The following is a 112,575-nucleotide window of genomic DNA, read 5'->3' on the forward strand; positions in this document are numbered from 1 at the left end:
AATCACCGCAGCACTTTAAAGCCGTGTGTGCCGTCGATGCCGAGCTGTGCCACCAGCCCGTACTCCCAATCCAGATACGCCTGCATCGCCGCCGCCGCGTTGTCGGTGCCTTCATACGGCCGGCGGTACACGTCTTCCGGCGCGCTGGCGTAGCGCGCGTTATCGCTTTCCAGCGGCAGTTTTGCGTCTAGCCACGCCTGATTGCCGCCATCCAGCACGCTCACGCGTGCGCCGTGCAGCGTGGGATATTCCGCTGCGGCATACGCGGCCAGCACGCCATCGGTGGACGTCAGCACGTAATGCTCGGCTGCGGGCAGATCGGCGTGCTCCAGACCCGTGCGCAAGGCAAACCACGCGCCCGCGATATGGCCCTTGCGATAACGCGGGCTCGGTGACAAATCCACCAGCACCACGCGGCCGTTCTGCAATTGCGGCTGCACCTGGCGCGGCGTAATGCGCGCCACATTCCCCACGGCGGGCCGCAGCGGCACGCGCGCGCCGGTTTCGCTAAACGCCTTGGGCGCAACGCCATCCAGCACCCACACAGTCCAGTTCATTTGCGCCAGCCAGTGCGCCGCCATATTGGCCCGCACACCGTCATCATCCACCAGCACGATGCGCGCACCGCGTACCGGCGCAACGTGGTCGGTTTCCTGCACCAACTGCCCGCCGGGCGCGTTGATAAAGCCGGGCAAATGCCCCGCCACATATTCGGCCGGATCGCGCACATCAAATAAATAAGTGGTGCGATGCGTATCGGCTTGCAGCTGGCGCAATCCGGCCAGATCCAGCCGTTGCACGCCGCTGCGGTCCGCCAGATCACGCGCTTGTGGCGCGGCCCAGGCGCGTGCCTCCAGCGAATAGTCGCCTGCCCGCCGCGTCTGGCCATGCTCCAGCTTCTGCCCGGCCAGCGTCCAGCCTATGGTGCCGTTGCGCAAGGCGGTGACGGGATTGGGCAAGCCCGCGTTTACCAGCGATTGCGTGCCGATAATGCTGCGCGTACGGCCAGCGCAATTAACGATCACGTGCGTGGCCGGGTCCGGTGCCAGATCGCGTATCCGCAACACCAGCTCACCACCGGGCAGGCTGCGCGAGCCGGGGATATTCATGGTGTTGTATTCATCAAAGCGGCGCGCATCCAGCACCACCACATCGGCTTTGGCATCCAGCAGCGCCTGCACTTCCTCGGCGCTCAGCGACGGCGTGTGCCGCTGCGCCTCGACCAGTTCGCCAAAGGCTTTGCTGGGTGCGTTGACGTCCTGGAAAATCTCGCCACCGCCGTCGCGCCAACCCGCCAGCCCATCAGCCAGCAGGCTGATCTGGCTGTAGCCAAGTTGGCGCAAACGCAGCGCGGCGTGCGCGGCCAGGCCTTCGCCGTTATCGTAAATAACCAGCTGGGTGCTCAAGCGCGGGATGCGTTCATAGGCTTCCAGTTCGATACGGCCGAGCGGCAAATTGGCCGCGAACAGCGGATGCGCCAGCGCAAACGGCGCTTCTTCGCGCACGTCGAGCAAGGCGATTTCCTGGCCCGCACTCAAGGCCACGCGCACGGCGGCGCCGGTGGTCACGGCAAAGGTCGGGGCAGCTGCAGCCAGAGGGGCGTTCATGGGACGGCTCCGTGTTAATGGCCCAGCGGGCCAGCCCAGATATTGGGCAAATGCGTGTTGGAATAACCCGAAATAAACGGCTTGACCGCGCCGTTGGGCTCGAAAATGTGGCGCGCCACCGCGCCGATATTGCCGCCATACACATGGATGCTGATCGAGACCTGGTCGGCATAGGCATTGCTTACCTGATGTACATCACCAAGGCGCGGCGACACGGTTTCCACCTGGCCTGGCGCCAGCCGATGCGGCACGCCATGCGCCTGCCAACTGCCATCGGCCGCAGGCGCAAAGGCCTGGCTGGTCTCCGCGCCGCGCAGCACGCCGATCGCGCCCCACACGGTGTGGTCATGAATCGGTGTGCGTTGGCCCGGCCCCCAGACAAAGCTCACCACCGAGAAGCGCTCCGCCCCGTCCACGTATAAGGCGTACTGACGATAGCGTTGCGGGTCTGGCTGCGCGTATTCGGGCGGCAGCCAGTCATCGTGGCGCACCAGCGCCGCCAGCGCCGTCGCCACCTGGTCCAGCAAGGGCGCTTCGTCCTGCGTGTGCGCCACAGCGGCGCTGATCTGATGCACAAACTGGCGCAAACGTTGGTTGGCGTTAATCGGTTCTGTGGCGACGGTCATGGCGGCTCCTTGCCTCAAAAGTTGTATTGCTCGCTCAGCAAATACGTGCGCGGTGCGTTGTAATTGGCGTAATTGGCCGTGGTGCCGGGCGTATATGACGCCGACTGGATATAGGCATCGTTCAGCAGATTGCTGATCGAGAAGGTGGTCACCCAATGTCCGTCGGCCGAGGTATAGCTGGTATTGGCATTGATGAATTTTTGCGTCGGGATCTTGAACGGATCGGTATTCATCGGATTGGCATACGAGCTGGTCTGGAACTGGATATCCGCATTCACTTTCCAGGCCCCGGCCAGGCTGGCAATCGGCAACACATAGCCGATGGCGGCGCTGGCATTCCATTGCGGCGAATAAGTCAGATATTTGCCTGCCGCATTGGTCCCTGCCCCACCCGCATTGACGAAATCGTCATAGACCGCATGCAGATAAGCCACATTGGCGGACAGCGACAAACCGCTAAGCGGCCGCGCGCTGGTTTCCAGTTCCACGCCCCAGGTATGCGCCCCGGCGGCATTAAAGCGTTGCGATACGCCGGTCGAGGGGTCCAGCGCCGTCGCTTGCAAATCCGAGTAATCGTTGTAGAACACATCGGCATTCACGCGCAGTTTGCGGTTATACCAATCGCTCTTGATCCCGGCTTCATAAGTGGTCACCGTTTCTGGCGAAAACGGCGTAGTGGCCGCCAATGCGCTGGGGGCGCGATTGTCGTAACCACCGGCTTTGAAACCGCGTGCGATATAGGCGTACTGGTTCAGCGTGGGCGTCCATTGGTAGTCCACGCCAATCTTGGGGGTAAAGCTGGACCAGCGATGATTGTCGCTGGTCTGGAAATCTGTGCCGGTGACTTGCTGCTGCGCATTCAAAAACAGATGGCTGTAATCGAAGTCTTTTTTCTCTTCGGTAAAACGCAAACCCAGCGTGCCGCGCCATTGCTCGGTGAACTTGTAATCGCCCTGGCCATATAGCGCCACACTGTCGGTCACCGTGGTGCTGTATTCGCCGTAGCGGCTGACCTTGTTGCTGGCCACGCTATAGGTATTGTTGTTGCGATCGGCGAGAAAATTCTCGTGATAAAAGAACAGGCCGGTGCTGAAATCAAAGCGGTCGTAATTGCCGTTAAGCTGGAATTCCTGAGTAAAGTAATGCTGCTTGTAGTGAATCAGGTTTTGTTGGATCACGGCGGCCTGGCCCGAATTGTCGTAATCCACCGGCTGGTTAAAGGCCGAATACGCCGTCACCGATTTGAACTGCAAATGATCGTTAATCTGATCAATCGCGCGCAGCACGGCCGAGCCTTGGTTCAGGCCGTTTTCCGGGCTCAGCGATGACAAAGTCAGATACGGGTTATACGTGCCCGGGCCCTGATTGCGCGGCGTATAGCTGGTGGTATCGCTGCGGTCGACCAGCGCATTAATGGTTAATTGCACATCCCATTGCTCATCCGGTTTGGCGCGCAATTTGCCGCGAAACGCGGTGATATCGACATTGTTTACATCCTGGCCACGCGTGGGGTCCCAACTGGTGCCGTCGCGCGTTAGCCGGATAATCGACGCGCTGCCAAACAACACGTCATCCTTGATCGGGCCGCTGACCAGCGCGCGCAGATTGGCCGCGTTGTAATTGCCGCCGCTCAACTGCACATATCCGCGCGTGGTTTCGTCGGGGTCGGCGGTGATTACGCGCACTGCGCCCGCTGAGGAATTGCGGCCATATAAGGTGCCTTGCGGACCGCGCAATACCTCAACCTGTTGCACGTCGTTAAAGTCGAGCATCGAAGAAATGGCGCGCGGGATATACAAATCATCGGCATACACCGCCACCGCCGATTCCTGGATCGGATCGGATTCGCCGATGCCGCGCAGCGAATAGGTTTGCGTGCTGTAGCTGATCGACGCGCGCGGCATATTCAGATTGGGCACGCGGCCGGCCAGATCGCGCACCGAATCAATGCCCTGATCTTCCAGTTGCTGTTCGCTGAATGCGCTAATGGCAATCGGCGTTTTTTGCAGGCTTTCTTCTTTGTGCTGCGCGGTCACGGTCACATCAGGAATGGTATCGGCGTTATCTGCAGCAAAGGCCGTGCTGGCCAATGCCGCCAGCACGGCGATATAAACTGCGGCCGGTTTGGGCGCAAACGCCCCCGACGCTCGCCCGGACAGGCGTTCGGAATTGATCATCTTATGAGTCCCTGAAAGTCTGGTTTTATGGCGCCGGGCTTAAGCCAGTACGCTGTTTAATTGTTTGTCCCATAACGGCGCCACATTCACGCGTTTGGGAATCACGCCGTTATCGGCAAATAAATCGGCCACGGCTTGTTGCGATTTGATGGCGGCATCGTCGATTTTGACCAGACGCGGATCGGTACTGCGCTGGTGGAATTCATCCAGAAAAATCGAACCAGGCACGCCGGTAATCTGGCTGGCGCGCGCGGCCCACAAATCGGGATGCGCGGTTTGCCATTGATAAACCTGTTGCTCGCGTTGCAGATGAATGCCGATGGCTTCGCGCCGCAATGGGTCGGCCAGCGCGTCTTTGTGCGCGGCCATCAAATAATTGCCGGACAAATAACCATTGGCGGTTTTTAAAACCCGCGCGCCTTTGGCCTGGGCAAATTGCACCACCAGGCCATACACCACCCACGCATCCAGTTGCCCACTCTGGAATGCCGCCAGGCCATCCTGCGGCGATAACGACACCGGCGTCACATCGCTAAAGCTGAGGCCTTTTTCGCGCAATAAACGCAGCAAAAAGTAATGCGAGGTGGTCGAGCGCACATAGCCAATGCGCTTGCCTTTCAGTTCGCCCACGTCTTTGATCGCCGAGCCTTTCGGCACCAGCATCACCTGGTTATTGACGTCGCCTTTCAGTACCGCCACCAACCGCAACGGCGTATTGGCTTGCACGGCAAAAATCGGCGGAATCTCGCTCATGCCGCCCACATCAATCGAGCCGGCGCTGATGGCCTCAACAATCAGATTGCCGCCCGAGAATTCGGCGTATTCGGCGCGATAAGGTGGATTAGCCAGCCCGGCATCTTTCAGAAAATATGAGTTGTCGCCTTTGAAGCGCGCAATCCTTAAATCGATATTGCTTAGCCCGGCCGACGCCGCGTAGCTGGCCAGCGGCCAGGTGCCCAAAGCCAGTGCTGCGCCACTCAACAAGCCCAAAGTCTGACGGCGGCCCGCATTGAAGTTTTTATGGTTCATGGCGTCACTCACTGCGCGCTGTCGGATTTGGGCGCTTCAGACACCAGCGCCACTTTGTTAAACCCGGCGTCGCTGATCTGGCCCATGGTTTCCACCACCTTGCCGTAGGCAATACTGCGGTCGCCTTTGACATGGATATGGCGCTCATGGTCGCCACCCGATGCGGCTTTCAGCGCCACCAGCAAACCGCTGGCGCCCACCGGCGTTTTGTCGATATAAACCTTGCCCGCGGCGTCGAGGCTGACCACCAACGGCGGCTTGGGGTCGGTCAGCGGCTTGGCGTTGGCCTTGGGCAGATCGACATTGATGCCGGTGGCCATTAACGGCGCGGCCACCATAAACACGATCAACAGCACCAGCATCACGTCCACCAGCGGCGTGACATTGATTTCGCTGACCGCACTCGGCACCAGCGGATTGGTATTGCCTGCCAGTTTTGCGCCCATGGTTATGCGGCCTCAGCGGCAAGCTGGCCGATTTCGCTGCGGCGTGCCTGGTCTTGCTGCACGCGCACCGACGGCGCTTCGTTGGCGGACAAGCGCCGCGACAATTCCACTTCGGTCAGCCCGATCAGCGTGCCGAGGCGGTTGGCATAGTTGCCCAGATCGCCCGCAGCACGGTTGTAGGCCACCACGGCCGGGATCGCAGCCACCAGACCCAGCGCGGTGGCAAACAGCGCTTCGGCGATGCCGGGCGCCACCACCGCCAGGCTGGTGTTGTTGGTAGCGGCAATGCCCTGGAAGGCGTTGATAATGCCCCACACCGTGCCAAACAAACCCACAAACGGCGCCACCGAACCAATGGTGGCCAGCACTTGCAGCCCCTTTTGCAGGCGTTCGATTTCCACGCCCAAGGCAATCTGGCCGACGCGGTTCAGGCGTTCTTTCAGGCTGTCTTTGTCGTGGCTATTGCCGGTCAGGCCGCGGCGATGGCTTTCGCGCCACTCGGCAGTGATTGCGCTGTGGATACGCGCAAACGGATCATCGGGATGCGTGGCCAGTTCGTTTTCCAGCGGCCGCAACGACGGCTCGCTGGCCGCCCCCGCCAACCATGCCCGCGCCTGCTTTTGCAGACGGCCAAACTTGAGCAGCTTGTCCAGAATTACGCCCCAGCTGGCGACGGATGCCACCGCCAGCAAAATCATGATTGCCTTGACCACACTATCGGCCTGCAAAAACAAAGCCAACGGCGACAAATGGGCGGCGACGGCAGCGCCTGCCAAAGGAATTTCGGTTGCCATAACAAGATCTCCAGGGATGGTTAACAACTTATTTCGTCAAATTTTTGTGTGCGCAAATAGGGTGGGTCGCGACCCACCACTCAATGCCAAAGAACAGAACCGCAACCTCGGCGTTTTTCGCTGCAGTGGGGGTTCACTCATGCGCCCAACTTGTACGCAATCGCGCCAGTCAACTTGTAACTACTCGCCCCCAGATCCGGCAGCTTGGGAAACGGCGCAGCAGCCTTCAGCGCCTCTTCCGCCGCTTTGTCCAGGCTCTCCACGCCACTGGGCTCCAGCTCATAACTGAGCAACTCACCGGCCGGGCTTAACACCAGGTGATACACCACCCGCCCTTCTTGCCCGCGCAATTGCGCGGCCTTCGGGTAATGCCCGGCCGCAATGCGGTTGATGCGCGCGAATACTTTGTTGACGTAATCGGTGGGGATGCCGTCGCTCGCGCTGGCCTTGGCCACCGGGGCCGGCGCGGGTGCGGGTGCAGCAACCGGCGCCGGGGCTGGCGGTGGCGGCGGTGTTTCGGCCACCGGCTCTGCATTCACCGGCGGCGCCACGGCCGGCGCGGGTGCCGGCGCCGGTGCGGGGCGCGGCGCAGCCACGGTTTTCGGCGCTGGCGCGGGCAACGGCGGCTGCAAGGGCTGCGGCTTGGGCGGCACAATTTCTTTCGGTTTAGGCGGTTCGGGTTGCGGTTTTTCGATCACCAGTTCTATCGGCTTATCGACGGGCGCAGCCGGTTCGATATGGTGAAACGTCCACGCCAGCGCCAACGCCGCCGCCACGCCGTGCAATGCAAACGACACGGCATAACCACTGCGGCCCCAGCGTTTAACGCGCGAGCCGGAGACCGGTGGCGTCAGCGAAGGCAAGGCGAAATTGAGCGCGAGCGTCATGGCGGTTACTCCAGAAAATCAGGCTGATCGCGCAATACGCGATCCCACAGCGGCTGGAAGCTGAACCAGCTACCCACCTCGCCGCCGACCTGGCCTGCCGTGTGCAAGGCCACTTCATGCGATAGCGGTTTGATCGTGCCCGCCGCTTCGGCAATCAACTGCGTACGCGCAGCATCATCCATCGCGATATAGCGCCACACGGCCGCTTCCACCGTTTCGCCCACCGTCAAAATGCCGTGGTTTTGCAGGATGGCGGCCTTCTTGTGGCCCAGCGCGGCGGCAATGCGTTTGCCTTCGCTGGTATCCAGCACCACGCCGGTGTAATCGTCGAACAGCACGTGGTTGTCGTAGAAGGCGCACGCATCCTGCGTGATCGGTTCCAGCAATTTGCCCAACGACGAAAACGCCTTGCCGTACAGCGAGTGCGCATGCGCAGCGGCCACCACATCAGGCCGCGCGATATGCAGCTGGCTATGGATGGCAAACGCGGCACGGTTCAACTGGCCCTCGCCTTGCACGATGTCGCCGTGGTGGTTAACCAGCAGCAAATCGGACACGCGGATATGGCCGAAATACACGCCGACCGGGTTAACCCAAAAATGGTCGGGCCATTCCGGATCACGCGCGGTGATATGGCCTGCGCCGCCCATGTCGTAGCCATACAGCGCAAACAGGCGGAACGACGCGGCCAGCCGTTGCTTGCGATGCAGGCGTTCGGCCTCAATGGTGGGTGCGGTCGGCACGCTCTTCAGCCGAAACGGATTGTTGTCTTTGGCAAAGCCGTAGACCGAGGGACGCGGACGTTCGAGGGTGGCGGTGCTCATGACGGTTTTCCTGGGTTGTTCGGTTAATAGCCGCGTTGCGGATCGACCACGTCGGTTAACGTGGCGCCGCTGCGCCAGGCCTGCAGATTCTGGATAAAGCGATCGGCCAGGTTGGCAAAAATCCCCGGCGAAATCGCGGACGTATGCGGTGACAAACGCACGCGCGGATGCGAGTAATACGGATGGTCGGCCGGCAGTGGTTCGGGCTCGGTGACGTCCAGCGAGGCCAGCGCGATCTTGCCCGCGGCCAATGCGCCCAACAGCGCGTCGTCGTCGATCAGACTGCCGCGCGCCACGTTCACCAGATGCAAACCGGGTTTGGCCTGCGCCAATACTTGAGCGTTGACGATATGGCGTGTGGCGGCGGTGGCCGGTGCCGCCAGCACCACGTGGTCAGCCTGGGCAAACAGCGCGCCAATATCGGCCACGCGTTGCACGCCGGGCACTTCGGGTTCGGCATCGGTGCGGCGCACGGTGATCACCTTGAAGCCCAGCGCCAAGGCCTTGCGTGCCAGCGCCTGGCCGATGGCGCCAAAGCCGAAGATGCCCAGCGTGCTGCCTTGCAACAGCGTTACCGGTTGCCATTTCCAGTCGCTGGCTTGATGGATCCACGCATCCGGCAAATGTTTGGCGGCGGCAAAAATCGTCGCCAGGGCAAACTCGGCAATCGGCTCGGCGGCCGTGCCCCGCGCCGAGGTCACCACCGGGCCGTCGAACAACCAGCCCGGATAAAAATCGATGCCGGCCGACGCCAGTTGCACCCAGCGCACGCCAAACGGCCAGCCCGGTGGCGGCGGCGCGCTCAGGTCGACACCGTGCGGGCCCAGCGGCCGCACAAACAGCACTTCGGCCTCGGTGGGCAGCGCATGGATCGCGCCGGGCGCAACTTCAATTACCTGCGCGCCGGGCACGCGTTCGCGCACCAGTTGGTTCAGCCGGTCGTCCAGCTGGCTGGCGATGACAATGGCGTCGCTCATGTCAGGCCGCCACGCGTTCGTGCGCGCGTTCGGCCACCAGACGCCGCACCAGCGGAATCAGATGACGGCCGTACAGCACCGCGTCTTCCAGCGGATCAAACCCGCGCACCAGAAAGGTGGTGACGCCCAGGTCGTAATACGCCAGTAGCGATTCGGCCACTTGTTCGGGCGTGCCGACCAGGCCGGTGGAATTGCCGCGTGCGCCGGTTAGCGCGGCGATCTCGGTCCACAGGCGTTGGTCCGCCACGCGGCCTTCGCCCGCCAGCGCCAGCAAGCGCTTGGAGCCTTCGTTTTGCGGTTGCTGCGGACGGCGCTTGAAGAAGTCGGACTTGTCCAGATTCTCGCGCGCGGCTTGCAGAATACGGTCCGCGCGATCCCATGCGGCTTCTTCGCTGTGCGCCAGCACCGGGCGGAACGACAGGCTGAAGCGGATGTGGTTTTCGCGGCCGTATTCAGCAGCGGCGGCTCGCACTTTGCGGATCACATCGCGCACGCTATCGACGGTTTCGCCCCACAGCATGTACACGTCGGCATGCTTGCCCGCCACACGGATGGCGGCGTCCGAAGCGCCAGAAAAATAGATCGGGATATCGCCCACCGGCTTGACCGGATTAAACAAGCCGCGCACCTGGTAGTACTTGCCGTCATGGTCAAACGGCGCGGTGGCGCTCCAGGTTTTTTTCAGCACATCGAGGTATTCGTCGGTGCGCGCGTAGCGTTCATCGTGACTGAGGTAATCGCCATCACGCGCTTGCTCGACGTCGTCGCCGCCGCTGATCACGTTAATCGAAAGGCGGCCGTCGCTGAGCTGGTCCAGCGTCGCGAAAGCGCGCGCCGCCACCGTGGGCGAAACAAAGCCGGGGCGATGCGCCAGCAGCGGGCTTAGCGTTTCGGTGTTGAAGGCGATTTGCGAGGCAATCTGGAAGCCATCGGGCGACTGGCTGTGATAGCCGATCAGCACGCGGTCAAAGCCGGCGTTTTCTTGCGCGGTGGCGCTGGCGGCCACGTATTGCACATCGCCCACCGGGCCTTGCGCCAACAGGCTTTCGCTGGCGTCCTGGGTTGAAACGAGTCCGATAAATTCGACGGTCATGTTGGATAGTCCTTGATCACAATTCATGTACGGCTGGGACAGCGAACCATAGGGTGGGTCAAGACCCACCGCACAAAGTGGTGTCCATCTCGGCGGCTTTGGGTGGTGGGTCTAGACCCACCCTATGCGGCGGTTAGCTCGGTGGCTTTGGCTTTGGTTTGTTCGAGTGCGGCGACTTTGGTGCGTACCAGCGGCAGCAGTTCGCGGCCGTATTGCAGCGCGTCTTGCAGCGGGTCAAAGCCGCGGATCAGGAAGGTGGTAATGCCCAGCTTGTAGTACTCGATCAAGCTATCGGCCACTTGCTCGGCCGTGCCGACCAGCGAGGTCGAATTGCCCGCCGCGCCGGTCAGCTTGGCGATCTCGGTCCACAAGCGTTGGTCCACCACCGCGCCCTGCTCGGCCGCCTGCAGCAAGCGCTGCGAACCGACGTTTTGCGGCGCGCCGCGTTGGGCAAACAGCGGGTTGTGCTGCACGCGTTCGCGCGCCGCATCCAGAATGCGATCGGCCTTGGCCCATGCCGCATCTTCGGTCTCGGCCAGAATCGGGCGCAGCGACAAGCTGAACTTGATCGCATCCGCCGCGCGGCCGTGGCGCACCGCGGCGGCGCGCACTTTGGCGATGGTTTCGGCTACTGCGGCCAGCGGCTCGCCCCACAGCGCATACACATCGGCGTGCTTGCCGGCGATATCGATGGCGATGTCGGATGAGCCACCAAAAAAGATCGGCAGATGCGGTTGCTGCACCGGCTTGATGGCCGAGACATTGCCTTTGATCTGATAGAACTCGCCGGCGTAATCAAACGGTTCGGCGCTGGTCCAGGTTTTGCGCGCAATGCTCAGATATTCGTCGGTGCGGCGATAGCGTTGGTCATGGTCGAGAAAGTCGCCATCGCGTTGCTGCTCGGCATCGCTGCCGCCAGTGATGATGTGCACCGCCACGCGACCGCCGCTGAACTGATCCAGCGTGGCCAGGTTGCGCGCGGCCAGGGTCGGCACGCTAAAACCGGGCCGATGCGCGATCAGCAGATTGAGCTTTTTGGTGTGCTGCGCGGCATAGGCGGCGATCTGGATGGCGTCGGGCATGGTGCTGCCATACGCCACCAGCGCGCGGTCAAAACCGGCGTATTCGTGCGCTTGCGCCACGGCGCGAATCCACGCCTTGTTGATCAGTGGGCCGGTGGGCGCCAGCGCTTCGCTGACTTCTTGATGCGAGATAAAACCGATGAACTGGACAGACATGGTCAGTGGCTCCGGGGTTGCGCGGCGGCGGCGGCGAATGCGGCCTTGCCGGCAGTGGTCAGAATCGCGTCGTTTTGCGGGGTATGGATGCGGCTGCACAGCACATCGCGCAGATGGCGTTCCAGCGGGTTGTGCCGGCTCAGCCCGGGATTGCCGGTGAGCTCGGCGATTTTTTGCACGGCGGCAATGGCGTTGCCGGTGACGGTGTATTTGATCAGGCCCTGGTCGGCCGGACGGGTGCGGCCCAGCGCGGCGGCATCGAGCACGGCGCGGTTGGCGAACAACAGTGCTTCCACTTCGCCCAGGCCTTCCTGAAAGCGCGGCAAGCTCGACAAGGGCGCGCCCAGATTGGCGGGCACGCGGCCGTGCGCCCATTGCACAAACCAGTCACGCGCGGCATGCGCCACACCGTCATACAAGGTGGACAACAGCACGCTGATCCAGCTGTAGAACGCGCCATCCGGTTTGCCGGGCTGGCTGGCCGGCGCGACTTCCACTGCGTGCTCCAGCGGCACCAGCACGTCATCAAACACCACGCGATGACTACCGCTGGCGCGCATGCCCAAGTGGTCCCAATCCTCGACCACCGTAATGCCCGGCGTATCGCGGTGCACCAGCCATGCGCCCACCAGCGGGTCGGCATCGTCCGAGCGCGCCCACACCGCCAGCCAGGTCAAACGCGGAATGCCGGTCGAATAAATCTTGGTGCCGCTGATGCGCCAACCTTCCGGCGTACGCCGCGCAATCGTGCCGGGCAAACCACCGCGCGCGGGGGTGCCCAGCTCGGGTTCGACGCGCAAGGCGTTGATCAAGGCACCGTCTTTGACGGCTTCCGCTGCGACGCGCTCACGCAAATGCGCGGGCCAGTTTTCGTTACGCGCAATCGATAACTGAAACAGGTATTGCATCACCAACACCAGCGCGGTGGACGGCTCGCCGCGCGCCACGGCGTGGATGACGGCGGCGGTCTGGCTCAGGCTGGCTTCGTAGCCGCCCAGCGCTTTGGGCACCGTCAGCGCCAGCAAACCGTGCTGTTGCAGATAATCAAAATTGGCATGCGGAAAGCTGCCGTCGCGATCATGCTGCGCGGCGGTTTGCGCCAGTTGCTGGGTAATCTGGCCCAGCAATTCATCCCACGCCGGGCTATCGAGTTCGACGCGAACCGCGCTGGCGTTGGTCACATTGGGGGTGATGGTGGTGGTCATGCGGCGACGCGCTCCGGCTGGGTCTGTGCGGTGAGGGGCTGGCTGGCCTCGGGGCCGCTGGCCACAAACGGCGCGGCTTCTTCCACGCCCAGCAATCCCAGCAGCTCGCGGCGTTTGCGTTGCAGCGCCGGGTCATCGGCGTGGCGCGGCCGGGCGGCGGTGTTGGGGATCTCGGCGGCGACTTTGCCATCGGCCAGCACCAGGATGCGGTCAGCCAGCAACAAGGCTTCGTCCACGTCATGCGTTACCAGCAGCACGGCCGGTTTGTGCTTTTGCCACAGCGCCAGTATCAGCTGATGCATGCGGATGCGAGTGAGCGCGTCGAGTGCGGCAAACGGTTCATCCAGCAACAGCAGTTGGGGCTCGCGCACCAGCGCACGGGCCAGCGCCACACGTTGCGCTTCGCCGCCGGACAAGGTGGCGGGCCATGCTTCGGCGCGTTCGCTCAGGCCCACTTCGGCCAGTGCGTCCAGCGCCAGTTGTTTGAGGTTGGGCTTGCGCACACCCAGCGCCACATTGCGCCAGGCGCGCTTCCACAACATCAGGCGCGGTTCCTGGAATACGGCAGCGCGCTGCGGCGCCATGGTCAGCGTGCCGCTGCTGACCTGATCTATGCCCACCAGCGAGCGCAGCAGCGTGGTCTTGCCGCAACCGGAGCGGCCCAGCAGCGCCACAAATTCGCCAGCCTTGATATCGAGATTGAGACCATCCAGCACCTTGCGCTGGCCAAACTGGCGCACCACATTGCGCGCGCTGACCGCGAGTTGCGGCTGCAGCGTGTCGGGCTGGTTGGCGGGGGTAATGCTGTTGGCCGGGACGATAAAATCGGGGGTCGTCGTCATGATTAGCTCCGCAGAAAGGATGGGCGCCACGCCAGGGCATGACGTTCGATCAGACGTACCAGCGCATCGGTCAACAGCCCCAGCAGGCTGTACACCAGCAAGCACACCACGATGATGTCGGTGCGCATAAAGTCGCGCGCGCTGCCGACCAGATAACCGATGCCTTCGGTGGCGTTGATTTGTTCCACCACCACCAGGCTAAGCCAACCGATGCCCAGCGCGTAACGCAGGCCCACCAGGAAGGACGGCAGCGCGCCGGGCAGAATCACATGCGTAATCAGTTCGCTGCGGCTCAGCCCCAAGCTGATGCCCGCCTCGATCAGCTTGCTGTCGATGCTGCGGATGCCGCTGTACAGGTTGAGGTAGACCGGAAAAATCGTGCCGAAGGTAATCAGCGCCAGCTTGGGTGCTTCGCCAATGCCAAACCACAGGATGAACAGCGGCACCAGCGCCAGAAACGGCAGCGTGCGCAGCATCTGCAAGGGCGCATCCACAATCAGTTCGCCTTTGCGCGACAGCCCGGCCATCAGCGCCAGCACGGTGCCCAGCGTGATCGACAGCGCCAGGCCTTTGGCCACGCGCGCCAGCGATACCCACAGATGCCGCGGCAGTTCGCCCGAGGCGACCATATCGGCGAAGGTGGACACGATGGAGGTGGGCGCAGCAATGATGTGCGCGGGCAACAGGCCGGTGCGGCTGGCCACTTCCCAGATCACCAGCAGCACCAGCGGGCTGGCAAAGCGTGACAAGCCGCTGAAATGCCGCGCCTTGATACGCCAGCGCGGCGCGGCGCTGCTGCTGGGCAGACCGGTTTGAGGCAAAGACAAAGACATCGCGTTCTCCGTAAACACCAAGGGTTCGAAGCCGGGTTTTGCTGCCTGCATTGTTATAATTAAAATGCATTACAGTCAAAATCTTTGTTCGATTGGGTTATTTACAGACCACTTTATCCATGTCAGGATGATTAATCCAATGCATTGTTCGCATGATTTTCATGCGTGAGAGACATGAAAACCGAAGACATCAAAGCGTTTGTTGCCGTCGTGCAGCGTCAATCGGTCAGCCACGCGGCTGACGTTTTACATATCACCCAACCCGCCATAACGCGGCGCATCCAGAACCTGGAACAGGCGCTGGGCGTAGATTTGCTGGATCGCAACACCAAACCGCCACGCCCCACGCCGATGGGCCGGCGCGTCTTTGAACAATGCCGCGCCGTGTTGCGCGAACTGGAGGCGCTAAAGAAACTGGCCGCCAGCGATGCCGCGCCGGCCGGTGATTTACGCCTGGGCATCACTCAGGTGATCGGCGATTACGTGCTGGTGGATGCGCTTAAACAATTGTCGGAGCGCTTTCCCGATGTGCAGGCGCGCTTGTCCACCAACTGGAGCAGCAAATTGATCGCCGCCGTGGCGGCCGGGGAACTGGATGCCGCCACCGTGCTGATGCCGAACACGTATGCTTTTCCAGAACATCTGGCCGTCGATAATTTGTTGGCGCTGGAAATGGTGCCCGTCGGCCGTCGCAGCGACTTTGATGCCGAAACCCGCTACAGCCTGCGTGATCTGCATAAACGCGGCTGGATTCTGAACCCGGAAGGCTGCGGATTTAGAAGCCGCTTGCAACGCGCGCTGGCCAGCCAGGGTCTGGATATGCAAGTCAATCTGGATACCTTTGGCACGGAGCTACAGTTGGGGCTGGTAGCGCAAGGCATCGGCATCGGCCTGGCCCCGCGCTCCTTGCTGGCCGCCAGCCGCCACCACGAACAGCTGGTGGCGCTGCAATTAACCGACTTCAAACTCGACGTTAATTTGTGGCTGGTGCGTCTGGCGGGCCTGGGCAATTTGCTGCCGCCGGTTAACCAGTTTGGCGCCGCCATCGCCGCCGGTTTCGGCCCGGCCATCCATGCCCGGACCGCCTTCTCGCTCGCGGTTTAACGCGCCGCTGCCGCAGCCTGGATAATCGGCTCGGCTTCGGTGCGCAACAACCAGTCGGGCGCGACATCGATATAGCGGATGGTCTTGTGCTGATCGACCACCAGCACCGTGGGCTTGGGCAGTTCCCACGTGCCGGTGCCGGTTACATCGCCAATCGGATTGCCCTTGGCAGTGGCCGCATCACGCGATGCCTGGTCGAATTCATAAAGAATGCCGAGCTGACGCGCCAGTGCGTTGTCGCGGTCGGTGGCCACGCGAAAATCAAACTGATGCCGTTGTTTGATCTCGACCAGGCGGTCACTGCGTTGCGGGCTCAGCGCCAGCAGCGGAATGCCCAGTTGCTGCAGCGCCGGCTGCAAGGCGCGTTGGTAATACGGCAGCGCGATATTGCAGGCCGGACAACCGGCAAAGCGGAAGAACACCAGCACAGCCGGGCCAGCAGCGGTGAGCTCATCCAGCGTTACCGGATCGCCATTCACTTCTTGCACACTAAAGTCGGGCAATACATCGCCAATCTGCGCGGTGGCGGCGCGGTTGTGCTCGGCCACCAGCGTGGCGCGCTGGTTAACGTTGACGGCCAGATCTTCCGGCGCCCACGTGGCGACGCGCTGGGCGTGCAATTCGGCCAGCAGTTGTTGCAGGCTGGCCGTGTTGGTGCTGGCTTGCGGAGCCAGTTGCGGGGTAACGGGGGTATTCATTTTGAGCGCTCCAGGCAAGAGTCGTTGGGTGTTGTGGCCTGAAGGCTATGTGGCTGCGAGTTGGCTTACCAATCAAACTTTTGCATGAAGTTTATGCGTGCGGGCGGCCCACCATTGCCGCTGAGCCACCCGTATTTTATTTCTGCACATTACGTTGGTGTTTGACCGCAATTACGCGGACACCAGCAAGGCGTTGCTCACTAAAGCTGACTTGGGCAATGCCGCTGTAGCGGCAGGTCGTCCACCGATACGCGCGCTGCATATGAAAGAACTGGAAGCGCGCCGCATAACCCGAGCCCCTGCGCCGAAAGCCACGGATCGGCGAGCCGAAGCTGGTGTGGCGCGGTGGCCGCAGCTGTAATCCGGGTTCGATATAGCAATGGCAGATGAATCGGTCGGTAATGAGTTCGACATCAACAGCGCGATCCACCTGATACACGATGCATTCCGCATGGTTTGCCGCCAGCTCCGCTACCTCGCGCACGGCGGCCTCTGAGAAAGTCACCGCCGCCGTACTCATAGTCTTGTTCCGGATGGAGCAGGCAAGCCTGATTGTTGCCATGCTTTGAGGGCGTCAACCCGTTTGCGCACCAGCAGGCGCGTGATGACGACGGCCTCATCCGCTGAATAAGCCGCCTCACCGGGCTGCAAATCGTTGACGATCAATTCCAGCTCTTCCATCGCTTCCGCCCGCGCTTCATCGCATAGCCGGGCGGCATAGTCGACAAAATCCGCAAAAACCAGATCGCCGCGCTCACACAAGGCGCTGGCTCGGGCGTAATAGTCGGCCTCGGCCGGGTCAAGGGCGGCCGCCGCAGAGGTTATCCCCGCTCGTGTTGCGGCAACGGCATCCGTTTCGGCTTGCGCTGGTCGCGCCGCAGTCGCGGGCGGCAAGACGAGCTCACCACGCTCGCATGCGTCAGCCACCGTTTCCAGATCAGCCAGATCCGCTTGCCGCTCCCACTCGGGCAGCGTAGCGAGCCACTGCAGCGCATGGCTGAAATCCAGATCAATACGCACCGCGACCGCCTGTAAGCGCTCGACTTCGGCCGCGGATAAAGGCGTGATTTCACACTCAATCGCTTGCATTGCGTTTTCCTTGCTGGGGTCAAACAAAGTGCCATCATAGGCCCGGTGCTTGTTCTCGCAGAATTGTCTGTGACTATAAGCGCACTAATACCAACGAACGATAACCCGGTCAGGCCACGCCACATAAACAGACTGCTGCGCGTGGGCATTTTCTTGCCTAAACTAAGCCACCCGGCCGCGTAGTCCAGACCGCGCGGCGCTGCCGCCCCATGCCGGGTACAGTCGTCACTCAAGGAAAACACCGCCATGCAGATCACCGTAGCAACCACCGTCGCCGCGCCCGTCGCTCAGGTGTGGCGCGCTTATCTGACTCCGGCAGACATCGTGCAATGGAACGCCGCCTCGGACGACTGGCATACCACCACCGCCAGCGTCGATCTGCGCGAAGGCGGCGCGTTTTCTTCGCGCATGGAAGCCAAGGACGGCAGCATGGGTTTTGACTTTGCCGGCACCTATACCAGGATCGTGCCAAACCAGTTGATCGAATACGCGTTTGGCGAGCGTACGGCGCAAGTGGTGTTTGCCGAGACGCCGGCGGGCGTGACGGTACGCGTCACGTTTGAAGCCGAAACCGAATACCCGGTCGAGCAGCAACAGCAGGGCTGGCAGGCCATCCTCGACAATTTCAAGAAGCACGTTGAAGCGCAATAAGCGCAGCGCAGCTTGCGTTTGACCTTTTTTGTAGCCACAGGATGTTGAACATGTTGCTCAGCCGTTCCCTACTCGCCGTTGTTTTGCTGTCCAGCCTGACCACCACTTATGCCGCCGACCAGACCGAGTCGCGCCAGCTGACGCGCTATAGCGAAATCCGCATCAAGGCACCGGTGGAGATGAGTTACACCGTCGGCCCCAGCGCCAGCTTGCAAGTCACCGCCGCGCCCGAGGTCCTTGCCCAGCTCACCACCACGGTCAGCAATGGTGAACTGACCATCGATCTCAAATCTGGCAGCGATGTGCGTCACGCCATCCACATCGTCGCCACCGGGCCAGCGCTGAGCGGCGTGTCCATCGATGGCGCCGGTGATTTCAAAGCCACCGGCCTGACCGGCGCGGCCTTCAATACGCGCATCGCAGGTGCGGGCAGCATTCATGCCAGTGGCCAGGTGCATCACATCAGCGCCAGCGTCAAAGGCGCGGGTGACATCGATCTGAAGCAACTGAAAGCCAAAGACGCTGCGATCGATATCGCTGGCACCGGTTCGGTCCGGGCTTATGCCAACCAAAGTGTCAGCGTAACGGTCAATGGCGTGGGCTCGGTTGATATCGGTGGCAAGCCGGTCAAACGCGATGTAACGACGCATGGCATAGGCAGTGTTTCGTTCGACTGATTACCCGCCTGTTGTATCGATACCCATCAGCGGATACATCCATTGAGAGTGGCAGTGGCGCGTGCTGAAATACGCGGCGCGCCCGGCTTACGGCGCGCTTTTGCCCTCTTTAAAGCTGCGACATATGATCATCGGTATCGACCTTGGCACCACCAACAGCTTGTGCGCCGTCTGGCGTGATGGCGCAGCCCAGCTGATTCCCAACGCGCTGGGCCTGACCCTCACCCCTTCCGTGGTGGGGCTAGACGACGAAAACCGGGTGCTGGTTGGCCTGCCCGCGCGTGAAAGACTGATTACCCATCCCCAGCACACCGCCGCCGTGTTCAAACGTTATATGGGCAGCGCACAACACACCACGCTGGGCAGCCAGCGCTTCCGGCCTGAAGAATTGTCGGCATTGGTGCTGCAGTCCCTGAAAGCCGACGCCGAGCGTTTTCTGGGAGAGCCGGTGACCGAGGCCGTCATTACCGTTCCCGCCTATTTCAGCGACGCGCAACGCAAAGCCACGCGCCAGGCCGGTGAGCTGGCCGGGCTGCAGGTGGCCGGGTTGTTGAACGAGCCGACTGCCGCTGCGCTGGCCTATGGCCTGCATCAGCGCGACGCAGAATCGACCTTTCTGGTGTTCGACCTTGGTGGCGGCACCTTTGACGTTTCCATCCTCGAATTGTTTGACGGCGTCATGGAAGTGCGCGCCAGTGCTGGCGACAATTTCCTTGGCGGCGAAGATTTTGCCACTGCGTTAATCGAAGGCTTTTTGCAACAACATCCCACGCTGGAGCCGTCGCTGGACCCCGTCGATCCGCAATCCGGCCGCTTGCGCCAGCTGCTGCGCAAGGAAGCCGAACGCGTTAAGCGCACGCTGAGCGAGCAGCCCAGCGTTGAATTCAGCCTGGTGTGGCAGGACCAGAGTTATCGCTGGAACGTGACGGAAGCGGAGTACGCCCGGCGCGTGGAACCCTTGCTGCTGCGTCTGCGCAAGCCGCTGGAGCGTGCCTTGCGGGACAGTCGGCTCAAGCTGGCCGACCTCGACGAAATCGTGCTGGCGGGTGGCGCCTCACGCATGCCGCTGGTGCGGCGCATGGTGGCACGCCTGTTTGGCCGCCTGCCTGCCGTGCATCTCAACCCCGATGAGATCGTCGCGATGGGTGCGGCAGTGCAAGCCGGACTCAAGTCGCGCGATGCGGCACTGCGCGAAGTGGTCATGACCGATGTCTGCCCCTATACCCTGGGCATCGCAACCACGCGGCAATATGGTCCAGGCCAGCGTCAGGCGGGTGTGTTCTTGCCCATCATCGAACGCAATAGCGTGGTGCCCGTCAGCCGCAGCGAGACCGTCTATACGGTGAGCGATAACCAGAGGAGCGTGCTGCTGCGGATCTACCAAGGCGAATCGCATGAGGTCAAAGACAATGTGTTTCTGGGCGAACTGGAAATCACGGTGCCGCCGCGCCCGGCAGGTGCGGTGGATCTTGAAGTCCGCTTTACCTACAGCATTGACGGGCTGCTCGAAGCCGAATGCGTGGTGCCGGAAAGCGGCGAGAAAAAACGCCTGCTGATTGAAAAAACCCCCGGCGCCTTGTCGCCGGCAGAGATACAGGCGCAACTGGATAAGCTGGCGGCGCTCAAGATCCATCCGCGCGATCAGACCGAAAACGCCTTTTTGCTGAACCGCGCGGCGCGGCTGTACCAGGAAATGCTGGGGCACGAGCGTATGGTGATCGGCGAGGCACTGGCGCGCTTTCGCACCGTGCTGGAAACCCAGGATGCCGCACAGATTGCCGAGGGCCGCCAGGCTTTGCATCGTCTACTCACCGACGTCGAAGGCGAAGTGTTGCTATGAGCCTGTCCTCACCACCCGCAGCCTGGGCCGAACTGGAACTTGAACCGACCGCCGACGTGCGCGCAATCAAACGCGCCTACGCCCGCTTGGCCAAAATCCATCGTGCAGAAGATGATCCGCAGCGGTTTCAGCGTCTGCGCAATGCCTATGAAACCGCGCTCCAGCTTGCGGCAGCGCAGGCCGATGGCGCCGCCCCCACTGCGCCTGCAGCAGACGCCGACGATGGCACTGCGGACACGGCAAGCACAGCCGAGGCGGCCAGCGCAGAGGCAGTGCCGCCCGCGGATCACGCAGCGCAAACCGTAGAAAACTGGGTGCTGCAACTGACTGCGGCGATGAATACAGAAGAGCCGGCTGCGTTCCAGGCGGCGCTGGCAGACTGTCTGGCGCACCCGCTGGCCAGTCTGCTGCCGCTGCGTGCCCGCTTTTCGCATGCCGTGCTCAACACCTTTATGGCCCGTTCCGCGGTGTCGATCGACGCCGTGCAGCACGCCAGCGAGGTATTGGGCTGGCCCACCGACACCACCTTGCTGCCGCCGCAGCGTGACTGGCTGCAACGCGCCACGTATTTCCGCATCCGGCTGCAGGCCCAGGCGCTGGCGCGCGGTATTGCGCCAGAGACCGCACCAGAGGCCGCCGTGGCCACGATTGCGCAATGGTTGGCGCAACATCCCATCGACGGACTGGAAGACCGCCCGTGGTTCGAGCTGGGCATCATGCTGGGCCTGGCCGAACCCGTGCTGGCGCCGCTACCGCTGATCGACGCCATCGCCGCCTATTTTGAATGGACCGATCTGGCGCACCTGACGCAGCGGGAGCCCGCGCTGGTCAACTATTTTCTGGAACGCGTCTACCGCGCCCGGCATGAGCAAAGCGAGCGTGATTTCGAACTCAAGCTGCGCCAGTATGCGGCCGGCCAGACCGGCGCTGACCAGGGCACACGCGCTGCGCGGATGGCCGCGGCCGCCCTGCTGCAACAGCCTTTTAACCCAATCAAGTCACGCCTGCTGTCGCTGCTGCATCCGGTCCAGGTACAAGCCCTGCAGTGGGTGGACGAGATCGAGACCAGCCATCCGGCACTGGCCGGAAAACTGGATCCGCGCGCCCTTGCCTTCTGGCGCAAACCGCATATGGATCTGACGAGCCGGCCGTTCTGGGTGGTCCCTATCCTGTTTGTAATCAGCGCGTTGAGTATGGCCGAGCATCTGGAGTTCGGCAGCGATGGCGTGCGGCCATGGCAGATTGCTGCCAGCCTGTTTGCCGGCATGGTGGGAGTATGGCTGGTCTTGCTGGCCTTCCATTTGCTGCTCTACGCGGCGGTTATGCTGCAGCCCGGCGCCGAGCGCGTGCTGCGCGACGTGATTGCCCCGCGTGCCCGTCACTGGGCGCCCACCTTGTGCAAACCGGGCGTACTGCGGGCAGTACCTGGCATGATGATGTCCAGCATCCTGTTGCTGGGCGGCTTCGTCTTTAGCGCCCACGCGGCTTATGACGGTTATCAGCACGAACACGTCATCATGAGCCTCAGTTGGTTTCCGATGTCTATGTTATTGCTGTTCTGGGTGCCGCCCTATGTCCGCCGGGTCAAGCGGTTCATCTTGCTGTGGCGCCAGGCCGCTTGAGTGGCAAACCGGTCCGACCGCTGACGGCCCTCCAGGCAGATCAGCGTTTCATGCGCATGACACAGCGCGATAAAACGCCAGACGACTTGTATCGTGTTGTATCGACACCCGGCCTGGTTGCTCCGGTTGAGCGCCTGCATAACGCATGCTGAAATACTCGTCTGCGCCCGTTAGAGGCGCTTTCGTTTATATAAGCCTGCCCAGATGACAGTTGGAATAGACCTCGGAACCAGCGCTAGCCCGTGCGCTATCTGGCGCGACGGCGCGCCGCAACCATCCCATGCTCGTGCCCAGACCCTGCCGCTCTCGTGCTTGCCAGCAGATGCATTTTCAGCGCGGGGGCGGATATGAGCGCGTCGCATTTTGCCTGGGCGGTATTGCAACTGGCGCCGACCACCGATGTGCGCGAGATCAAACGTGCTTACGCGCGTCTGGCCAAGCTGCATCGGGCCGACGAGGCCCCCGTCGCATTCCAGCAAATCCGCGCGGCCTATGAAGCCGCGCTGCAGCTGGCCGCCGCTGCGGCGGCGCCGCCTGCTCATGCCCAAGCCGAGAACGTTGCGATCGATCCCCCCAAGCGGATACGGCAACAGGCTCAGGCGCTGATTGCGCAATTCGACGCCGCTATTGCCCCTACCGACGCCATCGCCCGGCTCAGCCAGTGGCTGGCGCAGCACGCGCTTGACGGGCTGGAAGATCGCGCCTGGTTCGAAATCGGGTTGATGCACGGCATCAGCGCTTCCGGTCTGGCGCTGAGCGTGATCGATGCCGTGGCGGATTATTGCAACTGGCAGGGCCTGGGCCATCTGACCCGGCTAGACCCGACAACGGTCGCCGCTTTTGTGCAGCATGTGCAGGCGCTGCGGCAGGCCGAGAGCGAGCAGCGGTACGAAGCGCAACTGCGCGCTTTTGCCGCGGGCCGCACCGCGCATGGCGCTGCCGCACGTTATGCCCGCCTCGCCGCCGCCGCGCTGTTGCAGCAGCCCTGGCAACCGCTGCGCTCGCGCGCTTTGTCGTTGTTGCCCGTCATCCAGGACAATGCGCGCGGCATGCTGCATGAGATCGAACAGATGCACCCGGCGCTTGCCGCCAGGCTGGATCCGCAGGCCCGCGCTTTCTGGCGCGTGCGCCGCTTTAACCTGACGGCGCGGCCCCTGTATCTGCTCACGCTACTCGGGGCGCTGTCCGGCGCGCGTATCGCCTATAGCTTGATGCATGTCACCTGGCTGGGCGCAGCGGACAAGTTTTTGCCGCTGCTACTGGGGCTCAGTCTGCTCGGCGGTCTGTGCAGCGCGGTGTTGTTATTGCTGGCCATTTGCGCCGTCACGCAATGGCCGTGGTTATGCCGCCGTCTGATGCGCCACCCCGCGCCGCGGCTACTGCAACCCGCCGTCATCGAAGCCTTGCCGGGTTTTGCATTATGGACCGTGGGCATTGGACTCGCCACTCGCACACTGGGGCGCGATGTGTACCAGGACGCCATGCAGCATGCCTACGGCAGGACGCCGTGGTTTTCGTTAATACTCTTTGTCGCCATCGCGCTACCCATCTACGCCATCCGCATCGGCGACTTCATCCAGCGCCTGCGGCGCGCCCGCTAAGCTGCGCCACGGCGCGGCGTGAGGTTACGGCCCCGAGGGCACGGGCCGGACCGTTCTCCGTGACCGCCACGCATCAGACGGCGCTGTGGTGGCGGTCGCCCCATCCGCTATTTGAAGGCGTATAGCAGCGTGCCGCCCAGCGTTCGCGGCGCGCCCACCGATGCGGTGTACAGACCACCCGCCAGCGGTGCCGTATTGACGGTCAGCGCATAACGTTTATCAAACAGGTTTTTCACCCACAGCGACGCCTCCCACTGGTCGCCATTCGCCAGTTTGCCCTTCACACCGCTGGCTATATTGGCCAGGCCATACGCCGGTATCCATGAATACTGTGAATCCGAAAGGTCACCGTAACTGCCCGAGCGCCAGCCGTAGTTCGCGCTCGCGTACTGGCGCAAACCTGCGCCTATGCCCCACTCGTAACCGGTGCTCAGATTCAGTATCCAACGCGGCGCGCCGTTAAGTGGCTGGCCGGACAAATCGCAGACCGTAGCTCCGCTGGCCTGCTTTTCCGCCGCGCACGGCGCACGGGTAAACGAACCATAGGTGGCGCTGTTATACGAACCGTTCAGGCCTATTTGCCAGGCAGGCAACGGCACCGCCTTGATATCGAATTCAATGCCTTTGCTGCGCACGTCGCCCGCATTGGTCATCGCCGCCACCGGCAAGCCGGTGACCGGGTTGGTCAGATAGGTATTGGTCTGGTAGCCGGTAACGCGCGTCAGATACAGATTGGCGTTAAGCAGCAGGCGCCGCTGCAACCATTCGCTTTTAACGCCTAGCTCGCCATCGTTGGCTTTCTCGGGGTCCACCCGTAACGAATCTGCCCCCAGGTTGGGCCCGCTGGCCACGCCGTTGATGTTGTAGCCGCCGGATTTTTCGCCATGCGCAAAGGTGACGTAGGCCAGCAGATCGGGCGTTACGTGATAGGCCGCGCTGAGCAAGCCGGACGGCGCGGTGCTGCGATCACTCAACTCGCCCGAATTCCACGCGCCTGCATACGCCGGCATGTTGCGCGTCGCCAGCAAGGCCGCGACAGTCGACCCTCCAACCGGGGCGGTGCGATAGACCCGCGCAGATTTGTCTTCGGTGGTGACACGCACGCCTGCGGTCAGATCGAGCGTGCGCGTGGCGTGCCAGGTGGCCTGACCAAACAAGGCGTAGCTATCGGTATCAGCCTGGCCGTAAGAACGCGTACTCACGTTATTGAACAGCCCTTTGGGCGTGCCGAGAAAGGTGTCGGCCTGGCTGCCGTAATCGCTGAAATTAACGTTGCTGGCACGCTGATGAAAGTAATACGCGCCAGTCACATAATTGAGCGGGCCTTCGTTGGGTGAAGCCAGCCGCAGTTCTTGCGTCAGCTGTTGGTCGTCCACATCAAAGCCCGCATCGAGCATGCCCGGCGCGTCGCTGAAATCAACATCGTTATGCGGACGAAAATCCCATTTTCGCCATGCGGTAATCGAGGTCAGCGTGTAGCCACGTAAATTCCATGTGGCCTCGGCCGACAATCCACCCTGATGCACTTTTACTTGCTGGCCGCCATCGATATTGACCTGGCCGCTATTAAAATCAGTCGCCAGATCGGTCGCCCCTGCTGCGGCCGCTGCCTGCGCCCACGGCTTTTTGCCCGGCGCCACCGGCCCCTGGCCGTAGACGACCATGGTGCCGGTACTGGAATTTTCCTGGTTGTAATCGGCAATCACGCGCAGCGAAAAATCCTCATGCGGCACCCACAGCGCTTGCACCCGCGCGCCGGTGCGGTCGATGGCGTTGAGCGTTTCGCCATCATGCCGATTGCTCAACCAGCCGTCATCGTGGGTCTGGTACACCGTGGCGCTGACGGCGGTGTCTGCACTGATGGCACCGGTGGCACGGGCATGGTATTGCTGGCTGTTGCGGCTGCCGTAACTGGCATCGACACTGGCCGCCGGCGTAAACGACGGTGCTTTGCTGCTGATATTGAGCACGCCAGCGGTGGTGTTTTTGCCGAACAGCGTGCCTTGCGGACCCCGCAGCAATTCCAGTTGCTCGATATCGAGCAAATCAAACACCGCCATGCCCGGCCGCCCCAGAAACACATTGTCCAGCACCACGCCAACGCTGCCTTCCAGGCCTTCGTTGGCCGGATTATTGCCCAGTCCGCGCACCGCCAGACTGGACTGGCGTGCATGGATGAAGGCGGCATTGGTGTTGGGCAAAACCTGCTGCAGATCCTGCACCTGGTACAGATGCTGCTCTGCCAACGTGCTGCCTTTGACGGTACTGATCGGCGCGGGCACATCCTGGGCCTGCTCCAGCCGCCGCCGTGCGGTGACGGTGACGGTTTCGACGGTGGCGGCCGCGCTGCTCACGCTATCAGAGGTCGCTGCGGCCGAGCTGGCGGCCGAGCTGGCGGCGGGGGTGTCGGCCAGCGCGCCCTGCGCGGCCAGCGTGGCAATCAGCGCCGCCAGCGGCAAGGGCATCAAACGGGTTGGGGTCATGGGTGGGGGTGTCCGGGATAAGAAATCGGCAGCGACGACGCCGTGGCAGCGCCGTCGCTGTCAGCATCAAGCGGTGGCGACTGCGGCCGGTGCGTGGGCGGCATAGTCCGGGGCTGGCGTCTGTGGCGCCGCGGGCGAACCCTTTACCGTGGTCTGGCTGACGCCGCCGTCGAGCGATACCGGCACGCTGCCAGCCACCGTCACCCGATGCATTACGCGATGCGCATCGGCGTAATCATTGATGGCGTAATGCTGGGTGGCGCGGTTGTCCCAGATGGCCACATCACCGGCTTGCCAATGCCAGCGCACCGTGTTTTCCAGGCGTGTGACATAGCTTTGCAGAATGGCGTACAACGGCGCGAATTCGGTCAGCTTCAGATCTTTAAAGCGCTTGACGAACTGGCCCAGCAACAAATGGCGCTCGCCGGTTTCCGGATGCACATGCACCACCGGATGCTCGGTTTCATACACGGTCGAAGCGAATACCTCTTTGTAACGTTTGAGTGCGGCGGCATCGACGTCTTTGGGGTTGATATGCGCGGCGGTGTAATCGAATTCGTTGCTGTGTACCGCCCACAAGCTATCGGCCAGCGCGCGCAGTTGCGGTGGCAGATCGGTATAAGCGGTATGGGTGTTGGCCCAGGTGGTATCGCCACCGCTTTCCGGCACTTTGACCGCGCGCAGGATGGACGCCTTGGGATAGGCCGCGGTGAAAGTGATATCGGTGTGCCAGGCATTGGCGCGCCCACCATGGGCGGAATCGAGCGCCATCACATAATCGGTGCCTTGCACGGTGGGTACGGTCGGATGCGACACCGGCTTGCCCAGCAACTGCGCAAACGCTTGTTGTTCGGCATCGTCCAGGGTCTGGCCCCGCAAAAACACGACTTTGTGTGCCAGCAAAGCCTGGTGGATGGCTTCAAGGCTTGCGGCGGGCAGATTGCCGCTGAGTTGTACGCCACGGATTTCGGCGCCGATGCGGCCAGCGACTTTATGTACGGTAATCGTGCTCATGGTCTTGCTCCTGATTGCGACAGATTGAGAGAGGTACGGCTTTACAAGGCACAGCCGTCCCCGCTCGGGCGCTGGGCCCAAGGCGGGTAACAGACTGTGGAATTAACGAGCCTAAGAAAGGCGGCGCGGGGTCAGGCTGCGGCGGCGCTGTGGGCTGGCTGGGCAGGCGCGCCACTGGGCGCACTGGCGGCAGCGATCACCGCCAGACCCGCGCTGCGGCTTAGGTCCGCCGGGTAATAGCGCCAGGCGAGCAAGAGTGTGAGCAAGCCCAGCAAGCCACTGACGCCAGTCACGCCGCCCAGCGCCACGCCCAGACCGAAATGATCCGAAGCCAGCCCGGTCAGAAACGGCCCCGGCAAGGAACCCAGTACCGCCGCGGCGACCACGGCGCAGGTGCCGGAAAATGCCCGGGCGCCGGGATGCACCAGTTCCTGGGTCATGCTCAGTGCGGCGGTGCTACCGGTAGAACCAATCAGCGTGGCCAACACCATGAGCGCGTATTGCTGCTGCCAGCGCAGCGCCAGACTGAAGGCAGCCAGATACAGCAAGGTGGCGATCAGGCCGGTGATGGCAGCAAAGCCGATCTTGCTGCGCACATAGCGCGCGCCGAGCTGGTCCATGATCCAGCCGCCCAACGGCGCACCCAGCACCGGCAACAACATCAAACCACCGGTGAGCAAAGACGCGCGTTGTACCGGCAAACCGGCCAGCCGATTAAAAAACGTCGGCAGAAAATAAAACACCGGCACCCACTGCAACATGCCCATGGCGGTATGCAAATAAGCGGCCAGCAAGGACGGCGTGCGCAGGATGGCGCGGCGCCAGTCGCCAACACTGTGCGTGCTGCTGATGCCAACGTCGCTGCGACGATAATCACGCGCCCGGAACAACAGCGCCGCCACCAACAAGCCTGGCAGGGCCACCACACCAAAGGCATGGCGCCAGCCGTAATGCGTGGCGATATAGCCGCCCAGCGCCACCCCCAATGCCATGCCGATGGGCGCGCCTGCGGTAAACAGGCCCATGGCAAACTGGCGTCGGCGCAGCGGAAACGCCGCCGCGATCCACGAATACGCGGCAGGGGCATAACCGGCCTCGCCCACGCCGACGGCCACCCGCGCCACGGCCAGTTGGCCGAAGTTAGCGGCCAGCCCGCTCAATACGCTGGCGATACTCCAGAGCACGCCCATCAGGCTGGCGGTCTTGACCCGGCTCCAGCGATCGATGATCAGCGAGGTGGGGAAGGCAAACACGATCATGCCCAGCGTCAGCACCGAGTTAAGCAAACCGGCTTGTGCATCGCTGATGTGCCATTCGGCTTTGATGCCTGGCAACAGCGCCGCAATGATCATGCGATCGGCAAAATCGAACAGCATCAGCAGGGTCAGCAAGCTGAAGGCACGCCAGGTGGGGCCGCGACCAAACAGCCACGCGTGCGGGCTGGATTGCGCCGCGGTGTCTAAGGACAAATGCGGCGCGTTCATGATAAAGCCTTGAAAATCGTGGTTTGCATGGCATGATCCCGGTGGAGTTGGTTCGCAACGCCCTTGGCGATAATTAATGGAACGTTGTCGTTCCATATAATCTATCGAGCCATTGGATTGTTTTTAAATACTGTTTTGTTATATTTATAACTTTCTTGCATAGCCAGCCAGGAAAGCGCAGTCCTATCAATCGCTTAGGCGCACTCAGGCCCAAGCTGGAAGCAGCCTCACATGCAAAAAACCGTTGTATCGCCCGGACGCCCCAGCGCCGCCACGCAGGCAGAACGCCACGCCATGCTGGTGGATGTCGCTACCGATGAGTTCATCGCCAAAGGCTTTGAAGCGGCCAGCCTTGACGGCATTGCCAAGGCGGCGGGCGTGGCCAAACACACCATCTATCGCAACTTTGGTGGCAAAGAAGGCTTGCTGCGCGCGGCGCTCTTGCGCGGCTACGGCACCTTTGCCGAAAAGCTGACTGATTTGCTGGATGCAAGCGCCGAACCGGCGCGGGTACTGGATAAGGCGGCGCGACATATCACGCTTAGCGCCACCGGCGCACGTGGGCTGGCGCTATCGCGGCTGGTGATTGCGCATAAAGACAAGCTGCCCGCGCTGGATGATGTGGTGAACCACCTGAACGACCAGTTGCGCTATCCGCTGCTGCGCTATTTTTCGGCGCTGAATGAACGCGGCACGCTGCGCATCGGCAATGTGCAGATCGCCACCGTGCAGTTCATCAATCTGTGCACGCTGGGGCCGTATTACTTGCTGGATGGCGACGCCGAAGCGGTGCAGCGCGGCGAGACGCTGGAAGATATCGTCGTGCCCGCCGTGCGCATGTTTCTGGCTGGCTACGCCGCGTGATGCATGCGGTGGGTCATGACCCACCCATCAATGCCGATGAGCAGAACGCATACGGTTGCGTGCGGGTTGGCGTCTTTGCATGGTGGGACTAGTCCCACCCTATGACTGCGCGGTTTTTGATTGCATACGGTGGGTCATGACCCACCCATCAAAGCCGATGAGCAGAATGCATACGGTTGCGTGCTGGCTAGCGTCTTTGCATGGTGGGACTCGTCCCACCCTATGACTGCGCGGTTTTTGATTGCATACGGTGGGTCATGACCCACCCATCAAAGCCGATGAGCAGAACGCATACGGTTGCGTGCGGGTGGGCGTCTTTGCATGGTGGGACTAGTCCCACCCTATGACTGCGCGGTTTTTGAATTGCATACGGTGGGTCATGACCCACCCATCAAAGCCGATGAGCAGAATGCATATGGTTGCGTGCGGGTTGGCGTCTTTGCATGGTGGGACTAGTCCCACCCTATGACTGCGCGGTTTTTGATTGCATACGGTGGGTCATGACCCACCATCAAAGCCGATGAGCAAAACGCATACGGTTGCGTGCTGGCTGGCGTCTTTGCATGGTGGGACTAGTCCCACCCTATGACTGCGCGGTTTTTGATTGCATACGGTGGGTCATGACCCACCCATCAAAGCCGATGAGCAGAATGCATTACGGTTGCGTGCGGGTTGGCGTCTTTGCATGGTGGGACTAGTCCCACCCTATGACTGCGCGGTTTTTGATTGCATACGGTGGGTCATGACCCACCTATCAAAGCCGATGAGCAAAACGCATACGGTTGCGTGCGGGTTGGCGTCTTTGCATGGTGGGACTAGTCCCACCCTATGACTGCGCGGTTTTTGAATTGCATACGGTGGGTCATGACCCACCCATCAAAGCCGATGAGCAGATTGCATACGGTTGCGTGCTAGCTAGCGTCTTTGCATGGCGGGACTAGTCCCACCCTATGACTGCCACGTGGTTCTTGCGACGCGGTTACCGGCCCACGTTACGCCCTGGCACAGCACAAAATACAAAACCCCGGCAAACAGGAACAATTGCGCCGGATAGATCATCACCCGGTTGCTCACCTGCGCCGTCACCATCGCCAGCTCGCCCACCCCGACGATATACGCCAACGACGTATCCTTGATCAGCGTGACCCACTGGTTAATAAACGAGGGCGCCATCATGCGCAGCGCTTGCGGCAGGATCACAAAACGTAGCGTCTGCCACTGCGTCAGACCGCTGGCGAGCGCGGCTTCCCATTGGCCTTTGCTGATGCCCTCGATGCCCGCGTACACGGCATGCGCCAGATACGCCGCGCTGATCAAGGTCAGCGCGCACATCACCGACCACACGCCGGGCACGTCGATATGCAGGCAGATCGGCAACAGAAAATACACCCAGAAAATCAGCATCAACACGGGAATGGCGCGCAAGAAGGCCAGGCAGGCCAGCAAGGCATGCCGCGGCACACCGCGCAGCAGCGCCAGCAAGATGCCCAGGCCCAATCCCAGCAGCGCCGAGCCGAGGGCCGAGCCCGCCGCCAGCACCACCGTCAGCGCCAGCCCGCCCAGTGGCCCGTCCGGCCAGCCGCCCCAGAGCAACCACGGCAGATTGCTCCGGATGACCTCCCAACTGCTTAACGTGTCCATGCGGGCCTTTGCCGGCGCCAGATTTGCCAGCCGGTTTCAATCAATACAATCAACAACACATAGCCCAGCGTCGCAAAGCCAAAGGCCTGAAAGGTCTTGAAGGTGGCGGCCTCCACCTGGCGCGAGGTATACGACAGCTCGGCCATGCCGATCGCCATGGTAAGCGACGAATTCTTGACCGCATTCATGATCTGGCCGATCAGGGCCGGAGCAGCAATGCGCAAGGCCTGCGGCAGCACCACAAAGCGGAACGCCTGCGCCGGGCGCAAGCCCATCGCCAGCGCGGCCTCCCATTGTCCGGCGGATACGCCACGCAAACCGGCCCGGATGTCCTCGGCAAAATAGGCGGCCGTGTACAGGGTCAAGCCCAGTGTGGCGGCCAGTGTTTCCGGGGTCGGCCATAGCGCGTGCGGGCGGTTGAGCCAGTCGCGCGCCATGTCCGGCAACAAGGCCATGGCGCCGAAGTACCAGAAGAACAATTGCAGCAACAAGGGCGTGTTGCGAAACGCCGCCGTATACGCCTGGGTCAACGGCAGGCCCCAGCGCTGCCGCCCGGCCAGCGCCAGCGCAAAACCCAGCGCCAGCGCCAGCAGCACGCATACAGCCGCCAGCGCGACGGTCACGGCCAGACCGTGCCCCAGCAAGCGCAGATACGGCCAGTCCAGCCATGCAATTGCAGTCATCACGCGCTCGTCTTATTCGGCGCGGATATGCGCGTCGCCAATCTTGAACAGACGCGGCAACGGCGCCTTGGTGCTCGGGCCAAACCAGCGGTCGTAGATGGTTTGTGCGGTACCGGTTTTTTCCAGGTCATGCAGCGTGTCATTCAGGAATGCCACCAACCGCGTTTCACCCTTGGGCACACCCACGCCTTCCAGCTCTTCCGAAATCGAGAACGGCGGGATTTCGTACTTGTCCTTGTCCGGCAGCGCGCCAAGTATGGCCACCAGCTTGGAGCCATCCTGCGTAATCGCTTGCACATTGCCATTGCGCAGCGCAGCCAGCGCAAACGGGGTGTCATCAAACAACACCACCTGGGCATTGGGATATTTCTGGCGCAAGGTGGCTTCCATGGTGGTGCCCTTGTCCGCACCCACGCGCAAGCTGGTGATTTGCTGCGGGTTCTTCAAGGTGCCCTTTTTGGCCAGAAACTGCTGGCCCGAAGCAAAGTACGGCAGGCTGAAATCGATGACCTTGGCGCGCTCGTCGGTAATGGTGAAATTGGCAAACACCAGATCCACCTTGTTGGCCGCCAGCAAGGGAATCCGGTTAGCCGGGTTAGTCGGCGTGATTTCCAGCTTGACGCCCAGGCGCTTGGCCACTTCGGTGGCGTAATCCACATCAAGGCCCACGATCTTGTGGGTTTTTTCATCGACAAAACCAAACGGCGGATTGCCGTCAAAGGCCGCGATGCGCAAGACACCGGCCTTTTTGATATCGTCGAGACGATCCGCCATGGCCATGGCGGGGATAAGCGCGGTGGCCAGCAAAGCAGCGAGCAGCGTCGTTTTCATGATCCGTTTTTTTCCTGTGCGGTTGGGGGCTGTGAGGCAGTCAGGAACGGATCGTGAGGCTTTTCTTATAAACTTACAAATTATATAAATTTATCTTTATATTCTTTTTGGAAATTAAACAACCTCCAACGCTGCGATTTTCGGCGGGCCACGCCCACAACAGCCGCGCGGGTCCACGTGCCTGGTGGAGCCGGTCGACAGCGCTGCCCCACGATTTGATCAACCGTGCGCGCTTGATATCCAGCCTGTCGCCCACACCGTTTGCCCAGCGGTAAACGCAACGCACGTGTGCCGCCACGATAGTGACTACACTCAGCAAGTCCCCAGCCACGGAGCTTTCCATGATTGACCTTTATTACTGGCCCACGCCCAACGGCCTCAAGCTGACGCTGTTTCTAGAAGAAACCGGTCTGCCCTATACGCTGCATTCGGTAAATATCGGCAAGGGCGAGCAATTTACGCCTGAGTTTCTGGCCATTTCGCCGAACAACAAAATGCCCGCGCTGGTGGACCATGATCCGGCCGATGGCGGCGCGCCGTTTGCCTTGTTTGAATCGGGTGCCATGCTGCAATACCTGGCCGAGAAAACCGGCCAGTTTCTGCCTACCGAAACCCGCGCACGCTATGAAGTGCTGAAATGGCTGTTCTGGCAAATGGCCGGGCTGGGCCCGATGGCGGGGCAGAATGGTCACTTCAATCGTTACGCACCCGAGCGCGTGCCGTATGCAATCGAGCGTTACGAAAAAGAAACCAATCGCTTGTATGGCGTACTCGACAAGCAACTGGAAGGCCGCGATTTTATTGCCGGCAGCGAATATACGATTGCCGATATGGCGGCGTATCCGTGGATCGTGCCGCACGCCATGCACAATCAAAAACTGGAAGATTTTCCGAATGTGCTGCGCTGGTTCAACAGCATCAAAGCGCGCCCGGCCACCCAGCGTGCGTACAAAGACGTGGCCACGCCGGCGCCCGGTCCGGTGCAGGTATCAGAGGAAGAACGCAAAATCCTGTTCGGCCAGACTGCTGCGCATCTGAAGCCGCAATAAGCGCCTGAAGGCGGCAAAAAAAATCGGGGCGACTTTGCTACAAAGTCGCCCCGATTTTGCAGGTACCTGCCCGGCTTTATTGCTGCGTCGGCACAAATTCTTCCATCACGGCTTTGCGCATCAACTCGGGCGGCAACAGCCCTTGCTGCACCACAAAGTCATTAAAGGCCTGCAATTTGAACTTCGGCCCCAGCACCAGTTGTGTTTGCGTCAGCAAGCTGCGCAGATTGGTATAGCCAAAGTAATACGCAGTGGCCTGGCCGGGGCTGTTAAAGGCATAACGGTCGATTTCCGATTGCGCCAGCGGCTCGGACAGCACCACATCATTCATCAAGACTTGTTTGGCCTCTTGCGGGGTAATGCGGCCGGTATTGATCAGCGGATCAAGAAACGCCCGCGCCACACGCATCAGCCGGTTTTGCAGCGAAATCAACTGCGCATCCAGCGGCATATACGGCTCGATCATGGCTTCGCAATACACGGCCCAGCCTTCGACATTGGCGCTGTTCTCGGCAAAGATGGCGCGCGGAATAGACACGCCCTGCTCCACCATCGACGAATACTGCAATTCATGACCCGGGCGCGCTTCATGCGCGGTCAAGGTCCACGACGCGGCCAGATGGGTATCGTCATCCATTTTGGCGTCGGATTTGGCATGCGGATTAGAGGTGGTGATTACAAACTCGCCGTATTCGCCGGTATTACCCAACAAGCGCGGTGGGTTCATAAACGGCGAGCCCACACTGGCCGATTCCGCATCGGTGGCCGGGCGGATATGCGCGGCGCGATTGGGCAGCGTAATCAGATGCTCCCGCCGGATAATTGCTTCGATTTGCGCCAGGGTATCGCGGTAATGCGGCAGCATATCGGCGGCGGGTACTTGCTGTTTTTTCAGCTCGCGTATCACATCGTGATAATCGCTCGACGGGTAATGCCGCTGTTCCGCAATGCGGGCAGCGACGGCACGCATGCTGTCTTTGACTTCCTGATAATCCGCACCGGCACGCAGGATTAATTCATCCGGGCTGATACTCACGCCGTAATTGCGCAAATCGTTGGCGTAAATGGCGGCAGGCGGACGTGGTGTGTTGCGCGTTAACGGCGTCAGCGTTTTGCGGGCCCAATCGCCATAGGCGTGCAATTGCTGCGCCAGCACGGCGTAGGGTTGTTCCCAACCGGTCAATCCGGCTTTGGTGAAATCCTGTTTAATGCCATCGAGCAAAACATCGATATTGTCGAGTTGCTGTTTCAGGTCTTCGCTATAGGGGCCGGTCACGCCTGGCCGTTTCAGGTTTTCTTCGGTGCGGGCACGGGCCAGATCAACCAGCGGCACATAACCGGCTTCAAGCCCGGCATAACGCTTCAAACGTTGAATGGCGCGACGCTGGCGATCGGCCTTGTTGCGCGGTTCGAGCAAGGTATCAAGGCCAAACCAGACGGTTTTGGGCACGTCGATATAGTCGAGCAGCAAATCATGTTCCAGTTGCTGCGTATCCATATTGCGATGCACCGCGTCCAGCGTGATTTCCAGATCCTGGCGCACCTTGGGCGGCAGCGTTTTCTTTTGCTCGGCCAGCAATTGCGCCAGCACTTTCTGGCTATCGGCGCGCCGACGCTCAAAGACATTCGGTTTGAGATCAACCACTTCGGTATCGAATTCTTCCTGACCAAAGCTGGACACGGTTTCCGGTTCATATTTAGCCGGGATTTGCAGCACCGGCAGCGCCAGCGCATTGCTTTGTGCCACCCAGTCCGGAATAACGGCGATGGCAGGCGCCACGCCCAGTGACAAGGCCAGCGCAACCGCGGCCGAAACAGCGCGTAAGTTCATGGGGTCTCCAGTTTGATGTGTTAGCGCACGGCGCTGGGTAAGCACGGCGCGCTTTTTTTTCTAAAGCGGAGACGGTACGGGCGCAGCGCGACGGCGTCAAACCACGGCATGCCGCTGTGGCCGGCGCGCCCGCGCCAGCACATCAAGCATGTTTGCACTGCGGACCATGGACATGGCTGTCGTTCCATGCCGAACCCAGGATCAAACTGCAGAAATTGACGCGTTGGTAGCCCGGATCTTTAAGCGCCAGCACATCGGCTTTGACATTGCCAAACGTGGTTTCCGGTTTGTGGCGGGTGCCTTGGGCAAAGGCCTCGATAATGCCCTCTTTAAACCCGGCTTCACGCGGGTGTACGGCAATCACGGCATTGCGCTCAGTCGCGCTGAAGCCGTGGTAATCCAGACCCAATACATCCATTTCAACACCCGCCGTCACCAGCGCCACCACCGGCTTTTTATGCTGCGGAATACCTGGCGTGGTGTGCAAGGCAATTGCATCCCAGACTTGCTCGATATCGGCTTCGGGAATGTGATAGCCGCGCAAGAAATCGCGTGCCGCATTGGCGCCGTCGACTTCAAAGCGCTCTTGCGCGCTGCTATACGGCGCTTGCAAACCCATGTCATGAAACATGGCGCCGATATACAAAAGCTCAGGATCAAATTGCAATTGCTTGCGTTGCCCGGCCAGCGCGCCAAACAGGAATACACGGCTGGAATGATTGAATAACAAATCAGTTTCGGTATCGCGCACCAATTGGGTGGCGGCGCGGGCCATCTGGCTGTCGGGGATCACAATGCCGGCTACGGTTTTCATGCTGCAACTCCTTGCGTTAAGGTATGCAGCCACTGTAGGGACGGCTGCCCGCAGTCACAACGCCAGCCATACGCCGCGCGCTGCCAGGCATACACCGGCAACTGCCACCACACCAAATCGGCACAAAAACAGGGGTTTATATGCGTCAGATTGCCATCGCCATCTTTGAAGGCGTGCAGATGCTGGATGTGGCCGGGCCGATGGATGTATTCGACGAGGCCAATGGCTTTATCGCGCCGGAAGCGGCGTATCGCGTTAGCCTGGTCGCCGCCAGCAATGCGCCGGTGCGGGCATCCAATGGCTCGCGCTTGCTACCCGATCACACCTTTGCCGCGGGCGCGAGCGCCTTCGATACCGTGCTGGTCGCCGGCGGCCCCGCGCTGCCGCAGCGTGCACCGGACGTGGCTTTAGCGCGCTTTCTGGCGGACGCCGCGCAGCATTGCGCCCGCTTCGGCTCAGTCTGCACCGGCGCGTTTGCCTTGGCGCACGCGGGCTTGCTGGATGGCCGCCACGTCACCACGCATTGGCAAAACGCGCCGCAACTGGCACGGCAATTTCCGCAAGCGCGGGTGGAGCTGGATCGCATCTATATACGCGATGGCAAGTTATTCACCTCAGCCGGGGTGACGGCGGGGATCGATCTGACCCTGGCCTTGCTAGCGGAAGATCACGGCGCCGACGTCGCTTTGGCGGTGGCAAAGCGGCTGGTGGTGTTTGCCCAGCGGCGCGGCGGCCAATCCCAATTCAGCCCCTATGTCAGCGCGCGGCCGGATTTGAGCACCGCCTCCGGCAAAGTGCAGGCGCATGTGCTGGGGCAATTGAATCAGCGCTTTAGTGTGCAGCAGCTGGCGGCGGTGGCGGGCATGAGCGCGCGCAATTTCGCCCGGGTGTTTGTGCAGGAAACCGGCATTACGCCGCAAGAATTTGTAGAACGCTCACGCGTGGATCTGGCGCGCAGTTTGCTCGAAACAACGGCGGCCGCGCTCAAGGTGGTGGCGTATGACTGCGGCTTTGGTAGCGCAGAATTGATGCGGCGGGTGTTTGTCCGCCGCATCGGGGTGACACCAGCGGATTACCGGGCCGCATTTTCTGGCCTGAACAACGGCGCCGCCCCGCCCGTGCCGGCCTAAGGCAGCATCCCCAATTGCTCCAGCGCGGGCAGCACCAACAGCAGTGTCGCCACGCAATACAGCACAAATGCGGCCACCTTGCCCCACACGCCCGTCCGCCCCGGGTTATGTAATACGCCGCCCATTGCCACTCCGCCTGTATTTCGTCCTGTGCGCTAGTGTATGCAAATAAGTCAGCATTTACAGCCACTTGGCGTTGCATTTTTTAACCGACGGTGCTTTTGTGCGCATCCACCCCGCCCGACCGATGGCGCGGGCCGTGTGGACGGCTAAGATAAAGCTTCATCCGTCTTTCAAGAGCAGCCCATGACCCACTTCGACGCCATCGTCATCGGCACTGGCCAAGGTGGTGCCCCATTGGCCGTCAAACTGGGGGCACATGGCCTCAAAACCGCCGTGATCGAGCGTGCGGCCTTTGGCGGCACCTGCGTCAACGTGGGCTGCACGCCGACCAAAGCCTATGTTGCCTGCGCGCGTGCGGCGCATGTGGCGCGTAATGCGGCGCAATGGGGTGTGCAGATCAATGGCTCGATTGCGGTTGATCTGGCCGCGATCAAGGCGCGCAAGGACGAGATTATCGGCCGCTCGCGCGATGGCGTTGAGCAATGGCTGCGCCAGGCCGACAACGTGACCGTGTTTAACGGCCATGCGCGTTTTACCGACGCGCGCAGCCTGAGTGTGACCGGCGCTGATGGCAAGCTCAGCGCCGAACTCAGCGCTGACAAAATCTTTATCAACACCGGCACGCGCCCGCTGATTCCCGAGATTGCCGGGCTGGAAACGGTGCGTTACTACACCAACAGCAGCATGCTGGAACTGACCAATCTGCCCAGCCACCTGGTCATACTGGGTGGCAGTTACATCGCGCTGGAATTCGCCCAGATCTTTCGCCGTTTTGGTAGCCGCGTGACGGTGCTGGTGCGCGGGCAACGCATCCTGGCGCGGGAGGACGAAGACGTCGCGCTGGCCATGCAGGACATGCTCAGCGCTGAGGGCATCCAGTTCCGCTTTGGCGCCGAGCCCAGCCACGTCGAGCCCTTGGGACATAGCGGTGTCAAGCTGTGGATGGAAGCGGATGTGCTGGAGGCCAGCCACCTGCTGCTGGCCACCGGCCGTACGCCGAATACCGATGATCTGGGCCTGGGGTATGCGCATTTGCCGACAGATCACCAGGGCTTGATTGCAGTCGATGGCCAGTTGCGCACCAGCGTGCCGGGCGTGTGGGCCATCGGCGATATCAATGGCCACGGCGCGTTTACCCATACGTCCTACGATGATTATCAGATTGTGGCGGCCAATCTGTTCGATGGCGCCCATCGCAGCGTGGACGACCGCATCATGGCCTATGCGGTGTTTACCGATCCGCCACTGGCGCGCGTGGGGCTGTCAGAAGCGGATGTACGCCGCACCGGCAAACCGGCGTTGATGGCAACCTTGCCGATGCAACGGGTCGGCCGCGCGCGCGAACGCGGCGAGACCACCGGCTTTATGAAAGTGCTGGTGGACGAGCGTAGCGAACGCATTATCGGCGCATCGATCCTGGGCATAGAAGGCGATGAGGCCATCCATTGCTTTATCGATACCATGCGCGCCGGCGCCAGCTATCGCGTGCTGCAACGGGCAATGCATATCCACCCCACGGTGAGCGAACTGATCCCGACCTTGCTGGACGGGCTACAGCCGTTGAAGCCGGCAACTTGATGTCCATACCCGCATGACCGTGTGCAGACAGCCATAGGGTGGGTCGAGACCCACCCTATGCAAGGCGCAGCGCTGAAGCCGGCCACTTGATGCCCATACCGGCATGACAGTGCGCAGACAGCCGTAGGGTTTTATATGCCGGTCAGCACGCGTTCCAGCGCGGGCAGATCGTAGGGTTTGCGCAGCAGCGATACGTCTTGCAGCGGCGTGTCCATCTCGCGGCCCGAGGCCACCACCAATGCCAGTTCCGGGCGGCGTTGGCGCGCGGCCGCGGCAAGGTCTTCGCCGGACATGCCGGGCAAGCCCAGATCGGTGATCAGGACATCAGGCCGCGTGGCATCGAGCAGGCTGAGCGCCTGTTCGCCGTCGGCCGCCTGGATGACTTGATGGCCCAGGGCTTCGATCAATTCCGCCGTGTTCTGGCGAATTTGCGGCTGGTCTTCTACCAGCAACACCTTCAGCCGCTTCGAGGGTGTGCTCAGCGGCTCGGCCCCGACCGGCGGCGCCACCATCGGCCGTTGTTGCTGCGCCCGGTTGGACAGCACGTGCCGGATTTTGCGCGCCAGTGCTTCTTGCGTGTAGGGCTTGCCCAGCAGCTCGACGCCAGCGTCGAGGCGGCCACCGTGCACGATGGCGTTTTCGGTGTAGCCCGAAGTAAACAGCACCACCAGATCAGGCATGCGCTCGCGCGCCTTGCGTGCCAGATCGGGGCTGCGCAAAGGGCCGGGCATCACCACGTCGGTAAACAGCAAATCAATGGCGACGCCGCTTTCGATAATCGCCAGCGCACTGGCGGCATCATTGGCCTTGAGCACGCGGTAGCCCAGATCGGTCAGCATCTCGACCACGGTGCCGCGCACGCCTTCATCGTCCTCGGCCACCAGAATGGTCTCGCTGCCCCCTTCCGCTGCCTGCGCGTGCAAGCTGGTCGGGATGTCTTCGGCTTCGTGCGAGCGCGGCAGATACAGTTTGACGGTGGTGCCGTGGCCAGGCTCGCTATAGATTTTGACGTGGCCGCCCGACTGTTTGACAAAGCCGTACACCATCGACAAACCCAGGCCGGTGCCCTTGCCTTCCGGCTTGGTCGAAAAGAACGGCTCAAACGCCTGCGCCATCACATCGGGGGTCATGCCGCAACCGGTGTCGCTAACGGCAATCATCACGTACTGGCCCGGCGTCACGTCGGGATATTGCCAGGCATAGGCGTCATCCAGAAACGCGTTGCCCACTTCCAGCGTCAGTTTGCCTATGCCTTCCATGGCGTCGCGCGCGTTGATACACAGATTGAGCACCGCGTTTTCGACCTGGGCCGTATCCACAAAGGTGTTCCACAGCCCGGCCGACACCGACATCTCGATTTCGATTTCTTCGCCCAGACTGCGATGCAGCATGTCCTCCATCTCGACGATATAGCGGCTGATCTTTACCACGCGCGGCTCCAGCGCCTGGCGCCGGCCAAACGCCAGCAGATAGCTCGCCAGCTTGGCGCCACGATTAACGCCGTTCAAGGCGTTTTCGACATGGCGTTGGCCGCGCTCGTTGCCCACCACGATGCGTTTGAGCAATTGCAGATTGCCCGAGATCACCTGCAGCAAATTATTGAAATCATGCGCCACACCGCCGGTGAGCTTGCCGATGGTTTCCATCTTTTGCGCTTGTTGCAATGCCAGTTCGCTACGTTTAACGGCGGCAGCGGCTTCGCGTTCGGCGGTGGCATCGCGGCCCACCGCGTAGACAAACTGACCGTCGTAAGTGGCGCTCCACGCAATCACCGTGTGCTTGCCATCGCGCCGCAAGCAGGCGCTATCAATGCGCAACTCCGCACCGTGGTCGCGCAAAGCCAGAAATTCCTCGCGCGCCGCGCCCCGATCATTCGGGTGGATCAGATCGAGATAGGGCTTGCCGATGACTTCGTCTTCTTGCCATTGCAGAACGCGGCTGAAGGCCGGGTTGGCGGCGACGATATTCGCCTCGCGATCGGTGACCAACATGATGTCGGTGGACAAGCGCCACATGCGGTCGCGCTCGGCAGTGCGCTGGCTGATTTGTTGTTCCAGCGTGGCGTTGAGATCACGCAAAGATTGCTCCGCCAGCACGCGATCAGTCACGTCAGCGCCCTGCACAAATATGCCCATCACCTGGCCGTCTTCATCCATCAGCGGCTGGTAGACAAAATCCAGATAACGGCTTTGTGCCTGGCCATGGGCGTCGGTACCCAGCGTAAACAGGCTGGAGGTGCCGACATAGCGCTCGCCCGTGGCAAACACGTTATCCAGCACCTGCACAAAACCCTGCTCGGCCGCCTCGGGCAAGACTTGCGCCACGGTTTTGCCCAGCAGATCACGGTGGCCGGCCAATGTCAGATAAGCCTCGTTGGCCAGCGCGTATTCGTGCTCCGGGCCGGTCAGCAATGCCATAAAACCCGGCGCTTGCTCAAACATGGCGCGCAGACGGTCACGCTCGCCACTCAGCCAACGCTCGGCGCGCACCTTGGCGGTGGTTTCCACCACGATGGCGATCACGCCAACGGGCAGGCCGTCCTCGCCGATGATGGGCGAGTAATCCAGGTTCATCCATGCGGGTTCGAGCGAGCCACGGCGGAACAAGGCCAGTTCCTGGTCTTCGTATTTAAGCGTGCCGCCCGCCAGGCCGACCTTCATCACGTTGTCGTTAAAATCGGCGACTTCGGGCCAGCCTTCCCGCACGCGCGAGCCGAGCAATTGCGGGTGACGGCCGCCAGCAAACACTGAATACGCGTCGTTGTAGATCATGATGCCGACTTCACCCCACAAGGTGACGATGGGCACGGGCGAACGCAGGATCAGCGCAATTGTGGTTTTGAGGCTCTGGGGCCAGCCTGCGATGGCCCCCAACGGCGTGGTGGTCCAGTCGTAATCGGCGATGATGCGGCCCAGTTCGCCGCCGCCCTCAAGAAATGCCAAAGCACCATGCTTCATATCTGATCGAGCCCAAGGTTAACCGCGCACGCGGAACGCGCAATGTCGCGCGCCGCGATCTTATCCAGCCCGCCCTGTGGGCCACCAGCTGACGCCGCCGCAACTTTGCGTCAGCGCATTCCTACATGGCGCGCCGCCTGTCCGCCAGTCCGTAATGCATTGACCTGGGCCGCCCGCCTTTCTAGTGTGAAACCGCTTTCAAGCCATGCCGTGCAGGCAAAAGACAGGCGCAGCCGCGGTCAGACCGCTGCCTCGCAGGTCTTACCGCGCCGGGGCGGTGGCCAGTGACTCCAGCTGCAGCAGTCACGCCATGGCAGGGCAGCAGGAAAGCGATTTCATCAGCGCCCGCATAAGGCGTTTAAACGCCAGGGCTAGCAAACTCAAAACCTGTCTGAGGAGACAACCCCGTGAACCATCCCTCTCATCGCCCGCTGCGGCGCTGTGCTGCGCTATTGCTGTCGCTGGCCAGCGCACTGCCGGTGGCACCGTTGCTCATGACCGCTGCCAGTACCTCCATGGCGCTGATCAGCGCGCCGGTCTACGCAGCCACCAGCAGCGGCTACACCCAGCAAGCCAATGGCAGCGTGCAGTTTTACGTGAATGGCGCCACCTGGGCCGACCTGCATTACATCGTCAATGGCGGCGGTCAGCTCAATGTGCGCATGACGCTGAGCGGCAGCAATAACAGCTACAGCGTGACCGGCATTCCGGCCGGGGCCACCGTCAAATACTTCTTTACCATCGGCCAGACCACCGGCGCGACCGATACCGCGTGGGCGCAATTTGTCTACAGCGGCAGCACCACCCCGACGCCCGCGCCGACCCCAGCACCGACCCCCGCCCCCACGCCCGCGCCGACCCCAGCCCCCACGCCAGCTCCCACCCCCACGGCCAGCAAGAGCGTCAAACGCGGGCTGGCGTACGACCTTGCCAGCACGGCCGATATCAGCGTAATCAGCAAGGGGGCCAGCTGGTGGTACAACTGGGGCGATCGCCCCAATAGCGCCATCCCCAGCGATTACGTCAGTCGTTACGGCATGGATTACATCCCCATGCTGTGGAACGGCAGCTTTAACGACGCCAACGAAATCAGCTGGCTTAAAGCCAATCCCTCGATCAAGTATCTGCTGGTCATGAACGAACCCAATCTGACCGATCAGGCCAACTACACCCCCGCGCAAGCGGCGGCAATCTGGCCGCGCTATGAGGCCATTGCCGCAGCCACAGGGGTCAAGCTGGTGGGGCCGGCCATTACCTGGGGCACGATGGCGGGCTACAGTGACCCGGTGGTATGGCTGGATGCCTTCTATACGGCGTATCGCAACGCCAATGGCGGGCGCGACCCGCGCATCGATTATCTGGCCTTCCACTGGTATGACTACGGCCTGGGGGGTCAGCTGGACCGATTGAGCAAATACGGCAAATCGTTCTGGGTCAGCGAAATGGCCAATTGGCACAGCAGTACCGACGGGGCGCAGATCGACACCCTGGCCAAGCAGGAAGCGCAGCTCAAAGACATGGTCAACACCTGCGAAACCCGCAGCGATGTGTTCCGTTATGCGTGGTTCACCGGCCGCATCAATCCGGACCCGCACTTTGATGCGCTGCTGGGGGCCAGCGGTGTGCTGACCGAATTGGGCAATCTGTATGTGACACAGCCGCATCAATAAGCGGTGTGGGGCGGGTGCGGCGGCGAGCGGCATCGTACAATCGGCGTTTTGCTCCCGCCCTCCCACTCAAGGAATGCCTTTATGCAGTATTACTTTGTTCGCGTAGAGCTGCAGGAACACGACGACGCCCGCTTCGCCGCCCTGCATCAAAAAATGGAATCGGTTAATTTTCTGGCCGGTATTGCGGGTGACGACGGCCAGTTTTATCGGCTACCCACCGGCATGTATTGCACGCGTACCGAGCTGGCGGTGAACCAGGTCAAAGACGTGGCGCGGCAGATTGCCAGCGAGTTCGGCCCCAACTGGGTGTTTGTGATGCAAGCGGGCGATTGGGCCGGTTATCTGCGGCAAATCAAGCGCGAAGACACGCCGGGCAGCGCCGCTTGATCTTTGCCGGCTTGCCGTGGCTGGGCGCGCTTATCAGCCGTCGACCGGGTGAGTCGGCGTGTCCAGCAGCAATTGATAAAACCCGAGATCCAGCCAGCGACCAAACTTGAACGCCGCATGCTTGATGGTGCCGGCGTGCTCAAAACCCAGCTTCTCATGCAGCGCGATGCTGGTGGCGTTAGCGACATCGATGCCACCGACCACGCAATGCATATCATGTGCGCGCGCGGCCGCCACGATGGCTTGCAGCAATTGCTTGCCCAGGCCCTTGCCGCGCTGGTCGTTGCGGATATACACCGAATGCTCGACCGTGTATTTGTTGGCCGGGAACGCCCGAAAACTGCCGTAGCTGGCAAAGCCGACCAGCTCGCCTGACTCGTCTTCCAGCCCGATCACCGGAAAACCATGGCTGCGCTTGGTGGCAAACCACGTGGCCATGGTTTCCATGGTGCGCGGCTTGTATTCATATAACGCCGTCGAATTGAGAATGGCGTCATTGAAGATAGCCAGAATCTGGCTGGCATGGCGCTCTTCGGTACAAGCCACAAATTGCATGTTCGCTCCGTGTTTCATACAGTGGAATTTGTGGCTACTATAGTGGATATCATTGCCACTGGGTAGACCGGATGTCTATTGACGCCATCATCGCCGCACGGGTTTTACATTTGCGCCACCAACGCGGGCTTAGCCTGGCCGACCTGGCCGAACGCGCCGACGTCAGCAAATCCATGATTTCCAAAGTCGAACGCGGCGAAAGCAGCCCCACCGCTGCAGTATTGGGGCGATTGGCCGCCGGTTTGGGCGTGCCCTTGTCGCAATTGATTGGCGATGAGCTGGAGCCGCCACAACGGCTCACGCCGCGCGCGCGGCAAGAGGTATGGCAAGACCCCGCCAGCGCTTACATCCGCCGCCAGGTCAGCCCGGCACGCGAGGGGGTGGAGCTGGTAGAGGTGGAATTGCCCGCAGGCACGCAGATCAGCTATCCGCGCTGGAATACCGCGCCGTATCGGCAATATCTGTGGCTGGTCAGCGGCGCGTTGCGGGTGGATTACGGCGCGGAGGGCTTCGAGCTGAACGCAGGCGACTGCCTCGACTTTGGCGTGGACCGCAATGTCACGTTCGCGGCGCACGACGACTGCCGCTATTTGCTGGTAATGAATGTGTGAAAGCGCATAGGGTGGGTCAAGACCCACCATTCAAAGCCGAGGAGAAGAATGCATACGGTTGCGTTCATCTTGTTGCCTTTGAATGGTGGGTCTTGACCCGCCACCCAATGCCAATGAGATGAGAGCGCATATAGTTGCGTTTTTCTCTTTGGCTTTGAATGGTGGGTCTTGACCCACCCTATGCACCGTTCCGCGTTAGCGGTATGCCAGTACGCCGCCTTGTGCGGGCACGGTGGCGTCGCCGATGACCACGGATTTGCCCGTCGGGATCGGTGCGGAATACGCCGCATCGCTGTAGTTGAACACAAACGTCGCATCGCCCAGTTGCCGCGTGCGTACGCCGTCCGGCAAGCGTTGCGGTTGCAGTCCGGCCTCACGCGTCAGTTGTTCCAGCCACGCCAGTTGCAGCGCCGGGTCCAGCCATGCCGCGGCATAAGTCACATTGCCTTTAGCTACCACGGCGGGCCAGCCATCGGCGCACTCGGCCAGCACTTGCACCCCCTCGCCTGCGGCCACATGGTCGCGCCAATGGATGACGCTGCCGCTCTCGCCCGCCAGCGTCAGCGCCGGTTTCAGCGTCGGGCGCAGCGATTCCACTTCCAGCACGCGGATCGGTAGCAGCGCCTGCAATTTGCCCGGCGGCAGTTCGTGCGGGATGGTGAAGTTAACGCTGCGCGAACCGGTACGCGGGCCAAACACCCAGCGCGCCTTGCTGTTGCGCACGCGCTCCACCAGCGCGTCATCCACCACCGCCAGACTCGGCACCACCACCAGCGCGTAGGCGCTGAAATCGGCGTCGCGCGGCAGGATGTCGATATCAAAGCCCAACTGCCGCAGCGCGGTGTAGTAGCTCAGCATCAGCATGTTGTAGTCAAACGAAGCGCCGTGGCGTTGCAGGTCATACATCCACAGCGTTTCGTAATCGAACACCATGGCCACCTGGCCCACGCCCGCTTTGGCTTTTTCAAATGTGCGCAATTCCTTGCCCAATTGCACGGCTTCAAAGCCACCTGGCGAATAACCATCGCCCGGCAAGTTGAGCCCGGAATGCAGTTGTTCTTGCGCAAACGGGGCCTGGCGCCAGCGGAACCAGCTGATGACTTCCGCGCCATGCGCCAGCGTTTCCCACGCCCACAAGCGCACCATGCCTGCAGCCGGGGTGGGATTGAACGGCGCCCAATTGACCGGACCGGCTTGTTGCTCCATCACCCAGAAGCGACCCTTGCCCACGCCGCGATACAGATCATGGCTAAACGCCGACACATCGGGATGACCCGTACGCGCATAACGCACCTTGTCGCTTTCCGGAAAAGGCGTCACCTCGGTACGCGCCAGCGGGTAGCTATCCCACGCCGCCAGGTCGATGCCATGTTCGGCAAATTTGTAATGATCAAACGCGCCAAACAGCCCCATAAAGTTATGGAATACATCGCGGCCGGGTGCGTACTGGCGCAGCAGATCGGCTTGTTCCTGATGAAAGCTGATCACCTCGTCCGACAAATAGCGGCGGAAATCCAGCAGATGGCTTGGGTTGGCGTCGGTCGGCGTCTGGATCGGAAAATCAATATCGCGGAACGCCGGATAGCGCTGGCTCCAGAACACATTGCCCCACGCCTCGTTCAACGCCTCGACCGTGCCGTAGCGCTGTTCCAGCCACGCCTGGAAATTGGCGCGCATGCTGGGCGAATAGCTGGGCACGGTGTCATGGCAGGCCAGCTCGTTATCGGTCTGCCACGCAATCACGGCCGGGTGCTGGCCGTAGCGTTGCGCCATGGCGCTGGTAATACGGCGGCATTCACGGCGGTAATCCGGGCTGCTCATATCGTAGTGACGGCGCGAACCAAAGCGCCACGGTTTGCCATCGGCGCGGATCGGCATAATCTGCGGCATGGCGGCGCACAGCCATTGCGGCGGCGCGGCGGTGGGCGTGCCCAGGATAATTTTGAGGCCCGCATCGGCCAGCGTGGCGATGGCGTCATCCAGCCATTGCCAGTCGTACTTGCCTTGTTGCGGCTCCATATTGGCCCAGGCAAATTCGGCAATACGGACGTGGCTGATGCCCAGTTCGACCATACGGCGTGCGTCGGAAGCCCATTGCGATTGGGGCCATTGTTCGGGGTAGTAGCAAACACCTGCGTACATGGGTGCAAATCTCGCTCAAGTTGAAATCGTTAAAGGCGTAGGTTTCGGGCTAGCCATTACTGCGCAGAAAATTCGACGTCATCGACGTTGCCCCAATTGCCGGGCGTGGCATCGATGGCGATGCCGACGGTGCAATGCTCGCCACTGACCTTGATGTTGCTGATGGCAAAGGCATGCCATTGCTGCCAGCCGTTGTTCTTCATCTCGGCGCTGCGGTCATCGCCGCAATCACGGGTAAACAGGCGCAGCGATTTCTCACCGCCGCCACCGGCGGACCAGGCTTTGAACTGATAGGTACCGGGCTTCAGCCCGCTAAAGGTGTGCGTCACTTCAGCCTTGAACGCGCCGGACGACCAGTAATGCAGCGACTGTTGCCCGCCATGCGCATTGCCGGGATTGCGTTCGTTGCTGAACACGCCAGCGGGGCCGCTGAGCTTCCAGTCGTCCAGCGTGCCGCCTTCAAATCCGCTATCGACAAACAGGTTGCGCCGGGGCGACACCGTGACTTGCGCGCTAATGTCCTGGCCGCTGGCGTCGCCCTTCAGCACAAAGCTGCCGGGCTGCTGCGTTTTGGCCGCGGGCACGTCATCCCACGCGATCACCACCGGGCGCTCGGCGTCGTCATCAAAGCGCAGCCGCAAGCTGGTGGGCGGGGCAAACGCTTCGCCGACAAAGGCGCTCAGCGCAATCGGGCCTGCGATCTGCAATCTGGGCGCCCAGTCGCTCTTCTCGCGCACGCGGCGGAACACCGCTTGCGAAGGCAGCGCGTGACCAGCGAAATCAAACAGCGTCTGGTTATCCCAGGCATTGCCTTCGCCGGTGCGCCAACCTACGTTGGGCAGCCAGGCCGGTTCCCAATAAAACAGACCCAGGCCGCGATGGGCTGGCACTTGCGCCACGCCGTCGATGGTGTCGCGCAACAGGCTGGCCTGGCCTTGTACGCTGGCCTGATAGCCGATCACCTTTTGCGAATCGGCGTTAAACAAATCGGGCCAGTTGTCGCCGTTTTTCAGCGTCCACGCATACGACACTTCCAGCACCGCCACCGGCTTGGCGTAGTGGAAGGCCAGGTCGTCCATATTGCGGCGCAGGTCTTCCACCCCGCCGTGCAGATAGGGGTAGTACGACAGGCCGATGATGTCGAAATCGAGCTTGGCCCCGGTCAGTACATCAAACACGCGGCGATACAGCGCGTTGTCGTTGCCGTTGGCCAAATGGATGGCGATGCGGGTGTGGCGCTTGCCGTGCTGAGCGTCGTCGGCACGCACCGCCGCGATGCCCTGGCGCAGCAATGCGACAAAGCCGTCGTTGCCGCCGACCACTTCATCCGGGCCGGATTGCCAGGTTTTGCCATCGGGCCACAACATGCCGCCATTCAGCTCGTTGCCGATCTGGATCATGTCTGGCGCTACGCCTGCGGCATCCAGTTGCTTCAACACATCGGCGGTGTAATCAAACACCGCTTTTTGCAGCGCCGCACCGTGCAGGTCTTGCCAGGCGGCGGGTTTGGTTTGCGTCTGCGGATCGGCCCAGAAATCGCTGTAATGAATATCCAGCAGATATTTCAGCCCAGCCGCTTTGGCGCGTTTGGCCAGCTGGATGGTGGTGGCCAGATCGTTGCTGCCGCCGCCGACCGGATCGCCTTTGTGCGAGATGGTTTTGCCGCCCTCGACCACATCAGCTGCATTGACCGGTGTGTGCCACAAACGCAGCCGCAACCAGTTCACGCCGTTGGCTTTAAGGATGGCGATGGCGTCTTGTGGCTGGCCCGCCGCGTTATAGAACTTGCCGCCCGCTTGCTCCACCGCAGCCAGCGTGGAGACGTCCGCACCCATGATGAAATCAGCGGGCAGATCGGGCACGGTTTGCACTTTGATGGCGTCGGCCGTGGCCGTAGCCGCCAACGCAGGCGTGAGCAGCCCCGCACTGGCCAGGGCCAGCGTTAAAAAAAGCGTACGCATGAAGGTTTCCTCGAAGGGTGCGGAGTCAGCCGACCCCGCACCAGGAAAGAGATGACAACTAGCCCTTTACCGAGCCCGCCGTCAGGCCCGACACCAACCAGCGCTGCGTGATCATGAAAATCATGGTCAACGGGATACCCGCCAGGATGGCAGTGGCGGCAAAGTCGCCCCACAGATAACGCTGGTTAAACAGGAACAAGCGCGAACCGATGGCCAGCGTCAGTTTCTGTTCGTCGTGCAGCAAGACCGAGGCGACCGGGTATTCGATCATGCCGCCGAGGAAGGCCAGCACAAACACCACCACCAGAATCGGCAAGGCCATCGGCAACAGCACGTAGACAAAGGCCTGGAACGGGGTGGCGCCATCAACGCGCGCGGCTTCTTCCAGCTCGTATGGCACCGAATCAAAGTAACCCTTGATCAGCCAGATGTGCTGCGCCACGCCGCCGGTATAAGCCAGCGCCAGACTCCAGTGGCTATCCACGCCCAGCCACGGCACGTAATCGCCAATGCGATCAAACAGCGCATAGATGGCCACCAGCGCCAGCACCGAAGGGAACATCTGCAGCAACAACAAGCCATTCAGCAAGGTGCCTTTGCCGCGAAAACGCATACGGGCGAAGGCATACGCGCTGGTAATCGACAGCACCAGCGACACCGTGGCGCTGATCATCGATACCTTGATCGAGTTCCAGATCCACAGCAGCACCGGGAACGGCGGATGCACCATATTGCCGTCGGCATCGGCATAAGACATGCCCAACGCCAGCTTCCAGTGTTCCAGGCTGAACGAATGCGGTATCAGCGAGCCACCGGCAAAGTTACCTGGCCGCAATGAGATCGAGATGATCATCAGAAACGGAAAGATGGTCAGACCGATAAAAATGATCAGCCCGATATGCGCCGCCAGCACCCGCCAGCGGCTCGATTTTTTAAGAACTACAGGCATGATTTCTCCTGGCGCATCACGACGCGCGATTAACCTTGAACAGACGCAGATTGACCACCGCCAGCGTCGCCACAATCAGGAACACGATCGACGAGATGGCCGAGGCCAACGCGTAGTTCTGCCCCGAATCCTGGAACGCGATGCGATAGGTGTACGACACCAGCAAATCGGTGGCGCCCGCTGGCACTTGCGTGTCAAGGAAGTCCGGGCCACCGCTGGTCAACAAGGCAATCAGCGTCAGGTTGTTGAAGTTGAAGGCAAACGAGGCAATCAACAGCGGTGCGATGGGGCGCAAGATCAGCGGCAAGGTAATGCTGAAAAAGTTGGTGATGGGGCCCGCGCCCGCCAGCGCCGAGGCTTCGTACAACTCATCCGGGATGGCTTTGATCAGGCCCATGCACAGAATCATCATGTACGGATAACCCAGCCAGGTATTCACCAGCAACACCATGCTGCGCGCCAGATTGGGGTCGCTGAACCACGCTGGCCGCGAGCCAAAGATCAGGTTGATGGCCGCGTTGATTTCGCCCAGGTTTTCGTTGAACAAGCCCTTGAACACCGGGATCGAAATAAACGCCGGCACCGCGTACGGCAGGAACAACATCATGCGATAGGCACCGCGGAATTCCAGCGCTTCCCAGTTCAGCAACACCGCCAGCACGATGCCGATGGCAAATGTGGCCAGCGTGTTGAGCGAGGCAAACGCCACCGTCCAGGTAAAGATGCGCAAGAACGGCTGGTGGAAGGTGGGATCAGTAAACACGCGCCAGTAGTTCTGCCAGCCCACCGTGGTACGGAAACCGGGCTCGATCGGCTTGCCGGCGCTGTCTTCAAAGTAGCCGGTATGGATATTCGGTTTGAGGATATGGCCGTCGTCGGTGCCGACCAGCGAGCCATCCTGTTGCAGCTTGAAGGCCGGTTTGCTCTGGGCAAAACGGCGCAAGCTGCTTTGCCGCAATTCAGTGCCATCGGGCAACACGGCGGCAATCTGCTTCAAGCCGGGTTGCAGCTTGAACATGTCTTTAAGCAGCACGATCTGCCCACCCGCTACGCCATCCGCAGGGGTGGTCTGCAATTTGACATGCTGCTCGTCCTTGCCCGTGGGGAAGGCAAATGGCTCGGAGGTATACGACGGCGTGCCTGCGTCATCGCTGCTGAAAAACAGCTGATATTTTTCGCCGACGCGATACAGCTTGAGGTTCATGCTGGCATCGCCAGCAATCTTCTTTTGCAGCAAGACATCGGTGGCGCGTTCACGCGACAACAAATGCTGCGAGCTGTAGTTGGTAAAGCTGATGCCCAGCGTGTAGGCCATCGGAAACACGATGAACACCACCACCGCCAGCACACCCGGCACCACATAGCGATAGGCATAAGTGCGGGCCGAGGTGTAGATCCACACGGCCACACCCAGCACCACGATCATGCCGCCGGCAAACAAGGGCTGATGCGCCTTGTAGAACACCGGCACCAAAGCCAGCCCGGCCAGCAAGGCCAAAACACCCACCGCCGCAATGGCGTAGTGCAGAAGAGAACGACGTTTCATTAAAACCTCAAAAGTCCGCGGAGACAGGCAGGTGTTCGGCAAAACAAATGCATAGGGTGGGTCATGACCCACCCACCAAAGTGGCGGACCACACATTGCCGCATGAATCGACGGCTTTGGCGGATGGGTTCTAGCGGTCGCCTTAACCCACCACCCAAGTGTTAGCCACATCCGTTGACGCACGCATCGACGGCTTTGGGTGGTGGGTCTTGACCCACCCTATGAGCGGTAACGATCAGGAACCGCCCTTGATGCGTTTGGCAGCCTGGTCCAGCGCTACCGGCGCGGTCTGGCGGCCTTGCGTCACGTTTTCGATCGCGGCTTTCATCGCGGTCCAGAAGCGTGGCATTTCCGGCGCGCTCGGCATCGGCGTACCGGCGCGGGCTGCAGCCATGGTGCCGGCAATCAGCGGGTCGTTTTTCAGCTCGTTGTAGAACGCCTTGTTGGCCGGTACACCCAGCGGCACGGCGGCGTTCATGTCTTTCAAGCCTTCCATCGACAGCAGATAGTTCTCAAGGAATTCGGTTGCGATTTCCTTGTTCGGGCTAGCCGTGGCCACCATCGCGCCCAGCACGCCTACAAACGGCGCGCCCGGTTTGCCACCCACGCCCGGGATCTGCGCCACGCCGAAGTTGATCTTGCTCTTCTTCAGGTTGTTCCATGCCCACGGACCGTTGATCATCATCGCGGTGCGGCCTTCGTTCATGGCGGCTTCAGCTTCGGCATAGGTCGCAGTGCGCGGCATGGCGCCGGAGGAGATCAGCTTCTGGATCATCTCCACGCCCTGCACGGCACCCTTGGTGTTCACACCCACGTCGGACGAATCATAAGAACCATCCGGCTTGCGCTTGAAGGCATAACCGCCGTTGGCACCCAGCAGCGCCCACGAGTAATACACCTCGGTGAAGTTCCACATGATGGCGTGCTTGCCCTGGGCAGAAAGCTTCTTGTCCAGCGTCAGCACGTCGTCAAAGCTCTTGGGCGGTGTCGGCACCATGTCTTTGTTGTACAGCAGCGCAACGGCTTCGATCGACAGCGGGTAACCCCAGGTCTTGCCGCCGATGGTCCAGGCTTTCCAGGCCAGCGGGTCGATGCTGTCGACAATTTTTTTCGACGGTTGCACCGGCGCAATCAAGCCACCGGCAATCCAGTTACCGGCCGGATCATGCGGCCAGATCCAGATGTCCGGGCCCTTGCCTGCCGCCGACGATTGTTCAAATTTGGCGATGGCGTCTTCGGGGTGTTCTACCTTGACTTCAACACCGGTCTCTTTGGTGAATTTTTCGGCGATTTTGGCGATGCCGTCATAGCCTTTATCGCCATTGATCCAGATCAGCAATTTGCCTGCTTCGGCAGCATGCGCTTGCAGGCTGATCATGCCCGCGGCCAGCAACACACCAAGGCGCGTCAACTGGCTTGTCAGAGTCTTGTGCTTCATTTGTTATCGACCTCCGTCACATTCAGCAAAATTTATCCCGGCCCGATTTTCCTTTAATCGGCCGTGATGCCGTCAAACTGCCAGCCTTTCCAGAGCGCGCCCATTGCTATCAAACAAATGCGCTTTGGCGGGTGGCGCATACAGCGCCAGCTTTTCGCCCGTCTGCACCGGGCTGCTGGCAGGCAACCTGGCGATCAGTGGTGCATGCGTGTCGCCGCGCAGATAGGCATAGGTGCTTTCACCCAGCCGCTCTACCCATTGCACTTCACGCTCGAATACATGTGTGCCGCCCGCGCTACCGGCTTCGATATGTTCAGGACGAATGCCGAATTGCACGCTGTCACCCACCTTGAGTGCGCCCGGCGCCACTTGCGCGGTCAGCGCAAAGCCATCCTGCGTGCGCACATCAACATGGTCGGCGGCAACCGCGCTCACCGTCGCGGCCAGGAAGTTCATCTTGGGCGAACCGAGGAAGCCCGCCACAAACAAGCTGTTGGGGCGCTCATACAACTCGATCGGCGCGCCGATCTGCGCCACGCTGCCAAAGGTTTCAACTTCGGCGCCGGAATGCAGCAACACGATCTTGTCGGCCAGCGTCATCGCTTCGACCTGATCATGCGTCACATAAATCGTGCAGGCGCGCGCGTATTCGCGGTGCAGCTTGGCAATCTCGACCCGGGTTTGCGTGCGCAAGGCCGCATCGAGGTTGGACAGCGGTTCATCAAACAAAAACACTTCGGGTTCGCGCACCAGCGCGCGCCCGATCGCCACGCGTTGCCGCTGGCCGCCAGACAAAGCCTTGGGCTTGCGTTCCAGCAGGCGTTCGATCTGCAACATGCCCGCGATACCATTCACGCGTTTGCTGATTTCTTCTTTGGCCACACCGGCCAGGCGCAGGCCAAAACCCATGTTTTTGGCCACGCTCAGATGCGGATACAGCGCGTAGTTCTGGAACACCATCGCCACATCGCGCTCGGACGGGGCCAGGTCATTCACGCGCTTGCCGCCGATGCGCAGTTCGCCGGTGGTGATGGTTTCCAGGCCGGCGATCATGCGCAGCAGCGTGGATTTGCCGCAGCCGCTGGGGCCGACGAACACGCAGAACTCGCCATCGGCGATTTCGAGCGAAACATTGTTTACGGTGTTGCTGACGTTATCGAACGACTTGCACACATTGATCAGGGAAACGCTGGCCACACGGCCTCCTTGTTCAGGCCGGAGCCCGGCCGAAATCAAAAGCCAGTGTTTGCACCGGCACGAGTTGGATCGCACGGATTTGCGCCGTGTTACTGGATGCCGCCAGCGCAGCGCGCGCGGCATCTTCGTAAAAAATATTGGCTTCGGGATGGGCGGGCAGCACTTCCAGCCGCAGCGACGGCCACTGGCCATCCACCACAAAGCGGTCAAGGCCGACTTGCCATGGCGTGCCGTCAAAGAACTGGTCATCCACCAGCACATCGTTGACATACAAGCGCGCGGCATCACCCACGTAATCGATATCGAGCAGCCAGCGCCGTTCGGGCGCGGCTTCGGCCGTGGCCGGAATAGTCAACTGCCACGCCGCCGCATGCGCGGCAAAAATCGCATCATCCGGCGCAGTGGGTACGGCGGACGGACGCCAGCTGATATGTGGACCAAAGCGCAGCGGTTGCGGGCTGGCCGCGCGCAAGGCGGTGGCGCTGACGGGCTGCGCCGACAGCGTGGCGTGCTCACTGGAAAACGTGGCAAAACCGGGTGCAGCGGTGGTCAGGCCATCGGCCGGAAAAATCGAGATCCGGGCGCTGGCGGCGCCGGTTGCAGCCACCTGCACCACATCCCCGGCCAGCCAACTGCCCTGCTCGCTCAGCACCAGCCGCTGGCGACCGCGCAAATACATCGGCGTGCAGCCATCAGCTTGCGCCTGCGTGATGATGACCACGCGCTGCGGGCGGCCCTGGCTATCAATCACCAGCAATTCCACCGGCGTGCTGCTCAGCAGCGGGCGTACCGTCAGCACGCTGCCATCGTGGCTAGTCCAGGCGGCAGGCGCGTCGATGCGTTGTACGCTGTGGGCGGCAAAGCTGAATTCGGGGGCGATGCCATCCAGCGCGATATAGACGTAGACCGGCACGGTTTCAGCAGGCAGACGCGTCAGCGGTTGGGCCGTGGCATAACGCAGCACGGCGCTCCCCAGGCGTTGCCCCACCGGCCAGATCAAAGCCTGACCGCTGGCGATTTCAGTCGGCGGCAATTGCACCGCGCCATCGGCCAGTTCGATCCGCAGATGGGCCGTCATCGCCGGCAAGGGATGATGGCGCACATGGTTGTTGATAAACACAAAGCCACCGTGCTGATCCGCGCGCAGACTCACCCGCAGATGTTCGCGGTCGGCCGCATCGGGTGTGGCATCGGCTGGCATGGTGGCGGGCAAAGTCGCCAGCGTTGCGCCATAGGCCGCCACAAAATGATGCAGCGTGGCCAGACGACCCCACGACGGCCGTATCTGACCGTACTGGCCCAGCGGGGCATGGAAGTCATAACCCAGCTGCGGCACATCATTGGGATAGCCGGTGGCTTGGGTTTCGTTGAGATAACCGCGGCTGCCCTGTGGATTGGTGCCACCGTGATACATGTAATAACCGTACAGATTGGCGCCGGAGCCGATCTGCGTCAGCGCGGTAGCGTAAACGTCGTCGGTACTGATCACCGGGCGGCGATGGTAGCTCTGATGCATGCCACCGCCGGCTTCGGCCAGAAAAAACGGGTAATGATGCGGATCGATATGGCCCGACGGCGGCGTGCCGCCGACATTGCCCATTTCGCCGATGGTGCGATTGGTATCAAACACAAACACGCCGGACGGCGGCAAGGCGGTGGCGCTGCCTTGCCAGAAGCCATCGGCATAGGCGCCCGACACCGGCACCACGTCTTGCGCCGGAATATCCAGCGTCGGCCAACCGGTGACGGTATACAGCGGCACTTCAAGGCCGGACTGCAGCGCCAGGGTCTTGAGCCGCGCGATATGTTCTTTGCCGCAGTCGGGGCCGACGCGGTCGTATTCGTTCTCAAGTTGCACCGCCACGACGGGGCCGCCCTGATGCCACATCAACCCTTGCACTTGCTCGCCTATGGCGTGATACAGGCGCTCGACGTGCTGCATATAGGCGGGTGCATTGCAGCGCAGATCGCTGGCGGGCACGGCTTCAATCAGCCAGTCCGGAAAGCCGCCATAGCGGGCTTCGCCATGTACCCACGGACCCACGCGCAAACAGAACAGCAAATCCGCCTCTGCCGCTGCTTGTACAAAGGCGCGCAGATTTTTGTTGCCGTGCCAGTCAAACACGCCGGCGGTATCTTCGTGATGGTTCCAGAACACGTAGCTGGCCACGATGTCGATGCCACCGGCCTTCATCTTGCGCAGCTCGGTCAGCCATTCGCTGGCGGGAAAACGCGAATAGTGAAATTCGCCCATCACCGGCAGCCACGGCTGGCCGTCCCGCGTCAGGTAGCGGCTGTTGATGCCGATTTCGCCACGCGGGCCATGCTGCCAGGCCTGGTGCAAAAAACCGGCTTCGGGCAGATCGGGCGTTGCAGGATGAAGAACAAGCGGGGCTACAACAGTCACAGCGTGACAACTCCGTAGTAAGAATCTGGTTGTTTCAGGCTCAGGCCGTGTCGCTTTGTATCAAAACCAAGCACGGACGCGGCTTACAGCAATTTCTGGCCAATCGGATCAGCGGTAAATTTGTGTAGTTAAACGTTTTACCTGACCGCAATTTGTCGGTTTAGGCTAAGGCCAGCAATAAGGGTTTACCCGTATATTTGCGCCATTTTGAGAATCGACGCGGGTTTCAGCACAGTTTTTGTGCGTTGCAACAGTGCCCACCGACGAGGCCTGGCGTTTTTGCGCATACCGGATTGCATGTTTTGCCAGCCTTGTCTCAACACGTGTGCAATATTGACGCGCGTTTCGTAATCTGGTCTGATCGATTAATCGTTTAATCCGCGCAGGACTTCATGGCCACACTGGCTCAGATCGCCCAGCTTGCAGGCGTGACTACCGCAACCGTTTCCAATGTGTTGCGCGGTCGCGGCAAGGTGGGCGAAGAAACCAAACAACGCGTGATGGCGCTGGCCGAAGAACTCGGCTACCGCCCCAATCTGAACGCGCGCGCGTTGGTCGAAGGCCGCCCGCTGACGCTGGCGCTGGTGGTGTCGAGCATCGCCAACCCGTTCTATCCGGAATTTGCCCTTGCCGCCGAACAAGCCGCGCGCAAGCAGGGCTATTTCATGATCGTGTGCAATACCAATGACGATCCGGAACTGGAAAAAGCCTATCTGGACCAGGTGGGTGGCTCACTGGCGCACGGCGTGCTGGTGATGAACGCCGACTTTGTCGAGCAACAGGTGTTGCTGGCGGCCGAGAAGCGCGGCACGCCGGTGGTGCTGTGCATGTGGGAACGTCCGGAACAGCCGCCCGCCCTGCCCTCGATTGCGGTGGATTTTTATCGCGCTGGTGAAATCGCTGCGGAGCATTTGCTGGCCTTGGGCCATCGCCAGATTGGTGCGGTGGTGGGCAGTGAGCGCAATGGCAACCATATCTGGCGCTATCGCGGCTTTGCCGATGCGGTGGCGCGTGCCGGGGTCACGGATCTGGCGCAACACAGCGTGTTTGGCCACGACACCATCGAAGCCGGCCACGACGCAGCACGCACTTTGTTGTCGGCGCCCTCCCGGCCGACCGCGATTTTTGTGTCGAATGATTTGCCGGCGATAGGTGTATTGCAGACCGCCGCCGATATGGGCTTGCGCGTGCCGAGCGATGTCTCGGTCATTGGCATTACCGACATCAACCTGGCGCATCAGATTCGCCCCAGCTTGAGCACGGTGGCGGTACCCACGCAAGAAGCGGCCGAGATGGCGGTGAATTTGCTGCTGAGCTTGATCAAAGGCGCGCCCGGCGATGGTGCCCGCCCGATGCTGGCCACCTCCAAACCGCGCCTGGTCGCCCGCGACTCCACCGGCCCCGCCCCACAAACCGCTTAAAAACAATGCATAGGGTGGGTCAAGACCCACCCTTCAAAGTGGCACGCCAGGATCGCAGCACGTTGATCTGGCTTTGAATGGTGGGTCTCGACCCACCCTATGCGATAGCGTGGTGGCTTTTGGCTTACGTGCCGAGCTGCACCGCCTCCACCGCATCCATCACCCTTGCCGAATACACCAGCGCCGCACCGGCGTTCAGCGCCACCGCCACACCCAGCGCTTCCGAGATTTCTTCCTTCGACGCGCCATGCTTCAGCGCTTCCGCCGTGTGCACGGTAATGCAACCATCGCAGCGGGTAGTGACCGCCACCGCCAGCGCGATCAGCTCGCGCGTTTTGGCATCCAGATGATTGGTTTTTTGCCCCGCACCCGACAAGGTCTGGTAACCCTTGACGGTGTCGGGCGAGAGGGCGGCAATTTCGCCGATGCGTTTGAACAGCGCCTTGCGGTAGTCATTCCATGCCAACATGATTTGAGCTCCATCGTGGGGGGAACTGACCCGTCCACGCGGCGCGGGTCCGGCCTAGTCTGGCCCCTTCAACACGGCTTTGGAATGACCGCTCACCGGCTGCATGTTGCGCCGCGCCAGTTGCGGCCAGACGACGCTTTCGGCGATATTGGCGGCTGCCTTGCAACCTGCCGGAAACCGCGCCATGCCCCGCACCGAACTATTGATTATCGATCCGCAAAATGACTTCTGTGACCAGCCCGACGCCGCCCTGCCCGTGCCGGGTGCCATGGCCGATCTGGGGCGGCTGGCGCAGTTGATCGAGCAATACGGCAGCGCGCTCGAAGGCATTACCGTCACCCTCGATTCGCACCATCTGTATGACATCGCCCACCCTGCTTATTGGCAAGACGCCCACGGCCACGCCCCCGCGCCGTTTACCGGCATTACGCTGCAGGATATCGACCATGGTCACTGGCGCCCGCGCCGCACCGACAAATTGGCCTATGTGCGGGACTACCTTGCAGCCGTGCCTTTGCTGATCTGGCCGCCACATTGTCTGGTTGGTACATGGGGCCATGGCATTCCGGATGTTTTGCGCGCGGCGTTGGATGCCTATGAACAGACCACGCTGACGCCGGTGAACTATCAGTTCAAAGGCCTTAATCCGGATACCGAACATTTTTCCGCCTATGAGGCCGATCTGCCGCTGGCCGACGATGTCCAGACCCAATTCAATCCGGCGCAAACGCAGCGCCTGCGTGCCGCCGATGTCATTCTGGTGGGCGGCGAAGCGCTATCGCATTGCGTGGCCAGTTCGGTACGCACGCTGGTCAAACATCTGGGCCCGGATTTCGCCCGCAAACTGGTGCTGCTGACCGACTGTGCCAGCCCGGTCACCGGCTTTGAGGCACAAGGCCAGATCTTTTTGCAGGACATGGCCGCGCTGGGCGCAAGGCTGTGCCGCAGCACCGAGTGGCTGGCCGCGCAGCACGTCTAAGACCGGCGCTAACAAACAGCACGGTATGTGCTTGTTTTTAATCATTTTCTACTGGACAAGCCACAAGCCTCCACTGGTCAGACTGACACCGACAAAGCGCGCTTGCCCACGCCGTGCATGCCCTAGTCTGAGGGCTGAGCGCAGGCATCCGCCTGTGTGTGGCGGGAGGCGTGATCATGCTGGCTTGGGGCAAAAAAGTATCGGCGGACTTTGCAAATCGGGTAACGCAGATCGGCAGCAATCTGGGGGTTGATCCGAACTTTTTGATGGCCTGCATGGCATTTGAGTCGGGCGAGAGCTTTAGCGCCTCGGTACGTAATGCGGCGGGCAGCGGTGCGGTCGGGCTGATCCAGTTCATGCCCACCACCGCGCAGGCGTTGGGCACCAGCACGGATCAACTGGCCGCCATGAGCAATGTGCAGCAGCTCGATTTTGTCGAGAAATATTTTCTGCCCAGCAAAGGCCGGCTGCAGTCGCTCGAAGACGTCTACATGGCCATCCTCTGGCCCGCCGCCATTGGCAAACCGCTAGATTATGTGTTGTTCGACAAGAACGACGCGGCCCATCCCAAACGCTATGTGCAGAACGCCGGGCTGGATCTGGACAAGAACGGCCAGATCACCAAAGGCGAAACCGCCAGCAAAATCCGCGACAAGCTGAACAAAGGCCTGCTGCCGGACAACGCTGGCTAAGGTTGGCGCCATGGCTCGCTATTTGATACCAGCGCTGCTCTGTGCCGCGCTGGCGGGGACGGCTTGTACCCAGGACAAGGCCAATGCCGTGCTGGCAACCGCACAAAGCTTTGCCGCCACCGCGCAACAAGCGCTGGATGCCTACGCGCAATTGTTTGCGCAATACAACGCGCCCGCGCCAACCACGGCAGATGCCCAGTTCAAGCTGTTGTATTCCGCGGTCGCCAGCCGCGGGATGCAGGCCGCGCAGTTTGCTGATGCGGTCGGTACGCTGGGCCAGCTGCAGCCCGCGGCGGCACAGCAGCACATCCAGCAACGCTTTGATCAACTGGGTGCCAGTTACCGCTTGTTGGCTCAGACGTATCAAAATCTGCCGCAAGCCGCATGGGCCGGCGCCAGTGCGGTGGCGTGCGGCCGCCAGGCGGTGGCGCACCTGACCGGGCAACTGGCGGATTTTGCCAGCGATCTGAACGCCCACCCGCTCTACCCACTGCAATTGCATCTGCAGTTCAGCCAGTTCAAAGCCGCAGCGGTGGCGGGCCAGCAAGCGCAGGCGCGAACGCAGTTTGATCAACTGGCGCAGGGCATAGCTCAGTACGAGCAACAACATCTGGCCGCACTTAAACTGACGGTTGCGGCGGTCGAACAAGGCCGTCAGCTTGATCAACTGCTGGCCCGCTACGACACGCTCACGCTGGGCGATGCCATCGCCGGGCTGCAGCGCGGCATGGCACTGACGGCCGGCCTGCACAGCGCCAGTGCAGCAAGCACCAGCGCACGCTTTGAGCAAGTGCAGGCCGACATCGCCGCCGACCCGGCCTGGCAACGCGCGGCGGCGACTCCCTTGATTGCCGGGTCCGCCTGCAAGGAGAACAAAACATGACTGCCATCCCCGACGAATTCGCCAGCGCCCAGGCCACGCTGGACGCGCTGTACGACCAGTACGCGTGTGCCAATGGCGCCGACAAACTGCGGCTGCAACAAGCGGCCAGCGCCGTGGCCAGCCAGCTCAGCGCCACGCGCGAGGCCTTGTTTATGCGCGGCGTCAAAGTCACTGCGGCCGACCAGGCGCAGTTAAAGCGGGTGCAGGAAGAAATGGACAAAGCCGCGACCGTGCAAGCCGCCATCAGCAGCCTTGGCAACCTGCTCAGCACGCTCAAACGCATGGCCTGAGCCGGGCGCAGCAGTTGCATCCATCGCATAAAAAAAGGGGCAGCGCCGCCTACGGCCCTGCCCCTTGTTGCGTGTTCTGCACATTAGCGCGGCGGGTTGATCACCACGTACTGCACGCTGGTGCCGACATATTGCGGCTGATACCAGGTACTGCCGCATTGCTGATACGTCAGCCCGTTGACGATGACGGCGGTGCAACTGGGCGGGATCGAATGCACGATGCTGCCCACCACTGCTGCCGTCACCGCCACGGTGGCCGTCACTGCCGCTGCGGTGGCAACCGGATGGCCGTAATAGCCCGGGGGTGGCGGCGGCGGTGGCCGGTAGCCCGGGGGTGGCGGGGGGGGCCGTACCGGCGCCACCCCGGCCGCGCCGCTATGCACCACGCCGCCATTGGGGCCAACCACGGTCCGACCTGCAACCCAGGCCTTGGCATCTACAGAAAACGCCAGCAGCAACGCCGTCGCAACCATGCTCACTACGATGGATTTCGCTTGCATGAGGGGCTCCGTCATTGCGCCGGGTCGGCCGCTGGGGCCGAGGCATCGAGCGGGCGCAACACGATCCGCCGCGCACCGGCTGGCGGCACAAAGTGGAACGTCTGATCAGTAAAATGCGGCTGCAGTTGCCACTTGAGCGTGGCGGTGTGTTGCGGCCGCGCGGCGTTCTCGGCATCAATAATGCTCAGCTTGCACGGCAAGGGCTGCGCGCCTTTGCGGATCCACACTTGCCAGTCCACGCCGGGCTGGCGGAAGGCGTAATGGGTGCAGATCTGGCCATCCAGCCGTTCTTCGCCGATTACCTGGGCCGATGCCAGCTCGGGCTGGGTGCCGGTGCCCCAATAAAACAGATCAGCCAGCGGCGTTTCCAGGCCATATTTGCTGGCCAGATCCGCCACCAGTTCGGCGATGGTGGCCGGGGCCGGTACGCTGGCGTAGAAATTGTTTTCGGTGCCATGCAGCGTAAAGGTGCTGCCGTCGTAGAAGAACGAACGCGTGCCGTCATCGCCCTTGACCCAGCCTTGCAGATGGTTGGGCCGTTGCACCTTCAGCTCGGTCTGGTTGGCAAACTGCAGCGTCTGGCCCGCGTCATCTACCGCGTCGGTGGTGCTGGCGGCGCTGACGGTAAACTGGCGCAAGGTGCGCAGATAGCTGCCCATCTTGAGCAGCGCCTGCGTGGCTTGCGGATCAACGCTGACGGGATCATCCGCCCACGTCTGGCCCGTGCTGGCAGCCAGCACGGCCAGCGCCAGGCATAGGGGTTCAAGTACAGGTTTCATGATGTCCTTGCCGCAGCATGCTGCGGATCGGTTATAGCCCGTTAAGGGTCAGATTCAGACCAAAGAAAAGGGTCCAGTGAGGTTGGCCTTCGCCTTCATGCCAGACCGTGGCTTGTGGTTCGACATACATGTTGTAAACGGTCTGGCCGCTTTTCCATGCCTTGCCCGCACCAAAGCCCAGCGGAATGTAGCCTTCGCCGTTATTCAGATTGAACGTCCACGTGCCGGTGGAACGCAGGTACCAGCCTTCGGGCAGGTTGTAGATCAGGAAGGGCTGGAAAGTGGCGCTGTTGGTATTGCTGCGATCGTCGTCACCCGCAAACGAGTGCTGCCATTGCACCAGCGCGCCCAGCAAACGCTGTTTGGTCGGGCTGACCACAACCGCGGCCAGACCGCCCTGCCATTTGCCGGTGCCCAGATAATCGTGCGTGGCGGTGGGCATGGTCAGCAGCGGGCCGATCCCGAATTCCATGCCGTTGGCGCCAAACAAAAAGATATCAAACAGATTGATATCGCCCAGCGCCGTCGAATAGCCCCCGGCGGGATCAGGCCGCGTACTGATCGGTACAGTGGCGCGCAACAACTGCGGTACCGGCAGCACGCCGGGCGCAATCGGCAGCGTGCCGCGCAACAAAAAGTCGTTGGTGTATTTGTCGCTGCCAAACAGCGTCGGCACGTAGTAATCCTGAAAATTCAGCCCTGGGGCCGGGTTAAGCGGGTTATTGCTTTTGTTGGCGTCATCGGCGCTATCCGCCCATGCTGCGGCGTTAGCAAAAGTGGCAAGCAAGGCGCAGGCCCAGAGCTGTTTGAGCATCAGAATTGTCCAGTGGCGTTCAGTTGAATTCCGTTACCGCGCGGCCGGTTGGCCACATCAAATTCGCTAACCCAGCGCAGGCTGGCCGACACCGGCGTTTTGCCCGCTTTGCCTTGCCAGGTCAGGATGGGCCCGAGGCCGAGGGTACGGCCGCGGTTGCTGCCGATTTCGTTGGCCAGGCCACCGGTGTCGTCGCTGATCTGCTGGATCCAGCCAAACACGGCGCCGCCGCCCCAACCTGAGGCAAAGCGCTTGATGGCCGTCAAATCCAGCGTGGTGATGGCGCCGTTGTGATAGTGCGTATCGCTATTGGGCGAATAAAACTCCAGCCCCCACGTGCCCGACAGTTCGATATCGCTTTCGGGCAGGATTTTGGTGTAGGCCAGGCTGGGCATGAAGGTCCACGTGTTCTGCCCGGCATTGGCCAGGCGGTTGGCGTCATAGCTGCCGGTGGGCGCATAGAACTGCAGGCTGAGCGCCATATGCTCGGTCTTGCTGAAGTGATACCCGATGGCCAGCGGCACAAACAGGATGTCGGCCATCTGGGTGGACGAATCACTGCCCGATTTATTCAGCAAGCCGGCCGAACCGGTAAGGCTGCCGCTGATGTCGGTGTACTGGAACGGCAACACGATGCCGGAGGCGTAGCTCCATGCGCTCGGTTCGGTTTTCCAGATGTAGCTAAGGCCAAGGTAGTTGTACGACACCTTCATATCGACATTGGCCACCACGGTATTGCCCAGTGGCAACTGCTTGCTGCCACCCAGCGAGCCGTCGTAATAAATGCTCGACACGGTGGCAAACACTTCACCCGGCGCGGGCGGCACGATGCCTGCCATGGGGTTGATGATCTGGCCGGTAATCGGCCGCCCCGCACCGCCTTCCGTCGCCCATGCTGCGCCCGTGCCGGCCAGCAGCGCGGCAGTCACAGCAAAGTGGACCAAAGAAAACTTTCTCGAAACAGACATTTAAAAACTCCTGGCGGGAATCTGGGAACAATCATATATGGCGCGCTCTACGACGCTGATATACAACGTACGCAAAGCCTGCGCTTTGCTTACAAATTTGCTTCAAGGTATAGCTGTCGCTATCTCACAAAGCAAAATGCATTTTGTAAAAACCGCGCGGGCGCTTCTATGTTGTAACTCTGATTTGAGGGCCACCGATGCCACGCATTTCTGCCTTGTTGCGCTCTGCCGGGCTGGTTTTGCTGGCATGCATGGCCCATGGCGCCCGTGCCGATGCCAGCGCGCCGTTTGAACTGATCGGTCAGAACGTGCAAAAGCGCGCCAACGGTGTGGTGGCGATGATGGGCTACTCGGTGGTGCCGGACGTGACCACCAGTTCGCTCTCGATCAACAGCGCGGAATCGGGCAATCCTGGCTTGTGGTCCACCCAGTTAGGCGGCGGCGCCACGCTGAGCGATAGTTTTCCGGTGTACCTGGAAGGCATGCTCGGCTACACCCGCTATGACCCCACCTTTGTGGCCAGCAACGGCAGCGAAGACCGCTTTTTGCCGCTGCGCTGGAATACGATCAACGTCAGTGCAGGCATAGGCTGGGATTTTTTCCTCACGCCCAAATTGCGGCTGCGGCCGATCCTGAATGCCTCGGTCGGCAAGGTTGCCAGTGACATTCGCGTGGCCGACTGGGCCGTCAACGCCTACACCGGGCGCGACTTCGGTTTTCTGGATGGCGGCACCATGAATGTGTACGGCCTGGGCGGCTCCATGATGCTGGTGTATGAGGATTTCACGCCCGCCTATGAATACGAGCTGGAACTGCGCTACGCCAATATTCCGATGCATAGTTTTGGCGGCGAACTGCACGGTGAGGCCACAGCGCAAAGCTTTGGTCTGTGGACGCGCTACCGCGCCCCCACCGGCTGGCAATTAATGGACCGCCCGGTGCGCTACGTGCTGGAACTGGCGCACACCGAATATCTGGGCCAGCTGCGCGGCGCACTCGGCTTTAACGATCTGACTTCACTGGGCGCGGGCATCGAGTTTGATTCGAGCAAATACCACGTCGTAATCACCCGCACGCGCCTGGTTGCGCGTTATGTGTTCGGCAACAATGTGCACGGCGCATCGCTGGGCCTGGCGGTCAGTTTCTAGATCACATCGGGTGGGACTCGGCGTCCCTGTCGCGACCCACCCTCCAAAGCCCTAGCCACGGGCTGCGTTTTTTGCGCGCCACGCTGGAGGGTGGGTCTTGCCCCACCCTATGCCAGCGGGATGGGTCTATGCGTCACCGTCAGTCGCGTTATTGTTTGATCGCAGCAGCCAGTGCGGCGTGGATGTGCCTGAATAAGCCGAGGGAGTCAGACCCGACTCTGTGGCTGCAAGGAGATACACGATGCGCGCTTTATGTATATTGCTGGCCGGAATGGCCTGCTCACCGGCGGCGTGGGCCGTGGTGTTGTATGACTCGGATGCCATGACCATCAGCTACAGCGTCGGCCCGGATAGCCCGACGCCGGAGCTCGTCAAGGCCGCTTTTGGCGGCACCGGCAATATCATGGTCGATGGCGTAACGCGCGAACTGAGCACCGAGTTTTCGCCGCAATTTGTGGTGGCCATGCCCGACTTTTCCACCGGCGACCACTGGAGCCGGTCGGTCGATATCACCATCACCGCCAAAAACGGCTTCAGCCTGGATTTTGCGACCTATGGTGCGCCAATCGGACTGATCCCTTATGACGGGAGTCCGCTGCCCAGCTTTGTGCCCGACCAGACGCTGACCTATGTCGGCACGCCCGTCACTGGTTTTGACTTTACCAATGATGGCTTCAGCCTGCCCACCACCGATGAAAACGGCGATCCCGCGCTGCTCTACCGCTTTTTCCAGGCCTACCAGAACCCGACCTACCAGACCGCTGACTACCGCCCCAGTGCGATCACCAGCGTGACCTGGCAGAGCATGTATGAGTGGGACAAGGGCGGCTCTTCCGGCACATTTGTAGACAGCTACGGCGAGCGCGACGTTTTCGGTATCAACGCCACGGTCTCACGCTTGACCCCGGTGCCCGAGCCGGAAACCTGGGCGCTGCTCGGCTGCGGCGTAGTGGGCCTGTTGGCGCGCCGCGCCAGTGGTTTGATCACATCTGGCGGAACAGCCCGGCATAAGCGCGGCTGACCGGCAGTACATCGCCGTGCTGACGCAGATGTATCCGCAGCCGGCCGAGCAAATCGCGCTGGATATGGTCGATGGCGGCCAGTTGCACGATCACGCCACGGTGCACCTGGGCAAAGCGCGTTGGGTCCAGCCGTTGCGCCAGCTCCTTGAGCGGCGTGCGAATCAGATGACGTTTTTCACGCGTGATGACCTCGGTGTATTTGTCGGAGGCCTGGAAATACACCACGTCGGCCACATCGACCAGGTGGGTAATATCGTTCAGCCCCACGGTGAGCCACTGGATCAGGTCGCTGGCGGCAGGCGCGGCCGGGATGGTTGCCGTGGATGTGGGGGCGGCGGCATCACCGCGTTGCAGCCGGCTAATGCATTTGAGCAAGCGTTCATCGTTGATCGGCTTGAGCAGATAATCGACCGCGGCGGTATCAAAGGCGTCCACGGCGTATTCGTCATACGCCGTCACAAACACCACGCGGCTACCGCTGGCCAGACGCGCCACTTGCATGCCATCGAGGCCAGGCATGCGGATGTCGAGAAAGGCAAAATCCGGTTTCAGCGTATTCAACGCCGCCAGCGCGTCGGGACCATTACGCGGCATGGCGACGATCTGCAACTCGGGCCAGTAGCGGCCGAGGCGATCGGCCAGTTCGGTGGCCAGATTGGGTTCGTCATCGGCGATCAGTGCGGTGGGCAAATCAAACTCCTTGCAAGGGTAATTCAAGCAGCGCGGTCACGCCGCGCTCGGCATTGGCGCTCACCTGCAGCCGGGCGCGGTCGCCATACAAGGTCTGCAAGCGGCTGCGCACATTGCTCAGCCCCACGCCGCCACCGGCACGCCCGCTCTGGCCCAGGCCCGCGCCACTGTCGCAAACCTGTAGCGTCAGCACACCTTCCACTGCGCGGGCACTGATCACGATTTCGCCGCCGTGGATGGCGGGTTCGATGCCGTGCGAGACCGCGTTTTCTACCAGCGGCTGTAACAACAAGGGCGGCAAAGGCACGCCACGCAAAGCGGCTGGCACATCGATGCGATAAGCCAGACGTTCGCCGAGGCGGATGGCGGCGATCTGCAACAGCGCTTCGACCAGTTCCAGTTCTTCTTGCAACAGCGTTTGCGCCTTGCGGGTACGGCCAAGGCTGGCGCGCAGATAGCGGTTCAGATGATCGAGCATGCGGCTGGCCTGGTCCGGCTCGCGATGGATCAGGCTTTGCACATTGGCCAGAGTATTAAACAAGAAATGCGGTTCGATCTGCGCCTGCAACATGGCCAGCTTGGCCGCGGTTTCGGACTGGCGCAGCTCGGCCGCCTGGCGGCGTTCGGTTTCAAGCGCGGCCTTGATCTGGCTGCTTTGCAGCAGCACCGACAAAAAGGCGCAGGTCACGCCCGCAATCAGAAAGCTGGGCAAAGCGTGCAGCCACGCGGCGGGGTCGTGCAGCCACGGCGACGGGCTGCCCACCAGCAAGGCGGCCAGTTCGAATCCGATAATCACGCCCAGCGGCCCAGCAATCAGCACGCGCAGTCCGTTGGGTATTTGCGGCCAGCGCCGCAGCAAACGCACCAGGCCAAACACGCTATAGCCGATGCAGTTGGCGATCAACAAATCGGGCCACAGCGGCCCGCGGCTTAGTCCGGCCCAGAAGCACAGACCCACCAGACTATTAAGGATGAGTAGCCACAACAAAAATGCCGGACGATTAAACGCACCGGCCAGGCCGGGCAGCTTGGCGGTGCGTGCAGTGAACAGGGTCGGCATCGTGGATTAACGCAGCGTGGTGGAAACGGGGTCCATGCTAAGGGCATTTGCCTGTGCCTGACCACGACGAACCAACACATTGATGCCGCGGCCCAACGGCATGCCCACCAACAAGCCCCAGATCGCCATCGCAGCGGCGGTGGCGCTGGCCGAATGCAACCAGCCCGCATGCATGGAATGCGCAGCGTGCAGCACAAATTCAAAGGCAAAGCTGACCAGAATATTGAGCAGCAGGCTGTAATCGCCGGGCACCCGCACTTGCTTGCCATCGGCGCTGAAATGCAGCGTCCAGCGCGCGGCGTGTTGCCAGCCGATATATGCGCCAGCGGCGAGGGTGAGGCCTGCGGCGATCATTGCGCTGTCATTCAACGCGGGCAACAGGCCAGGCAGGCTGTCGTAACCGTTGAACAACATCAGCGCCGGAAACAACAGCAAACGCTCCGGCCGCATCACGCTGGCAAAACAACGTTTGATGCCGATATAAACCAGGACGGCAAGGATCAGATAAACGTAGTCAGGAACGTGTTGCATGATGTGGCCTCGTGTTGAATGTGCTGTGGGAGTGAGGCCAGTGTAGGCAGCGGCGGGCAGGCTGTTTTGCGCGTGCGACCGGTTGCAGCCCGCGCGGATGAGTTGTCGAAAACGGCGATGAATTGCATGGGGCAAATGTAGCCCCTGCGCGACGGCCCGCCGCAGTTAAACAAAAAGGCCCGCATTGCTGCGAGCCTTTTCATCTACACCGTAGGTATGGCGCTTAGTGGCCGATACGACGATCCGGCGCATTCTTGTCCAGCTCGTTGGCGATATCGCCCACGTTGGCTTCGGCCTTGCCGGCGTTCTTCTGGATATTGCCGGCGACACGCTGGGCAGTATTGCCGGTCAGCTTGCCGACGGTTTCCTTGATAGCGCCCTTGGCTTCTTCAACGCGACCTTCGATTTGTGCTTTGTTCATGATGTTCTCCGGGTCAGTTTGACGAGTTCATGCTACGCAATACGCCGCCCCGCACCGATCAGCCAGGTGCCCGACCCCACGTCGGCGTATCGCCCAAAGCAATGCCCGCACGCCGACCACATCCATACGGTGGGTCCAGGCCCGCCCTATGCGGCTCAACCGGCGCGGGCCAAGGCAAAGACGCGGTCCATGCGCCAGTGTTCGTTGGCGTAGTGGTCGGCCCATTCGTCCCAGCCGGAGTGTTTGCGGTATTGCCCTAACCAGCCCTGCGCCACTGCTTCGGCTTCAGTTACGCCGGTGGAGGCGTCAAACAGTCCGCCCACAAAAATGGCGTCGGCCTTGCAATACAACTCGCACACAAAACAGGACTGGCAATCGTCCGCCCGCGCAATCAGCGGCACGCCCGCACCGCGCGCCTGCAACACATTGGTCGGGCACACCGCCACGCACTGGTTGCAGCCAGTGCAGCGGTCGCTGGATATCCATTCGATCATGCGCTGACCTCCTCGTGGATGCGCGTCAGCCACTGTGGCTGATCAACGCCGTGTTGTACCAGCCGCCGCGCCAGCGCGGGATCGGTGCCGGGGTAATCCAGCCGTTGCTGCATGCCACGGCTTTCGGTACGGGCCAACGCGGCGCGATAGCTCCAGCGCGCGGTGGCAACCAGTGCAGCGGCTTCGCGCCAGCGCGGTTTATACAAGCGGCCGCCGCCTTCGCGTATGGCATTCCAGGTTAGATCCAGCACCGCCAGCGACTGGCGCAAACGCGCCTCAGTGCGGAACAGATTTTTGTCCAGCGGCAGCATTTCGGCTTTGACCGTGGCCAGCACGCTGGCCAGATCCGGTGCTGCGGCCTGGGTGGTCGGCCGCACGCCCGCAGCGCCGATGGCTTCAACGCGCGCATTGCGCCGCAAGCCGGTTTGCGCCACATAATCCGCCGCCCCCTGCCCGGCCCACTGGCCCGACGACAGCGCCCACGCCGAGTTCTGCGCACCACCGCCCGAAGTCGCGCCAGCGATCAATTCGCGCGTGGCCGCATCGCCAGCGGCGTACAGGCCAGGCACACGGGTGGCGCAGTCCGCGCTGACTATATCCAGCCCACCAATACCGCGCACCGTGCCCTCCGCGCGCAATTCGACGCGAAAGCGATCACGGAAGGGGTCGATGCCCTGGCGCACAAACGGCAGCAGCACATTTGGCGAAATCTGCGGCAGTTGCGCGCGGATGTGCTCGGGCATGCGGTGCAGGCTGCAGAACACCGGCCCCTGTAACAGGGCGCGGGCGATATGGCTGCTGTTATCCGGCCCGCGCGGTATGGGCAATTCTTGCCCGGCGGCGTCGTAATAGGTGGCAAAGGCATACGACATCGAGCGCGTCATGCTGGTGCCAGCCTGCGCCACGGTGTAACAGGCGCTGAATTCCATGCCCGACAGCGCCGCACCCGCTTCGGCCGCCATCAGATAGCCGTCGCCGGTATTGGTGTGCGCGCCAAGCAATGGCGACAGAAACGCGCAGCCGCCGGTTGCCATCACCACCGCCCCGGCGCGCACCTGCCAGTCATAACCGCCCTGGCGCTGATGTCCGCGCGCGCCGGCCACCGCGCCATCCGCATGCAGCAGCAGTTCCAGCGCCGGCGCTTGGTCAAGAATACGCACGCCGTGGTCCAGTGCCAGTTGCCGCATGGCGCGCATATATTCCGGACCACGCAGGCCGCGATATTGCGTAACGCCATGCTCATCACGGGCAAAGGCGTAATACGGCGCCAGGGTCGGCAAGGTGCGCCAGGTCAGATCGATAATGCGCGCCATCCAGTCGCGTTCGGCCAGGCCATAAGCCAGCGCCAGCCGCTTATCGATGGCGGCGCGGCGCAGTTCCGGGTCCGGCGGCACCCACCAGTGGCCGGGCCCGGCGCTGGCGGTCACGCCGCTGCTGCCGCAATAGCCTTTTTCGGCGATGATCACCCGCGCGCCGCGGCGGGCCGCCGCCACTGCCGCCCATGTTCCGGCCAGGCCGCCGCCCAGCACCAGTACATCCGCATCCAGATTCAGGCCGTCACTCATCTCAGCGCGCTGCCGTCACATTAAACGAGGAGTCCAGGCCCTGGCTGGCATTGATGCGGGCCGGGATCACGCCTGCGGCCAGCCAGCCATCGGCCGTCTTTTGTTGTTCGGCCACCACTTTCTGGTCGATGGCGATGGGCTCGGTACGCGCGCGTTCTGCCGCAAACTTGTGTACGGCCACCGACAAGCCGGTGATTCGGGCCTGGATTTCAGCGTATTCCTGCGGATGCGCCGTCGCCCATTGCACGCTGGCGGCCTGGCGTTTGAGAAAATCGCTCAGCGCCGCACGCTTGTTGCGGATGGCGTCTTCCGTGGCGGCTTCAAAGCTCAGGCCGGACAACAAACCGGTGCCATCCACCACCACTTTGGCTTTGTCGTTGACCTGGGCAATGGCCACATACGGGTCCCACACGGCCCACGCATCGACGTCTCCGGACGCCAGCGCCGCCTTGGCATCACTGGGGCCAAGATAGACAAACGTCACATCGGTGGGCTTGAGTCCGGCTTTTTGCAAAGCCGCCAGCGCCAGGTAATGGCCGATAGAGCCGCGCGTGGTGGCGATGCGTTTGCCTTTGAGGCTGGCCGCGTTGGTCAGCGGCGATCTGGCATTGGCGATGATCGCCACGCCGTGCGATTCGGAGCGGATGGCCGACACACCGCGCACCGGCGCGCCCGCCGCCTGGGCAAACAGCAAGGGCGCATCACCCACGCCGCCGGCATCGATGGCATTGGCGCGCAGTGCCTCGAGCAGCGGCGCGGCGTTGGGGAAATCAGACCACTCGATCTTGTACGGCAGATCTTTGAGCTGACCCGATGCCTCCAGCACGGCGCGGGTGCCGCCGCGTTGATCGCCGACGCGCAACACGGTGCTGTCGGCGGCATGGGCCGCGCTGCTGGCAAAACTGGCGGCCAGGCCCAGGGCAAGGACGCGGAAGAAAGTGGAATAGCGCATGACGGTGTTTCCTTGTGCTAACAGTCAAAACGGGGCACGCACAGGCGGCCCCGGTCGGTCACATCTCAATCAAAGCTGTAGGCCAGGCGGGCGTAGTAGAAGCCGCCGGTAATGCCGAAGGGCGAGAAGCTGCCATACGCGCCGGTGCCGGTTTTGGCGTCGACAATGCCGATCTTGTCCGGATAAACGTCAAACAGATTGTTGGCCCCCACTGCCACGGTGACGTGTTTGCTGGCTTCAAACGCCACGTCGAGATCGGTAATCCACTTGGCGCCATAAACCCGGTCGTTGCTGGCCACGGTGCCGGTTTCGGTGTACTGGCCATAGCGCGTCAGCCGCAGATCAGTGGTAAAGCGCTCGTACAGCCAGTTGCCGCCAAACACCAGTTTGTCGCGCGGGGTGCCCACGGTCAGATCGCCTTGCTGCTGCCGGTTAAACAGCGCGTAGCCCAGGTTTTGCAGCACGGTGGGCGTACTTTTGAGGTGCGTGATTTCGGTCTTGTCCCAAGCGTAACCGGCGCTCCATTTGACCAGGCCGTATTGCTTGAAATCGCTGGTGTATTCGCCCACCACATCCACGCCATTGGTGCGGGTGTCGGCACCGTTGGTGTAGTACTGCGCCGATTGGCCCGGCGCAAAGCCGTTGGCCACCAGGATGGCCGAGACCGCCGAGCCGGTCAGCAAGCTGGTTTGCACAATGCGATCACGAATGCGGATCTGATAGGCATCCACCGTCAAGCGCGTGGCGCGGGTGGGCTCGGCGGTAAAGCCGATGCTGAAGTTGGTCGATTTTTCCGGCTTGAGCGGGTCAGCGCCCAGCGCCTGCGCCATCGGCGAGTTCACCGGCAAAACCTTGACCGGATAGGTCTGCCAGACGCCGTTGGCATCCACCTGCCCGGTAAAGGTGGACGAAGCAAAAATCTGCTGCGCCAGCGACGGCGCCTTGAAGCCGTTGCTGACCGTGCCCCGCACGGCATAGCCCGGCAGGAATTGATAACGCGTGGTCAGCTTGCCCGCCACCGTGTTGCCGGCGCTGTCGTCGTAATGCTCAAACCGGGCCGCCGCGCCCACGTACCAGTCTTTGGTGATATCGGCGCCCACGTCGATATATGCCGCCAGGTTGTTGCGATTGATATCGCCCGCATCCGCTGGCGACGTTGCGGCGTAAGACGCGAGGCCAGGCTGGGGATGCTGGCCAGCGTAGTAGCCGTCGGGGATGACGTAATCGCCTATCGCATACGCCAGCGGGCTACCCGGCTTGATCTGATAGCGTTCATAGCGGTGTTCCAGCCCCGCTGATACATCAACCGGCTTGGCCAGGCCCAGATCAAAACCCCTGGTGAAGTCGAGGTTGTTGGTCCACTGATCGTAGATTTGATACGCCAGATTAAAACTGGTCGGGCTGCCCGGACCCAGCGTGGCATTAAGCGTGTTTTCGCCATCCAGCCGTGCGTGATCTTCGCCATACGTAGTGCTTAGATCCCATTTCCAGCCCGCCACCGTACCGCGTGCGCCCGCGGCCAATTGGTAATCCGTCTCGTAAATGCGGCGATAGGCATTGAAACCGTCCGGATAAACCTCGGGCAGCGAATTGACGTTGTTGGGCAAAAAACTGCCGGTGTTTTTGCGCGAGTTACGCAAGGCCAGCGTGGAAAAGGAATACAGCTCGACGTTGTCCAGCGGCAGTTCGGCGTTATACGAACCACTGACCACGGCGTCACGCCCGGCACCGTAACTCTGGCCCCAGGTGCTGCGGTCGACGGTCTGATCGCGCGGATCAGCCGCGCCATTCGGCAAGGGGTTGTACGGATGCGGCGTGCTGCTGAGCTGCGCCCGCGTTGACGGCTCGTTGGCTTTGGCATCCAGCGCAAAGTGAGCAAAGCCGCCGTCCTGGCCTAGCCGCGTACCCCAGTCCAGGGTTTGATGGCCGGATTTGCCATCGCCCGCGTAGTTCTGGCCCAGCGTGGTTTCGGCTGCGCCGCCGCTGTCGCCTTTCTTCAGCACGATATTGATCACACCCGCGATCGCGTCCGAGCCGTACTGTGCCGCCGCGCCATCGCGCAGCACTTCGATATGGTCGATGGCGGCGACCGGAATCAGATCCAGATCCACCGGCACACCCCCATTGCCGATACGCGCCAGGTTGTTGATCAAAGCCGTGTTGTGGCGGCGTTTGCCATTAACCAGATAGAGCACTTCATCGCCAGTCAGGCCGCGCAAAGTGGTGGCGCGCACGGTCCACGAGGTACCGCCGCCGTTAATGCCAGGCAGGTTGAACGAGGGCAACAACTGATTAAGGATTTCCTTGAGGCCGGTTTTGCCGGTCGCGGTCAGTTGATCGTTGGTGACCACATCGATCGGCACCGGGCTATCGGCCACGGTGCGTTGTTCACCGCGCGTACCGGTGGTGACCACCACATCCTGGACGGTGGCGCTGTCGCTGGCGGCGGCAGCAAATCCGCTAGCGGCCAGCAAGGAAATGGCAAGGGCGAGCTGAGTGGGTCGAGCGGGCAAGTGGGCTGGCATCATTCGCTTCTTCGGTTATATGGAAGTCGTATTTAAGTGCTACGTATTATTTTGTAGCGACGATACGGGGCGAACGTGCCTGCGGCAAATCAATAATTCGTATGGTTTTTATGCAAACAACGCATGAAGCCGCGCCCATAAAAAAACGACGGCATCAAAGCCGTCGTTTGCGGGCGCTCGCGTGGGTTAAGGGCCGGGTTCAGTCACTGCGCCGGGCATCCGCACCCGCTGACGCCAGCGCATACACCGAATGCACATCCGTCGACGTGCCATACCAACGCACCGGATGCCCGTATGCATCCAGCGTGGCCATGGTGCGCGACAGAAACCAACGGTAATTGCCGGCGGCATCGCGGATCGGAAACGTGTCTTCCCATGCTTTGGCGTCGGCCACCGCGTGCAACAGGCCCGTGCTGGCGCGGGTACTGAAATCAGGATGTATGGCCGCAATCCATTGCGCATTCAGATCGCCCCGATCGGGCTGGCCGGTGTACTCGCGCCAGCGGTCGTTGAGCCAGACGACATCGCCGCTGGCGTCGAGCATCCATGCCATCTGCGGCATCACGTTGGCCATGGTGCGATACAGCGATTCGTCCAGCGGTGCTTGCGCGGAACGGCTTTGTATCAGCGTGTGCGACAAGCGCTCTTCGTTGTCCTTGTCGCGCAGCACTTTAAGGTAGCCGACGATGGCATCGTCCTCACGCAGCGGCATGACCAGCCCGGAGCCCCAGAAGCGTGAACCATCTTTGCGGATATGCCAGCGCTCGTCATCGGCGCGCCCGGTTTCACGCGCTTTGGCCGCTTCGCGCTCGGGGATGCCCGCAGCCCGGTCCTCCGGCGTAAAGATAATGCTGGCTGGCGTGCCAAGGATTTCTGCCCGGCTCCAGCCAAAAATATTGACCGCGCCGACGTTCCATTCGGTAACCCGGCCATCCAGGCCAGCCATCACGATGGCGTAAAACGTGGCGCTATCCAGCATCGCCTGCAGATGTTGTTGCGAACGTGCCAGCGCACGCCGCAAGCGGTCTAGCTCCGCAGCAGGGTCGGTTTCAGACATGGGATGAACTCTGGCAATGAGGGGAAGGTGTTTTGCGGGTGTGGTGTCTTTATAGCCCGCGTCGCGCTGCGTTGCAGCAAGGCGGCCGACCCGCCTGGGCGGCTTGTCAGGTAAGCAAGCTCACTCCGTTGGTCGATGTAGTTGTTTTTAACCAACTACGCTATTGCTGTCGCGGCTTTTAAGGTTAAAATTTACACATAAACAACCCCAAGCTTTCGCCAAACAGCAAATTTTGATGTCGACTCTTTACTCCCGGTTGGCGCGAGGCCTTGTGCAGAAACCAACCCCACAGGATAAAAGGAGAGCCTGACCGTGATCGATGTCGTCGCCCGAAACTACGCGCGCTGGTTTGCGCCACCCCAGACTGCGGTGGGCACTGCGGTGCGGCAAGACATCGAATTGCTGCGCGTGCTGTCGGCCGCCGCCATCGTCTGGTTTCATTGCGGCGGCGTGGGGTCCAGCGGTGCCCACGCCGGGCTGATGGTGTTTGTCATGTTGTCGATCTTTTTTGCCGGCAAAGGCAAACCCGTGGCGCTGCGGGCGCGCCGCCTGTTAGTGCCGTGGTTGGTATGGGATCTGTTTTACGCGGGCTTCAACGTGGCGCGGGGGCAAACGGCGTTTCCGTTTTCGCATGGGCTGGTCTCAGCCGTGCTGGGCGGCTCGATGTTTCATCTGTGGTATCTGCCTTATATCTTTGCGGTGCTGGTGGCGCTGGACTTTGCGCGCAAGCGCATGGGCATGGCGCGCTTGAGCTGGCTGGGCCTGGCCCTGCTGGCGCTCAGCATGTTGTTTGCCCCGGGCATCGCCTATTGGGGCATCCACAATGGCACGCCGTTTATTGAATACAGCTGCGTGCTGCAATCGACTTGCTTCGGCATCTTTGTTGCCGGCTATACCAGCCTGCCCGTCTGGCCGCGTCGGTTGGCCCTGGCCGTGTTGGCGCTGATTGTCACCAGTCAGGTGGTGCGCAGTGGCCTGCCGATACTGGCGGTGGGGCCACTCGCCATGGCGTGGACCACATGGCTGCTGCTGTTTCGCCAGCCCCGGGCCTGGAGCGTGGATATGCGCCCGCTGTCCAACTGTGCGTTCGGGGTTTATCTATTGCATCCGCTGGTGCTGATGCTGGCCTTGCACTGGCAGGTGCCGCGCACCCTGCTACTGTCCCTGGGCGTATTTGTGGTCACGCTGGGCCTGGTGCTGCTGGCGCGCCGTTACGCCCCTGACTTTGCCCGCTACGCCTTATAAAGACATACGGCCGCCCCCGCCCGCGTTCTGGCATCAATAGGCAAAGCGTTGGTAGGCTTCGCCATCGGTTTCGATCACATCCTCAACCTGCGGCATGGTGCGCAACAGCCGCTGCGCCCGCGGGCTGAGCGCTTGATAGACATTGCGCGGCACATCGATGTGCACTTCCGGCCGGTAATACCAGCGCCGACTGTAGCCCAGCACCACCATGGGCCGTGGCGCTTCGGCATGATTGGGCGTGCCGCGATGCAAGGCGCGTACATCACGAATCATCACGTCACCCAACTGCATCGGGATGGCTTTGAGCGGTAGCTCGCCGCGCTCATAGGCCGCCATAGCGGCATGGCGGTTCATCCGGTGCGTACCGAGGGTGGTTTCAAACGGGCCATTTTCCAGCGTCACATCGCACAGCGGAAAGTTGACTGCCAGCTGGAACGACGGCGTTTCGGCCTCGCCTTCAAACAATTCGGGCGTATCGCGATGCACGTCCTGATAGGTGGAACCGCGCAAGGGCGTATCGCTGGCCAGTTGGCACAGTACCGGATCAGCCCCGGCCACACGCTCAACGATGGCGATGATGTCCGGGTCACAAAAGATCGCCTCATCGGCAAAGATGCCGTTAAACGGCAAGGTAATGTAATGCCGGTTCTGTCCGCGCACCGCAGTGCTGGAGGACTGCAAGCGGGTGCGCAGGATTTCAGCAAAGGCCTGCTGCCACGCCTGCAACTTCTGCACGGAAAAATGCTGCGGCAAAACCACCATGCCATCGCGCTCAAAAGCAGCGGCAAAGGCATCGTGTTGTTCGACGGTATAACGCATTGCAATCCTCGCTGGATGGGCCGACGCCCCGGGCAGCGGTTGCCCGGGAAAATCCATGATAGTGCGCCCGCGCAAAATCCACCGGGCCGCGCGCGCCCCGGCTTAACCGCGGCGCGCGGCTTCGATGGCGGCGATGTCGATTTTGCGCATGGTCATCATGGCGTCGAAGGCGCGCTTGGCTGCGGCGGGATCGGGATCAGTAACTGCAGCAGTCAAGGCCCGCGGGGTGATTTGCCACGACAGGCCCCACTTGTCTTTGCACCAGCCGCAGGCGCTTTCCTGACCACCGTGATCGACGATGGCATGCCATAAACGATCGGTCTCGGCCTGATCATCGGTGGCCACCTGAAACGAAAATGCTTCGCTGTGCCGGAACGCCGGGCCGCCATTAAGGCCCAGACAGGGAATGCCGAGCACGCTGAATTCCACCGTCAACACCTGGCCCTGTTGCCCGGACGGAAAATCGCCCGGCGCGTGATGGATGGCGTGGACGGCGCTATCGGGAAAGGTGCGCGCGTAGAACTCGGCGGCCTCTTGCGCCGTCCCGTCGTACCACAAACAGATTGTGTTTTTGCTGACCATACCGGCTCCGGAAGAATGCGCATCGGTGGCGCAATGTTCTTCTGGATAGACCATCGCGGCGCGGTCTGGCCCGGCACATGACGGCTGGACGCAACGCGCCCTAACCCATTTGCCCGTCGGGCCGCGCCCGCCAGTACATCGGCACATAGTGGGCGGCCCACGCCGCCAGCGTCAGCAAGGCCAGCGCGGCCGCCGCGCCCAGCAGCAGACTGGCCTGGGCGGGCAGGAATTCGGCCGCGATACGGGTCAGCGCCACGCCATGCACCAGCCAGTACAGCACGGCCGTTACCCGACCAATCAGCAAGGGACGGCCGGAATGGCCCAGCGTAACCCGCGTCACAAAGGCTAGCAGCATGCTGCAAAAAAAGCCGATGGTCAGTGCATGCAAGGGAGCGAGTCCGCCCAGATAGACCCCGCCCGCCGCCGCTGCCGCTTGCAGCGCGTACAACAGCAGCGCGATGCCCGCCCAGGCAAAGCTGGCGTGCAACATACCCAGCAAAGGCACGCGGAAACTGCGCCGCCATTGCCAACGCACGCTGGTCCACAGCAACAGTCCAGCAAACACAAAATCGGGCAAGGCGGTGTTGGCGTATGAGCTAAACAGCGCGCCGATGGCGAGCGCACCATGCGCCAGCGACAGGCCGGTCCATGCATACAACAAGCTATAGGGCCGCCAGACCACGTATGGCTGCAGCACCACCGAGGAAAAGAACGGCACCATGCGATGGCTGACCGTCAGAAACACCGGCAGCAAAAAGCCCCACACGCCCACGCTGACCACCGCTTGCGTCAGCCATGCCGCCGTAGTGACGGACGCGGCGCTGCTGGCCGCCCACTGCAGAACCAGCGCCAGCAGGCCGCAGCAGAAAGCGAGCAACACCATGCGGGCGTGACGTTGATCAGAAGCCTGACTCAAGCGAATGCGGCCGATCCAGATCGCAACAGCCCAGACCCAACCCAGCACATGCAAGGCATCGCCAAAGGCATGCAAGGGCGCGGCGATTTGCGCAGCGGCAATCAGCACCGAACCGCCCGCGTAGGTCAGTGTGGAGCCGGCCCATTGCCAGCGCGGCGGCGCGGTAACGCCCAGCCATTTCGGCCCGGCCGTGTTGATAAAGCCCAGCATGAAGAGCGGCAGAAAGCCGAACAACATCAGATCGGCATGCAGCCAGACCGGCGCCAGCACAAGCGCCGGCGCAATGCCGGCAGCGCGTTGCGCCAGCAACCATGCCCAGCCCCCAAAGCTGGCCAACATGACCACGCTGCCCATAAAAAAACCGACGCGATGCGGTGCTGCCATTAATTTGCGCATGGAGATGCCTTTGCCTGCTGCTTTAAATAAAAACCGGAAGATCTAAGCGCGCCGCGGCGCTGCTCTGTGCACGCTGAGCAACAAGGCGAGCGCAAACAGCAATACCGCGGCCACATTGCTGCTGCCCGCCCATTGCCACGCTGGCGTATCCGCAATCAGATCGGCCACGACGCGCCAGACCAGCGAGGTATGCAACAGCGCCAGGGGCAGATAGAACCAGGCGCGAAAGCGCACCCGCACGCCGCTGACGGCGGGGACGATAATGGGCGCATGGCCAAACACCATCGAAAATACAAAGCCAAGGAACACGGCGTGCAGGACCGCGTCGTAGCTGGCGCGGCCGGGCATCACAGCGCTGCCATCCACCAGCAACACCGCCCCGGCCAGTAGCAACCAGATATACCCGGCGCACAAGCAAAGCGCGATATAGCGCGGCAAACCCGGCATACGCAGATTGCGCCGCGCGATGTCGTAGCGCAGCAGCCAACTGCCCAGCAACACCAGCGCCATGCCCAAGCCCTGAGCCCAGCCCGCCGTCGCGCCCAGCGCCCCCGCAACCAGCAAAGCCAGCACCCACAGCAGCCGGGTCTGACTGTGGCGCTGGCGCGGCAACAAGCGGGTCAATTCCAGGCGTTCGGCGGTGATGGTCAACAGTAGAAACAGCATCCACCACGGCGTGGCCAGATAAACCACGCCGCGCCACCACCACAGCGCATCGCCCAATAGCAAAGCCAGTACAGCGGCCAGCAGCAAGGCATTAAACAGGGTGGTGTGGCGGCGATATAACAGCGCAGTGACCAGCGCCAGCACGGCCGCGCCCGACAGCAATAAAGCCAGGCCCGCCGCCGGCAACATCAGCGCCAGCACGCTGCCCAAGGCGAGCAATAACGGTGCGGCGGCACCCCAGGTCTGGCCCAACGCCACCGCGCGTTCCAGCGCGATCAGGCTGGCGAAGAAGCCACAGATCATCAGCGGGCCATGGCCGAGGATAAGCACACCATTGCGCGGCGGCAGATTCCAGCCCAGGCGCTGCAGGCCGCCAGTCAAACCCAGCAACAGCGCCATGACCGCCAGCGCCAACAACGGCAAGGCCAGCCGGGTTTTCATAGGCCGGGTTCCCAGCCAAAATGCGTGCGCGCTGCGGCGGACATGCACTGTGGCGTCCACGCCGGTTGCCACACCAGTTGCACGTCAAGCTGCCAGCCAGCGCCCAGTGCGGCCTGGGCTGCGGCGTAGACCTCGTCCTGCAGCAGCTTGCCCATGGGGCAGCTTGGCGTCGTCATGGTCATGCGAATGGTCACCGTCGGTGCGGCAACGTCTACGGCGTAGATCAGCCCCAGATCGACCACATTGATGCCGATTTCAGGGTCCAGCACCGTGCGCAAGGCGTTACGGATGGTGTTTTCGGTGGTATTGGGCATGGCAGGCGGTCCAGCGATCAAATCGCGTTTCAGGCTATCATCGCGTCTGCCTGTAATCAACATCTCAGATATATCTTTAAGGACGCAGCATGCGGCTGAATGTTTTTACCGATTATTGTTTGCGCACTTTGCTCTATCTGGGCGCGAACGACGGCGCCGTCGCCACCCGCGCCGATATCGCCGCCGCCTACGGCATTTCGGACGCGCACCTGATGAAAGTGGCGCACTGGATGGCACGCCAGGGCTATATCGAAACTGCACGCGGCAAAGGCGGCGGCATGCGGCTGGGGCGCGATCCGTCCAGCATCTGCATAGGCGAACTGGTGCGCGCCAGCGAACAAGATAGCGCGCTGGTCGAATGCTTTGATCGGGCCAACGCCCACTGCCGCATCCAGTCGGCCTGTCGCCTCAAGCATGTGCTGGCCGAGGCAATGGAAGCCATGTACAGCGTGCTTGATCGCTATACCCTGGCCGATTTGTTGATCGAACCGCAGCCACTGGCGCGCCTGCTGCAACTGCTGCCCTGACGCCGCGTGCATAAGCGTCACAACGCGATATATATTGACGTCACTCCCCGCTGCTACACCAAGTCGCCATGCTCGAAAAACAGGATTACGAAGCCCTCTCCGAATTCCGCTATCAACTGCGCCGTTTTCTGCATTTTTCTGAAAGCGCCGCCCGCCATGAAGGCATTACCCCGCTGCAATATCTGCTGTTACTGCATGTGCGTGGTTTTCCGGGCCGCGACTGGGCCAGCGTGGGCGAACTGGCCGAACGTCTGCAATTGCAGCAGCACGGTGTGGTGGCCTTGATTAGCCGGTGCGAAGACGCCGGGCTGGTGCGGCGGCAGAAAAACCTGCACGACCGCCGTCTGGTTGAAGTGCATTTGTTGCCGGCAGGTGCCGCAACGCTGGAACGCCTGGCCACCTTGCACGAGGCCGAACTGCAATCGTTGCAGGATGTATTCCGCGTGGCGCGGATTACCGCGTTCAATGATGCGGACGTGGCGCCGCCAGCCGCCGATAAGGCCTGAGCCACGCGGCCGGAATGCAAACAGCCCCGCCTGGGGCGGGGCTGCCAGCTCAGGCCCAGGCGCGTTACTGCGTTCCGTCCTGCGCCTGTTTTGCTTCAAATCGCAGCGATCCCACCATGCCGTTCAATACCGGCGTCATCTTCTGTAGCAGCGCTTTGGCGCGGTCCGGCCCATTGGCACTGACAGCCACGCATTGCAGGGTGACCGATTGCACATGCGTGGAACCGGCCCACATCAGCAGCTGGATATCGGCCTGACGGTTTTGCACCTGCTTGCTGCCCTGCATATGCAAGCGCGCCGCCGGGACCTCGGCAAATCGGGCGCGCTCAACCTGATCCAGCTTCAGGTCCACCCCCACCATTTGCGAAACCCGCTCGCGCAGCACCTGCTTTTTGCTGTCATCCAGCGTCTGCGCATCGCGGATGGCGGCATCGCTGACCGGATGCTCGTACACCGACGACATCACATGGCAGAACACGCCCTCGTCATCGCTGTTATTTGGCGCTTCGATCAAATACATCGGCCGCGCCACTTGCCCGGCCGGGGCAGCACTGGTCATGCGGCCGTGCCAGTGCGCGGGCAGGTCCAGCGCGACATCAAAGCCGGCAATTTCGGTGCGATCAGCATGGGCCACCGCCGAGTACGCCATTAAAGCCAACGCCAGCAGCATGCCAGCGCGGTTTGCCGTGGACTTTTTGCTTTTTACCGCCATCCATTTCTTCCCTGTTCAGTTTTTGGTATTGATCGTGCTATTACTGCACATCTTTATGACGCCGCCACGAAATACCCGCCGTGGTGTGAGTTTGATCCCGAATATTCCCGAATAAAGAAGCCAACCATGCGTGACTTTTATCCCGAAATCGAGCCGTACCAGACACAACGTTTACGCGTCGATGCGGTGCACCAGTTATATGTTGAAGAGGTCGGCAATCCCGATGGCGAGCCCGTCGTGTTTTTGCACGGCGGTCCTGGCGCGGGCATTTCGCCCGCGGCGCGGCGGTTTTTTGATCCGCAACGCTATCGCGTCATTCTGTTTGATCAGCGCGGTGCCGGGCAGTCCACGCCCATGGGCGAACTGACTGACAACACCACCTGGCATCTGGTGGCCGATATCGAAACCTTGCGCCAGCATATGGGCATTGAGCGCTGGATCGTTTTTGGCGGCTCCTGGGGCTCAACGCTGGCCCTCGCCTACGCGCAAAAAAATCCAGAACGCGTGGTGAGCCTGGTTTTGCGCGGGATTTTTCTGGGCCGACAGCACGAAGTGGACTGGCTCAATGGCGATGGTGTCGGGGCCTCGTGGATGTTTCCCGAGCGTTGGCAGCGCTATCGCGACTTTATCCCGCCAGAAGAACGGCACGACATGGTCGAAGCCTATTGGCGCCGTTTGAGCAGCCCCGATGCCGACACCCGTTTGCAAGCGGCGCTGGCGTGGGCCAGTTGGGAAGGCAGCATCACCACGCTGGTCCATACGCCGGATGAAGAAGGTCAGTTTGATACGCCCGAAAAAGCCATCAGCCTGGCGCGCGCCGAAGTGCATTACTTTCGCCACCAGATGTTTCTGCAGCCCGACCAGTTGCTGCGCGACATCGAGCGCATCCGGCATATTCCCGCCGTGATCGTGCATGGTCGCTACGACATGGTCTGCCCGGCCCGAACCGCATGGGATCTGGCCAGCGTCTGGCCAGAGGCCAGACTGATCTACACGCAAGCGGGCCATAGCTCGGTTGATCCGGAAACCCGCTCCGCACTGATCGAAGCCATGGACCAGCAGCCGCGCTAAAACACCGCGCCGCAAACTAAAACGGCAGCGCCTGCATGGGCGTTGCCGTTTTTTCTGCCGCCTGCAAGGCGGGTTTCAGGAAGGCGCGCCGCTGTCGTTGCTGCCATAAAACAAGCTCATATGATCGGCCCGCAGCGGCGGACGGGTGAGCAACACCGGCTGGTCATACTGCTCGCCGGAACGCTGCGCGCTCGCCGCGCTTTGCCCATCCACACACATCACCACAAACTCTTCGCCCGCTAACGAACCCAAGGCCTGCAGCAGATTATTACAGGCGCCCCACTCGATGCGGTCATCCAGACCCGTCGGGTTAAGCTGCGCAATTTGCAGTTGCATGGCTTTGATCAGCCGCTCGATGCTGGGCCGCGCAAAATGTATCGATTCCATCGCACGAATGCTCCATGAATGCCCGCGACAGATATCGCAGGTGCAATCAGCATACGCCGGAAGCCGGGCCACACTCTGTGCGCTGGCAAACGGTAGGCGGCGTGGTTGATGCGCGTCAGCGCAGCGCTGGCGCGCCCACGGCCGGGTACGCGTTCAAGCGCATAACTGTCCAATCGTGACAGCCAAATATCAGAAAACAACAGGCAGCCATTTGATTTATGTCGGCGCATGTCAGATAACACAGGCGGATCACGCTGGCGCAACACGAGAAACCATGTCCGGGCATGGGTTGTGACGGCTGCGATCCGCCCTCCAACCTACACTCAGGATCTCTGCCATGAAGTTTCGTCCACGACTTGCCCTTGTGTCCGCACTCAGCCTGCTTTCCAGCGTCGCAATGGCGCAGGTGCAGCCGGTTACGGCGCATGACTACATCACGTTTACCTTGAGCGGCGACGCCACCTTTGTGGGCGCGCCCTATATCTGGAACATGTACGCCAACGCCGGCGGCTATTCTTTGGCACCGTCAGACAGCCTGAACTGGAGCATAGGCAGCAGAGACAGCACTGCGTCGTTGGTAACCAGCGGCACCAGCACCACATTCAGCTTCCAGCTGGATGCCAGTTCGTTGTGGGCCGGCTATTTCATTACGCCCTCAATCACGCGAGCCATTGCAGTGGGTGCCGGGGGTGGCACGCTGACCATCAGCTACGACGTCTTTACCGACATCCCGGCGTCACAAGCCGACCTCGATTTCGGATTTTATGGCCAGCTGTACGAAAACGGGGTCGATCTGGGTGTGGGTAACAACCACTACGCCGCTGGCGCCCTTGCCGACCCCGCCATCGGCCAGTCGGCGCAAGACAGCAACACCGTGAGCTTTGCCTTGAGCGCGGCCAACCCCAACAGCGCCATTTCGATCGATCTGTCGCTACTCAACAACGGCGCGGCTGCCGCGCCGGTGCCGGAACCGGAAACCTGGGCCCTGATGGGCATGGGCATGGTGGGCGTGCTGGCGGCAGCACGTCGACGTCGAGCAGTAGCGCGTCAAGCCGCCTGAAACCCGGCTTGATCGCATCACGTCCGCCGCAGCAGGGCGGGCGTGATGCCTGCGGCTACGCGTCGCGCAAAGCCTGCGCCAGAAACGGCAGGCTGATATCCATGCGGTAATCGATGCTGCTGTGGTTATCGACAAACTCTTCATAGCGATGCGGCACGCCGGCGGCGGTCAGCTTGTTGCGCAGCTGGCGATGGCCAAAAATCATGTTGTATTGGTCGAGGGTGCCGCAGTCGATATACAGGCCTTTCAATCCCTTTAGCGCATCAATCTGGGTATCCACCAGCCGGACCGGATCAAACGCCAGCCAGTTGTGCCAGCGCTCGGCGATCAACTCGCCGGTATCCAGATCCACCGGCAAGCGCAATCCCAGATACTGGTCTGGCGCCGGATCGTAGGTGGCGCCCATGGCCAGCATCATCAGGGCGTGGATATCGTCATCGGAGGGTTTTTTTGCTGCTTCGAAATAGCGCATAAAGCCTTCAATGCCGCCGTGTTTTTCCAGCGTCATCAAGGCCGGATAGACGTCGGGCAGATAGACAATATCGAAAGCCATATCACCCGAATGGCACGCTGCCGCCGACCAGATATCGCTGCGCTTGAGCACATGCCACATCGCGCCAAAGCCACCCGAGCTTTTGCCGAACACGCCGCGCCGCCCGGCCCCGCCGCAGGCAAACTGCTGTTCGACCGTGGGCAACATTTCGTCGATCAAAAAATCTTCCCAGCGCCCCATCACCGCGCTGTTAACGTACTGATTGCCCCCGAGCCGGGTAAAGCAATCCGGAAACGCCACGACGGCAGGCTGCATTGCGCCACTGGCCATCAGCCGGTCCAGCCGTTCGGGCGCGCTTTCACCCAACCCTTTCCAGTTGGTATGCGCCGGGCCGCCGCCGGTATAGCCGACCAGATCCACCAGCAAGGGCAGGCCACGACCATCATGCCCGGCAGGCACGTACACATCGACGATGCGACGTGGCGCGTCACCGAGAAAGTTGTCTGCCAACACGTGGCTATCGATGTGCAAACGGTGGACGCTGCCGGTGGCGATGCTGTGGTCTCTGCGCATGGCTGAACTCGAAAAGGAAGGTGAGAAGCCTGAATCCTGGCAGGCACTCCGCCACGCGGCAAGCAAGGCCAATGCGGCACGGGGCGGGTCACGATCCACCCCATGCCCATCGTAGTCAGCGCCTCACATAGGGTGGGTCAAGACCCACCAATCAAAGCCGGGGACAAGAACGCAATGGCAACGCCTTGCTCGATGGCTTTGCTGGCGGGTCTAGACCCACCAATCAAAGTCGGGGACAAGAACGCAAGTGGCAACGCCTTGCTCGATGGCTTTGGCTGGCGCGTCTAGACCCACCAATCAAAGTCAGGGACAAGAACGCAAGTGGCAATGCCTTGCTCGATGGCTTTGGCTGGTGGGTCTAGACCCACCCTATGCGATCACACCCGTTTGCGCTCCGGCAAGCGCCACGCCAGCAAGCCCATCAGCGGCAGGAATGAACACACCTGGTAAATCGCATCGATGCCCCAGCGATCAGCCAGGCCGCCCAGCAAGGCGGCGCTGATGCCGCTGACGCCAAAGATAAAGCCAAAGAACATCCCGGAAATCATGCCGGTGCGGCCCGGCACCAGTTCCTGGGCAAACACGATGATGGCCGGGAATGCCGACGACAGCACTACCCCGATCACCACGCTCAGCGCCAACGTGAGCGGCAAGTTGGCGTAGGGCAATGCCAGCGTAAACGGCAGCGTGCCAAGGATGGACCAGGCAATCACTTTCTTCTGGCCGATGCGATCCACCACCGGGCCACCCATCACCGTACCGGCGGCGACTGCGGCAAAGAAGACAAACTGGCACAGCTGCGCATCATGCGTGCTCAGCCCGAAGCGATGCATGATGAAGAAGGGATAGAAGTTGGTGAAGCTGGCCAGGTAAACGTATTTGGACAGCAGCAACAGCACCAGGATCAGCATTGCGTTGCGGATTTGCGTATTGCTCAAGGCGGGCAGACTGGCTGCTTTGGCACGCGCTGCATGCGCCGGGTTGCGGGCGCGTTCACGCAGCACATCGCGATACCAGCGGCTGAGCGCAGTCATGATGACGATGCCAACGATGGCCGCGATGCCGCCCCAGGCCATGCCTTTCTCGCCTTGCGGCAGCACGATAAACGCGGCCGCCAGCGGGCCTAGCGCCGAGCCGATATTGCCCCCCACCTGGAACAAGGACTGCGCCACCCCATGCGATCCGCCCGAGGCCAGCCGGGCAATGCGTGATGATTCGGGATGGAAGATCGACGAGCCCAGGCCCAGCATGGCCGCCCCGGCCATCAGCCCGGCATAGCTGCCGGCAAACGCCAGCAGCATCAGTCCGCACCCGGAGGCCAACATGGCAAAGGGCAGCGCAAATGGCTTGGGATGTTTGTCGGTATAAAAGCCTATAAACGGCTGCAGGATGGACGCGGTGATCTGGTACACCAGCGCCAGATAGCCGATCTGGGCAAACGACAGATTGAAGCCGCCGCGCAAAATCGGATAAGCCGCAGGCAGCAGCGCCTGCAACATGTCGTTGAGCAAATGGCAAAAACTGACGGCGCCCAGCACGTGATATTGCGTGCTGCTACTGCGGGGCGCGGGCAGAGGGATGGCGGTGGAGGTCATGGCTCGCTCGTCATGGTAGGGGTCGATAAAACACGCCGGGGTGGCGCGCCAGGCTAGGCATCGATGCGCTAGTCGTGATACTAGTGGCGGGCGGCAATGGCCCGCCATCGACAATGGGCCTACTACTTATGAGTGTCGGCCATGGTGCGTGAAGTCCATATTGAAGACATCGAACATCTCGCCAAGCCCTTGGTGGCGACGGGCAACGACTACGACGACGGCCATCGTATTGCGCCGCATACACACCGCCGCGGGCAGTTGTTATCCAGCAGCAGCGGCACCGTGGTGGTGACGACCGAGCACGGCGCATGGGTGATGCCGCCGCAGCGTGGCATCTGGATTCCGCCCGGCCTGACCCATGCGGTGCGCTGCATCGGCCAGGTGCGCATGCAAAGCCTGTATCTGAGCCCCGAGCATCTGAGCGATATGCCCGCGCACAACCAGGTGGTGCTGATTACGCCGTTTATGCGCAGCCTGCTGGCCGAAGCGCTGGATGTGCCGCTGGCCTACGCGCCGCATAGCCGCCACGCCGCACTGATGACGCTGATCGAGCACGAACTGCGCAGCATGCCCGCGCTGCCGCTGTCGCTGCCCTACCCGGTCGACGCCCGCATCGCGGAACGTTGCTTCGCTTTTTTACGTCAGCCGGAAGTGCACCAGACCGCCGAGCAATGGAGCGCCGAACTCAAGATGAGCGTGCGCACGTTCAGCCGCATCTTCCGCCGCGAAACTGGATTGAGCTTTGTTGCCTGGCGCCAGCAAGCTTGTCTGCTGGTGTCGTTGCCGCGCCTGGCCGCAGGCGTAAGCGTTACCCGCGTGGCGCTGGACCTGGGCTATGACAACCCGGCCTCGTTTACCACCATGTTCAAACGCGTGCTGGGGGCGGCGCCGCGCGATTATCTGCGCCAGGCCCAATAGCACCCGCACGCCAGGCTGGCGCAGGCCGCGCTGCGGGGCCGCAGCGCCGCCATGTATACTGCCGCCTATGACCGACACCCCGCTCCCGCCCGCCTCCGACACCGAAGGCACCCTCCCCGATTCCGCCACCACGCAGCTCAATGCTTATCTGCAGCAGCAGCGCGCGGCGTTGATTACCAGCGACAACAGTTACGCCGTCTCAGTACACGGCGACATTACCGTCAACAAGCGCGTGATTCCGTATCACGTGGTGCCCGACGACGGCTATCTGGCCAAGACCAACAAATGGCGGCGCATGGATAGTTCGGCGCGGCTGGAGCTGCTGCAGGCGCGCTGGAATCCGGCGGCGCGGGCCAAACTGGAAGCGCAACTGACCGAGTGCGCGCAAAACGTGTTGAAGATTGCGCAATCGGCCGAGCTTGACCCCGGCAGCGCGCTCAACGCCTTGCAGGGTCGCTACGAGCTGGCACGCGTGCGGTGCAAGCTGGCGCTGGAGCGGATCGAAGACCAGGCCGGTAGCAGTGTCGAAGACCGCCAGGCGCGGCAAACGCGCGATGCGGTCAATCTGTCTTTGTATCCCGAGTCTTTTGTGGTGGCGCAAAGCATGTCGCGCCACTTTATTGCCGTGCTGGGCCCCACCAACTCCGGCAAGACACATGCCGCGATGGAACATCTGGCCCAGGCCGAGACCGGTGCCTATCTGGCCCCCTTGCGTTTGTTGGCACTGGAAAACTATCGCCGTTTGCAAGATGCGGGCGTGGCGGTCAGCCTGATTACCGGCGAGCAACGCAAGCTGCATCCCGATGCCACGCACGTGGCCAGCACGGTAGAGATGCTCAACCCCAACAAGCCGATCGAAGTGGCGGTGATCGATGAAATCCAGCTGCTGGATGATCCCGATCGCGGTGCCGCGTGGACGGCCGCCGTGTGTGGCGTGCCGGCGAAGATCGTCTATCTGTTGGGCGCGGCCGAAGCGCAGCCCGCCATTGAGGCGCTGGTCAAGCGCGTGGGTGGCACGCTCGAAGTCATTCACAAAGAACGCATGTCGCCGTTGCAGATGGACCCGCAGCCGCTGGGCAGTTTGCGCAATCTGAAGCCGGGCGATGTGTTGATCGCGTTTTCACGGCGTGATGTGCTGAACTGGCGCGATCAGGTTCTGGCGCTGGGCATGCCGGTATCGGCCATCTACGGCAATCTGTCGCCGGAAGTGCGCCAGGCGCAGGCGGAGCGGTTTATCACGGGTGAGACCCGCATCGTGGTGGGTACCGACGCCATCGGCATGGGTCTGAATACGCCAGCGCGCCGGGTGATTTTTACGACGTCGCACAAGTGGGATGGCTACGCCGAGGGCACCATCAGCGCGGCGCTGGCCAAGCAGATTGCCGGGCGCGCCGGGCGATTTGGTGAGCATGAAGCCGGCTTTGTCGCGGGCCTGGATGCGCAGACGCACAAAGTGATCGGCAGCTTGTTGCGGCAAAAGCTGGAACCCTTGCCCGCCACCGGCTTCTTTGTTGCGCCCAACCTTGATTATCTGCAGCAGATTGCCAACGCCAGCGGCCAGACGCGCCTGCAGGCCTTGCTGGAACTGTTTACCCGGCACATCAACGTGCACGACGAATTCTTTTTGCCCGCCAACCTGACCGAGCAAATGGAAAAAGCCAAATGGCTGGATACGCTGACGCTGTCGTTGCCGGATCGCTTTGCCTTCAGCCTGTGTCCGATCTCGACCAAGGTACCGATGCTGGAACGCGCCTTGCAGGATTGGGCCCGCATCCGCGCCACGCGCAAACAAGCGCCGTTGCTGCGCATGGAAGGCATGGGTGGGCGTAACGAGCTGCAGTATCTGGAAGACACCTGCAAGCTGTATGCCGCCTATGCATGGTTGGGTTACCGCATGCCCGAGACTTTTCCGAGTGGAGAGATGGCGCAATCGCTGATGCAATCCACCTCAGAGAAAATCGATCATCTGCTGCAAGCGCAGAACACGCATCGACGCCGCGACGGGCACGGCAAGCCGCGTCAGGGCGGCTTTGGGGACAAACGGGGTGATAAACGCGGCGGACATCTGCGCCACCGCAGCAAGTAATACCGGGGCCCGCCCGGCACGCACGGCGGGCCTTATTGTTGCGGAGCGGGTGTTGGCGCCGGTGCGGCGCCTTCACCCGGACCCAAGGGCAAACGCACTTCAACGCGCGTGCCCTTGCCCGGCACCGAGATCAATTCAAAGTCGCCGCCACGCGCCACTATGCGTTGGCGCATGCCCAGAATGCCGTGCGTGCGCGGCGTATTGCGCGCTTCTTCGGTCATGCCGATGCCGTTATCGGCTACGGTAAACCAGATTTCTTCCGGATCAAGTTGCAACAGCAAATCAACGCGCGTGGCCTGAGCGTATTTGGCGGCATTGGTCAGCGCTTCTTGCGCCACGCGGAACAATGCCAGCGAGATATCTTCCGGCAGATGCTGCGCCTTGACGTCGAGATCAAGCCCGAGTTGCCAGCCATTGACGTCGGCCATCTCACCAGCGGCAAATTCCAGCGCTTCGACCAGGCCAAATTGCGTCAGCAAGGTCGGGCGCATGCCGTCGATGATGCGGCGCTTCATCTGGATGGCTTCAGACAGGTTGTTGAGCACGCGCTGCAATTTGTCCTGGATTTCCGGCACGCTATCGCCCAGCTTGCGCGCCGACCAACTGACGTCGATGCGCGCGGCAGTCAGGATCGAGCCCAACTCATCGTGCAGCTCCCGCGCCAGCTGCGATTTTTCGGCTTCGGTCACGTCCTGCAAATGGCGCGCCAGCTCTTCCAGTTGCGCGGTGCGCTCGCGCACTTGCAGATCGAGCAGATCGTTATGTTGTTCCAGCTCATGCATCAGCCGCGATTGCGCTTGCAGGCTGTCGTTGAGCAGGCTGGCCTGGCGGCGCAAGGCGGCTTCGCGTTCAAATGCGGCCGAGACGTCACTGACCTGGATCACGCAAAAATGCTGGCCGGACGAGTGTCGCAACGGCAGGATCTGTATCGCCTGATGCATGCGGTCATGCCGCGCGCCAGCCGGGTTGCCATACAAGGGCAAAGGGTTGCGGTTGAGCGAGCCGGTCAGTATTGCCGGTTGATGCAGCAACAAGGCTTGCTGGATGGCCGCCTCAAACCGGGTGCCGCTCAAGCCCGGAAACAACTCGAGCACCGGCTTGTTCAGCGCCGTCTTGCGCTCGATGCCGGAATGGCGCGACATCCAGTCGTTCCATTCCAGTACCTGCATCGCCTGGTCGACCACAATCACACCCAGATTGAGCGTGACCAGCACTTGCTCACATAAGGGGCCGATTTCCACCATTTGCTCTTGAGTATCCATGCCTTAGCTCCGCATGGCTTTCTGGATAAAGCGTTCGATACGTTCAACAAAACCCTGATACGAACGCACATCCTGCACGAACGCCACATGGCCGCTGATTTCGTATTTCTCTACCGAGAAATCGATATGCAGCAGCATGACCACTTGTTCTTGTTCATCGCTGGCGCCCTGCATGATTTCCACACAATCGCCCTGCTTGAACACCGGCAGCGAAATCGAAAACTCGCCTTCCAGCAGATTGGTGATGGTGCCGATGCAGGCATTCAGGATGATATTGCCCACCTCCGTCAGCGCTTCGCGTTCGATTTCGGACACAAAGGTCAGATCAACCGATTCGCCCAACATCAGCCGCACCAGTTGCAGGCTTTTTTCTTCCGGAAAAATCAGGATGGCATCGGCGCCAAATTCGCCGCGCAGTACCTGGGTAATGCTGCAGACACGGCGGCCAGTCCCACCCAGCACCAATGCCGCTTCTTTGCGTTGCATCAGGCGCACGGACGGAATGCTTAGCGTGACTTCTTCGTTCACCAGCGTCGACAAGGCCGCGGCGGCGCGGCCCATGCCGATGTTGAAGACCTCCTCAAGCGTTTCTTTCTGCAGTTCAGTCAGCACAATATTCATGGCGTTTACATTCCGAACAGAATTTTGCGGACGCCTGCTTCGTTGATGGGTTTTTCGACCACCGCCACAAAGAAGATGCCCAGGCCTTGCAGTTTGCGTCGCATGCTGTCCTGGATATTGGCGGTTACGATGGCGATTTTGGCGGTCGGGCACACTTCGGCGATGCGTTGTGCGGCTTCCAGACCATCCATCTCAGGCATGTTCAGGTCGAGCGTAACCAGATCAGGCGTGACCGTCTTCAATTTTTCCAGCGCATCAACGCCGGACCTGGCATGCACAAATTGCCAGTCCGGCATCTGATCCGAAATATGGTTTTGCACCATCATGCGTGATACGGAGCTGTCGTCCACGATCAAGACGGTTTTTACGTCGCTTGCCATGCTTTTCCCTTTGCTGGTTGCTACCAGGTCTGTGTTTTGTGTCTGTGTTGCCGTAATGGCTTTACGTTGTTGTTTTAGCTTGCGCGTAGCGTGCTATTGCACACGATAGTTACAAACGGGTCTGTCGGTGCGCCGCCGACCCGAGCGCCCGCGCATAGCACGATCTGCCACAAGGCGGCGTGCAAATGGCGGCAGCCACTCAAATCAAGCGGCGCGGCCGGGTGTTCCAGCAAGGCATTCAATAGCGGCTGCGCGTCGCCGACCGGACAAATGCCGCTCAGCGTGATACGACCGTCCTGTACTTGTACGCTCATCGCACCAGCCCCGCCGGATTAAGAACCAGAAAAACTTCGCCGGTGCCAGCCATCGCCGTTCCTACATATTGCGGCAAACCGGCCAGGGCACCTTCCAGCGGCCGGATCAGTACATCGACCGTATCCAGCAACTGATCCACCAGCAAGACAAAATCGCCAGGCGCGGTGGTGATATGCAGGGCACGGCCGCGCTCGCCCGACACCAGTTGCAGCAAGCCGGCCAGATCGAACACGGCATACATTTGCTGGCGCCACACCAGCGTTTGCGCGCCCTTGACGCTTTGCAGAGTAGTGCGCGCCAGCGGCAGCGATTCGACCAGGCTGCTGACCGGCAGGCCAAACAGTTGCCCGCCCGCTTTAACCAGCAATACGCGCGACAACATCATGCTGACCGGCATGCTCAGATTAATCCGCGTGCCTTCGCCCGGCGTGCTGGCCAGCTGCACTTCGCCGCCCAGTTGCCGCAACGTGGTCCGCACCACGTCCATGCCCACGCCGCGCCCGGAAATCTCCGAGACGCCGGTCGAGGTGGAGAAGCCGGGTTCAAACACCAGTTGCAACAGCGCTTCATCGTCGATGCGCTCGGCGCGTTCGGCATCCAGCAAGCCTTGCGTGCGGGCGCGCTGTCGTACTTTAGCCGGATCGATGCCAGCGCCGTCATCGCTGATTTCCAGCACCACCCGTTCTTCGTGCTGTTGTGCGTGCACGCGCAAACGCCCTTGCGGTGGTTTGCCCGCAGCGCGGCGTACGTCCGCGTCTTCGATGCCATGATCCAGCGCGTTGCGCAGCAAATGCACCAGCGGCTCGTGCAAGGCGTCGACCACCGCCTTGTCGGCAAAGGCTTCGCCGCCGCTCAATTCAAAATCAACCGGCTTGCCCAGCTTGCGTTCCAGGCTGCGCACCAGTCGCGGCAAGCGCTCAAACACGCGTTCCAGTGGCACCAGCCGCATCTTTTGCACCACATTCAGCAACTGGCCGATTTGCCGGTCGAGTTGCTGCATCGGCGCCGTGAATGCCAGCTGCATTTGTTGCGCATTGATGGTGCTTTGCAGGGTATGGCGGGTGATCAGCAATTCGCTGAGCAAACCCAGCGCCTCGTCCACTTGCTCGGCGTTGATGCGTAAGCGTTCCGTGGCAACCGTCGCCGCCACCGGCACCGCAGCGGCGGCCCCGGGCGTGCAGCTTTGCAGCAGCTGGGTAATCGCGGCCACCAGCGCATCGGCTTGCAGGGTGGGCGCGTCTGTTTCGGGGCGCACGCCGTCCAGCACGCTTTGCATATCCAGCGCGCGCGCCACATTGGCCACCACCATGCGCACCGACGGCAACACCACCGGCAGGCGTTCTGGCGCCGACGCAACCAGCACATCGCGCTGCTGTTTCAACAAGGTCAGATGCAGCGGCAAGCGCGTTTCAGCGCTGCTGACATCGGGCGCGGCGGGCGCCAGGGCGTTCCAGTCGGCCTGTTCGTGATGGATGGCGTAATCGAGCAGATAACGCAGCGCAGTCGGAGCGGCCTGCGCCGCCAGCAGCGCTTCCAGCCACAGCGCGGTACTGCGGGCACGCGGTGTGGGCGGCACGGCGGCCAGCAGGTCGGCGGCCTGATCCAGCAAGCTGCCGGTGCGGCCATCGTTCAATGATTTGAGTAGCGGCGGCAGCACTTGCGCCAGCGCTTCGTCACGCGCGGGCAACTGGATCAGCTGCAAGGGCTGGATTTCGTACACATCAAATTCGCCGCTGCAATCGGCCTTGATTTTGGCCAGCGCCGCTGGCGTGGCATGGCTCAAGGCAAACCACGTGAGCAGATTGCGGAACGGGTCGAGCTCCGCCAGGGCTGGCAAGGGCTGCGCTGCGCTAAAGCCCAGCGCCAGCAAATCGTCGATCTGCCGCAGGTTATACAGCGGGTCTTCGCCCGCAAAAAAAGCGCCCTCATCGGGGCGGTAACGCAGCAAAGTCAGCGGACGCTGGGTCTGCAACGCCGCCTGCAGCGCGCGTATCCGGTCTGCTTCGGGCAAGCAGCGCAACCAGGCAGCCTGCAACGGCGGCGTGACCCGCGCTTCGGCTTCGGGCCCGGCTCCGGGCGCATGCGCGGCCAGGCGAGCCTGCAAGGCGGCATCGTCGCTGAGCGGCGCATCGGCTTCGATCTGGTCTATCCATTCGCTTAACTGATCGGCCACCTCAAACAACACGTCCACCAAGGCCGTATCCAGCGTCAACGAACCATCACGCACCGCTGCCAGCACCGTTTCGCCGTTGTGCGTCAGTTGCGTCACCGGCTCGTAATCAAACAAGCCCGCATTGCCTTTGATGGTATGAAACGCCCGGAACAAGCGATGCACGCTCTGCGCATCGGCGGCACCGCGCCGGGCCAGCGCCAGCACCTCGCCCATATCGCCGATCAATTCGCGACTTTCACCAATAAACCCGGATAACAGCGGATTCATGCGTGGGCGCCGCCCGTAAGCATATCGGCGTACACCACCAGCTCGGTGGCATCCACCGGTTTAAGCAGGCACAGATTAGCGCCGGTCTGGGTGGCGCGTTCGCGGTGGCGTTCCAGCGCTTCGGTGGTAATGATCATGGCCGGGGTCGCGCTGGAGCGCGCGTCTTCCCGCAGCGCCGCCAACAGGCTGTAGCCATCCATGCGCGGCATGTTTACATCGATCACAAACAGATCAAACGTATCGACCAGCGCTTTTTCCAGCCCTTCGATGCCATTGGCGGCTTCAGCCACGGCATAGCCCGCGGCCTCCAGGATTTGCCGGTGATACAGACGCACTGTCGTAGCGTCATCAACAATCAGAACCCGTTTCATATCAGCCTTCTCCTGACGGCTTTTGGTACACAATCACCTCGCCCAGGCGGCGCGCCCGGAACAACGGTGAGATCCGGCTCATGGATTCGGAATGTCCCAGGCAGATATAACCACCTGGCACCAGCACTTCAAATAGATTATCGGCAGCCAGCCGACGTGACACTTCATCAAAATAGATCAAGAGGTTGCGGCAGAACACCACATCAATCGGCCCGACCTGACGCACCGAATTGGCGTCGGTCACATTGACGGCAACAAAGCGCACACAATCGCGTACGTCCTGGTCCAGCACAAAGTGGCCTTTGTCGTCTTGCGCGGCAAAATACCGCGCCCGCACCTCGGCTGGCAAGGCGTGCACGGCGCGCGCGCTGTAAATGCCGGCGGTGGCCGCTTGTAACATCGCGGTATCGATGTCACTGGCGATGATTTCGATGTCCACTTCGGCCAGCGCGGGCCAGTTTTCCATCAGCCATAAGGCAATCGAATACGGTTCCTCGCCCGAAGCACATGGGATCGACCAGATGCGTAAGGGCGTGCCCGCCTTTTTGCGGCTGAGCACGTCGGGCAGGATATGTTCGCTGAGCGCGCGAAACTGGTATTCCTCGCGATAAAACCAGGTTTCGTTAACGGTCATGGCGTTGATGACGGCTTCCATCAACTCGGCATGGCCGTGGCGCAATACGTCGTACCAACCTCTGAAGCTGGTAAACCCGGCATCCCGGATGCAGGCCACCAGGCGTCGGTCTACAAAATAGCGGCGGCCATCGTCAAAGTAGATTCCGGTCTTGCGATAGAACAACTCGCGAAATGCGGTGTACTCCTCTGCAGAAATTGCCACCGTCGCATCGCCGTATTGCTCGGTCATGTCATTCCTGGCCAGAGATATTGCGCAGTGCCTGGCTGACTGCCAGCTGCAGAAACGGTCGCCCGGAAAAGCGCTGCGCAACTTCGCGCAGGGCGCTTACATGCCGCTGTTCACCAATACGGCCGAGCAATTCAGCCGCAGCGGCACAGACGTTTTCTTCGTCATCGCGCTGCAATTGCAAGGCCATCAAATCGGCGGTGGCGGCGTCAGTGTTCTCATCCAGAATGCTGATGGCGTAAATGCGCAGATTGACGTCGGACGAGCGCAGCAATTGCGCCGCCACCGGCAACACCTGGCCGGACATGTCACGCAGTGCATCCATAACCTCGTTGCGCAAGGTAATCGGCGCGTGGTCCAGCAATTGCGCCAGCTCACGCGCGGCATTGGCATCGGCGCTGCGTACCAGCGTGGTCAGGATGCGCTGGCGTTGCGTGGCCGAGGGGTCGGTGCGCAAACGCGCCACCGCTTCGCTGACGTCCATATCCGCCAACATGGCATGCGCAATGACGGGGGATGGGGTCGCTACATCTTTTTTAACGAGGGGCATCATGTCTCCTTACACGTTGTTACCAAGGGGGTCTGAGCCACTTCTGCAAGTGCTGTGGCGATGGCCCACGCCGGCATGATCCGGGTGGCACCGCCCAGCTCGATCAATGCGCGCGGCATACCGTAAACCACCGCGCTTTGTTCTGATTCGGCAATGGTCAAGCCACCGCCACGGTGTATTTCTTTCATGGCACGCGCGCCATCGTCGCCCATGCCTGTCAACAACACGCCCACCAACTGCGGCGCGCTGAACAACTTGAGCGCGCTCTCTACCAGTGCTTCTACCGACGGATGCCACGGCCGGCTATGGTCCTGCGGCATCGGCAACAGCATCGCACCGCCCGGTCGCGACACCAGTTGCAGATCTCCACCGCCATGCGCGATATGAATCACGCCGTTTTCCAGCGGCCGCAGGCTGGTTACTTCCACCACCGGCAGATTGCACAATCCCGCCATGCGCTGCGCAAACAGGCCGGTAAACGTCGCCGGCATATGCTGCGCCACCACCACCGGCCACGGAAAATCAGCTGGCAACGCGGGCAGGATGTCTTCCAGCACGCGCGGGCCGCCGGTCGAGACCCCGATCAGCACCACGCGCTCAGGTTCTTTGCTCACCGGCCGCGGCGCCAGCGGCACCGGTCGCGCGGGCGTGCGCAGACTGGGGCGCGGCGCCGACACGTGCGCTTGCGCCGCCAGCCGCACTTTGGCCAGCACATCGGCTTTCCAGGCCTCGCTATCGGCCATGCTGCGCGGTTTTTCCACGCATTCGACCGCACCGAGGGCCAATGCCTGCAGCGAGGCAAACGTGCCTTTGGCGGTCAGCGACGACAGCATCACCACCGGGGTCGGGCGCTCCACCATGATGTGGCTCAGCACCGTTAAACCATCGGTATCCGGCAAACCCACATCCAGCGTAATCACATGCGGGGCAAACTCGGGCAACGCCGCCAGCGCCTCTCTGCCGTTGCGGCACACGCGTAATTGGTATTCACCCGTGTCGCTAAACAACTGGGTCAGCACCTGGCGCATCAGCGCCGAATCTTCAACAATCAACAGGCGGATCATGTCGGCTCCGCCACCAGCGCGCGCAAAGCGCCCGCCGGGTCGAGTTGCAGCAGTGCATCGGCCTGCAGCAAGGGCAACATCGGCGTTTGTGCGCCACGGTTGATCAATTGTTTGATCAGTTGCGCCTGTAAGGGCTGCAACGCCGGGGCTTCGATCAGCTGGTCGGCATGCAGGGTAAACATCTCGCGCATTTCGTCGACCAGCAGCCCGCTGAGCGCGCCCCCGATCGGCAGGATCAACACCCGCGCCGTGGCCGGGATGGCGCCGGGCGTGGTTTGATTCAGCAGCGCCCGATAATCCAGCACCGGCACCGACTGGCCACGCCACTGCAACATGCCGCAGACGTAATCCGGTGCATTGGGCACCCCTTGCAAGCTTTGCGGTACGCGGACCACTGCGTCGGCGGCACTGAGCGGCAGGGCAAAACGATGTTCACCCATGCGCAATACCAGCACGTCTTCAAGCGCCTCAACTGCGGCCATGGGGGTTTCCTTTTCAACAGCGGCGCTTGCGGCACCCGCCTGCAGGCGGGCATTGCTCAGCAAGCGTTCCAGATCCAGTACGGTGACTTGTGCATCGGGTGCGTGCGGGTCGTGGTACACCGCGCCGACATCCTGCAAATCACTACGTTGAGCCAGCAGCGGCGGCACCGCACGCAAGGCGCTGGCGGGCACGCGCAGGATGGTGCGCAAACGGTCGACGGCCAGCGCTACGCGCTCATGCCCGTGCCGCACTGCCAGCCATTCCGCTTGCGTCTGCGCCGGCAGTTCCCAATGTTCGCGCAAGTTCAGCTGCGGCAAGGCGGCCAGCGCGGGGGTGAGCTGGCGCGCGACATGTTCGACCAGCGGCAGCGGCACCGCATACAAGGCGTCGCCGACGCTGAATACCAGCAAATCCTGGTCGGGATCAGCCGCGCGCTCGGCGGCCACGGCGGACCGGGTCAGATCACGGTCAAGGCTGGCTGGCGCCTGGCTGGGCAAAACCACACTGGCGCGCAACAGATCGGCCAGTGCGCTGAGCGTCCAGCCTTCGCGATCCGCGCCTTCGACCGCATCCACCCACAGACCGCAGCGCAATGGCTGTTGCAACACCACAATGCGGGCGCCGCGCAAGGACTGATCCGTACGCTGACCCGACGCCAGTAGCTGGCTCAAGCCAAACACCGGCAGCGCGCTGCCCTGCCAGTTGATCAGACCGAGTACGGCATTGGGTGACAAGGGCAGCGGCGTCAGCGTGCCGGGCCGGATGACGGCAGCGATGGCGGCCAAAGGCAGGCCCACGCGTTGCCGCGCGGCCACACACATCAGGAATTCGCCGCCAGGCGCGGGCGCTTGTTCTGCCAGAGGTTCGGCGGGCGCGGCGGGGGCAAGCGAGGTGGTCATCACAGACTCTGCAATTCTTCGGCCAGCGCGGCCACATCTTCGACCGCCTGCGCCAGTTCTTGCGCGCCCTGCATCTGTTGGCGCGCGGCGGTGGCAGCCACCGCTGTGGCCTGCCGCGCCTCGGCCGCAGCCGAAGCAATCTGGCCTATGCCGCGCCGATGTTCCTGCAAACCGGTGCTGATATCGGCGGCAGCGTCGGCCACCACCTGGGCCAGGTCGCGCAGTTCATCAATCGACGTGGTCACTTCCGTCAGGCCGCCCTGCACTTGACCGGCGCGCTCGGTTTCTTGCTGGGTAATCTGCGCGATTTCGTCGCCGTCACGGCGCACGTCGCTCAGGCTTTCCTGCATGGAACGGATGCGATCCTTGATCTCGCCGGCATGCGCGATCGAATCGCTGGCCAGGCTGCGGATATCGGCGGATACGCTAACAAAGCCGCGCCCGGCTTCACCGGCGCGCGCAGCTTCAACCGATCCGGTCACCGCCAGCATATTGGTCTGCAAGGCCAACATCGACACGGTATCGGCCAGCCGTTCGATATGGCGGCTAAGCTGGTTCAGATGCAGGATTTGCGCGCTGCTGGCCGCGTTCTCGGCATGCACGGCGGCGAGCCCTTCCAGCAAATGCGCCACATCGCCGCGGCTTTGCGTCTGCAGCTCGGCCAGCGCCGCAAAGCGCGTCAGCATGTTCTTCATGGCATCGGCAGAAAAGCGCGCGCCCTGGTCGATCTGGTCGGCGGCGCTAACCATTTCTTCGGCTGCGGCCGATTGGTCGGCCGCACCCCGGTTGATCTGTTCCAGCGCGGCCATGATCTGGGTGGCCGAGTGGCTCAATTGCTGGACCGAAGCCGACAACTCGCTGGAGGCGGCCGCCAGTTCGGTGGCGCGCGCGCGCGAATCCGCTTGCGAGGCCAGCACTTCGACCAGATGCGCCAGATCTTCGGCGGCGCGTTCAGCCTCGTTCAGGCCGACGGCCTGTTCGGCCACGGTGCGTGCACTTTCTTCGGTGGCGGCGGCTTGTTCGCCGGCCGCAGCCGAAATCTGCTCGGCGCTGCGTTGCGCCAGCGCGGCCGCCCGGTTGGATTCATCTGCCAATACGCTGATACGGCGCGACGCTTCGCTCATTTCGGCCACGTCCCGCACCATCTGCCCCAGCTGGCGGTTGACCTGCACGCCCGAGGCCACGCGATCAGCAATCTGGCTGGCAGACAGGTTGATGCCATCGGCGACTTCGCGCACGCCTTGCTGTATGTCGACCACAGCGCGGCCAATGTCCGCCGACGCAGCTTCCGCGGCATCGGCCAGCGTGCGCACTTCCAGCGCCACCACGGCAAAGCCCTTGCCGTTCTGGCCCGCCTTGGCGGCTTCGATGGCGGCATTGAGTGCCAGCAGGTTGGTCTGGTCAGCGATATAAGACACGGATTCGACCACGCTGCCGATATCGGTGGCCAGGGTTTGCAATTGCGAAACGCGTTGCGCCGCATTGCGTTGTTTGTCGGCCACGCGGCTTACGCCAGTTACGGCCAAAGCAATATCGGCGGTCACGCGGTCGATCACGTGGCGCAGGGTTTCGGTGCCGGTACGGGCGCTTTCGGCGCTGCGCTGTTGCACGCCCAGCGCGGCGGCGGTGCGCTGGATGACGGCCACCGAGAGTTCTGCCGCGCGCGAACTTTGTTCTGCGCCCACGGCCATCTGATCGGCCGCACGCCGTAACTCGCCGACCGCGGCGGTGGCTTCGGTCAGGCCACCGGCCATCTGGGTGGTGGTGGCGGACAAGCGCTCGGCAATTTGCTGCTGGCGCGCCATCTTGCGGGCCCGCTCGCGCAGGCGGTCCGCCTCGGCGTTGGCACGACGGCGTTCGCTATCAGCCGGATGGGCGGGGTCAGTCGGCAAGGCATTGGCAGGCAGGTTGGAGCGCAATAGAGCCATATTCTTCGTCCCGGACGCCGTATCGCGACGGCTTGTTGTCATTAAAAATTACAGCGGCAGCCATCTTACCTGCGCCGCGCCCTGGCTGCGTAAGAGCCTGCGTCGGCGCTTTCTTGCAGCACATCGCGCGGGCGGCCTGATAGTGCCATGCGGCCGGTTTACGCACACTGCGCACAGTCCAGACCGGAGTGTGAATCATGCGTACCCGTACCGCCCTCTTTCTTGCTACGCCCTTCCTGGCGGGTGCGGTGGTGGCCTTCGCCGCATTCCCGACCGGCCTTAACTATGCCCATCCACAACATATGGCGGTGGCCGCATTTGCTGACCCCACCCTGCATCCGCCTGGCCTGGCCAGCGATGTGGCCCAGCCCTTGAGCGAAAACGATCCCGGCGCACGACAAGCTGCTTTGCATCCGGCGCCGTCCTATCGCGTCTATCGCTGCCTTGATACCAATGGTGACCTGCGTTTGCTTGATCACCCTTGCCAGGCCCCGGACAGCGACGCGGAAACCGATGCCACCCCTGCCCCTGCCAACAGCGAGGACACTGCCGCCGATACGGCCAGTGCCGACAGTACCGAAAGCGTCAATGCCGATATTGCGGCCTCGTCGCATGGCGCCGTGCTGGTAGCGGCTGCACCGAATACCTGAGCGGCAGGGGCCGCCAGGCCTGCGGCATCCTGCCAATCGCCGGTTTGCCAGTGTAACCGCCTTGCTCCATACACAAGCGGCGGCGCTATTCAGGCGCCGCCGCTTGTGGCTTGCTGTGTTGTTGTCTTCGCGTATCAGTGTTGTTTGCGGCGCGCCTGTGTCGGCGCGTCCGGATCATGCTTTAGCGACGGCAGACCAACAGGCCTGCCAGAAAACCGATGCCGGCTGCAATGCCGAGCGATTCCCACGGATTGGCGCGGACATAACCGTCCGTTGCCTTGTAGGCGTAGTCGGCTTTGCCGGCCACCAGCTCGTGCGTTTCGGCCAGTTTGTTGCGTACCGTTTCCAGATTGGCAGAAATACGTGCGCTGGCCGTGCGGCCCACATCGTTACCGACCTCTGCCGTATCGCTCAGCAGCTTTTCGGTATCGGCAAGGATGGTGCGCAAATCGTCAACCAGGTCCTGAGTCCGTGCCATGGGTTTCTCCTGTTTTTCTGTTATTACAAAGGTGCTTGTCGCCGTGGGTTAGCACAGCGCTTTGCGGAATAAAAAGAAAACGGTCTGCCCGTGGGCTCGAGCGGACAGACCGCCGGCTGCAAGCCGGTCAAGCGGCTGCAACCTTTCGCAGCGGGCCGGGACGGTTGGCCTGCTGCGTTAAAACCAGTCTAGCCAAGGCCGCATTTAATCCCTGCGAGGCTTTGGCGTAGGGCTTGGTGAGAAACCACCGAAAAACCTGTAGGCGCCGACTGACACAATTTGCCGCATTTTGTAGGCCGCGCCGCAGCGCGCTGCGGCCCTGACCCACAAGCACATGATTACAATCGGAAATTGCCCACCAGCCGTTCCAGATTGCTCGACAGGGTCTGTAATTGCTGCACGGCATGCCCCATCGCTTCGACCACATCCCCGTTATCCAGCGCCATATTGCTGATGCGTTCCACGTTCTGCGCAATCTCGGTACTGGCCGCTGACTGCTGGCGAGTGGCCGAGGCAATATCCACCATGCGCCCGACCAGCTCGCCGGTGTGTGCGCTGACCTGACGCATATTGGTGTTGGCCTCGTCGGTGACCGCCATACTGTCCAGCACTTGCGTGCGCGTGCCCTGCACTTCGCTGACGGCATCGCTGGTGTCGGTGCGAATGGCATGCACGATGCGGGTGATTTCCAACGTGGCCTCGCCGGTACGCGCGGCCAGTTTGCGCACCTCATCCGCCACGACCGCAAAGCCGCGCCCCATTTCACCGGCACGCGCCGCCTCGATGGCCGCATTCAGCGCCAGCAGATTGGTTTGCATGGCGATATCGGTAATCACTTGCACGATGGTGGAGACTTCCTGCGAACGTTCGCCCAGGCGGTTCATGCGCTCCACCAGCGCATTCATGGTGCGCGTGACCTCGGTAATGCCGCTGGTCACGCGTTGCACCGCATCTGCACTGGCGCTGGTCAGGCCGCCGGTGGTTTGCGCCATGTCCTGGGCTTGCAAGGCGGTATCGGCAATGTGCTGAATGCTGACCGTCACTTGCTCCACCCCGGCCGCGGTGGCGCTGGCGGCTTCGGATTGGGTTTGCGAGGAGCGCCGCACCGTACTGGCCGATTGCGCCAGCTCGCTGGCCGATTGCGCCACTGCGGTACTTTGCTGGCGCACATCGATAAACATGGTGCGCAAGCTGGCTATAAAGCGGTTGAAGGCGGCAGCGGTGCGGCCGATTTCGTCGCGATTGCTGATTTCGATACGCGCGGTCAGATCACCGGTGCCGCTGGCCAGTTGTTCCATGGTGCGCGCCAGCTTGTCCAGCGGCCGCGTCATCACGGAGACCACGGCCGAAATCACCAACAAGATCGCCACCAGGGCCACCACACCGATGCCGATGGCCACATTGCGCACTTTGACGGCGGGCGCATTAATGGCCGCATTCGGCACCGTCACGCCCAGCGACCAATGCTGGCCGGTGTTGCCTATGCTGATGGCGTGATAGAAGTGAGTGAATTCGCCATCGTCGTAATCAAAATCCTGCCCGGCCTTGATTTTGGCGGCGGACTGGCCCAGCGGCGTGGCGGGGTCGACCGGCTTGCCCAGTTTGGCGGCATCGCTGCTCACCACATACAAACCGCCTTCTGACACCAGCGTGATATGGCCGGTGCCATACGGGTGCAGTACCGACAAACGCTTCTGCAAATCGTCCAGCTTCAGATCGGCGGCCGCCACCCCCAGAAACTTGCCGCTCTCGTCTTTAATGACGTACACCAGCGACGATTCCAGCACCTTCTCTGCCCCCGCTACTTCAAACGGCGCGGGTTCGGTCACCGTGTCACGCTGGCGTTGCTTGGGCACGTAGTAGAAATCACCCCAGCCCGGCTTTTCATAGGCTGGCTGATAGGTCTCGGGATGCTCGCGATACTGCTCGAAGGTTTTGGTGGTGGATTCATCGCTCATGGTATCGAGCACCACCGAGCCATCCGGCTTGTGGTTGGCTATCGGGGTAAAGCGGCCGGTGGGATCTTGCTGCGGCCATTGCAGGCGGAAGGCGTTGTCATCGCCATCAAATGCATTCGGCTCCCACAGCATCCACAAGCCGACCACGGCGTGTTCGTCTTGCAGTATGCGCAGGATCATATGGTTGACCACATTACGATCTGGCTTGCCCACGGCCTTGATCCCCAACACCGCCCGTGCCAGCGTGGCCGGAATATTAAACGCGCCATTAAGCTGATTCTGCGCATCCGCCGCGTAGCCCGTGGCCTGTTGTCGCGCCAGATCAAAACCGGCGTCGCGTGCGCTGTCGTAACTGAACTTGACGATCAAACCGATCATTACGGCAAAGCCGATAAAAATTGCGGCGGCCGAGACCAGCACGATCTTGGTGCGTAGTTTGCCCCACTGCCCCTGCTCAGCTTCTGCCATCGTGTGTGCTCCCTGCGGGTTTCTGCTTTGTGGATTTATGCATCTGGAATTTTTTACTTATGTGTATAGCGCGAAAGAAATGGTTGCGCGCGACAAAGTGATGCCTTGCCGGGCCGAGGGGGTGGCGGGCGAGCATGCCACTACAGCAAGCGCCGAATACGGTTGCGCCGTGCGCGCCAGCCCCGTGCGCGCAGCCACAGATAAAAATGATATATTGGCCAGACTTTATATAAACCGATGAGCTATGAAAGTTAATAACCAGGCGTGGCGTTCTATCTGGCGCGAGGGCGCAGTGGTGCACGTGGTGGATCAAACCGTGCTGCCGCATCGATTTGTCAGCCGGGCATTACATACGCTGGCCGATGTGGCCGCCGCCATCCAGCAAATGGTGGTGCGCGGCGCGCCCTTGATCGGCGTGAGCGGCGCTTATGGCGTGGCGCTGGCGTTGCAACACGATGCCAGCGATGCCACGCTCGACCACGCCGCCGCCACATTGATTGCCACCCGCCCCACCGCCATCAATCTGCGCTGGGCCATCGAGCAGATCGTGGCGCAGTTGCGGCTGGTGGCGCCGTCCGAGCGTGCTGATCGTGCCTTTGCACTGGCCGATGCGCTGGCACAAGCCGATGTGGATACCAATGCCGCTATCGGCCAGCATGGCGCGGCTTTGCTGCGACTACGCTGGGAATCGCTCGGCTGCCCCGCCGTGCTGAACGTGCTGACGCATTGCAATGCGGGCTGGCTGGGCTGCGTCGATTGGGGCACGGCACTGGCGGCAATCTACCAGGCCCACGACAGCGGCGTGCCTTTGCATGTCTGGATTGATGAAACGCGCCCGCGCAACCAGGGCGCCAGCCTGACCACGTGGGAACTGGCCGCGCATGGCGTGCCGGCCACCCTGATCGTTGATAACGCCGGCGGTTTGTTGATGCAGCAAGGCCGGGTGGATGCCTGCATCGTTGGCGCGGATCGCATCACCGCACGCGGCGATGTCTGCAACAAGGTCGGCACTTATCTCAAAGCGCTGGCGGCGCAGGCGCATCACATTCCGTTTTATGTGGCCGCGCCCGTCAGCAGCATCGACTGGCAGGCGTGGGATGGTCCGCGTGAGATTGAAATCGAAATCCGCGATGCCAGCGAAGTGACGCATATCAACGGCCGCACGCCCGAGGGGCGCGTGGTGCAGGTGCAACTTGCCCCACCCGGCACCGCCGCGCACAACCCGGCGTTTGATGTCACGCCCGCGCCGCTGGTGAGCGCCATCGTGACCGAACGCGGTGCCGTGGCGGCCACCGCTGCGGGTTTACAAGCGCTGCGGACGGCCGTTCAGACCACGGCGGAGACCAGCTCGATCTGAGCAAAGCTGCTCAGTACCTGCTGGCCCGGCCGCGCGGCAACCGGCGGTGGGGAATCGGGCCGTGCCAGCAACAGCGCCTGCCAGCCCGCGCCGTGGGCAGCGGCAACTTCCCCGGCGTGGTCAGACAAAAACAGCACGGCCGACGGCGGCAACGCCAGGGCGGCGGCAATCTGCCGATAAGACGCGGTCTCCAGCTTGCCGCCGCTGGTGGTATCAAACCAGTGGCTAAACCAGCCGCGCAGATCGCCGCGGTCGGTATGGCCAAACAGCAGTTGTTGCGCCGGCACCGAGCCCGACGAATACACCGCCAGCGTCAGCCCCGCTTGCTGCCAGCGTTGCAGCGCGGGCAACACATCGGCGTAGATGGGTGCAACCAGACTGCCATCGGCGTAGCCCGCGGCCCAGATCAGCCCTTGCAACACCTTAAGCGGCAGGATTTTACGGTCGGCATCACTCCACGCTTCGAGCTGCGCTATGGCTTGTTCCAGCGTGTGCGCCCGCGCCGTTTCGCGGTCAATCTGGCTGATGATCTGGCGTACCTCAGCGCTCGCGGCGTGCTGGCGCAACCAGCTGCCCAGCCGTGGGCGGGCGTAGGGAAACAGCGTGTCGCGCACAAAATCGATGGGCGTGGTGGTGCCTTCAATATCAGTCACCACGGCGCGGATTTCGCTCAGTTCCAGGCGGGCAGTTTCATTCGCCATGACGGGGAAACTCGCTGGCAATCTTGTTGCCGGTAAAGTGGCCGACCCAGCCCGCCGGATCAATAAACAAGCGGATGGCGGTGAAGTAAGGCGCAGGGCCCATATCAAACCAGTGCCGGGTATGGGCAGGCACGCGCAACAAGTCGCCGCGTTCGCAGCTCACCTGGTACACGCGCTCATTTAAATGCAGATAAAACGCGCCGCTGCCTTCTACAAAAAAACGCACTTCGTCTTCGCTATGCGTGTGTTCATCCAGAAATTTCTGCCGCAACGCGGCGCGATCAGGATGGTCGGGCTTAAGCCGGACCACGTCGCGGGTCACATAGCCACCTTGCGCCTGCAGCCGAGCAATATCACGCGCATAAGCGGCAAGGATTTCATCCTGGCTGGCGTCGCTCGGTAGCGCGACATCGGCTTGCCAGCGTTCAAAATCGACCCCCACCCGCGCCAGTTCGGCGGCGATTTCGCTGGGGTCGGTCAGGCTGACGATAATCTGTTCCGGCGCGGTGTCCGGGTAGAGGGTCAAGCGGCTCATATCGGGTTCCTTTCCCATTCCAGCTGCAATTGCAACAGCACATCAAACGCTTCCAGATGCCGCAGTGTTTCGCGACCGTCACGGCCCCAGGCATACAGACCGTGCCCGGCCAGCAAATAGCCGGGCGCGCTGGCGGTTTCGCTGCGCCAGCGTGCTTCGACTTCATCCGCCAGTGCCACCGTGTCCTGGCTATTGGCAAACACCGGCACCCGCAGCACGGCCAGATGGCTGCTGACGCCCGCAAACGCTTTTTGCAATTCCCAGCCTTGCAGCGTGATCGCGCCCTCGGCGGCATAGCGGCGCGAAACCAGCGCGGCGGCCGTTGAATGCACATGAAAGATTGCGCCGATCCGGGCGTCGGCCTGATAGCGCGCCACGTGCAACGGCGCTTCGGCGGACAAACCGGGTGGCAGTGGCGCACGAATATCGATCAGCGCCAGATCGTCCGGCGTGAGCGCACCTTTATCGGCGCCAGAGCGCGTCACCACGATATGGTCCGCATCGACTCGCGCCGAAAAATTGCCGCTGGTGGCGGGCACCCACCCGCGAGCAGCGGCAAAGCGCCCGGCGGCGATCACTTGCTGTTGCGCCGCAGTCACGGCCGCGGAGCCCGGGTCCAACCATGCAGGGGCGTTCATGCGGCCACCGCTTCGGTTTCGACCAGAGCGCGGGCCGAAGCCAGCACGCTGTCGATATCGGCAAAACGCGCTGTTTGCAGCAATAAAGCGCGCGCCAGGGTTAATGCGCGGGTTTCGACGGCGGCACGCTGGCTGCGCCCGGCAATCGCCTCAAAATCCAGATTGTGCGCAAAGCCGAGAATGCGACGGATGATTTCGGCGCCGGCAAAGCCCAGCGTATCGGCAAAAATCTGCTGGATATGCTCGCGCCGGGCGCGCGCAAACACGGCGTCTTCCCCAGCAAACAAACGCCGCGGCCAGGCATCGCCATCGGCATGCGCTTGCCATAAGGCATCAAAGCGTTGGGCAAAGTGACGCCAGAACAGCCCGGCCTGGGCAAGTATCCAGTCGGCGTGGGCGCGGCGATCATCGTCAGCCGTGGCCAGGCCAGGCTGGGCAAAATACGCCATCAGCAAATTGGCGAGAAAAGCGCCGGTATCAAAGCCCACCGGGCCATAAACGGCGAACTCCGGATCGATCACGCGGGTGTCATTGTCGCTAACCATTACCGAACCGGTATGCAGATCGCCATGCAACAAGGCGTCCTGTTGCGTCAAAAAGCGATGGCCCAGCCGCGCCACCGCCGCGCGCAATGCGCTATCGGCCTTGAAGGTGGCTGCCACATCGTCCAGCTCGGGTGTGGTCCAGCGATTGCGCGGCAAGTCCTCAAACGGATCGGCAAACACCAGTTCCGCCGTCACCCGGGTCAAGGCATGGTTGCGCGAAAACAGCGCCGCCTGCTCAAACACGGTTTCAAAGGGCTGCGCCAGCGCTGACGTCAGCACCGCGCTGCGGGCGGTAAATTCCGCCACCGCGGTCACTGCTTGCGGATAACGCCGCCCCGCCACCAAGCCCTGGCGCAAGATGAGATGCGGGGTGAGCAACTCCATCACGCTGGCGTACAGCAGCGGATCGTAATGCCAGGTCTGCGGCACCAGTCCGGCCAGATGCGGCCCAGCGACCTGCTGATGCTGGTATTCAAAAAACGCTCGCTCCAGCGGCATCGGCCAGCTTTCGCCCGCCGCGCGCACATAAGGCAGCGATTGTTTAACGCACACGCCACCCACCGCCCCGCGCACCAGAAACACCAGGTTCAGATTGCCGTCGCCAACTTCGCTGATCTGCCAGTCTGCGGGCGCGCCGCCGACCCTGGCCGCCAGCGCGGGCTGTTGCGCCAGCCAGGCGCGCACGCCGGGTTCGTCCAACGGGTAATAGCCTTCAGGGGTTGCCAGGCTCATTGCTTTCTCCAGAGTGCAGCCTGCATTAACGGGTCAGCGGAATCCAAGTGGCCAGTGCGGCCTCGCTGCGGCCAAAACTGGGCGACTTGGCTGCCAGTTCTTCCACGGTTTTGATGTCGTACTGGTTGAGTTCTTCGCGGGTGATCAGCACCGGTTTGATGGCGATGCGCGCGGGCGGATTCTGCCCGGCCACCGCCAGCGCAGCCGCGCGTACGGTGGTGGCGCCCACTACCGACGGATTGGTCGCCGCAGTCGCCACCCACGGGCTGTTGGCCTCGCGGATTTCGGCGATATCAGCGGTCGACACATCGGCGCTGTAGATCTTCAGCTTTTTGCCGCTGCCCAGTTCAGTGGCCGCCAGCTTGGTGCCGCGGGCAAATTCATCCCACGGCGCAAACACCACGGTGATATCCGGATTGGCGCGCAAAGCCGCGTTGGCCTGCGCCGCCACCGACGTGGCTACCGGCGCCGCCACGGTGCCCCAGCGGGCTTTTTCCACAATGCCGGGGTTGGCTTTCTTTACCCCGCTCCACACCGCATCACGCCGATCCAGCGGCGCGAAACCGGGCACGTAGACATAACCCGCCTTGAAGGCCTTGCCGTTGTCCTTGATGGCCTGGCCCAGCACAGACTCGGCCAGATCTTTATCGCTTTGCTCGATCTGAATGACTTTGGGGTTATCGATATTCACATCGAAGGCCACCACTTTGATGCCCGCATCCAGCGCTTGCTGCACCACGTCTTTAAGCGATTCGGGCTGGCCATGATCAATGATGATGGCCTTGACGCCCAGGTTGATGGCTTGCTGGATTTGATCACGTTGCAGCGCGGCGTCTTCCTTGCCCGGGAATACGCGCAAGTCCAGATTCAGCGCTTGCGCCTGACGTTGTGCGCCATTGTTAAAGGCGCGGAAGAAATCGCCACCCGAGATATAGCCGACCAGCGCCACCTTGACGCCGCCTTTGTCGAAGGGCGCTGGCGCCCCTTTCAGGCCTTCCGCCCACGCCGAACCGGCCAGCACACTGCCTGCCAGCAAAGTGACAATGGCGCGTTGGGTAAATCGGGATTGCTTGCTCATGATGCTGCTCCTGGTTGGTTTTTTATTGGGGTTTCAACAAGCACAAAAATAATTAACGGCGGGCGCGGCCGAGGCCGAAGGTCAGGCCTAGCGCGGCCACCAACACCAGGCCTTTAACGAAGTCCTGGGTATAGAACGGCACGTTGAGCATGGTCAGACCGTTGAGCAGCACGCCCACAAAAATGGCGCCGACCAGCGTGCCCAGCACATTCGGCCGCCGCGCATCGAGCACGGCAAAACCGATCAGCGTGGCGCCAACGCTATCGAGCAATAAAGAGCTGCCGCCCGAGACATCGCCGCGGCCCACGCGCGCCGCAATGATCAAACCACCCAGCGCCGCCAGCGCGCCCGAGATCACATAGGCGGTGGTGCGATAGCGCGCGGTGGGCGCGCCCGCCAGCCGCGCCGCTTCTTCATTGCCGCCGGTGGCATAGAACACGCGGCCCCAGCGCGTGCGCTCCATCAGCGCCCACACCAACAAGACCAAT

At 61.8% G+C, this 112,575-nt stretch carries 106 protein-coding genes (1 of these 106 only partly in view); 29 read left to right on the forward strand and 77 right to left on the reverse strand.

Annotated elements, in window-relative coordinates; translation table 11 throughout:
- Window positions 1–2: 2 nt before the first annotated feature.
- The 14 genes from ACYQ1A_RS10775 to ACYQ1A_RS10840 all read right to left on the reverse strand — a co-directional run bounded on the left by ACYQ1A_RS10775 (window position 3) and on the right by ACYQ1A_RS10840 (window position 14,578).
- A complete protein-coding gene (locus ACYQ1A_RS10775) occupies window positions 3–1,607 on the reverse strand; it encodes a rhodanese-like domain-containing protein (protein ID WP_499362029.1) in 1,605 nt (534 codons plus the stop codon).
- A gap of 14 nt (window positions 1,608–1,621) precedes the next feature.
- Window positions 1,622–2,233: a cysteine dioxygenase family protein gene (locus ACYQ1A_RS10780; protein ID WP_499362030.1), complete on the reverse strand. Its 612-nt coding sequence runs from the start codon at window positions 2,231–2,233 to the stop codon at window positions 1,622–1,624.
- Between the two features lie 14 nt (window positions 2,234–2,247).
- Window positions 2,248–4,410 carry a TonB-dependent receptor gene (locus ACYQ1A_RS10785; protein ID WP_499362031.1) on the reverse strand — a complete coding sequence of 721 codons (2,163 nt, stop codon included), beginning with the start codon at window positions 4,408–4,410 and terminating at the stop codon, window positions 2,248–2,250.
- Between the two features lie 39 nt (window positions 4,411–4,449).
- Entirely contained in the window at window positions 4,450–5,439 is a 990-nt protein-coding gene (locus ACYQ1A_RS10790) for an ABC transporter substrate-binding protein (RefSeq protein WP_499362032.1), read from the reverse strand.
- Between the two features lie 8 nt (window positions 5,440–5,447).
- On the reverse strand, window positions 5,448–5,885 hold the full coding sequence (locus ACYQ1A_RS10795; protein ID WP_062225049.1) for an ExbD/TolR family protein: 438 nt from the start codon (window positions 5,883–5,885) through the stop codon (window positions 5,448–5,450).
- 2 nt (window positions 5,886–5,887) lie between these two features.
- The gene (locus tag ACYQ1A_RS10800; protein WP_499362033.1) at window positions 5,888–6,679 is read right to left on the reverse strand and encodes a MotA/TolQ/ExbB proton channel family protein; all 792 of its coding nucleotides are present in this window, start codon (window positions 6,677–6,679) and stop codon (window positions 5,888–5,890) included.
- Window positions 6,680–6,816: 137 nt separating this feature from the next.
- Window positions 6,817–7,566 (reverse strand): TonB family protein, encoded by a 750-nt coding sequence (locus ACYQ1A_RS10805; protein ID WP_499362034.1) that lies wholly within the window; start codon window positions 7,564–7,566, stop codon window positions 6,817–6,819.
- A gap of 5 nt (window positions 7,567–7,571) precedes the next feature.
- Window positions 7,572–8,390, reverse strand: a complete 819-nt coding sequence (locus ACYQ1A_RS10810; RefSeq protein WP_083458650.1) for a class II aldolase/adducin family protein — start codon at window positions 8,388–8,390, stop codon at window positions 7,572–7,574.
- A gap of 23 nt (window positions 8,391–8,413) precedes the next feature.
- On the reverse strand, window positions 8,414–9,367 hold the full coding sequence (locus ACYQ1A_RS10815; protein ID WP_499362035.1) for a D-isomer specific 2-hydroxyacid dehydrogenase family protein: 954 nt from the start codon (window positions 9,365–9,367) through the stop codon (window positions 8,414–8,416).
- 1 nt (window position 9,368) lies between these two features.
- Window positions 9,369–10,460 (reverse strand): LLM class flavin-dependent oxidoreductase, encoded by a 1,092-nt coding sequence (locus tag ACYQ1A_RS10820; RefSeq protein ID WP_053935759.1) that lies wholly within the window; start codon window positions 10,458–10,460, stop codon window positions 9,369–9,371.
- A gap of 122 nt (window positions 10,461–10,582) precedes the next feature.
- Entirely contained in the window at window positions 10,583–11,698 is a 1,116-nt protein-coding gene (locus ACYQ1A_RS10825) for an LLM class flavin-dependent oxidoreductase (RefSeq protein WP_499362036.1), read from the reverse strand.
- Window positions 11,699–11,700: 2 nt separating this feature from the next.
- The gene (locus tag ACYQ1A_RS10830; protein WP_499362037.1) at window positions 11,701–12,903 is read right to left on the reverse strand and encodes an acyl-CoA dehydrogenase family protein; all 1,203 of its coding nucleotides are present in this window, start codon (window positions 12,901–12,903) and stop codon (window positions 11,701–11,703) included.
- Window positions 12,900–13,745, reverse strand: a complete 846-nt coding sequence (locus ACYQ1A_RS10835; RefSeq protein WP_499362038.1) for an ABC transporter ATP-binding protein — start codon at window positions 13,743–13,745, stop codon at window positions 12,900–12,902. The genes ACYQ1A_RS10830 and ACYQ1A_RS10835 overlap by 4 nt, the downstream gene beginning before the upstream one ends.
- A gap of 2 nt (window positions 13,746–13,747) precedes the next feature.
- A complete protein-coding gene (locus ACYQ1A_RS10840; protein WP_499362039.1) occupies window positions 13,748–14,578 on the reverse strand; it encodes an ABC transporter permease in 831 nt (276 codons plus the stop codon).
- 174 nt (window positions 14,579–14,752) lie between these two features.
- Between ACYQ1A_RS10840 and ACYQ1A_RS10845 the strand changes: the two genes are divergently transcribed.
- Window positions 14,753–15,682, forward strand: a complete 930-nt coding sequence (locus ACYQ1A_RS10845) for a LysR family transcriptional regulator (protein WP_062224656.1) — start codon at window positions 14,753–14,755, stop codon at window positions 15,680–15,682.
- Here ACYQ1A_RS10845 and ACYQ1A_RS10850 read toward each other — a convergent pair.
- From ACYQ1A_RS10850 to ACYQ1A_RS10860, 3 genes are all read right to left on the reverse strand, one after another.
- On the reverse strand, window positions 15,679–16,380 hold the full coding sequence (locus ACYQ1A_RS10850; RefSeq protein ID WP_499362040.1) for a peroxiredoxin-like family protein: 702 nt from the start codon (window positions 16,378–16,380) through the stop codon (window positions 15,679–15,681). The two genes, ACYQ1A_RS10845 and ACYQ1A_RS10850, sit on opposite strands and share 4 nt — an antisense overlap.
- 136 nt (window positions 16,381–16,516) lie before the next feature.
- Window positions 16,517–16,900 (reverse strand): hypothetical protein, encoded by a 384-nt coding sequence (locus tag ACYQ1A_RS10855; RefSeq protein WP_053935754.1) that lies wholly within the window; start codon window positions 16,898–16,900, stop codon window positions 16,517–16,519.
- Entirely contained in the window at window positions 16,897–17,469 is a 573-nt protein-coding gene (locus tag ACYQ1A_RS10860; RefSeq protein ID WP_499362041.1) for a hypothetical protein, read from the reverse strand. Before ACYQ1A_RS10860 ends, ACYQ1A_RS10855 begins: the two co-directional genes overlap by 4 nt.
- A 246-nt stretch (window positions 17,470–17,715) precedes the next feature.
- On the opposite strand from ACYQ1A_RS10860, the gene ACYQ1A_RS10865 reads away from it, so the two are divergent.
- The 5 genes from ACYQ1A_RS10865 to ACYQ1A_RS10885 all read left to right on the forward strand — a co-directional run bounded on the left by ACYQ1A_RS10865 (window position 17,716) and on the right by ACYQ1A_RS10885 (window position 23,860).
- Window positions 17,716–18,120 (forward strand): SRPBCC family protein, encoded by a 405-nt coding sequence (locus ACYQ1A_RS10865; protein ID WP_062224660.1) that lies wholly within the window; start codon window positions 17,716–17,718, stop codon window positions 18,118–18,120.
- A gap of 50 nt (window positions 18,121–18,170) precedes the next feature.
- On the forward strand, window positions 18,171–18,797 hold the full coding sequence (locus tag ACYQ1A_RS10870; RefSeq protein ID WP_499362042.1) for a GIN domain-containing protein: 627 nt from the start codon (window positions 18,171–18,173) through the stop codon (window positions 18,795–18,797).
- 124 nt (window positions 18,798–18,921) lie between these two features.
- Window positions 18,922–20,637, forward strand: coding sequence for an Hsp70 family protein (locus ACYQ1A_RS10875; protein ID WP_499362043.1), 1,716 nt, complete (start codon window positions 18,922–18,924; stop codon window positions 20,635–20,637).
- Window positions 20,634–22,259: a J domain-containing protein gene (locus tag ACYQ1A_RS10880; RefSeq protein WP_499362044.1), complete on the forward strand. Its 1,626-nt coding sequence runs from the start codon at window positions 20,634–20,636 to the stop codon at window positions 22,257–22,259. The genes ACYQ1A_RS10875 and ACYQ1A_RS10880 overlap by 4 nt, the downstream gene beginning before the upstream one ends.
- A gap of 347 nt (window positions 22,260–22,606) precedes the next feature.
- A complete protein-coding gene (locus ACYQ1A_RS10885; RefSeq protein WP_499362045.1) occupies window positions 22,607–23,860 on the forward strand; it encodes a J domain-containing protein in 1,254 nt (417 codons plus the stop codon).
- A 107-nt stretch (window positions 23,861–23,967) separates the two neighbouring features.
- Here ACYQ1A_RS10885 and ACYQ1A_RS10890 read toward each other — a convergent pair whose 3' ends face one another.
- The 3 genes from ACYQ1A_RS10890 to ACYQ1A_RS10900 all read right to left on the reverse strand — a co-directional run bounded on the left by ACYQ1A_RS10890 (window position 23,968) and on the right by ACYQ1A_RS10900 (window position 28,841).
- Window positions 23,968–26,343: a TonB-dependent receptor gene (locus tag ACYQ1A_RS10890; protein WP_499362046.1), complete on the reverse strand. Its 2,376-nt coding sequence runs from the start codon at window positions 26,341–26,343 to the stop codon at window positions 23,968–23,970.
- Window positions 26,344–26,409: 66 nt separating this feature from the next.
- Window positions 26,410–27,357 (reverse strand): TauD/TfdA dioxygenase family protein, encoded by a 948-nt coding sequence (locus ACYQ1A_RS10895; protein WP_499362047.1) that lies wholly within the window; start codon window positions 27,355–27,357, stop codon window positions 26,410–26,412.
- A 131-nt stretch (window positions 27,358–27,488) separates the two neighbouring features.
- On the reverse strand, window positions 27,489–28,841 hold the full coding sequence (locus ACYQ1A_RS10900) for an MFS transporter (RefSeq protein WP_499362048.1): 1,353 nt from the start codon (window positions 28,839–28,841) through the stop codon (window positions 27,489–27,491).
- 231 nt (window positions 28,842–29,072) lie between these two features.
- On the opposite strand from ACYQ1A_RS10900, the gene ACYQ1A_RS10905 reads away from it, so the two are divergent.
- The gene (locus tag ACYQ1A_RS10905; RefSeq protein ID WP_499362049.1) at window positions 29,073–29,705 is read left to right on the forward strand and encodes a TetR/AcrR family transcriptional regulator; all 633 of its coding nucleotides are present in this window, start codon (window positions 29,073–29,075) and stop codon (window positions 29,703–29,705) included.
- A 948-nt stretch (window positions 29,706–30,653) separates the two neighbouring features.
- Here the strand turns inward: ACYQ1A_RS10905 and ACYQ1A_RS10910 are convergent.
- The 3 genes from ACYQ1A_RS10910 to ACYQ1A_RS10920 are packed head-to-tail and all read right to left on the reverse strand — an operon-like array spanning window position 30,654 to window position 32,860.
- Window positions 30,654–31,346, reverse strand: a complete 693-nt coding sequence (locus ACYQ1A_RS10910; protein ID WP_499362050.1) for an amino acid ABC transporter permease — start codon at window positions 31,344–31,346, stop codon at window positions 30,654–30,656.
- Window positions 31,334–32,029, reverse strand: a complete 696-nt coding sequence (locus tag ACYQ1A_RS10915) for an amino acid ABC transporter permease (protein ID WP_499362051.1) — start codon at window positions 32,027–32,029, stop codon at window positions 31,334–31,336. Before ACYQ1A_RS10915 ends, ACYQ1A_RS10910 begins: the two co-directional genes overlap by 13 nt.
- 12 nt (window positions 32,030–32,041) lie before the next feature.
- On the reverse strand, window positions 32,042–32,860 hold the full coding sequence (locus tag ACYQ1A_RS10920) for an ABC transporter substrate-binding protein (RefSeq protein ID WP_499362052.1): 819 nt from the start codon (window positions 32,858–32,860) through the stop codon (window positions 32,042–32,044).
- 341 nt (window positions 32,861–33,201) lie between these two features.
- Here ACYQ1A_RS10920 and ACYQ1A_RS10925 point away from each other — a divergent pair, with 341 nt between their 5' ends.
- Entirely contained in the window at window positions 33,202–33,909 is a 708-nt protein-coding gene (locus ACYQ1A_RS10925; protein WP_499362053.1) for a glutathione binding-like protein, read from the forward strand.
- A gap of 76 nt (window positions 33,910–33,985) precedes the next feature.
- On the opposite strand, the gene ACYQ1A_RS10930 is transcribed toward ACYQ1A_RS10925, so the two are convergent.
- Window positions 33,986–35,740, reverse strand: a complete 1,755-nt coding sequence (locus ACYQ1A_RS10930; protein WP_499362054.1) for a DUF885 domain-containing protein — start codon at window positions 35,738–35,740, stop codon at window positions 33,986–33,988.
- 142 nt (window positions 35,741–35,882) lie between these two features.
- Complete coding sequence (locus tag ACYQ1A_RS10935; protein WP_499362055.1) at window positions 35,883–36,554, reverse strand: HD domain-containing protein; 672 nt, start codon at window positions 36,552–36,554, stop codon at window positions 35,883–35,885.
- A gap of 140 nt (window positions 36,555–36,694) precedes the next feature.
- Between ACYQ1A_RS10935 and ACYQ1A_RS10940 the strand changes: the two genes are divergently transcribed.
- Window positions 36,695–37,684: a GlxA family transcriptional regulator gene (locus ACYQ1A_RS10940; RefSeq protein WP_499362056.1), complete on the forward strand. Its 990-nt coding sequence runs from the start codon at window positions 36,695–36,697 to the stop codon at window positions 37,682–37,684.
- Here ACYQ1A_RS10940 and ACYQ1A_RS10945 read toward each other — a convergent pair.
- Window positions 37,681–37,809, reverse strand: a complete 129-nt coding sequence (locus ACYQ1A_RS10945) for a hypothetical protein (protein ID WP_499362057.1) — start codon at window positions 37,807–37,809, stop codon at window positions 37,681–37,683. The genes ACYQ1A_RS10940 and ACYQ1A_RS10945 overlap by 4 nt on opposite strands.
- A 181-nt stretch (window positions 37,810–37,990) precedes the next feature.
- On the opposite strand from ACYQ1A_RS10945, the gene ACYQ1A_RS10950 reads away from it, so the two are divergent.
- Complete coding sequence (locus ACYQ1A_RS10950) at window positions 37,991–39,385, forward strand: FAD-containing oxidoreductase (protein ID WP_499362058.1); 1,395 nt, start codon at window positions 37,991–37,993, stop codon at window positions 39,383–39,385.
- Between the two features lie 131 nt (window positions 39,386–39,516).
- Here the strand turns inward: ACYQ1A_RS10950 and ACYQ1A_RS10955 are convergent, their stop codons facing one another.
- The gene (locus tag ACYQ1A_RS10955; RefSeq protein ID WP_499362059.1) at window positions 39,517–42,342 is read right to left on the reverse strand and encodes a hybrid sensor histidine kinase/response regulator; all 2,826 of its coding nucleotides are present in this window, start codon (window positions 42,340–42,342) and stop codon (window positions 39,517–39,519) included.
- Window positions 42,343–42,749: 407 nt separating this feature from the next.
- On the opposite strand from ACYQ1A_RS10955, the gene ACYQ1A_RS10960 reads away from it, so the two are divergent.
- Both ACYQ1A_RS10960 and ACYQ1A_RS10965 read left to right on the forward strand, forming a co-directional pair.
- Window positions 42,750–44,012, forward strand: a complete 1,263-nt coding sequence (locus tag ACYQ1A_RS10960) for a glycosyl hydrolase (protein ID WP_499362060.1) — start codon at window positions 42,750–42,752, stop codon at window positions 44,010–44,012.
- A gap of 81 nt (window positions 44,013–44,093) precedes the next feature.
- Window positions 44,094–44,399 carry a hypothetical protein gene (locus ACYQ1A_RS10965; RefSeq protein ID WP_499362061.1) on the forward strand — a complete coding sequence of 102 codons (306 nt, stop codon included), beginning with the start codon at window positions 44,094–44,096 and terminating at the stop codon, window positions 44,397–44,399.
- Between the two features lie 33 nt (window positions 44,400–44,432).
- Here ACYQ1A_RS10965 and ACYQ1A_RS10970 read toward each other — a convergent pair whose 3' ends face one another.
- The gene (locus ACYQ1A_RS10970; protein WP_062223727.1) at window positions 44,433–44,954 is read right to left on the reverse strand and encodes a GNAT family N-acetyltransferase; all 522 of its coding nucleotides are present in this window, start codon (window positions 44,952–44,954) and stop codon (window positions 44,433–44,435) included.
- Between the two features lie 71 nt (window positions 44,955–45,025).
- Here ACYQ1A_RS10970 and ACYQ1A_RS10975 point away from each other — a divergent pair, with 71 nt between their 5' ends.
- Window positions 45,026–45,565 (forward strand): helix-turn-helix domain-containing protein, encoded by a 540-nt coding sequence (locus tag ACYQ1A_RS10975; RefSeq protein WP_062223729.1) that lies wholly within the window; start codon window positions 45,026–45,028, stop codon window positions 45,563–45,565.
- A 195-nt stretch (window positions 45,566–45,760) separates the two neighbouring features.
- Here the strand turns inward: ACYQ1A_RS10975 and ACYQ1A_RS10980 are convergent, their stop codons facing one another.
- The 7 genes from ACYQ1A_RS10980 to ACYQ1A_RS11010 form a co-directional block, all read right to left on the reverse strand.
- Window positions 45,761–47,707: a beta-galactosidase gene (locus ACYQ1A_RS10980; RefSeq protein WP_499362062.1), complete on the reverse strand. Its 1,947-nt coding sequence runs from the start codon at window positions 47,705–47,707 to the stop codon at window positions 45,761–45,763.
- Window positions 47,708–47,763: 56 nt separating this feature from the next.
- A complete protein-coding gene (locus tag ACYQ1A_RS10985; protein ID WP_499362063.1) occupies window positions 47,764–49,668 on the reverse strand; it encodes a glycoside hydrolase family 53 protein in 1,905 nt (634 codons plus the stop codon).
- 58 nt (window positions 49,669–49,726) lie between these two features.
- A complete protein-coding gene (malG, locus tag ACYQ1A_RS10990) occupies window positions 49,727–50,617 on the reverse strand; it encodes a maltose ABC transporter permease MalG (RefSeq protein WP_499362064.1) in 891 nt (296 codons plus the stop codon).
- Between the two features lie 16 nt (window positions 50,618–50,633).
- Window positions 50,634–52,163 (reverse strand): maltose ABC transporter permease MalF, encoded by a 1,530-nt coding sequence (malF, locus tag ACYQ1A_RS10995; protein WP_499362065.1) that lies wholly within the window; start codon window positions 52,161–52,163, stop codon window positions 50,634–50,636.
- Between the two features lie 235 nt (window positions 52,164–52,398).
- Window positions 52,399–53,601: a maltose/maltodextrin ABC transporter substrate-binding protein MalE gene (gene malE, locus ACYQ1A_RS11000; RefSeq protein ID WP_499362066.1), complete on the reverse strand. Its 1,203-nt coding sequence runs from the start codon at window positions 53,599–53,601 to the stop codon at window positions 52,399–52,401.
- Between the two features lie 72 nt (window positions 53,602–53,673).
- The gene (locus ACYQ1A_RS11005) at window positions 53,674–54,798 is read right to left on the reverse strand and encodes an ABC transporter ATP-binding protein (protein ID WP_499362067.1); all 1,125 of its coding nucleotides are present in this window, start codon (window positions 54,796–54,798) and stop codon (window positions 53,674–53,676) included.
- 13 nt (window positions 54,799–54,811) lie between these two features.
- Window positions 54,812–57,205: a beta-galactosidase gene (locus ACYQ1A_RS11010; RefSeq protein WP_499362068.1), complete on the reverse strand. Its 2,394-nt coding sequence runs from the start codon at window positions 57,203–57,205 to the stop codon at window positions 54,812–54,814.
- 392 nt (window positions 57,206–57,597) lie between these two features.
- Here ACYQ1A_RS11010 and ACYQ1A_RS11015 point away from each other — a divergent pair, with 392 nt between their 5' ends.
- Window positions 57,598–58,626 (forward strand): LacI family DNA-binding transcriptional regulator, encoded by a 1,029-nt coding sequence (locus ACYQ1A_RS11015; RefSeq protein WP_499362069.1) that lies wholly within the window; start codon window positions 57,598–57,600, stop codon window positions 58,624–58,626.
- Between the two features lie 124 nt (window positions 58,627–58,750).
- Here ACYQ1A_RS11015 and ACYQ1A_RS11020 read toward each other — a convergent pair whose 3' ends face one another.
- Window positions 58,751–59,095 (reverse strand): carboxymuconolactone decarboxylase family protein, encoded by a 345-nt coding sequence (locus ACYQ1A_RS11020; protein WP_499362070.1) that lies wholly within the window; start codon window positions 59,093–59,095, stop codon window positions 58,751–58,753.
- A gap of 184 nt (window positions 59,096–59,279) precedes the next feature.
- Between ACYQ1A_RS11020 and ACYQ1A_RS11025 the strand changes: the two genes are divergently transcribed.
- From ACYQ1A_RS11025 to ACYQ1A_RS11040, 4 genes are all read left to right on the forward strand, one after another.
- Window positions 59,280–60,074, forward strand: a complete 795-nt coding sequence (locus ACYQ1A_RS11025) for a cysteine hydrolase family protein (RefSeq protein ID WP_499362071.1) — start codon at window positions 59,280–59,282, stop codon at window positions 60,072–60,074.
- Between the two features lie 176 nt (window positions 60,075–60,250).
- Window positions 60,251–60,766: a transglycosylase SLT domain-containing protein gene (locus ACYQ1A_RS11030; RefSeq protein WP_499362146.1), complete on the forward strand. Its 516-nt coding sequence runs from the start codon at window positions 60,251–60,253 to the stop codon at window positions 60,764–60,766.
- 10 nt (window positions 60,767–60,776) lie between these two features.
- Window positions 60,777–61,649, forward strand: coding sequence for a hypothetical protein (locus tag ACYQ1A_RS11035; RefSeq protein WP_499362072.1), 873 nt, complete (start codon window positions 60,777–60,779; stop codon window positions 61,647–61,649).
- Window positions 61,646–61,939 carry a hypothetical protein gene (locus ACYQ1A_RS11040; protein ID WP_062226019.1) on the forward strand — a complete coding sequence of 98 codons (294 nt, stop codon included), beginning with the start codon at window positions 61,646–61,648 and terminating at the stop codon, window positions 61,937–61,939. Before ACYQ1A_RS11035 ends, ACYQ1A_RS11040 begins: the two co-directional genes overlap by 4 nt.
- Window positions 61,940–62,022: 83 nt before the next feature.
- Here the strand turns inward: ACYQ1A_RS11040 and ACYQ1A_RS11045 are convergent, their stop codons facing one another.
- The 4 genes from ACYQ1A_RS11045 to ACYQ1A_RS11060 are packed head-to-tail and all read right to left on the reverse strand — an operon-like array spanning window position 62,023 to window position 65,000.
- Window positions 62,023–62,439 carry a hypothetical protein gene (locus ACYQ1A_RS11045; RefSeq protein WP_499362073.1) on the reverse strand — a complete coding sequence of 139 codons (417 nt, stop codon included), beginning with the start codon at window positions 62,437–62,439 and terminating at the stop codon, window positions 62,023–62,025.
- Between the two features lie 11 nt (window positions 62,440–62,450).
- Window positions 62,451–63,218: a DUF2092 domain-containing protein gene (locus ACYQ1A_RS11050; RefSeq protein ID WP_499362074.1), complete on the reverse strand. Its 768-nt coding sequence runs from the start codon at window positions 63,216–63,218 to the stop codon at window positions 62,451–62,453.
- Window positions 63,219–63,249: 31 nt separating this feature from the next.
- Window positions 63,250–64,032: a hypothetical protein gene (locus ACYQ1A_RS11055; RefSeq protein WP_499362075.1), complete on the reverse strand. Its 783-nt coding sequence runs from the start codon at window positions 64,030–64,032 to the stop codon at window positions 63,250–63,252.
- Window positions 64,032–65,000, reverse strand: a complete 969-nt coding sequence (locus ACYQ1A_RS11060) for a SphA family protein (protein WP_499362076.1) — start codon at window positions 64,998–65,000, stop codon at window positions 64,032–64,034. The genes ACYQ1A_RS11055 and ACYQ1A_RS11060 overlap by 1 nt, the downstream gene beginning before the upstream one ends.
- A gap of 197 nt (window positions 65,001–65,197) precedes the next feature.
- On the opposite strand from ACYQ1A_RS11060, the gene ACYQ1A_RS11065 reads away from it, so the two are divergent.
- Window positions 65,198–66,148, forward strand: coding sequence for a hypothetical protein (locus tag ACYQ1A_RS11065; RefSeq protein ID WP_499362077.1), 951 nt, complete (start codon window positions 65,198–65,200; stop codon window positions 66,146–66,148).
- Between the two features lie 241 nt (window positions 66,149–66,389).
- Window positions 66,390–67,169: a PEP-CTERM sorting domain-containing protein gene (locus ACYQ1A_RS11070; protein WP_499362078.1), complete on the forward strand. Its 780-nt coding sequence runs from the start codon at window positions 66,390–66,392 to the stop codon at window positions 67,167–67,169.
- On the opposite strand, the gene ACYQ1A_RS11075 is transcribed toward ACYQ1A_RS11070, so the two are convergent.
- The 9 genes from ACYQ1A_RS11075 to ACYQ1A_RS11115 all read right to left on the reverse strand — a co-directional run bounded on the left by ACYQ1A_RS11075 (window position 67,132) and on the right by ACYQ1A_RS11115 (window position 76,465).
- A complete protein-coding gene (locus tag ACYQ1A_RS11075; RefSeq protein WP_499362079.1) occupies window positions 67,132–67,860 on the reverse strand; it encodes a LytR/AlgR family response regulator transcription factor in 729 nt (242 codons plus the stop codon). The genes ACYQ1A_RS11070 and ACYQ1A_RS11075 overlap by 38 nt on opposite strands.
- Window position 67,861: 1 nt before the next feature.
- Window positions 67,862–68,920, reverse strand: coding sequence for a sensor histidine kinase (locus ACYQ1A_RS11080; RefSeq protein ID WP_499362080.1), 1,059 nt, complete (start codon window positions 68,918–68,920; stop codon window positions 67,862–67,864).
- 6 nt (window positions 68,921–68,926) lie between these two features.
- The gene (locus tag ACYQ1A_RS11085) at window positions 68,927–69,451 is read right to left on the reverse strand and encodes a hypothetical protein (RefSeq protein WP_499362081.1); all 525 of its coding nucleotides are present in this window, start codon (window positions 69,449–69,451) and stop codon (window positions 68,927–68,929) included.
- A 223-nt stretch (window positions 69,452–69,674) separates the two neighbouring features.
- Complete coding sequence (locus ACYQ1A_RS11090) at window positions 69,675–69,872, reverse strand: CsbD family protein (RefSeq protein WP_053938895.1); 198 nt, start codon at window positions 69,870–69,872, stop codon at window positions 69,675–69,677.
- Between the two features lie 155 nt (window positions 69,873–70,027).
- Window positions 70,028–70,366 (reverse strand): 4Fe-4S binding protein, encoded by a 339-nt coding sequence (locus ACYQ1A_RS11095; RefSeq protein WP_499362082.1) that lies wholly within the window; start codon window positions 70,364–70,366, stop codon window positions 70,028–70,030.
- Window positions 70,363–71,931, reverse strand: coding sequence for an FAD-dependent oxidoreductase (locus ACYQ1A_RS11100; protein WP_499362083.1), 1,569 nt, complete (start codon window positions 71,929–71,931; stop codon window positions 70,363–70,365). The genes ACYQ1A_RS11095 and ACYQ1A_RS11100 overlap by 4 nt, the downstream gene beginning before the upstream one ends.
- A 1-nt stretch (window position 71,932) precedes the next feature.
- The gene (locus ACYQ1A_RS11105; RefSeq protein ID WP_499362084.1) at window positions 71,933–72,883 is read right to left on the reverse strand and encodes an ABC transporter substrate-binding protein; all 951 of its coding nucleotides are present in this window, start codon (window positions 72,881–72,883) and stop codon (window positions 71,933–71,935) included.
- A gap of 65 nt (window positions 72,884–72,948) precedes the next feature.
- Window positions 72,949–75,411, reverse strand: coding sequence for a TonB-dependent receptor plug domain-containing protein (locus tag ACYQ1A_RS11110; protein ID WP_499362085.1), 2,463 nt, complete (start codon window positions 75,409–75,411; stop codon window positions 72,949–72,951).
- A gap of 196 nt (window positions 75,412–75,607) precedes the next feature.
- Entirely contained in the window at window positions 75,608–76,465 is an 858-nt protein-coding gene (locus tag ACYQ1A_RS11115) for a PAS domain-containing protein (protein WP_499362086.1), read from the reverse strand.
- Between the two features lie 312 nt (window positions 76,466–76,777).
- On the opposite strand from ACYQ1A_RS11115, the gene ACYQ1A_RS11120 reads away from it, so the two are divergent.
- Window positions 76,778–77,710, forward strand: a complete 933-nt coding sequence (locus tag ACYQ1A_RS11120) for an acyltransferase family protein (protein WP_499362087.1) — start codon at window positions 76,778–76,780, stop codon at window positions 77,708–77,710.
- 33 nt (window positions 77,711–77,743) lie between these two features.
- Here ACYQ1A_RS11120 and ACYQ1A_RS11125 read toward each other — a convergent pair whose 3' ends face one another.
- The 5 genes from ACYQ1A_RS11125 to ACYQ1A_RS11145 form a co-directional block, all read right to left on the reverse strand.
- Window positions 77,744–78,529, reverse strand: coding sequence for a phytanoyl-CoA dioxygenase family protein (locus ACYQ1A_RS11125; protein WP_499362088.1), 786 nt, complete (start codon window positions 78,527–78,529; stop codon window positions 77,744–77,746).
- A 102-nt stretch (window positions 78,530–78,631) separates the two neighbouring features.
- The gene (locus ACYQ1A_RS11130) at window positions 78,632–79,111 is read right to left on the reverse strand and encodes a VOC family protein (protein ID WP_499362089.1); all 480 of its coding nucleotides are present in this window, start codon (window positions 79,109–79,111) and stop codon (window positions 78,632–78,634) included.
- 100 nt (window positions 79,112–79,211) lie between these two features.
- A complete protein-coding gene (locus ACYQ1A_RS11135; protein ID WP_499362090.1) occupies window positions 79,212–80,423 on the reverse strand; it encodes an NnrS family protein in 1,212 nt (403 codons plus the stop codon).
- Window positions 80,424–80,465: 42 nt separating this feature from the next.
- Window positions 80,466–81,530, reverse strand: coding sequence for a DUF8744 domain-containing protein (locus ACYQ1A_RS11140; protein ID WP_499362091.1), 1,065 nt, complete (start codon window positions 81,528–81,530; stop codon window positions 80,466–80,468).
- Entirely contained in the window at window positions 81,527–81,844 is a 318-nt protein-coding gene (locus ACYQ1A_RS11145; protein ID WP_499362092.1) for a metal-sulfur cluster assembly factor, read from the reverse strand. Before ACYQ1A_RS11145 ends, ACYQ1A_RS11140 begins: the two co-directional genes overlap by 4 nt.
- Before the next feature lie 89 nt (window positions 81,845–81,933).
- On the opposite strand from ACYQ1A_RS11145, the gene ACYQ1A_RS11150 reads away from it, so the two are divergent.
- Complete coding sequence (locus ACYQ1A_RS11150; protein ID WP_499362093.1) at window positions 81,934–82,371, forward strand: Rrf2 family transcriptional regulator; 438 nt, start codon at window positions 81,934–81,936, stop codon at window positions 82,369–82,371.
- A gap of 68 nt (window positions 82,372–82,439) precedes the next feature.
- Window positions 82,440–82,877, forward strand: coding sequence for a MarR family winged helix-turn-helix transcriptional regulator (locus tag ACYQ1A_RS11155; protein WP_499362094.1), 438 nt, complete (start codon window positions 82,440–82,442; stop codon window positions 82,875–82,877).
- 64 nt (window positions 82,878–82,941) lie between these two features.
- Here the strand turns inward: ACYQ1A_RS11155 and ACYQ1A_RS11160 are convergent, their stop codons facing one another.
- Window positions 82,942–83,589, reverse strand: coding sequence for a hypothetical protein (locus ACYQ1A_RS11160; protein ID WP_499362095.1), 648 nt, complete (start codon window positions 83,587–83,589; stop codon window positions 82,942–82,944).
- A gap of 126 nt (window positions 83,590–83,715) precedes the next feature.
- Between ACYQ1A_RS11160 and pip the strand changes: the two genes are divergently transcribed.
- Window positions 83,716–84,660, forward strand: a complete 945-nt coding sequence (pip, locus tag ACYQ1A_RS11165) for a prolyl aminopeptidase (RefSeq protein ID WP_499362096.1) — start codon at window positions 83,716–83,718, stop codon at window positions 84,658–84,660.
- Window positions 84,661–84,735: 75 nt separating this feature from the next.
- On the opposite strand, the gene ACYQ1A_RS11170 is transcribed toward pip, so the two are convergent.
- On the reverse strand, window positions 84,736–85,047 hold the full coding sequence (locus ACYQ1A_RS11170; RefSeq protein ID WP_062224095.1) for a hypothetical protein: 312 nt from the start codon (window positions 85,045–85,047) through the stop codon (window positions 84,736–84,738).
- Between the two features lie 337 nt (window positions 85,048–85,384).
- Here ACYQ1A_RS11170 and ACYQ1A_RS11175 point away from each other — a divergent pair, with 337 nt between their 5' ends.
- Window positions 85,385–86,107, forward strand: coding sequence for a PEP-CTERM sorting domain-containing protein (locus ACYQ1A_RS11175; protein WP_499362097.1), 723 nt, complete (start codon window positions 85,385–85,387; stop codon window positions 86,105–86,107).
- Between the two features lie 55 nt (window positions 86,108–86,162).
- Here the strand turns inward: ACYQ1A_RS11175 and ACYQ1A_RS11180 are convergent, their stop codons facing one another.
- Window positions 86,163–87,173 (reverse strand): alpha/beta hydrolase, encoded by a 1,011-nt coding sequence (locus ACYQ1A_RS11180; protein ID WP_499362098.1) that lies wholly within the window; start codon window positions 87,171–87,173, stop codon window positions 86,163–86,165.
- Between the two features lie 377 nt (window positions 87,174–87,550).
- Window positions 87,551–88,768: an MFS transporter gene (locus ACYQ1A_RS11185; RefSeq protein WP_499362099.1), complete on the reverse strand. Its 1,218-nt coding sequence runs from the start codon at window positions 88,766–88,768 to the stop codon at window positions 87,551–87,553.
- 141 nt (window positions 88,769–88,909) lie between these two features.
- Between ACYQ1A_RS11185 and ACYQ1A_RS11190 the strand changes: the two genes are divergently transcribed.
- Together ACYQ1A_RS11190 and ACYQ1A_RS11195 are read left to right on the forward strand one after the other, a co-directional pair.
- Entirely contained in the window at window positions 88,910–89,686 is a 777-nt protein-coding gene (locus tag ACYQ1A_RS11190; RefSeq protein ID WP_499362100.1) for an AraC family transcriptional regulator, read from the forward strand.
- 67 nt (window positions 89,687–89,753) lie between these two features.
- A complete protein-coding gene (locus ACYQ1A_RS11195; protein WP_499362101.1) occupies window positions 89,754–91,772 on the forward strand; it encodes a helicase-related protein in 2,019 nt (672 codons plus the stop codon).
- Between the two features lie 32 nt (window positions 91,773–91,804).
- Here the strand turns inward: ACYQ1A_RS11195 and ACYQ1A_RS11200 are convergent, their stop codons facing one another.
- The 11 genes from ACYQ1A_RS11200 to ACYQ1A_RS11250 all read right to left on the reverse strand — a co-directional run bounded on the left by ACYQ1A_RS11200 (window position 91,805) and on the right by ACYQ1A_RS11250 (window position 102,947).
- Window positions 91,805–93,034, reverse strand: coding sequence for a sensor histidine kinase (locus ACYQ1A_RS11200; protein ID WP_499362102.1), 1,230 nt, complete (start codon window positions 93,032–93,034; stop codon window positions 91,805–91,807).
- 3 nt (window positions 93,035–93,037) lie between these two features.
- The gene (locus ACYQ1A_RS11205; RefSeq protein WP_499362103.1) at window positions 93,038–93,655 is read right to left on the reverse strand and encodes a hypothetical protein; all 618 of its coding nucleotides are present in this window, start codon (window positions 93,653–93,655) and stop codon (window positions 93,038–93,040) included.
- A 5-nt stretch (window positions 93,656–93,660) separates the two neighbouring features.
- A complete protein-coding gene (locus ACYQ1A_RS11210) occupies window positions 93,661–94,035 on the reverse strand; it encodes a response regulator transcription factor (RefSeq protein WP_499362104.1) in 375 nt (124 codons plus the stop codon).
- 74 nt (window positions 94,036–94,109) lie between these two features.
- Complete coding sequence (locus ACYQ1A_RS11215) at window positions 94,110–94,349, reverse strand: hypothetical protein (RefSeq protein WP_062224849.1); 240 nt, start codon at window positions 94,347–94,349, stop codon at window positions 94,110–94,112.
- Entirely contained in the window at window positions 94,346–96,790 is a 2,445-nt protein-coding gene (locus ACYQ1A_RS11220) for a chemotaxis protein CheA (RefSeq protein WP_499362105.1), read from the reverse strand. Before ACYQ1A_RS11220 ends, ACYQ1A_RS11215 begins: the two co-directional genes overlap by 4 nt.
- Window positions 96,787–97,161: a response regulator gene (locus ACYQ1A_RS11225; RefSeq protein WP_499362106.1), complete on the reverse strand. Its 375-nt coding sequence runs from the start codon at window positions 97,159–97,161 to the stop codon at window positions 96,787–96,789. The genes ACYQ1A_RS11220 and ACYQ1A_RS11225 overlap by 4 nt, the downstream gene beginning before the upstream one ends.
- A 1-nt stretch (window position 97,162) precedes the next feature.
- The gene (locus ACYQ1A_RS11230) at window positions 97,163–98,026 is read right to left on the reverse strand and encodes a CheR family methyltransferase (RefSeq protein ID WP_499362107.1); all 864 of its coding nucleotides are present in this window, start codon (window positions 98,024–98,026) and stop codon (window positions 97,163–97,165) included.
- 1 nt (window position 98,027) lies between these two features.
- On the reverse strand, window positions 98,028–98,576 hold the full coding sequence (locus ACYQ1A_RS11235) for a HEAT repeat domain-containing protein (protein ID WP_499362108.1): 549 nt from the start codon (window positions 98,574–98,576) through the stop codon (window positions 98,028–98,030).
- Window positions 98,573–99,637, reverse strand: a complete 1,065-nt coding sequence (cheB, locus tag ACYQ1A_RS11240; RefSeq protein WP_499362109.1) for a chemotaxis-specific protein-glutamate methyltransferase CheB — start codon at window positions 99,635–99,637, stop codon at window positions 98,573–98,575. Before cheB ends, ACYQ1A_RS11235 begins: the two co-directional genes overlap by 4 nt.
- Window positions 99,634–101,019 carry a chemotaxis protein CheW gene (locus ACYQ1A_RS11245; RefSeq protein WP_499362110.1) on the reverse strand — a complete coding sequence of 462 codons (1,386 nt, stop codon included), beginning with the start codon at window positions 101,017–101,019 and terminating at the stop codon, window positions 99,634–99,636. Before ACYQ1A_RS11245 ends, cheB begins: the two co-directional genes overlap by 4 nt.
- The gene (locus ACYQ1A_RS11250) at window positions 101,019–102,947 is read right to left on the reverse strand and encodes a methyl-accepting chemotaxis protein (RefSeq protein ID WP_499362111.1); all 1,929 of its coding nucleotides are present in this window, start codon (window positions 102,945–102,947) and stop codon (window positions 101,019–101,021) included. The genes ACYQ1A_RS11245 and ACYQ1A_RS11250 overlap by 1 nt, the downstream gene beginning before the upstream one ends.
- Before the next feature lie 197 nt (window positions 102,948–103,144).
- Here ACYQ1A_RS11250 and ACYQ1A_RS11255 point away from each other — a divergent pair, with 197 nt between their 5' ends.
- Window positions 103,145–103,597, forward strand: coding sequence for a hypothetical protein (locus ACYQ1A_RS11255; RefSeq protein WP_499362112.1), 453 nt, complete (start codon window positions 103,145–103,147; stop codon window positions 103,595–103,597).
- A 181-nt stretch (window positions 103,598–103,778) separates the two neighbouring features.
- On the opposite strand, the gene ACYQ1A_RS11260 is transcribed toward ACYQ1A_RS11255, so the two are convergent.
- Window positions 103,779–104,075 carry an ElaB/YgaM/YqjD family protein gene (locus tag ACYQ1A_RS11260; protein ID WP_499362113.1) on the reverse strand — a complete coding sequence of 99 codons (297 nt, stop codon included), beginning with the start codon at window positions 104,073–104,075 and terminating at the stop codon, window positions 103,779–103,781.
- 338 nt (window positions 104,076–104,413) lie between these two features.
- Window positions 104,414–106,501: a methyl-accepting chemotaxis protein gene (locus ACYQ1A_RS11265; protein ID WP_499362114.1), complete on the reverse strand. Its 2,088-nt coding sequence runs from the start codon at window positions 106,499–106,501 to the stop codon at window positions 104,414–104,416.
- A 244-nt stretch (window positions 106,502–106,745) separates the two neighbouring features.
- Between ACYQ1A_RS11265 and mtnA the strand changes: the two genes are divergently transcribed.
- On the forward strand, window positions 106,746–107,858 hold the full coding sequence (mtnA, locus tag ACYQ1A_RS11270; protein ID WP_499362115.1) for an S-methyl-5-thioribose-1-phosphate isomerase: 1,113 nt from the start codon (window positions 106,746–106,748) through the stop codon (window positions 107,856–107,858).
- Here mtnA and mtnC read toward each other — a convergent pair.
- The 6 genes in view from mtnC to ACYQ1A_RS11300 are tightly spaced (at most 52 nt apart) and all read right to left on the reverse strand, a layout consistent with a single transcriptional unit that may run on beyond the window.
- Window positions 107,828–108,559 (reverse strand): acireductone synthase, encoded by a 732-nt coding sequence (gene mtnC, locus ACYQ1A_RS11275; RefSeq protein WP_499362116.1) that lies wholly within the window; start codon window positions 108,557–108,559, stop codon window positions 107,828–107,830. The genes mtnA and mtnC overlap by 31 nt on opposite strands.
- A complete protein-coding gene (locus ACYQ1A_RS11280; RefSeq protein ID WP_499362117.1) occupies window positions 108,549–109,094 on the reverse strand; it encodes a 1,2-dihydroxy-3-keto-5-methylthiopentene dioxygenase in 546 nt (181 codons plus the stop codon). Before ACYQ1A_RS11280 ends, mtnC begins: the two co-directional genes overlap by 11 nt.
- Window positions 109,091–109,732, reverse strand: coding sequence for a methylthioribulose 1-phosphate dehydratase (gene mtnB / locus ACYQ1A_RS11285; protein ID WP_499362118.1), 642 nt, complete (start codon window positions 109,730–109,732; stop codon window positions 109,091–109,093). Before mtnB ends, ACYQ1A_RS11280 begins: the two co-directional genes overlap by 4 nt.
- Complete coding sequence (gene mtnK, locus ACYQ1A_RS11290) at window positions 109,729–111,009, reverse strand: S-methyl-5-thioribose kinase (RefSeq protein ID WP_499362119.1); 1,281 nt, start codon at window positions 111,007–111,009, stop codon at window positions 109,729–109,731. Before mtnK ends, mtnB begins: the two co-directional genes overlap by 4 nt.
- Window positions 111,010–111,034: 25 nt before the next feature.
- Window positions 111,035–112,087, reverse strand: coding sequence for a substrate-binding domain-containing protein (locus tag ACYQ1A_RS11295; protein WP_499362120.1), 1,053 nt, complete (start codon window positions 112,085–112,087; stop codon window positions 111,035–111,037).
- 52 nt (window positions 112,088–112,139) lie between these two features.
- A protein-coding gene (locus ACYQ1A_RS11300) for an ABC transporter permease (protein ID WP_499362121.1) crosses the window boundary here: on the reverse strand, window positions 112,140–112,575 show its 3' end. It continues 599 nt past the right edge of the window; the window shows 436 of its 1,035 coding nt (coding positions 600–1,035); its start codon lies beyond the right edge, outside the window — the gene reads right to left on this strand; its stop codon occupies window positions 112,140–112,142.

The sequence above is a fragment of the Silvimonas sp. JCM 19000 genome, assembly GCF_054652575.1.

Coding starts and splice junctions, on each gene's coding strand:
- ACYQ1A_RS10785 (WP_499362031.1), bottom strand. CDS start 4,410: ATGATCAATTCCGAACGCCTGTCCGGGCGAGCGTCGGGGGCGTTTGCG.
- ACYQ1A_RS11230 (WP_499362107.1), bottom strand. CDS start 98,026: ATGACCGAGCAATACGGCGATGCGACGGTGGCAATTTCTGCAGAGGAG.
- ACYQ1A_RS11130 (WP_499362089.1), bottom strand. CDS start 79,111: ATGGTCAGCAAAAACACAATCTGTTTGTGGTACGACGGGACGGCGCAA.
- ACYQ1A_RS11100 (WP_499362083.1), bottom strand. CDS start 71,931: ATGAGTGACGGCCTGAATCTGGATGCGGATGTACTGGTGCTGGGCGGC.
- ACYQ1A_RS11125 (WP_499362088.1), bottom strand. CDS start 78,529: ATGCGTTATACCGTCGAACAACACGATGCCTTTGCCGCTGCTTTTGAG.
- ACYQ1A_RS10935 (WP_499362055.1), bottom strand. CDS start 36,554: ATGAAAACCGTAGCCGGCATTGTGATCCCCGACAGCCAGATGGCCCGC.
- ACYQ1A_RS10970 (WP_062223727.1), bottom strand. CDS start 44,954: ATGCAATTTGTGGCTTGTACCGAAGAGCGCCATGCCAGCCAGATTCTG.
- ACYQ1A_RS10790 (WP_499362032.1), bottom strand. CDS start 5,439: ATGAACCATAAAAACTTCAATGCGGGCCGCCGTCAGACTTTGGGCTTG.
- ACYQ1A_RS11015 (WP_499362069.1), top strand. CDS start 57,598: ATGGCCACACTGGCTCAGATCGCCCAGCTTGCAGGCGTGACTACCGCA.
- ACYQ1A_RS10830 (WP_499362037.1), bottom strand. CDS start 12,903: ATGACCACCACCATCACCCCCAATGTGACCAACGCCAGCGCGGTTCGC.
- ACYQ1A_RS11190 (WP_499362100.1), top strand. CDS start 88,910: ATGGTGCGTGAAGTCCATATTGAAGACATCGAACATCTCGCCAAGCCC.
- ACYQ1A_RS10915 (WP_499362051.1), bottom strand. CDS start 32,029: ATGACTGCAATTGCATGGCTGGACTGGCCGTATCTGCGCTTGCTGGGG.
- ACYQ1A_RS11105 (WP_499362084.1), bottom strand. CDS start 72,883: ATGCGCTATTCCACTTTCTTCCGCGTCCTTGCCCTGGGCCTGGCCGCC.
- mtnA (WP_499362115.1), top strand. CDS start 106,746: ATGAAAGTTAATAACCAGGCGTGGCGTTCTATCTGGCGCGAGGGCGCA.
- ACYQ1A_RS11295 (WP_499362120.1), bottom strand. CDS start 112,087: ATGAGCAAGCAATCCCGATTTACCCAACGCGCCATTGTCACTTTGCTG.
- ACYQ1A_RS10980 (WP_499362062.1), bottom strand. CDS start 47,707: ATGTACGCAGGTGTTTGCTACTACCCCGAACAATGGCCCCAATCGCAA.
- ACYQ1A_RS10955 (WP_499362059.1), bottom strand. CDS start 42,342: ATGAAGCATGGTGCTTTGGCATTTCTTGAGGGCGGCGGCGAACTGGGC.
- ACYQ1A_RS10845 (WP_062224656.1), top strand. CDS start 14,753: ATGAAAACCGAAGACATCAAAGCGTTTGTTGCCGTCGTGCAGCGTCAA.
- ACYQ1A_RS11205 (WP_499362103.1), bottom strand. CDS start 93,655: ATGAATATTGTGCTGACTGAACTGCAGAAAGAAACGCTTGAGGAGGTC.
- ACYQ1A_RS10940 (WP_499362056.1), top strand. CDS start 36,695: ATGCGTCAGATTGCCATCGCCATCTTTGAAGGCGTGCAGATGCTGGAT.
- ACYQ1A_RS10870 (WP_499362042.1), top strand. CDS start 18,171: ATGTTGCTCAGCCGTTCCCTACTCGCCGTTGTTTTGCTGTCCAGCCTG.
- ACYQ1A_RS11170 (WP_062224095.1), bottom strand. CDS start 85,047: ATGGAATCGATACATTTTGCGCGGCCCAGCATCGAGCGGCTGATCAAA.
- ACYQ1A_RS10795 (WP_062225049.1), bottom strand. CDS start 5,885: ATGGGCGCAAAACTGGCAGGCAATACCAATCCGCTGGTGCCGAGTGCG.
- mtnK (WP_499362119.1), bottom strand. CDS start 111,009: ATGAGCCTGGCAACCCCTGAAGGCTATTACCCGTTGGACGAACCCGGC.
- ACYQ1A_RS11215 (WP_062224849.1), bottom strand. CDS start 94,349: ATGAGCGTACAAGTACAGGACGGTCGTATCACGCTGAGCGGCATTTGT.
- ACYQ1A_RS10825 (WP_499362036.1), bottom strand. CDS start 11,698: ATGTCTGTCCAGTTCATCGGTTTTATCTCGCATCAAGAAGTCAGCGAA.
- ACYQ1A_RS10780 (WP_499362030.1), bottom strand. CDS start 2,233: ATGACCGTCGCCACAGAACCGATTAACGCCAACCAACGTTTGCGCCAG.
- ACYQ1A_RS11140 (WP_499362091.1), bottom strand. CDS start 81,530: ATGAAAACCCGGCTGGCCTTGCCGTTGTTGGCGCTGGCGGTCATGGCG.
- ACYQ1A_RS10985 (WP_499362063.1), bottom strand. CDS start 49,668: ATGCGTACGCTTTTTTTAACGCTGGCCCTGGCCAGTGCGGGGCTGCTC.
- ACYQ1A_RS11065 (WP_499362077.1), top strand. CDS start 65,198: ATGCCACGCATTTCTGCCTTGTTGCGCTCTGCCGGGCTGGTTTTGCTG.
- ACYQ1A_RS10925 (WP_499362053.1), top strand. CDS start 33,202: ATGATTGACCTTTATTACTGGCCCACGCCCAACGGCCTCAAGCTGACG.
- ACYQ1A_RS11150 (WP_499362093.1), top strand. CDS start 81,934: ATGCGGCTGAATGTTTTTACCGATTATTGTTTGCGCACTTTGCTCTAT.
- mtnB (WP_499362118.1), bottom strand. CDS start 109,732: ATGAACGCCCCTGCATGGTTGGACCCGGGCTCCGCGGCCGTGACTGCG.
- ACYQ1A_RS11280 (WP_499362117.1), bottom strand. CDS start 109,094: ATGAGCCGCTTGACCCTCTACCCGGACACCGCGCCGGAACAGATTATC.
- ACYQ1A_RS10945 (WP_499362057.1), bottom strand. CDS start 37,809: ATGGGCGGCGTATTACATAACCCGGGGCGGACGGGCGTGTGGGGCAAG.
- ACYQ1A_RS11155 (WP_499362094.1), top strand. CDS start 82,440: ATGCTCGAAAAACAGGATTACGAAGCCCTCTCCGAATTCCGCTATCAA.
- malG (WP_499362064.1), bottom strand. CDS start 50,617: ATGCCTGTAGTTCTTAAAAAATCGAGCCGCTGGCGGGTGCTGGCGGCG.
- ACYQ1A_RS11040 (WP_062226019.1), top strand. CDS start 61,646: ATGACTGCCATCCCCGACGAATTCGCCAGCGCCCAGGCCACGCTGGAC.
- ACYQ1A_RS11185 (WP_499362099.1), bottom strand. CDS start 88,768: ATGACCTCCACCGCCATCCCTCTGCCCGCGCCCCGCAGTAGCAGCACG.
- ACYQ1A_RS11195 (WP_499362101.1), top strand. CDS start 89,754: ATGACCGACACCCCGCTCCCGCCCGCCTCCGACACCGAAGGCACCCTC.
- ACYQ1A_RS11180 (WP_499362098.1), bottom strand. CDS start 87,173: ATGCGCAGAGACCACAGCATCGCCACCGGCAGCGTCCACCGTTTGCAC.
- malF (WP_499362065.1), bottom strand. CDS start 52,163: ATGAAACGTCGTTCTCTTCTGCACTACGCCATTGCGGCGGTGGGTGTT.
- ACYQ1A_RS10840 (WP_499362039.1), bottom strand. CDS start 14,578: ATGTCTTTGTCTTTGCCTCAAACCGGTCTGCCCAGCAGCAGCGCCGCG.
- ACYQ1A_RS10865 (WP_062224660.1), top strand. CDS start 17,716: ATGCAGATCACCGTAGCAACCACCGTCGCCGCGCCCGTCGCTCAGGTG.
- ACYQ1A_RS10820 (WP_053935759.1), bottom strand. CDS start 10,460: ATGACCGTCGAATTTATCGGACTCGTTTCAACCCAGGACGCCAGCGAA.
- ACYQ1A_RS11160 (WP_499362095.1), bottom strand. CDS start 83,589: ATGGCGGTAAAAAGCAAAAAGTCCACGGCAAACCGCGCTGGCATGCTG.
- ACYQ1A_RS10850 (WP_499362040.1), bottom strand. CDS start 16,380: ATGAATACCCCCGTTACCCCGCAACTGGCTCCGCAAGCCAGCACCAAC.
- ACYQ1A_RS11235 (WP_499362108.1), bottom strand. CDS start 98,576: ATGATGCCCCTCGTTAAAAAAGATGTAGCGACCCCATCCCCCGTCATT.
- ACYQ1A_RS10875 (WP_499362043.1), top strand. CDS start 18,922: ATGATCATCGGTATCGACCTTGGCACCACCAACAGCTTGTGCGCCGTC.
- ACYQ1A_RS10965 (WP_499362061.1), top strand. CDS start 44,094: ATGCAGTATTACTTTGTTCGCGTAGAGCTGCAGGAACACGACGACGCC.
- ACYQ1A_RS11115 (WP_499362086.1), bottom strand. CDS start 76,465: ATGTCTGAAACCGACCCTGCTGCGGAGCTAGACCGCTTGCGGCGTGCG.
- ACYQ1A_RS11175 (WP_499362097.1), top strand. CDS start 85,385: ATGAAGTTTCGTCCACGACTTGCCCTTGTGTCCGCACTCAGCCTGCTT.
- ACYQ1A_RS11035 (WP_499362072.1), top strand. CDS start 60,777: ATGGCTCGCTATTTGATACCAGCGCTGCTCTGTGCCGCGCTGGCGGGG.
- ACYQ1A_RS10930 (WP_499362054.1), bottom strand. CDS start 35,740: ATGAACTTACGCGCTGTTTCGGCCGCGGTTGCGCTGGCCTTGTCACTG.
- mtnC (WP_499362116.1), bottom strand. CDS start 108,559: ATGGCGAATGAAACTGCCCGCCTGGAACTGAGCGAAATCCGCGCCGTG.
- ACYQ1A_RS11135 (WP_499362090.1), bottom strand. CDS start 80,423: ATGCGCAAATTAATGGCAGCACCGCATCGCGTCGGTTTTTTTATGGGC.
- cheB (WP_499362109.1), bottom strand. CDS start 99,637: ATGATCCGCCTGTTGATTGTTGAAGATTCGGCGCTGATGCGCCAGGTG.
- ACYQ1A_RS11030 (WP_499362146.1), top strand. CDS start 60,251: ATGCTGGCTTGGGGCAAAAAAGTATCGGCGGACTTTGCAAATCGGGTA.
- ACYQ1A_RS10860 (WP_499362041.1), bottom strand. CDS start 17,469: ATGCAAGCGATTGAGTGTGAAATCACGCCTTTATCCGCGGCCGAAGTC.
- ACYQ1A_RS10975 (WP_062223729.1), top strand. CDS start 45,026: ATGTCTATTGACGCCATCATCGCCGCACGGGTTTTACATTTGCGCCAC.
- ACYQ1A_RS11095 (WP_499362082.1), bottom strand. CDS start 70,366: ATGATCGAATGGATATCCAGCGACCGCTGCACTGGCTGCAACCAGTGC.
- ACYQ1A_RS11200 (WP_499362102.1), bottom strand. CDS start 93,034: ATGGATACTCAAGAGCAAATGGTGGAAATCGGCCCCTTATGTGAGCAA.
- ACYQ1A_RS11210 (WP_499362104.1), bottom strand. CDS start 94,035: ATGGCAAGCGACGTAAAAACCGTCTTGATCGTGGACGACAGCTCCGTA.
- ACYQ1A_RS10810 (WP_083458650.1), bottom strand. CDS start 8,390: ATGAGCACCGCCACCCTCGAACGTCCGCGTCCCTCGGTCTACGGCTTT.
- ACYQ1A_RS10815 (WP_499362035.1), bottom strand. CDS start 9,367: ATGAGCGACGCCATTGTCATCGCCAGCCAGCTGGACGACCGGCTGAAC.
- ACYQ1A_RS10885 (WP_499362045.1), top strand. CDS start 22,607: ATGAGCGCGTCGCATTTTGCCTGGGCGGTATTGCAACTGGCGCCGACC.
- ACYQ1A_RS10905 (WP_499362049.1), top strand. CDS start 29,073: ATGCAAAAAACCGTTGTATCGCCCGGACGCCCCAGCGCCGCCACGCAG.
- ACYQ1A_RS11025 (WP_499362071.1), top strand. CDS start 59,280: ATGCCCCGCACCGAACTATTGATTATCGATCCGCAAAATGACTTCTGT.
- ACYQ1A_RS10880 (WP_499362044.1), top strand. CDS start 20,634: ATGAGCCTGTCCTCACCACCCGCAGCCTGGGCCGAACTGGAACTTGAA.
- ACYQ1A_RS10800 (WP_499362033.1), bottom strand. CDS start 6,679: ATGGCAACCGAAATTCCTTTGGCAGGCGCTGCCGTCGCCGCCCATTTG.
- ACYQ1A_RS11145 (WP_499362092.1), bottom strand. CDS start 81,844: ATGCCCAATACCACCGAAAACACCATCCGTAACGCCTTGCGCACGGTG.
- ACYQ1A_RS11220 (WP_499362105.1), bottom strand. CDS start 96,790: ATGAATCCGCTGTTATCCGGGTTTATTGGTGAAAGTCGCGAATTGATC.
- ACYQ1A_RS11250 (WP_499362111.1), bottom strand. CDS start 102,947: ATGGCTCTATTGCGCTCCAACCTGCCTGCCAATGCCTTGCCGACTGAC.
- ACYQ1A_RS10910 (WP_499362050.1), bottom strand. CDS start 31,346: ATGGACACGTTAAGCAGTTGGGAGGTCATCCGGAGCAATCTGCCGTGG.
- ACYQ1A_RS11055 (WP_499362075.1), bottom strand. CDS start 64,032: ATGCTCAAACAGCTCTGGGCCTGCGCCTTGCTTGCCACTTTTGCTAAC.
- ACYQ1A_RS11265 (WP_499362114.1), bottom strand. CDS start 106,501: ATGGCAGAAGCTGAGCAGGGGCAGTGGGGCAAACTACGCACCAAGATC.
- ACYQ1A_RS11070 (WP_499362078.1), top strand. CDS start 66,390: ATGCGCGCTTTATGTATATTGCTGGCCGGAATGGCCTGCTCACCGGCG.
- ACYQ1A_RS11085 (WP_499362081.1), bottom strand. CDS start 69,451: ATGCAACACGTTCCTGACTACGTTTATCTGATCCTTGCCGTCCTGGTT.
- ACYQ1A_RS11045 (WP_499362073.1), bottom strand. CDS start 62,439: ATGCAAGCGAAATCCATCGTAGTGAGCATGGTTGCGACGGCGTTGCTG.
- ACYQ1A_RS10950 (WP_499362058.1), top strand. CDS start 37,991: ATGACCCACTTCGACGCCATCGTCATCGGCACTGGCCAAGGTGGTGCC.
- ACYQ1A_RS10775 (WP_499362029.1), bottom strand. CDS start 1,607: ATGAACGCCCCTCTGGCTGCAGCTGCCCCGACCTTTGCCGTGACCACC.
- ACYQ1A_RS10855 (WP_053935754.1), bottom strand. CDS start 16,900: ATGAGTACGGCGGCGGTGACTTTCTCAGAGGCCGCCGTGCGCGAGGTA.
- malE (WP_499362066.1), bottom strand. CDS start 53,601: ATGAAGCACAAGACTCTGACAAGCCAGTTGACGCGCCTTGGTGTGTTG.
- ACYQ1A_RS11060 (WP_499362076.1), bottom strand. CDS start 65,000: ATGTCTGTTTCGAGAAAGTTTTCTTTGGTCCACTTTGCTGTGACTGCC.
- ACYQ1A_RS11225 (WP_499362106.1), bottom strand. CDS start 97,161: ATGAAACGGGTTCTGATTGTTGATGACGCTACGACAGTGCGTCTGTAT.
- ACYQ1A_RS10805 (WP_499362034.1), bottom strand. CDS start 7,566: ATGACGCTCGCGCTCAATTTCGCCTTGCCTTCGCTGACGCCACCGGTC.
- ACYQ1A_RS10920 (WP_499362052.1), bottom strand. CDS start 32,860: ATGAAAACGACGCTGCTCGCTGCTTTGCTGGCCACCGCGCTTATCCCC.
- ACYQ1A_RS10900 (WP_499362048.1), bottom strand. CDS start 28,841: ATGAACGCGCCGCATTTGTCCTTAGACACCGCGGCGCAATCCAGCCCG.
- ACYQ1A_RS11090 (WP_053938895.1), bottom strand. CDS start 69,872: ATGAACAAAGCACAAATCGAAGGTCGCGTTGAAGAAGCCAAGGGCGCT.
- ACYQ1A_RS11245 (WP_499362110.1), bottom strand. CDS start 101,019: ATGACCACCTCGCTTGCCCCCGCCGCGCCCGCCGAACCTCTGGCAGAA.
- ACYQ1A_RS11110 (WP_499362085.1), bottom strand. CDS start 75,411: ATGATGCCAGCCCACTTGCCCGCTCGACCCACTCAGCTCGCCCTTGCC.
- ACYQ1A_RS10835 (WP_499362038.1), bottom strand. CDS start 13,745: ATGACGACGACCCCCGATTTTATCGTCCCGGCCAACAGCATTACCCCC.
- ACYQ1A_RS11020 (WP_499362070.1), bottom strand. CDS start 59,095: ATGTTGGCATGGAATGACTACCGCAAGGCGCTGTTCAAACGCATCGGC.
- ACYQ1A_RS11255 (WP_499362112.1), top strand. CDS start 103,145: ATGCGTACCCGTACCGCCCTCTTTCTTGCTACGCCCTTCCTGGCGGGT.
- ACYQ1A_RS10890 (WP_499362046.1), bottom strand. CDS start 26,343: ATGACCCCAACCCGTTTGATGCCCTTGCCGCTGGCGGCGCTGATTGCC.
- ACYQ1A_RS11260 (WP_499362113.1), bottom strand. CDS start 104,075: ATGGCACGGACTCAGGACCTGGTTGACGATTTGCGCACCATCCTTGCC.
- ACYQ1A_RS10895 (WP_499362047.1), bottom strand. CDS start 27,357: ATGAGCACGATTACCGTACATAAAGTCGCTGGCCGCATCGGCGCCGAA.
- pip (WP_499362096.1), top strand. CDS start 83,716: ATGCGTGACTTTTATCCCGAAATCGAGCCGTACCAGACACAACGTTTA.
- ACYQ1A_RS11050 (WP_499362074.1), bottom strand. CDS start 63,218: ATGAAACCTGTACTTGAACCCCTATGCCTGGCGCTGGCCGTGCTGGCT.
- ACYQ1A_RS11080 (WP_499362080.1), bottom strand. CDS start 68,920: ATGCCGACCCTGTTCACTGCACGCACCGCCAAGCTGCCCGGCCTGGCC.